This is a genomic window from Pseudonocardia oroxyli (assembly GCF_900102195.1).
Classification (GTDB): domain Bacteria; phylum Actinomycetota; class Actinomycetes; order Mycobacteriales; family Pseudonocardiaceae; genus Pseudonocardia; species Pseudonocardia oroxyli.
In genome coordinates this window covers 163,326-277,818 of record NZ_FNBE01000005.1, presented here as the reverse complement: position 1 = coordinate 277,818, position 114,493 = coordinate 163,326, and the positions used below count along the sequence as shown (strand labels likewise).

The 114,493-nt window shown below is 73.3% G+C and carries 108 protein-coding genes, 3 tRNA genes and 1 pseudogene (2 of these 112 only partly in view); 47 read left to right on the top strand and 65 right to left on the bottom strand.

Annotated elements, in window-relative coordinates; translation table 11 throughout:
- Positions 1–3,097 carry the 3' portion of an arabinosyltransferase domain-containing protein gene (locus BLS43_RS10325; protein WP_176921260.1) on the top strand. 71 nt of this gene lie to the left of the window's left edge, so the window shows 3,097 of its 3,168 coding nt (coding positions 72–3,168); its start codon lies off the left edge, out of view; the stop codon is at positions 3,095–3,097.
- A 69-nt stretch (positions 3,098–3,166) separates the two neighbouring features.
- Here BLS43_RS10325 and BLS43_RS10320 read toward each other — a convergent pair whose 3' ends face one another.
- Positions 3,167–4,846 carry an arabinofuranosyltransferase AftB family protein gene (locus BLS43_RS10320; RefSeq protein WP_245707410.1) on the bottom strand — a complete coding sequence of 560 codons (1,680 nt, stop codon included), beginning with the start codon at positions 4,844–4,846 and terminating at the stop codon, positions 3,167–3,169.
- Between the two features lie 175 nt (positions 4,847–5,021).
- Here BLS43_RS10320 and BLS43_RS10315 point away from each other — a divergent pair, with 175 nt between their 5' ends.
- Together BLS43_RS10315 and BLS43_RS10310 are read left to right on the top strand one after the other, a co-directional pair.
- The gene (locus BLS43_RS10315; RefSeq protein WP_176921259.1) at positions 5,022–7,967 is read left to right on the top strand and encodes an arabinosyltransferase domain-containing protein; all 2,946 of its coding nucleotides are present in this window, start codon (positions 5,022–5,024) and stop codon (positions 7,965–7,967) included.
- 88 nt (positions 7,968–8,055) lie between these two features.
- Positions 8,056–9,969, top strand: a complete 1,914-nt coding sequence (locus BLS43_RS10310; protein ID WP_093081089.1) for a glycosyltransferase — start codon at positions 8,056–8,058, stop codon at positions 9,967–9,969.
- 67 nt (positions 9,970–10,036) lie between these two features.
- On the opposite strand, the gene BLS43_RS10305 is transcribed toward BLS43_RS10310, so the two are convergent.
- Positions 10,037–12,010, bottom strand: coding sequence for a glycosyltransferase (locus BLS43_RS10305; RefSeq protein WP_093081084.1), 1,974 nt, complete (start codon positions 12,008–12,010; stop codon positions 10,037–10,039).
- A 177-nt stretch (positions 12,011–12,187) separates the two neighbouring features.
- Between BLS43_RS10305 and BLS43_RS10300 the strand changes: the two genes are divergently transcribed.
- The gene (locus tag BLS43_RS10300; protein ID WP_093081080.1) at positions 12,188–13,780 is read left to right on the top strand and encodes a glycosyltransferase family 39 protein; all 1,593 of its coding nucleotides are present in this window, start codon (positions 12,188–12,190) and stop codon (positions 13,778–13,780) included.
- Positions 13,781–13,783: 3 nt separating this feature from the next.
- Here the strand turns inward: BLS43_RS10300 and glf are convergent, their stop codons facing one another.
- The gene (gene glf / locus BLS43_RS10295) at positions 13,784–14,974 is read right to left on the bottom strand and encodes a UDP-galactopyranose mutase (protein WP_093081076.1); all 1,191 of its coding nucleotides are present in this window, start codon (positions 14,972–14,974) and stop codon (positions 13,784–13,786) included.
- 25 nt (positions 14,975–14,999) lie between these two features.
- The gene (locus tag BLS43_RS10290; protein WP_093081067.1) at positions 15,000–17,045 is read right to left on the bottom strand and encodes a DUF6541 family protein; all 2,046 of its coding nucleotides are present in this window, start codon (positions 17,043–17,045) and stop codon (positions 15,000–15,002) included.
- Positions 17,046–17,115: 70 nt separating this feature from the next.
- Between BLS43_RS10290 and BLS43_RS10285 the strand changes: the two genes are divergently transcribed.
- A complete protein-coding gene (locus BLS43_RS10285; RefSeq protein WP_093081062.1) occupies positions 17,116–17,715 on the top strand; it encodes a bifunctional class I SAM-dependent methyltransferase/NUDIX hydrolase in 600 nt (199 codons plus the stop codon).
- A gap of 23 nt (positions 17,716–17,738) precedes the next feature.
- Positions 17,739–18,353, top strand: coding sequence for a class I SAM-dependent methyltransferase (locus tag BLS43_RS10280; RefSeq protein WP_176921258.1), 615 nt, complete (start codon positions 17,739–17,741; stop codon positions 18,351–18,353).
- A 68-nt stretch (positions 18,354–18,421) separates the two neighbouring features.
- On the opposite strand, the gene BLS43_RS10275 is transcribed toward BLS43_RS10280, so the two are convergent.
- Positions 18,422–19,624 carry a glycosyltransferase family 2 protein gene (locus BLS43_RS10275; RefSeq protein ID WP_093081053.1) on the bottom strand — a complete coding sequence of 401 codons (1,203 nt, stop codon included), beginning with the start codon at positions 19,622–19,624 and terminating at the stop codon, positions 18,422–18,424.
- Positions 19,621–20,550, bottom strand: a complete 930-nt coding sequence (locus tag BLS43_RS10270; protein WP_176921257.1) for a glycosyltransferase family 2 protein — start codon at positions 20,548–20,550, stop codon at positions 19,621–19,623. The genes BLS43_RS10275 and BLS43_RS10270 overlap by 4 nt, the downstream gene beginning before the upstream one ends.
- 55 nt (positions 20,551–20,605) lie before the next feature.
- Between BLS43_RS10270 and BLS43_RS10265 the strand changes: the two genes are divergently transcribed.
- On the top strand, positions 20,606–21,892 hold the full coding sequence (locus tag BLS43_RS10265; RefSeq protein ID WP_143029997.1) for a hypothetical protein: 1,287 nt from the start codon (positions 20,606–20,608) through the stop codon (positions 21,890–21,892).
- A gap of 4 nt (positions 21,893–21,896) precedes the next feature.
- Here the strand turns inward: BLS43_RS10265 and BLS43_RS10260 are convergent, their stop codons facing one another.
- Genes BLS43_RS10260 through BLS43_RS10250 form a run of 3 tightly spaced genes read right to left on the bottom strand, consistent with a single transcriptional unit; the run spans position 21,897 to position 24,325 of the window.
- Positions 21,897–22,820, bottom strand: a complete 924-nt coding sequence (locus BLS43_RS10260; protein ID WP_093081039.1) for a decaprenyl-phosphate phosphoribosyltransferase — start codon at positions 22,818–22,820, stop codon at positions 21,897–21,899.
- Positions 22,820–23,461, bottom strand: a complete 642-nt coding sequence (locus tag BLS43_RS10255; RefSeq protein ID WP_093081036.1) for a phosphatase PAP2 family protein — start codon at positions 23,459–23,461, stop codon at positions 22,820–22,822. The genes BLS43_RS10260 and BLS43_RS10255 overlap by 1 nt, the downstream gene beginning before the upstream one ends.
- A gap of 60 nt (positions 23,462–23,521) precedes the next feature.
- The gene (locus BLS43_RS10250) at positions 23,522–24,325 is read right to left on the bottom strand and encodes an HAD family hydrolase (RefSeq protein WP_093081032.1); all 804 of its coding nucleotides are present in this window, start codon (positions 24,323–24,325) and stop codon (positions 23,522–23,524) included.
- Positions 24,326–24,343: 18 nt separating this feature from the next.
- Here BLS43_RS10250 and BLS43_RS10245 point away from each other — a divergent pair, with 18 nt between their 5' ends.
- Positions 24,344–25,456, top strand: a complete 1,113-nt coding sequence (locus BLS43_RS10245) for a glycosyltransferase (protein WP_093081028.1) — start codon at positions 24,344–24,346, stop codon at positions 25,454–25,456.
- A gap of 1 nt (position 25,457) precedes the next feature.
- Here the strand turns inward: BLS43_RS10245 and BLS43_RS10240 are convergent, their stop codons facing one another.
- Both BLS43_RS10240 and BLS43_RS10235 read right to left on the bottom strand, forming a co-directional pair.
- Positions 25,458–26,291 carry an alpha/beta fold hydrolase gene (locus BLS43_RS10240; protein WP_093081374.1) on the bottom strand — a complete coding sequence of 278 codons (834 nt, stop codon included), beginning with the start codon at positions 26,289–26,291 and terminating at the stop codon, positions 25,458–25,460.
- 28 nt (positions 26,292–26,319) lie between these two features.
- Positions 26,320–26,802, bottom strand: a complete 483-nt coding sequence (locus tag BLS43_RS10235; RefSeq protein ID WP_093081023.1) for a MarR family winged helix-turn-helix transcriptional regulator — start codon at positions 26,800–26,802, stop codon at positions 26,320–26,322.
- Positions 26,803–26,858: 56 nt separating this feature from the next.
- Between BLS43_RS10235 and BLS43_RS10230 the strand changes: the two genes are divergently transcribed.
- Positions 26,859–27,854, top strand: a complete 996-nt coding sequence (locus BLS43_RS10230) for an FUSC family protein (RefSeq protein WP_093081019.1) — start codon at positions 26,859–26,861, stop codon at positions 27,852–27,854.
- Positions 27,855–27,908: 54 nt separating this feature from the next.
- Here BLS43_RS10230 and BLS43_RS10225 read toward each other — a convergent pair whose 3' ends face one another.
- The 3 genes from BLS43_RS10225 to BLS43_RS10215 are packed head-to-tail and all read right to left on the bottom strand — an operon-like array spanning position 27,909 to position 30,211.
- Positions 27,909–28,355: a DUF350 domain-containing protein gene (locus tag BLS43_RS10225; RefSeq protein ID WP_093081015.1), complete on the bottom strand. Its 447-nt coding sequence runs from the start codon at positions 28,353–28,355 to the stop codon at positions 27,909–27,911.
- A 23-nt stretch (positions 28,356–28,378) separates the two neighbouring features.
- Positions 28,379–29,542, bottom strand: a complete 1,164-nt coding sequence (locus BLS43_RS10220; RefSeq protein WP_093081011.1) for a glutathionylspermidine synthase family protein — start codon at positions 29,540–29,542, stop codon at positions 28,379–28,381.
- Between the two features lie 3 nt (positions 29,543–29,545).
- On the bottom strand, positions 29,546–30,211 hold the full coding sequence (locus BLS43_RS10215; protein WP_093081007.1) for a hypothetical protein: 666 nt from the start codon (positions 30,209–30,211) through the stop codon (positions 29,546–29,548).
- Between the two features lie 285 nt (positions 30,212–30,496).
- On the opposite strand from BLS43_RS10215, the gene BLS43_RS10210 reads away from it, so the two are divergent.
- Positions 30,497–31,576: a septum formation family protein gene (locus BLS43_RS10210; protein ID WP_176921256.1), complete on the top strand. Its 1,080-nt coding sequence runs from the start codon at positions 30,497–30,499 to the stop codon at positions 31,574–31,576.
- Complete coding sequence (locus BLS43_RS10205; protein ID WP_245707417.1) at positions 31,576–31,914, top strand: metallopeptidase family protein; 339 nt, start codon at positions 31,576–31,578, stop codon at positions 31,912–31,914. Before BLS43_RS10210 ends, BLS43_RS10205 begins: the two co-directional genes overlap by 1 nt.
- Positions 31,915–32,104: 190 nt before the next feature.
- Here the strand turns inward: BLS43_RS10205 and BLS43_RS10200 are convergent, their stop codons facing one another.
- The 3 genes from BLS43_RS10200 to BLS43_RS10190 are packed head-to-tail and all read right to left on the bottom strand — an operon-like array spanning position 32,105 to position 34,628.
- A complete protein-coding gene (locus BLS43_RS10200; protein ID WP_093080997.1) occupies positions 32,105–32,791 on the bottom strand; it encodes a histidine phosphatase family protein in 687 nt (228 codons plus the stop codon).
- The gene (pheA, locus tag BLS43_RS10195; protein WP_093080993.1) at positions 32,788–33,735 is read right to left on the bottom strand and encodes a prephenate dehydratase; all 948 of its coding nucleotides are present in this window, start codon (positions 33,733–33,735) and stop codon (positions 32,788–32,790) included. Before pheA ends, BLS43_RS10200 begins: the two co-directional genes overlap by 4 nt.
- Positions 33,732–34,628: a hypothetical protein gene (locus BLS43_RS10190; protein WP_093080988.1), complete on the bottom strand. Its 897-nt coding sequence runs from the start codon at positions 34,626–34,628 to the stop codon at positions 33,732–33,734. The genes pheA and BLS43_RS10190 overlap by 4 nt, the downstream gene beginning before the upstream one ends.
- Before the next feature lie 102 nt (positions 34,629–34,730).
- Here BLS43_RS10190 and BLS43_RS10185 point away from each other — a divergent pair, with 102 nt between their 5' ends.
- On the top strand, positions 34,731–35,516 hold the full coding sequence (locus tag BLS43_RS10185; RefSeq protein ID WP_093080983.1) for a DUF2470 domain-containing protein: 786 nt from the start codon (positions 34,731–34,733) through the stop codon (positions 35,514–35,516).
- Here the strand turns inward: BLS43_RS10185 and BLS43_RS10180 are convergent.
- Complete coding sequence (locus BLS43_RS10180) at positions 35,495–35,854, bottom strand: DUF3817 domain-containing protein (protein ID WP_093080978.1); 360 nt, start codon at positions 35,852–35,854, stop codon at positions 35,495–35,497. The genes BLS43_RS10185 and BLS43_RS10180 overlap by 22 nt on opposite strands.
- A 10-nt stretch (positions 35,855–35,864) precedes the next feature.
- Positions 35,865–36,284 carry a hypothetical protein gene (locus BLS43_RS10175; protein WP_093080973.1) on the bottom strand — a complete coding sequence of 140 codons (420 nt, stop codon included), beginning with the start codon at positions 36,282–36,284 and terminating at the stop codon, positions 35,865–35,867.
- A 25-nt stretch (positions 36,285–36,309) separates the two neighbouring features.
- Between BLS43_RS10175 and BLS43_RS10170 the strand changes: the two genes are divergently transcribed.
- Together BLS43_RS10170 and BLS43_RS10165 are read left to right on the top strand one after the other, a co-directional pair.
- A complete protein-coding gene (locus BLS43_RS10170) occupies positions 36,310–37,107 on the top strand; it encodes a CPBP family intramembrane glutamic endopeptidase (protein WP_176921255.1) in 798 nt (265 codons plus the stop codon).
- A 10-nt stretch (positions 37,108–37,117) separates the two neighbouring features.
- Entirely contained in the window at positions 37,118–37,651 is a 534-nt protein-coding gene (locus tag BLS43_RS10165; RefSeq protein WP_425438535.1) for a ferritin, read from the top strand.
- Positions 37,652–37,699: 48 nt separating this feature from the next.
- Here BLS43_RS10165 and BLS43_RS10160 read toward each other — a convergent pair whose 3' ends face one another.
- From BLS43_RS10160 to BLS43_RS10100, 13 genes and pseudogenes are all read right to left on the bottom strand, one after another.
- Positions 37,700–38,632, bottom strand: coding sequence for a DUF5926 family protein (locus tag BLS43_RS10160; protein ID WP_093080964.1), 933 nt, complete (start codon positions 38,630–38,632; stop codon positions 37,700–37,702).
- Entirely contained in the window at positions 38,632–39,531 is a 900-nt protein-coding gene (locus BLS43_RS10155; protein ID WP_093080959.1) for a DUF4328 domain-containing protein, read from the bottom strand. Before BLS43_RS10155 ends, BLS43_RS10160 begins: the two co-directional genes overlap by 1 nt.
- 7 nt (positions 39,532–39,538) lie before the next feature.
- Positions 39,539–39,859, bottom strand: coding sequence for a rhodanese-like domain-containing protein (locus BLS43_RS10150; protein WP_093080954.1), 321 nt, complete (start codon positions 39,857–39,859; stop codon positions 39,539–39,541).
- Positions 39,860–39,978: 119 nt separating this feature from the next.
- Positions 39,979–41,576: pseudogene (locus BLS43_RS10145) on the bottom strand (solute symporter family protein).
- Positions 41,573–41,896, bottom strand: a complete 324-nt coding sequence (locus BLS43_RS10140) for a DUF485 domain-containing protein (RefSeq protein ID WP_093080944.1) — start codon at positions 41,894–41,896, stop codon at positions 41,573–41,575. Before BLS43_RS10140 ends, BLS43_RS10145 begins: the two are co-directional and overlap by 4 nt.
- Before the next feature lie 97 nt (positions 41,897–41,993).
- Positions 41,994–43,775, bottom strand: a complete 1,782-nt coding sequence (locus BLS43_RS10135; protein WP_093080940.1) for a sodium/solute symporter — start codon at positions 43,773–43,775, stop codon at positions 41,994–41,996.
- A 103-nt stretch (positions 43,776–43,878) separates the two neighbouring features.
- On the bottom strand, positions 43,879–45,600 hold the full coding sequence (locus BLS43_RS10130) for a sodium/solute symporter (protein ID WP_093080936.1): 1,722 nt from the start codon (positions 45,598–45,600) through the stop codon (positions 43,879–43,881).
- 12 nt (positions 45,601–45,612) lie between these two features.
- Positions 45,613–47,217: a hypothetical protein gene (locus BLS43_RS30990; protein ID WP_245707409.1), complete on the bottom strand. Its 1,605-nt coding sequence runs from the start codon at positions 47,215–47,217 to the stop codon at positions 45,613–45,615.
- A gap of 19 nt (positions 47,218–47,236) precedes the next feature.
- Entirely contained in the window at positions 47,237–48,127 is an 891-nt protein-coding gene (locus BLS43_RS10120; protein WP_218129770.1) for a LytR/AlgR family response regulator transcription factor, read from the bottom strand.
- Positions 48,128–48,319: 192 nt separating this feature from the next.
- Positions 48,320–49,213 (bottom strand): S49 family peptidase, encoded by an 894-nt coding sequence (locus BLS43_RS10115; RefSeq protein ID WP_176921266.1) that lies wholly within the window; start codon positions 49,211–49,213, stop codon positions 48,320–48,322.
- A gap of 101 nt (positions 49,214–49,314) precedes the next feature.
- The gene (locus tag BLS43_RS10110) at positions 49,315–50,520 is read right to left on the bottom strand and encodes a histidine kinase (RefSeq protein WP_093080927.1); all 1,206 of its coding nucleotides are present in this window, start codon (positions 50,518–50,520) and stop codon (positions 49,315–49,317) included.
- Between the two features lie 6 nt (positions 50,521–50,526).
- A complete protein-coding gene (locus tag BLS43_RS10105) occupies positions 50,527–51,408 on the bottom strand; it encodes an Fpg/Nei family DNA glycosylase (RefSeq protein ID WP_093080922.1) in 882 nt (293 codons plus the stop codon).
- Between the two features lie 10 nt (positions 51,409–51,418).
- Complete coding sequence (locus BLS43_RS10100) at positions 51,419–51,877, bottom strand: hypothetical protein (RefSeq protein WP_093080918.1); 459 nt, start codon at positions 51,875–51,877, stop codon at positions 51,419–51,421.
- A 159-nt stretch (positions 51,878–52,036) separates the two neighbouring features.
- Here BLS43_RS10100 and BLS43_RS10095 point away from each other — a divergent pair, with 159 nt between their 5' ends.
- A complete protein-coding gene (locus BLS43_RS10095; protein ID WP_245707408.1) occupies positions 52,037–54,721 on the top strand; it encodes an MFS transporter in 2,685 nt (894 codons plus the stop codon).
- A 34-nt stretch (positions 54,722–54,755) separates the two neighbouring features.
- On the top strand, positions 54,756–55,553 hold the full coding sequence (locus tag BLS43_RS10090; RefSeq protein ID WP_245707407.1) for a YceI family protein: 798 nt from the start codon (positions 54,756–54,758) through the stop codon (positions 55,551–55,553).
- A 68-nt stretch (positions 55,554–55,621) separates the two neighbouring features.
- Here the strand turns inward: BLS43_RS10090 and BLS43_RS10085 are convergent, their stop codons facing one another.
- Both BLS43_RS10085 and BLS43_RS10080 read right to left on the bottom strand, forming a co-directional pair.
- The gene (locus tag BLS43_RS10085; protein WP_093080908.1) at positions 55,622–56,146 is read right to left on the bottom strand and encodes a methylated-DNA--[protein]-cysteine S-methyltransferase; all 525 of its coding nucleotides are present in this window, start codon (positions 56,144–56,146) and stop codon (positions 55,622–55,624) included.
- The gene (locus tag BLS43_RS10080; protein WP_245707416.1) at positions 56,143–57,828 is read right to left on the bottom strand and encodes a TM0106 family RecB-like putative nuclease; all 1,686 of its coding nucleotides are present in this window, start codon (positions 57,826–57,828) and stop codon (positions 56,143–56,145) included. Before BLS43_RS10080 ends, BLS43_RS10085 begins: the two co-directional genes overlap by 4 nt.
- Before the next feature lie 218 nt (positions 57,829–58,046).
- On the opposite strand from BLS43_RS10080, the gene BLS43_RS10075 reads away from it, so the two are divergent.
- From BLS43_RS10075 to BLS43_RS10055, 5 genes are all read left to right on the top strand, one after another.
- Positions 58,047–58,733, top strand: a complete 687-nt coding sequence (locus BLS43_RS10075; protein ID WP_093080905.1) for a DUF6474 family protein — start codon at positions 58,047–58,049, stop codon at positions 58,731–58,733.
- Between the two features lie 79 nt (positions 58,734–58,812).
- Positions 58,813–59,373 carry a hypothetical protein gene (locus BLS43_RS10070; protein WP_093080902.1) on the top strand — a complete coding sequence of 187 codons (561 nt, stop codon included), beginning with the start codon at positions 58,813–58,815 and terminating at the stop codon, positions 59,371–59,373.
- Positions 59,374–59,405: 32 nt separating this feature from the next.
- Positions 59,406–60,143, top strand: a complete 738-nt coding sequence (locus BLS43_RS10065; RefSeq protein ID WP_093080899.1) for a YcnI family copper-binding membrane protein — start codon at positions 59,406–59,408, stop codon at positions 60,141–60,143.
- Entirely contained in the window at positions 60,140–60,694 is a 555-nt protein-coding gene (locus BLS43_RS10060) for a copper resistance CopC family protein (RefSeq protein WP_093080896.1), read from the top strand. The genes BLS43_RS10065 and BLS43_RS10060 overlap by 4 nt, the downstream gene beginning before the upstream one ends.
- Before the next feature lie 16 nt (positions 60,695–60,710).
- The gene (locus BLS43_RS10055) at positions 60,711–61,673 is read left to right on the top strand and encodes a copper resistance D family protein (protein WP_093080893.1); all 963 of its coding nucleotides are present in this window, start codon (positions 60,711–60,713) and stop codon (positions 61,671–61,673) included.
- Here BLS43_RS10055 and BLS43_RS10050 read toward each other — a convergent pair.
- From BLS43_RS10050 to BLS43_RS10040, 3 genes are all read right to left on the bottom strand, one after another.
- A complete protein-coding gene (locus BLS43_RS10050; RefSeq protein WP_093080890.1) occupies positions 61,615–62,445 on the bottom strand; it encodes a pentapeptide repeat-containing protein in 831 nt (276 codons plus the stop codon). The genes BLS43_RS10055 and BLS43_RS10050 overlap by 59 nt on opposite strands.
- A 10-nt stretch (positions 62,446–62,455) precedes the next feature.
- Positions 62,456–63,784 carry a dihydrolipoyl dehydrogenase family protein gene (locus tag BLS43_RS10045; RefSeq protein WP_176921265.1) on the bottom strand — a complete coding sequence of 443 codons (1,329 nt, stop codon included), beginning with the start codon at positions 63,782–63,784 and terminating at the stop codon, positions 62,456–62,458.
- Positions 63,785–63,924: 140 nt separating this feature from the next.
- Positions 63,925–64,587 carry an NAD(P)H-binding protein gene (locus BLS43_RS10040; RefSeq protein ID WP_093080887.1) on the bottom strand — a complete coding sequence of 221 codons (663 nt, stop codon included), beginning with the start codon at positions 64,585–64,587 and terminating at the stop codon, positions 63,925–63,927.
- A 310-nt stretch (positions 64,588–64,897) separates the two neighbouring features.
- Here BLS43_RS10040 and BLS43_RS10035 point away from each other — a divergent pair, with 310 nt between their 5' ends.
- Genes BLS43_RS10035 through BLS43_RS10025 form a run of 3 tightly spaced genes read left to right on the top strand, consistent with a single transcriptional unit; the run spans position 64,898 to position 67,710 of the window.
- Positions 64,898–65,926: an NAD(P)-dependent alcohol dehydrogenase gene (locus tag BLS43_RS10035; RefSeq protein ID WP_093080882.1), complete on the top strand. Its 1,029-nt coding sequence runs from the start codon at positions 64,898–64,900 to the stop codon at positions 65,924–65,926.
- Positions 65,927–65,950: 24 nt separating this feature from the next.
- The gene (locus BLS43_RS10030) at positions 65,951–67,015 is read left to right on the top strand and encodes an amidohydrolase family protein (RefSeq protein WP_093080877.1); all 1,065 of its coding nucleotides are present in this window, start codon (positions 65,951–65,953) and stop codon (positions 67,013–67,015) included.
- Positions 67,012–67,710: an iron-sulfur cluster assembly protein gene (locus tag BLS43_RS10025; protein WP_093080873.1), complete on the top strand. Its 699-nt coding sequence runs from the start codon at positions 67,012–67,014 to the stop codon at positions 67,708–67,710. The genes BLS43_RS10030 and BLS43_RS10025 overlap by 4 nt, the downstream gene beginning before the upstream one ends.
- Before the next feature lie 150 nt (positions 67,711–67,860).
- On the opposite strand, the gene BLS43_RS10020 is transcribed toward BLS43_RS10025, so the two are convergent.
- Genes BLS43_RS10020 through BLS43_RS10005 form a run of 4 tightly spaced genes read right to left on the bottom strand, consistent with a single transcriptional unit; the run spans position 67,861 to position 70,762 of the window.
- Positions 67,861–68,580 (bottom strand): class I SAM-dependent methyltransferase, encoded by a 720-nt coding sequence (locus BLS43_RS10020; RefSeq protein WP_093080868.1) that lies wholly within the window; start codon positions 68,578–68,580, stop codon positions 67,861–67,863.
- Positions 68,577–68,903: a TfoX/Sxy family protein gene (locus tag BLS43_RS10015; RefSeq protein ID WP_093080863.1), complete on the bottom strand. Its 327-nt coding sequence runs from the start codon at positions 68,901–68,903 to the stop codon at positions 68,577–68,579. Before BLS43_RS10015 ends, BLS43_RS10020 begins: the two co-directional genes overlap by 4 nt.
- A complete protein-coding gene (locus BLS43_RS10010) occupies positions 68,893–69,981 on the bottom strand; it encodes a 5-methyltetrahydropteroyltriglutamate--homocysteine S-methyltransferase (RefSeq protein WP_093080858.1) in 1,089 nt (362 codons plus the stop codon). The genes BLS43_RS10015 and BLS43_RS10010 overlap by 11 nt, the downstream gene beginning before the upstream one ends.
- Before the next feature lie 34 nt (positions 69,982–70,015).
- Positions 70,016–70,762 (bottom strand): IclR family transcriptional regulator, encoded by a 747-nt coding sequence (locus BLS43_RS10005; protein WP_093080853.1) that lies wholly within the window; start codon positions 70,760–70,762, stop codon positions 70,016–70,018.
- A gap of 58 nt (positions 70,763–70,820) precedes the next feature.
- On the opposite strand from BLS43_RS10005, the gene BLS43_RS10000 reads away from it, so the two are divergent.
- Positions 70,821–71,063, top strand: a complete 243-nt coding sequence (locus tag BLS43_RS10000) for a DUF2630 family protein (RefSeq protein WP_093081334.1) — start codon at positions 70,821–70,823, stop codon at positions 71,061–71,063.
- Between the two features lie 16 nt (positions 71,064–71,079).
- Positions 71,080–71,679 carry a nucleoside/nucleotide kinase family protein gene (locus BLS43_RS09995; protein WP_093080848.1) on the top strand — a complete coding sequence of 200 codons (600 nt, stop codon included), beginning with the start codon at positions 71,080–71,082 and terminating at the stop codon, positions 71,677–71,679.
- Positions 71,680–71,784: 105 nt separating this feature from the next.
- On the opposite strand, the gene BLS43_RS09990 is transcribed toward BLS43_RS09995, so the two are convergent.
- A tRNA-Leu gene (locus BLS43_RS09990) sits at positions 71,785–71,870 on the bottom strand.
- A gap of 199 nt (positions 71,871–72,069) precedes the next feature.
- On the opposite strand from BLS43_RS09990, the gene BLS43_RS09985 reads away from it, so the two are divergent.
- From BLS43_RS09985 to BLS43_RS09940, 10 genes are all read left to right on the top strand, one after another.
- On the top strand, positions 72,070–73,353 hold the full coding sequence (locus BLS43_RS09985) for an FHA domain-containing protein (RefSeq protein ID WP_093080843.1): 1,284 nt from the start codon (positions 72,070–72,072) through the stop codon (positions 73,351–73,353).
- An 83-nt stretch (positions 73,354–73,436) separates the two neighbouring features.
- Entirely contained in the window at positions 73,437–73,895 is a 459-nt protein-coding gene (locus tag BLS43_RS09980) for an FHA domain-containing protein FhaB/FipA (RefSeq protein WP_093080839.1), read from the top strand.
- Positions 73,892–75,223, top strand: coding sequence for a PP2C family protein-serine/threonine phosphatase (locus tag BLS43_RS09975; RefSeq protein ID WP_093080834.1), 1,332 nt, complete (start codon positions 73,892–73,894; stop codon positions 75,221–75,223). The genes BLS43_RS09980 and BLS43_RS09975 overlap by 4 nt, the downstream gene beginning before the upstream one ends.
- Positions 75,223–76,686 (top strand): FtsW/RodA/SpoVE family cell cycle protein, encoded by a 1,464-nt coding sequence (locus BLS43_RS09970; protein WP_093080829.1) that lies wholly within the window; start codon positions 75,223–75,225, stop codon positions 76,684–76,686. Before BLS43_RS09975 ends, BLS43_RS09970 begins: the two co-directional genes overlap by 1 nt.
- Positions 76,683–78,152: a peptidoglycan D,D-transpeptidase FtsI family protein gene (locus BLS43_RS09965; RefSeq protein ID WP_093080824.1), complete on the top strand. Its 1,470-nt coding sequence runs from the start codon at positions 76,683–76,685 to the stop codon at positions 78,150–78,152. Before BLS43_RS09970 ends, BLS43_RS09965 begins: the two co-directional genes overlap by 4 nt.
- Positions 78,149–79,891, top strand: coding sequence for a serine/threonine-protein kinase (locus tag BLS43_RS31970; protein WP_425438534.1), 1,743 nt, complete (start codon positions 78,149–78,151; stop codon positions 79,889–79,891). The genes BLS43_RS09965 and BLS43_RS31970 overlap by 4 nt, the downstream gene beginning before the upstream one ends.
- 109 nt (positions 79,892–80,000) lie before the next feature.
- Positions 80,001–81,920, top strand: a complete 1,920-nt coding sequence (gene pknB / locus BLS43_RS09955) for a Stk1 family PASTA domain-containing Ser/Thr kinase (RefSeq protein ID WP_093080819.1) — start codon at positions 80,001–80,003, stop codon at positions 81,918–81,920.
- Entirely contained in the window at positions 81,920–82,561 is a 642-nt protein-coding gene (locus tag BLS43_RS09950) for an aminodeoxychorismate/anthranilate synthase component II (RefSeq protein ID WP_093080814.1), read from the top strand. The genes pknB and BLS43_RS09950 overlap by 1 nt, the downstream gene beginning before the upstream one ends.
- Before the next feature lie 129 nt (positions 82,562–82,690).
- Positions 82,691–82,951, top strand: a complete 261-nt coding sequence (crgA, locus tag BLS43_RS09945; RefSeq protein ID WP_093080809.1) for a cell division protein CrgA — start codon at positions 82,691–82,693, stop codon at positions 82,949–82,951.
- 113 nt (positions 82,952–83,064) lie between these two features.
- Positions 83,065–83,502 carry a PH domain-containing protein gene (locus BLS43_RS09940; RefSeq protein WP_093080803.1) on the top strand — a complete coding sequence of 146 codons (438 nt, stop codon included), beginning with the start codon at positions 83,065–83,067 and terminating at the stop codon, positions 83,500–83,502.
- 226 nt (positions 83,503–83,728) lie between these two features.
- Here BLS43_RS09940 and BLS43_RS09935 read toward each other — a convergent pair whose 3' ends face one another.
- Positions 83,729–84,571, bottom strand: coding sequence for a rhomboid family intramembrane serine protease (locus BLS43_RS09935; protein WP_093080794.1), 843 nt, complete (start codon positions 84,569–84,571; stop codon positions 83,729–83,731).
- 4 nt (positions 84,572–84,575) lie between these two features.
- Entirely contained in the window at positions 84,576–85,115 is a 540-nt protein-coding gene (locus tag BLS43_RS09930; protein WP_093081325.1) for a peptidylprolyl isomerase, read from the bottom strand.
- A 53-nt stretch (positions 85,116–85,168) separates the two neighbouring features.
- On the opposite strand from BLS43_RS09930, the gene BLS43_RS29925 reads away from it, so the two are divergent.
- Entirely contained in the window at positions 85,169–85,618 is a 450-nt protein-coding gene (locus tag BLS43_RS29925) for a hypothetical protein (RefSeq protein WP_093080789.1), read from the top strand.
- 4 nt (positions 85,619–85,622) lie between these two features.
- Here the strand turns inward: BLS43_RS29925 and BLS43_RS09920 are convergent, their stop codons facing one another.
- Positions 85,623–86,750, bottom strand: a complete 1,128-nt coding sequence (locus tag BLS43_RS09920) for an alpha/beta hydrolase (RefSeq protein WP_245707405.1) — start codon at positions 86,748–86,750, stop codon at positions 85,623–85,625.
- A gap of 276 nt (positions 86,751–87,026) precedes the next feature.
- Between BLS43_RS09920 and BLS43_RS09915 the strand changes: the two genes are divergently transcribed.
- The gene (locus tag BLS43_RS09915; RefSeq protein ID WP_093080785.1) at positions 87,027–87,827 is read left to right on the top strand and encodes a hypothetical protein; all 801 of its coding nucleotides are present in this window, start codon (positions 87,027–87,029) and stop codon (positions 87,825–87,827) included.
- Between the two features lie 108 nt (positions 87,828–87,935).
- Here BLS43_RS09915 and BLS43_RS09910 read toward each other — a convergent pair whose 3' ends face one another.
- The 10 genes from BLS43_RS09910 to BLS43_RS09870 all read right to left on the bottom strand — a co-directional run bounded on the left by BLS43_RS09910 (position 87,936) and on the right by BLS43_RS09870 (position 95,157).
- The gene (locus tag BLS43_RS09910; protein WP_143029996.1) at positions 87,936–88,592 is read right to left on the bottom strand and encodes a metal-dependent transcriptional regulator; all 657 of its coding nucleotides are present in this window, start codon (positions 88,590–88,592) and stop codon (positions 87,936–87,938) included.
- 39 nt (positions 88,593–88,631) lie between these two features.
- Positions 88,632–89,105 (bottom strand): DUF4188 domain-containing protein, encoded by a 474-nt coding sequence (locus BLS43_RS09905; RefSeq protein WP_093080775.1) that lies wholly within the window; start codon positions 89,103–89,105, stop codon positions 88,632–88,634.
- Between the two features lie 74 nt (positions 89,106–89,179).
- The gene (locus tag BLS43_RS09900; RefSeq protein WP_093080767.1) at positions 89,180–89,752 is read right to left on the bottom strand and encodes a L,D-transpeptidase; all 573 of its coding nucleotides are present in this window, start codon (positions 89,750–89,752) and stop codon (positions 89,180–89,182) included.
- Positions 89,753–89,909: 157 nt separating this feature from the next.
- A complete protein-coding gene (locus BLS43_RS29920) occupies positions 89,910–90,062 on the bottom strand; it encodes a hypothetical protein (RefSeq protein ID WP_176921254.1) in 153 nt (50 codons plus the stop codon).
- A 293-nt stretch (positions 90,063–90,355) separates the two neighbouring features.
- Positions 90,356–90,586: a hypothetical protein gene (locus BLS43_RS09895; protein ID WP_093080762.1), complete on the bottom strand. Its 231-nt coding sequence runs from the start codon at positions 90,584–90,586 to the stop codon at positions 90,356–90,358.
- Between the two features lie 137 nt (positions 90,587–90,723).
- A complete protein-coding gene (locus BLS43_RS09890) occupies positions 90,724–92,076 on the bottom strand; it encodes an APC family permease (RefSeq protein WP_093080757.1) in 1,353 nt (450 codons plus the stop codon).
- Positions 92,077–92,139: 63 nt separating this feature from the next.
- Positions 92,140–93,114 carry a MerR family transcriptional regulator gene (locus tag BLS43_RS09885; RefSeq protein WP_093080752.1) on the bottom strand — a complete coding sequence of 325 codons (975 nt, stop codon included), beginning with the start codon at positions 93,112–93,114 and terminating at the stop codon, positions 92,140–92,142.
- Positions 93,101–93,682 carry a HEAT repeat domain-containing protein gene (locus BLS43_RS09880; RefSeq protein WP_093080748.1) on the bottom strand — a complete coding sequence of 194 codons (582 nt, stop codon included), beginning with the start codon at positions 93,680–93,682 and terminating at the stop codon, positions 93,101–93,103. Before BLS43_RS09880 ends, BLS43_RS09885 begins: the two co-directional genes overlap by 14 nt.
- A gap of 152 nt (positions 93,683–93,834) precedes the next feature.
- Positions 93,835–94,626, bottom strand: a complete 792-nt coding sequence (locus tag BLS43_RS09875; protein WP_218129769.1) for a methylenetetrahydrofolate reductase — start codon at positions 94,624–94,626, stop codon at positions 93,835–93,837.
- A gap of 33 nt (positions 94,627–94,659) precedes the next feature.
- A complete protein-coding gene (locus tag BLS43_RS09870; RefSeq protein WP_093080743.1) occupies positions 94,660–95,157 on the bottom strand; it encodes a MarR family winged helix-turn-helix transcriptional regulator in 498 nt (165 codons plus the stop codon).
- A gap of 118 nt (positions 95,158–95,275) precedes the next feature.
- On the opposite strand from BLS43_RS09870, the gene BLS43_RS09865 reads away from it, so the two are divergent.
- Entirely contained in the window at positions 95,276–96,220 is a 945-nt protein-coding gene (locus BLS43_RS09865; protein ID WP_093080738.1) for an NADP-dependent oxidoreductase, read from the top strand.
- Between the two features lie 37 nt (positions 96,221–96,257).
- Here the strand turns inward: BLS43_RS09865 and BLS43_RS09860 are convergent.
- The 10 genes from BLS43_RS09860 to dnaA form a co-directional block, all read right to left on the bottom strand.
- Positions 96,258–96,333 (bottom strand) — tRNA-Ala (locus tag BLS43_RS09860).
- 149 nt (positions 96,334–96,482) lie between these two features.
- Positions 96,483–96,556 (bottom strand) — tRNA-Ile (locus tag BLS43_RS09855).
- Between the two features lie 50 nt (positions 96,557–96,606).
- Entirely contained in the window at positions 96,607–97,581 is a 975-nt protein-coding gene (locus tag BLS43_RS09850) for a DUF3566 domain-containing protein (protein WP_245707404.1), read from the bottom strand.
- 48 nt (positions 97,582–97,629) lie between these two features.
- Positions 97,630–100,131 carry a DNA gyrase subunit A gene (gene gyrA, locus BLS43_RS09845; protein WP_176921253.1) on the bottom strand — a complete coding sequence of 834 codons (2,502 nt, stop codon included), beginning with the start codon at positions 100,129–100,131 and terminating at the stop codon, positions 97,630–97,632.
- 19 nt (positions 100,132–100,150) lie between these two features.
- Positions 100,151–102,130 carry a DNA topoisomerase (ATP-hydrolyzing) subunit B gene (gene gyrB, locus BLS43_RS09840; protein ID WP_093080733.1) on the bottom strand — a complete coding sequence of 660 codons (1,980 nt, stop codon included), beginning with the start codon at positions 102,128–102,130 and terminating at the stop codon, positions 100,151–100,153.
- Between the two features lie 266 nt (positions 102,131–102,396).
- Positions 102,397–103,044, bottom strand: coding sequence for a DciA family protein (locus BLS43_RS09835; RefSeq protein WP_425438533.1), 648 nt, complete (start codon positions 103,042–103,044; stop codon positions 102,397–102,399).
- Positions 103,045–103,086: 42 nt separating this feature from the next.
- The gene (recF, locus tag BLS43_RS09830; protein ID WP_093080728.1) at positions 103,087–104,226 is read right to left on the bottom strand and encodes a DNA replication/repair protein RecF; all 1,140 of its coding nucleotides are present in this window, start codon (positions 104,224–104,226) and stop codon (positions 103,087–103,089) included.
- Positions 104,226–105,170, bottom strand: a complete 945-nt coding sequence (gnd, locus tag BLS43_RS09825; protein ID WP_093080723.1) for a phosphogluconate dehydrogenase (NAD(+)-dependent, decarboxylating) — start codon at positions 105,168–105,170, stop codon at positions 104,226–104,228. The genes recF and gnd overlap by 1 nt, the downstream gene beginning before the upstream one ends.
- Before the next feature lie 63 nt (positions 105,171–105,233).
- Positions 105,234–106,376 carry a DNA polymerase III subunit beta gene (gene dnaN / locus BLS43_RS09820; RefSeq protein ID WP_093080718.1) on the bottom strand — a complete coding sequence of 381 codons (1,143 nt, stop codon included), beginning with the start codon at positions 106,374–106,376 and terminating at the stop codon, positions 105,234–105,236.
- A 1,090-nt stretch (positions 106,377–107,466) separates the two neighbouring features.
- The gene (gene dnaA / locus BLS43_RS09815) at positions 107,467–109,038 is read right to left on the bottom strand and encodes a chromosomal replication initiator protein DnaA (RefSeq protein ID WP_374205006.1); all 1,572 of its coding nucleotides are present in this window, start codon (positions 109,036–109,038) and stop codon (positions 107,467–107,469) included.
- Positions 109,039–109,548: 510 nt separating this feature from the next.
- Here dnaA and rpmH point away from each other — a divergent pair.
- The 8 genes from rpmH to BLS43_RS09775 all read left to right on the top strand — a co-directional run.
- The gene (gene rpmH / locus BLS43_RS09810) at positions 109,549–109,686 is read left to right on the top strand and encodes a 50S ribosomal protein L34 (protein WP_093080708.1); all 138 of its coding nucleotides are present in this window, start codon (positions 109,549–109,551) and stop codon (positions 109,684–109,686) included.
- Between the two features lie 16 nt (positions 109,687–109,702).
- Positions 109,703–110,041, top strand: coding sequence for a ribonuclease P protein component (rnpA, locus tag BLS43_RS09805; RefSeq protein WP_093080703.1), 339 nt, complete (start codon positions 109,703–109,705; stop codon positions 110,039–110,041).
- Positions 110,038–110,295, top strand: a complete 258-nt coding sequence (yidD, locus tag BLS43_RS09800; RefSeq protein WP_093080699.1) for a membrane protein insertion efficiency factor YidD — start codon at positions 110,038–110,040, stop codon at positions 110,293–110,295. Before rnpA ends, yidD begins: the two co-directional genes overlap by 4 nt.
- Positions 110,289–111,353, top strand: a complete 1,065-nt coding sequence (gene yidC, locus BLS43_RS09795) for a membrane protein insertase YidC (protein ID WP_093080694.1) — start codon at positions 110,289–110,291, stop codon at positions 111,351–111,353. Before yidD ends, yidC begins: the two co-directional genes overlap by 7 nt.
- Before the next feature lie 82 nt (positions 111,354–111,435).
- A complete protein-coding gene (locus BLS43_RS09790) occupies positions 111,436–111,927 on the top strand; it encodes a Jag family protein (RefSeq protein WP_093080690.1) in 492 nt (163 codons plus the stop codon).
- 74 nt (positions 111,928–112,001) lie between these two features.
- Positions 112,002–112,670 carry a 16S rRNA (guanine(527)-N(7))-methyltransferase RsmG gene (rsmG, locus tag BLS43_RS09785; RefSeq protein WP_093080684.1) on the top strand — a complete coding sequence of 223 codons (669 nt, stop codon included), beginning with the start codon at positions 112,002–112,004 and terminating at the stop codon, positions 112,668–112,670.
- A gap of 25 nt (positions 112,671–112,695) precedes the next feature.
- Complete coding sequence (locus BLS43_RS09780) at positions 112,696–113,589, top strand: ParA family protein (protein ID WP_093080679.1); 894 nt, start codon at positions 112,696–112,698, stop codon at positions 113,587–113,589.
- Positions 113,590–114,493: the 5' portion of a ParB/RepB/Spo0J family partition protein gene (locus BLS43_RS09775; protein ID WP_093080674.1), read on the top strand. It continues 47 nt past the right edge of the window; 904 of the gene's 951 nt are visible here — the first part of the coding sequence; its start codon is at positions 113,590–113,592; its stop codon lies off the right edge, out of view. It abuts the gene before it with no gap.

Below are 114,493 nucleotides of genomic sequence, written 5' to 3'. Positions count from 1 at the left end.
CAGAACCCGGGCCCTCGCCGCGGCCCTCGGCCTGCTCTCCGCCGTCCTGTCGCTGTCGATCCCGTTCCTCCCCGTCACGCAGAACACCGCCGAGCTCAGCTGGCCGACCGCGGCGAACGGCACCGCGCCCGTCGTGGCGCCGCTGGTCGCGCTGCGTCCGGAGCGGTTCGACGCGACCGTCTCCTGCGCCTCGATCCGCAGCCTCGACGCCCGCTCCCCCGCCGAGGCGACCGTACTCACCACCACCGCACCCGGCGCGCCCGACGGGGCCGCCGTCGGGATGCGGGTGAGCGTGGACGGCGGGCGGCTCGTCGTCGACGACCGCGGGCAACGCCTGGCCGACCCGCTGCTCCCCGCGGGCGACTGCACCCTGCGGATCGACTCGACCTCCACGACCACGACCGTCACGTTCGGTGGCACGCAGCTCGCCGCGCTCGACGGCGACGCCCGCCCCCAGGTCACCGGCGTCTGGTCGGACCTGGACGGAACCCGGGACCCGATCGCGGGCACGGAGGTCCGGTTCGCGAGCGACAACCGATTCGACAGCTCGCCGACCGCGCTGAAGATCGGCGCGGGCGCACTCGCCGTGATCGCGCTGCTCGGCTGCCTGGTCGTCCTGCGCAGGCTCGACGACCGGGACGGCCGCCGCCTCGTCCCCACCGGCAGGCTCGCCTCCCGGCTGCGCGGACAGGACTGGTGGCGGGACGGGTGCGTGGCCGCGCTGCTGCTCGGCGGCACCGTCTTCGGCAGCATGACCCCCGACGACGGGTACATCCTCGCGATCGCCCGCGGCGATCTGACCTCGGGGTACGTCGGGAACTACTACCGGTGGTTCGACGTCCCGGAGGCACCGTTCGGCTGGTTCTACGAGCTCTACTCGCTCTGGATCCAGGTGAGCGACTCGGTGCTGTGGCTGCGCCTGCCCGCGCTCGCGATGGGTCTGGCGAGCTGGTTGTTGATCAGCCGCGCGCTGCTCCCCCGGATCGGCACCACGGTGCGCCGCAGCCGGTCCGCGGGCTGGGCCGCCGCGGGGGTGTTCCTCTGCTTCTGGATCCCGTTCAACAACGGCCTGCGCCCCGAGCCGGTCGTGGTGATCGCCGCGCTGGTGTCGCTCGTGCTGCTGGAGCGCGCGCTCGCGATGCAGCGGCTGCTGCCCGTGGCCTTGGCGCTGGTCTCGGGCGCGTTCGCCGTGGCGGCGACCCCGACCGGGCTGATCGCGTTCGCGCCGCTGCTGGCCGCGGCCCGGCCGCTGCTGCGGCTGCTCGCGCGGCGGGCCCGGCAGGCCGGCTGGGTCCCGGTGCTCGCGCCGCTGGTGGCGGCGGGCGTCGTCGTGCTCGTCGCGGTGTTCGGCGACCAGACCTGGCAGACGATCGCCGAAGCCACCCGGGTCCGCACCGAGATCGGCCCCAACCAGCCCTGGTACCAGGAGCTCTACCGCTACCAGCTGCTGTTCTCCAACACCCGGGACGGCTCGCTGATGCGCCGGTTCCCGGTGCTGGTCCTGATGCTGTGCCTCGGGGTGAGCATCGCGGTGCTGCTGCGCCGCGGCCGCATCCCGGGGGCGGCGCTCGGGGTCTCCCGCCGGCTGATCGGATCGAGCCTGCTCGCCTTCGTCGTGCTGGCGCTGACCCCCACGAAGTGGACCCACCACTTCGGCGCCTTCGCCGCCCTCGGCGCCGGCATGGCGGCGGTGGCCGCGCTGGCGACCGCGACGAGCGTGCTGCGCTCCCGGCGCAACCAGGCGCTGCTCGTGGCCGCGCTGCTGACGGTCACGGCGTTGGCCTTCGCCGGGCCGAACAGCTGGTGGTACGTGTCCAACTGGGGCGTGCCGTGGTTCGACAAGCCGGTGTCGGTCGAGTCGGTCTCGCTGACCTCGCTGCTGCTGCTCGCCGCGGCGGCGACGCTGGTCTACGCCGCCGTCGAGCACCTGCGCGGGCCGGCGATCCCGCGTCCGCTGGACCGCCGGGGCCGCCGGTTGAACAGCGCCCCGATCGCCGTGTTCTGCGCGCTGGTCGTGGTGTTCCAGATCGCGTCACTGGCCAAGGGCGTGCAGAAGCAGTGGGGCAGCTACTCCCTCGCGGCGGACGTCGTGGCCGACCCGACCGGCTCGCGCTGCGGGCTCGCCGGGCGCATCCTCGTCGAGACCGACCCGGAGGCGGGGACCCTGCGTCCGGTCTCGGGCGCCGGGGAGGGCTCGGGCTTCCTGCCGTTCGGGTTGCCGCCGACGGGCCCGGGATCGCTGCGGGACTCCGACGGCCAGGGCAACCACGATCCCGGCGTGACCGGCACCGGCCCGCACGGCGGGCAGGTCATGGGCAGCTGGAGCCCCGACCCCCAGGCGACCGGGGAGTTCCGTTCGCCCTGGTACGGGCTGCCCGAGGCCGCCCGGGACGGCTCCGCCCCGCTGGTGCTGGGCATCGCGGGGCAGGTCGGGTCCGGGACGTCGCTCACGCTGGAGTTCCGCCGCGGCGACGCCGTGGTCGACACCGTCTCACCGGACGGGTCGTCGGGCGCCGTCACCGCGGTGGCGGACCCGCAGGGCACGGCCGCGGCGAGCGCGGCCTGGCGGGACGTGCGGCTCGACCTCGTCGGGAGGCCCGCGGCCACCGCGGACGCCGTCCGGGTCGTCGTGTCCGACCAGGCGCTCGGGGAGAACGGCTGGATCGCCGTCGCCGAGCCGCGGGTGCCCCGGCTGACCCCGCTCACCGACGTCGTGGCCGGCAGGGCGGGCTATCTCGACTGGCCGACGTCCTTCCCCAGCCCGTGCCTGCGGCCCTACGGGATCCACCGCGGCGTGGCCGAGCAGCCCGCCTACCGGATCCTCGCCGACACCCAGCAACGCGAGGTCGGCGACAACTGGGGTGCGCCGTCGACGGGCGGGCCGCAGGGGTGGATCGACCAGATCGCGGTCGAGCGCGTGGTGCCGACCTACCTGCAGGGCGCCTGGGACTTCGACTGGGGCCAGCTGCGGATGCTGGACCCCTACGCCCCCGCGGGCGCCCCGGACGTCGAGCCCGGGACGCGCACGATGTGGGGCTGGCAGCAGGAGGGCACGATCGGCGAGGCTCCCGCCGACCCACCCCTGGACCGCCCCTGACCCCGGCGAACGGCGCGGTGGCTCACCAGGTGTGAGCGGACGCGCCGTTCGCTCGACCGGGAGGCGGGCTCAGGGGGCGCAGGGGGCGGGTTCGCGGGGGTAGCGGTAGCTCGTGCGCTCCACGGCGCCGGTGAGGTTCTGCCAGAACCGCTCCGCGGTCAGCGGGGCGCGGTAGGACTCGATCATCTCGACGGTCGCGGGGCAGGCCAGGGCCCGGCGGGCGGCCTCGACGTACTGCGGGCCGACGAACCCGGTGTCCCCCGTGACCCCGGCGTCCGCCAGGAACCACTCCGGCAGCAGGTCCTTGTCGTGGCCGATGCGGCCGTCCGGCAGCCCGGTGGCGTGCCCGGCGATCGGGTTGACCAGGCCCACGCCGTCGAGGACCCGGGTGTCCAGCGGCGCGAGCTCGCCCGCGACACCGAGGTTGAGCCAGACCAGCGTGTCCCGGTCCATGGTCGACGGGTAGACGTACCAGCTCGCGCCGCCGACGATCGCGAGCGACGGCTCGCTGGAGCGGGCCAGTCGCTCGACGCCCTCGGCGACCATCGGGTGCGTGCGGTAGTCCTCGGCGGTGACCGGGTGCGGGTTGTCGAGCAGCAGCACGTAGTAGAGCCGCTCGTTGGCGATCTGGTGCGGGCCGAGGGACTCGCCGTACGCCGGGCGGAACGAGGTGAGGCAGGCCGTGGCCCAGACGGCGGTCGCGAGGAGCGGGACCAGGGTCCAGCGCGTCAGCGGCACGACCATGACCGGGGTGAGCAGGCAGAACAGGGCGGGCAGCAGCATCCGGCCGTGCATGAAGTCGCCGCCGACCCGGGTGACGTACACGGCCAGCATGAGGCCCGAGACGACCGGCACGGCGGCGACGAGGGCGGTCCGGGCCCGGAACGGGGGGCGGCGGAACGCCAGGACGACCACGGTCAGCAGCAGCCCCGCGACGGCCCACCACAGCTCGTAGGTGTCCAGCAGGTCCTGCAGGTAGTAGCCGCCCTGCTCCCAGCGGGTGACCGACGCCTCCTTGGCCAACGCGGTCTCCGGGACGAGCAGGCCGTAGTACCCCATCCGGAAGACCTCGTAGGCCACCGGCGCGGCGAACGCCGCGGCCGCCAGACCCACGATCCGCCGCACACCACCCCAGGCCAGCACCAGCAGCGCGACCCCGACCGGCAACCACAGCAGCGCCAGGTCCGGGCGGACCAGCGGCGCGAGCCCCGCGACGACCGCGAGCGGGTACGGCGACCCGCCGCCGCGGTGCAGGCGGACCAGCAGCCAGAACGTGAGGCCGAGCCAGCCGCTGATCAGGCCGGTCTCGAGGCCGGACGTCCCGAAGTCCCAGAACGGCGGCAGGGCGAGCACGACGAGCGCCCCGGCGGGCGCGATGGCGCGGGCACCCCACAGCCTGCGCGCGGCGGCCGCGGCGAGCACCAGCCCCGCCACCGACAGGACCAGCCCGAGCAGCACCGCGGCCCAGTTCGCCGACATGACCAGGCTCGGCAACGCCAGAAGGTAGGTCCAGAGCGTCGAGGTGTTCGCCTCCACCCGCTCGCCCGCGTTGAACACCGGGCCGTCGCCCGCCAGCAGGTTGCGCACGGTCCGCAGCACGATCAGCCCGTCGTCGCTGACCCAGCGCCGGTTCCAGATCAACGCGGCGAACGCGAGCCCCAGGACGACCAGGACCGCGGCGTTCCACCCTCGGCGGTCGGGCGCGGCAGGCGGGGCGGGCCGGACGCGGGGCGGCGCCGCTGTGGACACGATGCACTCCAACGAGGTGGGGACGGGCCCGATGATCCAGCACGAACCGGGACCACGGGGGGAGGCTTACCCGGTGTAGTCGCCGGTCGACACCGGATCGTGACCCGTGTCCCCCGCGGAAGCGGTCGACACCCCGGAGCGCGGCCGGTCCGGGGCGGTACGGCAGCCTGTCCCCGTGGTCTCCCCCGTCCGCCCGGCCCCCGACGTGCTGCCCGCGGATCCGCCCGCGCCCCGGCGGCGCGGCGGCCTGCTCGCGAGCCTGCTCGGGCTGCTCGTGCTGGTGTGCGCGGTCGCGTTCCCGCTGGCCCCGGTGATCCAGCCGCGGGCGGAGTACACCTGGGGCGGGCCCGGCGCGGTGCCGACCGCGATCCCCCTGATGCCCTACCAGCCCGTCGAGCTCACCGCGACGGCGCGCTGCGCGCAGGCGCCCGCCGCCGGGATCACCCTGCTGCGCACCGTCCCCGCCGACCCGGACCCCACGGCCGCCCGCCTGCAGGGGCTCACCATCGCCGTCTCCGACCAGCTGCGGGTGACCAGTGCCGGCGTCGAGATCGCGACCCTGCCCGCCGGGGACTGCGCGGTCGAGGTGCGCAGCACGCCGACCGAGACGACCGTGCTGCTCGACGGCGCCCCCGTCGCCTCGCGCACCGGCGACCTGCGACCCGCCGTCGCCGCCCTGGAGTCCGACCGCCCGGACCTGGTGTCCGTGCACCTCGTGGCCGACACCCGCTTCCAGACGACGATCAGCCCGCTCAAGGCCGCGATCGCCGTCGTCGGGGTGTTGGCGCTGCTCGGCATGCTCGTGGCGGTGCGGCCGTCGAGACGGGTCCGGCTGCTCCCGCGCGGCTGGTGGCGCCCCCGCCTGCCCGATCTCGGGGTGGCGGCGACGCTGGCCGTCTGGTGGGTGATCGGCCCGATCACGGTGGACGACGGCTACATCGCCGGCATCGTCCGCGACCGGGAGTCGAGCGGGTTCATCGGCAACGTCTACCGCTGGCTCAACGCCCCCGAGGCACCCTTCAGCTGGTTCTACGACCTGTACTGGGTGTGGGCGCAGGTCTCCACCTCGACGGCGTGGATGCGGCTGCCGTCGGTGCTGTTCGGGCTGGTCACGTGGTTCCTCCTCGCCCGGCTGACCCTGCCCCGGCTGCTGCCGCGCGCCAACGCCTGGCTCGCGGCGCCGTGTTTCCTGCTCTGGTGGCTCCCGCTGACGCTGGGCCTGCGCCCGGAGCCCTGGGTGGCGCTCGGGATGCTGGTGACCTGGTTGCTCGTCGAGCGGGCGGTGGCGCTGGGTGCGGTGCGGCCGCTCGTGGTGGCCCTGCTCGTCGCCGGTGTGACGACCGCGGTCACCCCGGGCGGCCTGATGGCCTTCGCGCCGCTGGTCCCGGCCGCGGTGCCGCTGCTGCGGATCGTGCGGCGCAGCGGGGTGGCGATCCTCCCGGTGCTGCTCGCGGCGCCCGCCGCGGCGGTGTTCCTGATGGTGTCCGACCAGAGTCTCGGCGGGCTGCTCGAGGCCACCCGGGTCCGCGCGCTCATCGGCGGCGGCGAGCCCTGGTACGACGAGTACCACCGCTACGCGCTATTGCTCTCCACCGACCTGCAGGGCTCGCTGGCCAAGCGGGCGCCGGTGCTGCTGACGATCCTGGCCGCGGTCGCGGTGCTGTGGGCGCGGCGCACCTCGCCGTCGGTGCGGCTGGCGCTGACGTTCCTGGTCGGGCTCGCGTCGATGACCACGAACCCGACCAAGTGGACCCAGCACTTCGGCGACCTCGCAGGCGTCGGCGCGGGGGTGCTGCTGGTCGGGATCGTGGTGGTCGGGCGGCGGGCGCCCGCCTGGGCGCGGGTCGTGGCGCTGGCCGCGCTGACCGTGGCGGGGTCGCTGATCTGGGCGGGGCAGAACGTCTGGCCGTTCGTGTCCAACTGGTGGGGGCTGACCTGGAGCACGGTGCCGCCGCTCGTCGCGGGGGTGGACGTCGCGCTGCTCTGGCTGGTCGCCGGCGTGGTCGTGGTGGGCGGGGCGCTGCTGCTGTACGCGTGGCGGCGCTCCGGCGGCCGCTCGGTCGCACCGCGGGTGCCGAGCCCGGCGGTGGTGGCGACGGTGCTGATCGCCGCCGTCGTCGGGCTGCAGGTGCTCACCTTCGCCCGCACGAGCTGGCAGCACCGGGACGACTACACCCTCGCCTCCGACGCCGTGTCCACGCTGCGGGGCGCGCCCTGCGGGCTGCAGGAGCGGATGTCGGTGGAGACGGACATGGCGGCGGGGCTGCTCCCCGTGGTGGCGGGGGCGGGCGGTGGCGCATCCGCGGGCAGCGCCGGCACTGACAGCGGATCCGCGGCCGGTGGGACTGGGAGCGCATCCGCGAGCAGCGCAAGCACTGACAGCGGATCCGCACTCCCGATCCTGCCCACCGACGCGGGCGGCACCACCCTGCCGGGCATCCGCGTCGCGGGCGAGGGGGCCACGGACTGGTTCACCGTCGAGCGGAGCGATCTCCCGGTCGTCGTGACCACGGCCGGTGACCTCCGGCCCGGTGACTCGCTCCGGGCCGAGTTCGCGGGCCCCACCGACGAGGTGCTGGGCGCCGTCGCCCTCGGCGCGAGCGGGGACACCCCCCGCGACCAGCGGATGATCGCGCCTTCGGGGGCCACCCGGGTGCGCCTGGTCGTCGACGCACCGCAGGCCGCGGACTCACCCGCGACCGCGACCCTGCCCCGGATCCCCCGCCTCACCCCGCTCGACGAGGTCGTCCCGCCGGGCACGGAGGCGATCCTGGACTGGCCGGTGGCGTTCGTCTTCCCGTGCCTGACCCCGGCCCCGCTGCCGCTCGGCACCACCGTGCTGCCGCGCTGGCGGGTGGCCCCACCGCAGGCCGACGGCGCCGCGGGCATCACCTACGCCCCCGGCTTCGGCGGACCGTTCGCCGCATCCCGTCTGCTCGTGACCGAGCAGCGGATGCCCGGCTACCTGGACGGCGATCCGCTGCGTGACCCGGCCCAGCTCTACCGCTGGGTGCCCGTCCGGCCGTACGCCACGGCGTCGCCCCAGGTCACCGAGGTGACGCAGAGTGGTTGGACGCGCACGGGCCGCGCGAGTGTGCCCGGCCTGGATCCCGTGGGCTGACGGCGTGGGCTGATCGGGAGCGATCGGCGTCATACAGCACAATGAGACCGACCGACACCCCGTTGACCCCGGAGGACGATCCGCCGTCATGCTGCGCACCGCCGAGACCTCGGACTCCCCCGCGGCCGCCCCGGGGAGGTCGGACCGGTCGCCCGGTGGCCCGGCCCGGCTGACGGCGCAGCGCGGGCTGTTCTTCGGCCCGACGGGGCGGGCACCCGAGGACCTGTACTCGGTCGTCGAGCGGGGCGTGGCCCGCCGCGAGCGCGGGCGCATCACGCTCGCGCCGGGATCGAGGGTCGGCACCAACACCTACTTCGGCCGGTTCTACGCCACGTACTGGCAGCGCTGGACCTCCGTCGAGCAGGTCGAGGTCACCGCGGTCGCGTCCGGCGAGGGTCGCGTGCGGCTGCTGGCCTCGGACACGAACAAGGTCTCCCGGATCGTCGACTCGGTGGACGTCGGGACCTCGGCCGGGCCGGAGACCCGCGAGATCCGCCTCGTCGGGCCGATCGACCGCTTCCTCGACGGCGGCGGCATGTGGTTGGAGATCACCACCGAGCTCGGCCAGCTGAGCGTCTCGGACGTGCGGTGGACCGTGCTCGCGCCGCGGGCGGTGCCCACCACGGACGTCGTGATCTGCACGTACAACCGTGTCGAGGAGTGTCTCGACACGCTCCAGGCGATGATCGACGACCCGGAGGCGCTCGCCGTCGTCGGGCTGGTGCGGGTGGTGGACCAGGGCAGCGACCCCCTGGAGTCCCGCGAGCGGTTCGAGGCCGTGTCGAAGGAGCTGGGCGACAAGCTGGTCTACCTGCGCCAGCCGAACCTGGGCGGCGCGGGCGGGTTCACCCGGGGGTTGTTCGAGGCCACCGCGGGCCCGGTCGAGGAGCAGCGTGACGTCCTGTTCATGGACGACGACGTGATGCTCGAGCCGGAGCTGCTGTTCCGGCTCACCACGTTCGGCGCGTGCACCGCGCAGCCGACGATCGTCGGCGGGCAGATGCTCAACCTGCTGCACCCCGGCCACCTGCACATCTCCGCCGAGTACGCGGATCCCGAGAACCTGTTGGTCGGCATCCCCGTCGAGGGTGCGCTGCAGGAGGCCTACCTGCTCGGGAAGGACGAGCGCGACCTGCCGATCAACCAGGAGCGCCGCGCGGACACCGAGTACAACGGCTGGTGGTCCTGCCTGATCCCGGCCGCGATCGTGCGGGCGATCGGCTACCCGCTGCCGCTGTTCTTCCAGTGGGACGACATCGAGTTCGGCTACCGCGCGCGGCACGCCGGGTTCCCCACGGTCTCGCTGCCCGGCGCCGGCGTGTGGCACGGCGACTTCGGGTGGAAGGACTGGGACGAGTGGCACCGGTACTTCAACCTGCGCAACGGGTTGATCACCGCGGCGCTGCGCACCCCGTTCTCCACCCGCACCATCAACAAGCGGATCGCGCACCTGCTGTCGATCTATCTGGTCGGCATGCACTACGGGCTCGCCGCGACCCTGCTGCAGGCCGTCGAGGACTTCCTGGACGGCCCCGAGATCCTGGCCGACGGGTCCGCGGAGGCCGCCACGAAGATCCGGCGGATCCGCTCGGACTTCCCCGAGACCAAGGTCGTGCCGATGTCCGACCTGCCGGACGAGTTCACCGACCTCACGGTCGTCCGCTCGGGCCCCGACCCGTCGCTCGAGGGGCTCACGCTGGCCAAGCGCGCGGCCTACCACCTCCTGGGCAAGGCGGTGCACCGCACCGGCTTCATCCCCGCCGGTGACGCGCACTGGTGGCACGTCGCCCTGTTCGACCGCGCCGTCGTCACGGACATGGGCGAGACCGGCGTCCGGGTGCGCAAGCGCGACAAGGACCTCGCCCTCGCCCTGGGCCGGCGCGGCCTGGAGGCCATGCGGCGGCTGAAGGCCGAGGGCCCCGCGGTGCGGGACCAGTACCGCGCCGCCGTGCCCGAGCTCACGAGCCGGGAGAACTGGGCGCGCCTCTACGGCCTGGACTGAGCATCATGGAGCCACAACCGTCGTTTCCGGGCCTCGAAACGACAGTGGTGGCCCCACGATGCGGGGCTCAGTGCTCGAAGATCTCGTCCCGCCAGGCCTCGCGGCCGGTGAGCCACGGCTGGGCCTCGCGGTAGCTCGCCCGCAGCTCCGGCCAGCGCTTCTGGACCTGGCGGTGCAGCTCGGCGGAGCGCTTGACCAGCTGCTTGAACACCTCGGGGTCGCGGCGGCGGAAGGTCACGCCGCGGCCGTCCGGCGTGGACACGGTGGCCGAGTCGAGGTTCGACAGCACGAACCACTGCGCCTTCGTCCACGGCACGTTCCGCTGCGGGACGGTGGCCGCGGCCGGGTCCGGCGCCTTCAGGTTCCGGACGATCCCGCGCGCGAGACCCAGGCCGGCCTTGAGCCGACCGACGGGCGGCTCCGGGAACAGCTGGGCGCCCAGGGCGTCGAGGGTCGAGAGCGGGACCTCGGTGGCGGACTGGAGGGGGCGGCCGTCGTCGTAGCGCGCCCGCTCGGCCCGGACCTCGCCGAGCACGCCCGGCAGCGTGGCGAACAGCGACTCCGGGCCCGCCAGGAAGTCCGTGAGGCCCTTGATCTGCAGCGCGACCGCCGAGTACTCCATCAGCATCAGGTGCCGCAGGGTGCGCTTGAAGGACTCCTGCAGCATCGCCTTCGGGGACTCGGGCCCGTGCAGCGCCGCGGCGATGAACCGGTTGCGGTAGTGGAAGTAGGCCTGCCAGTCCGAGCTGTCGTCCTTCTCGATGAAGGACATGTGCCAGATGGCGATGCCGGGGACGGTCGCGGTGCGGTAGCCGCGGCCCCGGGCGCGCAGGCCGTACTCGGCGTCGTCCCACTTGATGAACAGCGGCAGCGGCAGGCCCAGGTCCTCGGCGACGACGCGCGGGATCAGGCACATCCACCAGGCGTTGTAGTCGACGTCCACGCGGCGGTGCAGCCACGGCGTCTGGCGCAGGGTCTGCGCGGCCAGGTCGTGGTGCGGCTCGGTCTCGGGCGCGACGCGCCACATGAACTGGTTGCGGTCGACGACCTCGCCCATGGTCGACAGCTGCGAGCGGGCCTGCAACGACAGCATCTGCCCGCCGACCAGCATCGGCTCGCGGGCGAAGCGGGAGAACGCGACGGCCCGCAGGATGGAGTCCGGCTCGAGCAGGATGTCGTCGTCCATGTAGAGGATCTGCTCGCAGTCGGTGCTGCCGAGCGCCTCGTACATGACCCGCGCGTAGCCGCCGGAGCCGCCGAGGTTGGGCTGGTCGATGATGCGCAGCTTGTCGCCGAGCGCGTCGGCGGCGGCCGCGAACCCGGCGGCGTCGCGGACCTTCTGGGTGCCCTGGTCCGGCAGGATCACCGCGGTGACGGTCGCGAGCACCTCGGGGTCCGACGCGATCGCCGTCAGCGTGGCCACGCAGTCCGCGGGCCGGTTGAACGTCGGCATGCCGATGGTCACCGCCGCGCGCCCGGGGGCGGCCGTCGGCGCGTGCCAGCCGCCGCCGTGGAGGGTGAGCTCGGCGTCCGCGCTGGTCAGGTCGAACCAGTACCAGCCGCCGTCCTCGAACGGGCGCAGGTCGAGCGCGAGGTCGAGGTCCTGCTCGCCGGAGACGACCTCGCCGGTGACGTAGATGTGCGAGCCGTCCGCCTTGGACCGGTAGACGTCCACCCGGCCCTCGCCCTCCAGCGACAGCTTCAGCCGCAGCTCGGTGAGGGCCGACCAGTGCCGCCAGTAGCCCGCGGCGAACCCGTTGAAGTAGGCGCCGAAGCTGACCTCGCTCTGCGGGGGCAGCACCGCGCTGGTCCGCGAGGTGACCCGCAGGGCCCGCCCGCTGGAGGCCGAGACCGTGAGGGTCATCGGCTTCTCCCGCGTCCCCGGCTGGGGCGTGGTGGGAGCGAGGGCGGTGCCGGTGCGCTCGTCGACGTAGAGGGCGCGCACGGACAGCGGATCCGCCTGCCGCGGCAGGATGATCCGCTGCAGCAGCGTGTCGATCGCGGTGGCGGGTGCGGCATCGGGACCGGTGGTCGTGGTCATCGTGGCTGCGGCCTCGATCTGTCGACGGTGGGGGCGGCACCCGAGCGTATCGGCGTCCCCCCGGCCCGCCCGGAGGTGGGCCGGTCACCCGCGGGCGCCGGCCGTCGGCGTGTCGCCCGTCCGACACGCGCGGCCTGGCTACGTTCGGTGCCCGAGCGACCGTCGAGAGGGAGGACCGTGGTCACACTCGCGCACCGGACGCCCCGGACCGGGGCCGCGGCGGGTGGGCCCACGTCGTTCGCCGAGGTCCGCGCGCGGCGCTCGCATCGGCTGTGGATCCGCCGGGTCGACGTCGCCGTCGTGGGGCTGGGCGCGACCCTCCTCGCCGCGCTCGGCAGCGGCGTCCCCTCGTTCTGGTACGACGAGGCCGCGTCCGTGGCCTCCGCCGACCGCCCGATCCCGGACCTGCTGCGCCTGCTCGGCACGGTCGACGCCGTCCACGGCCTCTACTACCTGCTGTTGCACGTGTGGTTCGGCGTGGTGGGCATCGGCGAGTGGACGGCCCGGCTGCCGAGCGTGGTGGGCGTCGGGGTGGCCGCGAGCGGGTTGGTCGTGCTGGGGTACCTGCTCGGCGACCGTCGGCTCGCGGTCACCGCGGGGGTGGTGTTCGCGATCCTCCCCCGCACGACCTGGGCCGCGACCGAGGCGCGCTCGTCCGCGTGGACCATGGCGGTCGCGGTCTGGCTCACGGTCCTGCTGGTCACGACCCTGCGTCGGCCGTCGCCGACGCGGTGGGCCTGCTACGCGCTCGGGGTGGCCTGCTCGGTCGTGCTGTTCCTCTACTCGGCCACGCTGGTGGCGCCCCACCTCCTCGCGGTCGCCCTGATCGCCCGACGCCGGCTGGGGCCCGCCGCCCTCGCGGCCGCCGCCGGGCTCGCCGCCACGATCCCGTTCGTGCTGCTGACGGTCGCCGAGCGGGCCCAGGTCCAGTGGATCCCGCCGCTCGACGGCCGCGCCGTCGGCAACGTCCTGCGGGACCAGTGGTTCGTCGACTCGACCGTGGGGGCCGCGGTCGCCTGGCTGGTCGTGCTCGCGGCGCTCGGGGCGGCCGTGCGGCGGCTCGGGCACGGCGCGCGGCCGCATGCCCCGGCGGCCTCGACGGTGGTGGCCGCCTGCGGCGCGGTCCTTCCGACGGCACTGCTCATCGCCTGGTCGCTGGGGACGACGCCGTCGTACCTGGACCGCTACGTCGCGTTCAGCACCCCGTTCGCGGCGATGCTGCTCGCCGCGGCCGTGCTCGCCCTCGCCCGCCGGCCGCGACGCGCCGCAGTGCTGGTCGGGGTGCTCGCCGTGGCGTTCCTGCCCGCCTACCTGAGCCAGCGCACCGCGTTCGCCAAGCCGGTGGGGATGGACTACAGCGCCGCCGCGGACGTCCTCGCCGCGCGGGCCCGGCCCGGTGACTGCGTGCTGTACGGCGCCGCCTCGTGGAACCCGACGACCCTGCGGATCGTCGGCGCCGCCCGCCCGGACGCCGTGGCCGGGCTCGTCGACATCGGGCTGGCCCGCCGCGCCGCGGACGCCGGCACGTTCTGGGCCGACCCCCTCCCCGTCGACGCCCTGCGGCTCGACGGGTGCGCCACCGCCTGGCTGGTCACCGACGCCGACCGGGACACCACGAGCCTGGTGGAGCGACCGACCGGCGAGGTGTTCACCATGGGCGCGGGCCGCGCCGCCGACACCCCGGAGTACGCGGCGGCCGCCGCGGCGGGCCTGCGCGAGACCGACCGGACCACGCTGAACCTGTCCCAGGTGATCCGGTTCGAGCGCTAGCGGTCAGTCCTCGGCGGTGGTGCCCGACAGGGCCGTGCCCTCGGTGAAGTGCGGGGTGATCCGGTTCTCGAACATGGTCAGCGCGGACCCGATCGCCATGTGCATGTCGAGGTACTTGTAGGTGCCCAGGCGGCCGCCGAACAGGACGTTCCGGTTCGCGGTCTCCTTGCGGGCGAGCTCGCGGTACCGCTCCAGCTTCGCCCGGTCCTCCGGCGTGCCGACGGGGTAGTACGGCTCGTCCCCGGACTCGGCGAAGCGCGAGTACTCCCGGACGATGACCGTCTTGTCCTTCGGGTAGTCCCGCTCGGGGTGGAAGTGCCGGAACTCGTGGATCCGGGTGAAGGGGACGTCCTGGTCGTTGTAGTTCATGACCGGGGTGCCCTGGAAGTCGCCGGTGTCCGTGCGGACCTCGATCTCGAAGTCCAGGGTGCGCCAGGACAGCTCGCCCTCGCTGTAGTCGAAGTAGCGGTCCAGCGGGCCGGTGTAGACGACGGGGACGTCCGGCAGCTCGTCGCGGATCGCGAAGTAGTCCGTGTCGAGGCGGACGGTGATGTTCGGGTGGTCGGCCATCTTCTCGAGCCACGCGGTGTACCCGTCGACGGGCAGGCCCTCGTAGGTGTCGTTGAAGTAGCGGTTGTCGTAGGTGTAGCGCACCGGGAGCCGGGTGATGATCGACGCGCCCAGCTGCGTGGGGTCGGTCTGCCACTGCTTCGCGGTGTAGCCCTTCACGAACGCCTCGTAGAGCGGGCGGCCGATCAGCGAGATCGCCTTCTCCTCGAGGTTCTCCGCCTTCGCGGTCTCCACCTCGGACGACTGCGCCGCGATCAGGGCACGCGCCTCGTCCGGGGTGTGGGCCTTGCCGAAGAACTGGTTGATCAGCGCCAGGTTCATCGGGAACGCGTAGACCTGTTCACCGACGCGCGCGAACACCCGGTGCTGGTAGCCGGTGAACTCGGTGAACCGGTTGCAGTACTCCCACACCCGCGTGTTGCTGGTGTGGAAGAGGTGCGCGCCGTACCTGTGGATCTCGATGCCCGTCTCGGGCTCGGGCTCGGAGTAGGCGTTGCCCCCGATGTGTGACCGACGCTCGACGACGAGCACCTTCTTGCCCAGCTCGGCGGCGGCACGCTCCGCGATCGTCAGCCCGAAGAAGCCGGAGCCGACCACGACCAGATCGAACTGTGCGTCAGTCACGGGCACCGAGGGTAGCGGGCTGTGCTCAGGCGGTCGGGACCGCCCGGCCGAGGTCCAGTGAGTAGACGCTGACCGTGCCGCTGCGGAAGCGCAGGTCCAGACCGGGCAGCCCGTCGAGGTCGGCGAGGCCGGGGGCGAGGGAGAAGCCCGCGCTGCCCGCCCAGCCGTCCGGCGAGCCGTTGGAGCCGATGCCCGGGGCGGACTCGTCGACGTACACCCAAGCCACGTCCAGGTCCTCGAGCTGGCGGCGCACCGCCGGGTCGGTCGGGTAGGTGTTGAAGTGTTCGAGCAGCTCGTAGCTGTACGGCACGCCGGGCAGCCCGAGGGTGTAGACGTTCACGACCGGGACGCCGCGCTCGACGTAGAGGTAGGTGGACCCGTCGTTGGGGGAGTTGAAGACCCGCTCCCCCGGCCGCACGCGGTCGGCGAGCCAGGCGATCGCGGCCTGGTCGTCCGGGCCGACGCGCACGAAGTCCGGGGTGGAGTACCGGGTGGCGACGGCCTCCTCGTTCATGGTCGCGTAGTTCCGGGCGGGCTCCACGGCGTAGAGGGTGAAGACGCCCGCCGCCACCGCGGTCACCACCGCCCACCCCGGCAGCCGGCTCGCGATCCTCGCGAGCAGCGCCCCCACCAGCACCACCCCGAGCCCGGCGAGCACCGGGACCAGCATCGACGTGTGCGACCAGGTGCGGAGCATGGCGTTGTAGAAGAAGCCGGTGACGATCGCGTCGTAGCCGGTTCCCGGGCTCAGCCAGGCCCCGATCAGGATCACGACCCAGAAGAGCCAGGCCACGACCGGCCCGAGCCCGCGCCACCGCACGAGCAGCGCGACCACCCCGATCCCCGCCAGGATCGCGGCCGAGCGCTGGTAGGCGAGGTTGTCGGGATCGAGCCAGCCCGTGTACGGCAGGGCGAGGACCCGTTCGAGCGCCGTGCCGAAGTCGACGGGGCCGCTGTCGGGCGGGAACGCCCCGGTGCGTCCGGTGGCGCCCAGGCCCGGCCCGACCGCCGGGACGAGCAGCACCGCGGCCGCCCCGACCGCCACCGCCAGCGGCTTCAGCAGCCCGCGCAGCCGCTGTCTCCCGTACCGGGTGAGCAGCTCGCCCACACCCCAGAAGAACGTGGTCAGGCTGATCGACACGGCCACCGACGGATGCACCCACACCGCGCCCGCCGTGGCGATCCCGGCCGCCACGCCGTACGCCATCCGACGCCCGGGCAGCGCGACCAGTGCGGCGACGGCCCCCGGGACCATCGCGAAGGCCGCGGCCTGGCCGAGGATGCCGCCGTCGTGCGTGAGCTGGTAGACGGGCCGGTACATGCCCGCGATGACCAAGGCCGCGACGCCGGCGGCGAGCATCGCCGCGCCGCGGCCCAGGCCCACCCGGCGGGCGGCCACGACGGCGAGCGCGGCCGTCCCGCTGATCATCGTGCCGACCAGGACGACGACCGTCATCGCGTTCAGCGCGCGGACGACCTCCAGGCCGTCGAGCTGGGCGGTGAGCCCCGCGAGCAGGTGGAAGCCGCTCGGGTAGAAGGAGACCGGTCCGCCGGTGAGGACGTCGGCCGGGACGAGCTCCCACGGCGCCGCCCGCCCGGACCGCGCGATGTAGGCGGTCTGCATCGCGTGGATGATCATGTCGTGTTCCTGCGGCACGGTCGCCAGGCCGGCGAGCCCGCGCAGCCAGCCCCACAGCCCGTACCCGAGCGCGACGACGGTCATCGCCAGCCCCACCGCGACCGGCACCGCCTCCGTCCGGTCCCGTCGGCGCTCCGCGGGCGGCGGGGTGTGCTTCCAGCTCAACGACGCGAGCCGCCTGCGCCGCGCGCGGTACCCGCGCAGGCCTGCCACGACCAGCAGCAGGACGACCACCACCAGGACCGGCACCGGCCCGTACCCGAACCCGCCGACCGCGGCCGCGACGGCCGTCAGCCCACACGTCGCCACGGTCAGCGGCGGCGCCACGGCGACCGCCACGACCGGCGACCCCACCCGCAGCGCGGCCAGCACCGCGAGACCGGGCACGTAGGCGACGAGCGCGGCCACGAGGAGGAGGACCACGTCGGACACGGACTGAGGCTAGCGGCGCGGCAACCGACACCCACGGTGACCCGCCCGCGGCCGCCGCTACGATTCGGACATGGCGGAACCGGGACCGGACACGACCGCAGGCTCCTACACCGATCGGCTCAGCCGGTTGCAGACCGCCCGGTGGAAGCAGGTGCTCGACGTCCAGGCGCCCTACCGGTGGAACCTGCGTCGACTGCTGGGCGACCGCCGGGTGCTCGACGTCGGGTGCGGGATCGGGCGCAACCTGGCCAACCTCCCGGCGGGCAGCGTCGGGGTGGACCACAACCAGCACTCCGTGGACCACTGCCGCGCGCTCGGGCTGACCGCCTACACCGTGGACGAGTTCCTGGCCCTCGAGGACGCCCCGACCTTCGACGGGATGCTGGCCGCCCACCTCGTCGAGCACCTCCCGCCCGCGGGTGCCGCGCCGATCCTGCGGCCCTACCTGCGGTTCCTGTCCCCCGGCGCCCGGGTGGTGCTGATCTGTCCGCAGGAGCGCGGGTACGCCTCGGACGCCACGCACACGGTGTTCTTCGACCACGCGCGGCTGCGGGAGCTCGCCGAGGAGCTCGGGCTGACCGTCGAGGCGGAGCGGTCGTTCCCGTTCCCGCGCGCCGCGGGCAAGGTGTTCACCTACAACGAGTTCGTGTCGGTGGCGCGCGTCACCTGATCGAGTGACTACTGTCCGGGACCGTGCCCCTGGGTCCCGCCGTCCGCACCCGCCTCGGTCGCCTCGAGATCCCGGCCGCCGACGCCTACCGGTCGCTGTTCCTCAACCTGGACGACTGCGCGGCCGTGCTGGCCAGCGCCTTCCCCGCGAAGCGGATCCTCGAGGTCGGCTGCGGGGACGGCAGCGCCGCGCAGCGGCTGCTGGAGCGCTACCCGGACGCCGAGTACACCGGCATCGACGTCTCCGCCGAGCCCGGTCGGCTGTTCCGGGGTGATGCCGCGCGGGCCCGGTTCGCCGGCATCGACTCCACGAGCTTCCGCGCCACCGAGCCCGAGCCGTTCGACCTGGTCGTGGTCGTGGACGTGATCCATCACGTGCCACCGGAGCATCGCGACGCGGTGCTCGCCGACGTTCGTGCGCTCACCGCACCGGGCGGGCACTACGCGATCAAGGAGTGGGAGCCGACCCGCGGGCCGGTGCACCTGGCCTGCCATCTCGCGGACCGCTACATCACCGGGGACCGGATCTCGCACGTCACGCCGGCGGCGATGAAGGCCCGGCTCGCCGACGAGCTCGTCCTCGAGGCCCGGATCCCACCGCACCGGAACAACTACCTGCTCGGATACCGCCGCACCTGAGCTCGACGTGCGCCGGGTCACCGCCCGTCGGGGCGGCGCCGTCCGCTGCGGAACCGGCGGACCCGGGCTCAGTCCTCGCCGATGCGGGTCAGGCTCAGGGTGAAGCTGACGATGACCAGCTGGAAGCCGGTCACGCACAGGACCATCCCCACGATCGGGATGCGCATGGACTGCACCACGTCCAGGGCGCCGAAGCCGCTCGCACCCCAGGAGGTCACGGCCGCGATGAAGGCCGCGATGCCCAGCAGCATCAGCAGACCGCCGATGACCAGACCCTTCTCCAGGGAGAGCCGGGTGAAGATGCGCTCGAACTTCTCCGACGGTGGGGGCAGCAGTTTCAGGTGCGCGGCGTACGAGCGGGCGATCACGGCGAGCCCCACCCCCTGCGTGCCGACCACGAACATGGTGGCGAAGGCGAGCATGGAGTGGATGCCGAACCCGACGTCCCCGACCATCCGGGTCACCGGCCCGACGGCCAGCCACACCATCCCGATCAGCCCGATGATCTGCAGGGCCAGCGACGGGTAGTAGACGAGCCAGCGCGGGGAGAAGGCCAGCAGGAAGCGCAGGTGCCGCCAGCCGTCCCGCCAGGTGCGCAGGTGGGGGGCCCGGGTGCGGCCGTCCGGCCGCAGGGTGGTGGGGACCTCGGTGATGCGGAAGTGCGCGAGCGAGGCGCGCACCACCATCTCCGAGGCGAACTCCATGCCGGACGTGCGCAGGCCCAGCTCGAGCAGCCGATCCCGGCGGAAGGCCCGCATGCCGCAGTGGAAGTCCCCGACCGGGATCCGGAAGAAGAGCCTGCCGAGCATCGACAGCACCGGGTTGCCCAGGTACTTGTGCAGGAACGGCATGGCGCCGGGCTCGATCCCGCCCTTGAACCGGTTGCCCATCACCAGGTCGGAGCCGCCGCGCAGGCCTTCGAGGAAGCCGCCGAGGTTCTCCAGCGCGTAGCTGTCGTCCGCGTCCGCCATCAGCACGTACTCGCCGCGCGAGGCCTCGATCCCGGCCATCAGCGCCGCGCCGTACCCGCGCCGCGGCACGTCCACCACCCGGGCGCCGAGGCCGCGGGCGATCTCCTGGCTGCCGTCCGTGGACCCGTTGTCCGCGACGACGACCTCGCCCGCCACGCCCAGCTCGGCGATCGACTGCTGCGCCTTGCGGATGCAGGTCTCGAGGGTCTCGGCCTCGTTGAGACACGGGAGCACGACCGACAGCTCGACGGCCTGCGGTGCGGCCTCCGGCTCGGCCTCGACGGTCGACGAGGTCGTCATGTCAGCGTGCTCCTCCGTGCCTCGGCGGCGACTCGTGGGGTGCTCACGGCCAGGCCCAGGATGCGCCGGGCCGTGTCGAACTCTCCCGCACGGAGCAACCCGGGCAGTGTCGCCACGCCGTGTGCCCGGGAGGTCCAGTGCCAGCGCGCCGCCCGCGCGGCACGGTTCCAGCCGCGCGCGGCCAGCTCGGCCGCCACCTCGGCGAAGTACGCGGTCTCCTCGGCGAACCGGGTCCCGTCCACCGCGCCGGAGCTCGACAGGCTCGCGGCGTGCCTGCGGTACTCGATGCCCGGCTCGCGCAGCAGCACGCACTCCCCGCCCGCCAGCAGCATGCGCAGGTAGAGGTCCAGGTCGAGGACGATGTCGTAGCCCTCGCGGAAGCCGTGGGCGCCGACGAACCCCCGCCGGAACACACAGCTCGGGAAGTACATCCAGTTGCCGTGGAGCAGGGAGGTGGCCAGCTCCTCGCCGCCGGTCACCCGGGTCTCGCCGGTGACCGTGAGCTTGGTGCGGGCCTTCACCCGGTCGGCCAGCGGCGTGACGGGCTCCCCGGCGCCGTCGATCACGAGGGCGTCGGTGTGCAGCCACGCCGCCGTCGGGTGCTCGGCGGTGATCGCGTGGACACGGCCGACGAGGTCGGGACGCAGCCGGTCGTCCGCGCCGAGCAGCATCACCCAGTCGCCGGTCGCCTCGTCGAGGCAGCGCTGGAAGTTGCGGTTGATGCCCAGGCGGACCGGGTTGGGCAGGTACCGGACGCGCGGATCGTCCCCCAGCCACGAGCCGAGCTCCGGGGAACGGTCGGCACCGTCGTCGATGACGGTGAGCCGCCAGCGGGGGTCGTCCTGCGCGCGGACGCTCTCGACGGCCTCGCGGAGCAGGGCGTCGTCCCCGTAGGCCGGGATGACGACGTCGAGGTCCGTGGTCACCGGGGGAGAGTAGCCGCTGCCCGAGGACGGCCCGCAGCCCCGTACGCTGCGGCGCATGGATCGGCTGGCCCGGATGCGTACGCGGCTCTCGGGTGCCGCGGTCGTCGGGGTCGGCATGCTGCTGCTCGGGGCGGCCGCCTACGTCTTCCTCGCCCTCGCCGGTCACGCGCTCGATCCGCAGGGCTTCACCGCGGTGTCGTCGGTGTACTTCGTGGTCGCGATCGTCGGGCCGGGGCTGTTCGTGGCCGTCGAGCAGGCGGCGAACCGCGAGGTGAGCGCGCGGCAGGCCGCCGGGCACGGGATCGGCCCGGTGGTGCGGTCCGCGTCCCAGGTGGCGGCGGGGCTGGCCGTCGTGGTGGCCGCCGCCCTGCTCCTGCTGTCCCCGGTGCTCGTCGACCGGGTGTTCGCCGGGTCGTGGGCGCTGCTCGTCGCGGTCGTCGTCTCGGTGGTCGGCGCGGCCGCCGTCTACACCCTGCGGGGGCTCTACGCGGGCGCCCGCCGGTTCGGCTGGTACAGCGCGACCCTGGGCGCCGAGGGTCTGGGCAGGCTGCTCCCGTGCGCCGCGCTCGTGCTCGCGGGGGCCGCGGAGCCCGTGCTCTTCGGGTTCGCGTTCGTGGTCGGGGCCGGGTTCGCGGCGCTGGTCACGGTCGCGGGCATGCGCGGGCACACCGGGGCGGACCTGCCCTCGCCGCCCGTCGACCGGCGCGGGCTGGGCCGCGAGGTCGGGCTGCTGGCCACCGCCTCGGGCCTGACGCTGCTGGTGGCGAACCTCGCCCCGGTCGTCGTGGCGTCCCGGCTGGTCACGGACGCCGCGACCGCGGCCGCGTTCGCCTCGCTCTTCGTGCTGGCCCGCACCCCGCTCTTCCTGTTCGGCCCGGTGCAGGCACTCCTCATCCCCGGTCTCTCCGCCGCGGCCGCCGCGGGTGACCGCGGCTCGCTGCGCCGGCAGACCGGGATCGCGCTGGGGCTGGTCGGCGTCGTCGGCGGGCTCGGGATCCTCGCCGCGTGGATCGGCGGGTCCTGGGCCGCACAGACCTTCTTCGACGCCCCCGTCCCCATCGCGGGCGGGTACGCCGCCGCCCTCTGCGCGGGGACCCTGGGCATGATGGCCGCCCAGATCCTGCAGGCCGTCCTGGTCGCCCTGCGCGCGAGCCGGACCGCCACGCTCGCGTGGGCGGTCGGCACCGCGCTCTACGTCCCGATCCTGTTCCTCCCGCTGCCCCCGGTCCTGGCCGCCACGATCGCCCAGGTCGTCGCCCCGGCCGTGGTGGTGGCGCTGATGCTCGTGGGCGTGCGGTCGGGAGCACGGAAGCTCACCGCACCCGCGCTCCTCGCGGGCTGAGCCGCTACAGGTAGACGGCCAGGGTCAGCATCGCCACCCAGGCCAGCGCCAGCACCTGCAGGACCCGGTCGCCGAGGGCGATGTCCTCGGGCTCCCCGCCGTCGCCGTTGTCGACGTCCACGGCGTAGCGCAGGACGGCCACGACGAAGGGGACGATGGAGATGATCGACCAGATCGAGTTGTGGTGGGCCTCGCGGATCTCGAAGGCCCACAGCCCGTAGGTCATGATCAGGACGGTGGCCGAGAGGCCCCAGACGAAGCGCAGGTAGGAGGGCGAGTACGCCTCCAGCGACTTGCGGATCTTCGCGCCGGTGCGCTCGGCGAGCAGCATCTCGGCGTAGCGCTTGCCGGAGACCATGAACAGCGAGCCGAACCCGGCGGCCAGCAGGAACCACTGCGAGAGCGGGATGCCCGCGGCGACGCCACCGGCGATCGCCCGCATCAGGAAGCCGGAGGCGACGATGCAGATGTCGAGGACCGGCTGGTGCTTGAGCCAGAAGCAGTAGGCCAGCTGCACCGCCACGTACACGCCGAGCACGATCAGCAGCTGCGGCGAGGCCAGCAGCGCGAGCGCGATCGCGGCCACGAACGACACCACGGCCACGGCGTAGGCGACCGGGACCGGGACGATCCCGGCCGCGATGGGCCGGTTCCGCTTCGTCGGGTGGGCGCGGTCGGCCTCGACGTCCTTGGCGTCGTTGACCAGGTAGACCCCGGAGGCGGCCAGCGAGAACGCGGCGAACGCGATCACGAGCTTGATCGCCACGGCGCCCTCGAACAGGTCCCCGGAGGCGAACGGCGCGGCCAGGACCAGGACGTTCTTCACCCACTGGCGCGGGCGCATGGTCTTGAGCACCCCGCGGGCGAGGCCGAGCGGCGAGCGCTCCGGGACCTGCTCGACGGTCGGGGGCACGTCGGTGCTCGTCATCAGTGCTTGCTCCTGTGGATCAGCCGCCGGGCGGCGAGGGCGACGGTGGCGCCGAGCGCCGTGCCGGTCGCCACGTCTGTGGGGTAGTGCACGCCCAGGACCAGCCGGGACAACGCCATCGCGGGGACGACGGCGAGCGGGGCCCTCGACCTCAGCAGGCCGCTGTAGAGCACGGCGGCCGCGGTGGTGGAGGTGGCGTGCGACGAGGGGAACGAGAGCCGGCTCGGCGTGCCCACCAGGACACGGACCGACGGGTGGTCGGGGCGGGGCCTGCGCACCACGCGCTTGACCCCGATGGAGGCGCCGTGCGCGAACGCGACGGCCGCCGCGGACAGCACCCATTCGCGTCGTCGGCGGCGGTCTCGGTGGTTCACGGCGGCGCCCACGGCACCGATCGCCAACCAACCGAGCGCGTGCTCGCCGAAATGGGACATGCCACGGGCGACGGACACCGCCTCGGGCCGTCCCACGGCCTCCTGCACGCCCGCCAGGATCCGCACCTCGACGGGTGCGGCGGAACCAGGGGCGGAACCAGGGACCACGGCGGGCTCGTCGAGCGTCCGCTCGGTCACACGGGCCTCCTCGCGCGGCGACGGCTCGGCGTCGCGGGCGCCGGTCTGCGGGCTGTTACGGCGCGTCATGCTACGCGGGGTCGACCCGCGCACCTGCCGCGACGCCCCGTCCCGGGCTCTCGACCCAGGTCAGAACCACCGCTCCAGCACCAACGCCACCCCGTTGTCACCGTGGGTCGCGGTGACCTCGTCGGCCGCCGCCGCGACCTCCGGATGGGCGTTGCCCATCGCGACGCCGTGTCCGGCCCAGCGCAGCATGGCCAGGTCGTTGGGCATGTCGCCGAACGCCACGGTCTCGGCCTGTGCGACGCCGTACAGCGCCGCCACCTCCGCCAGCCCGGTCGCCTTGGTGACACCCGCGGCGGCCACCTCGATCAGCCCGCCCGGGTGCGAGAACGTCAGGTCCACCGAGTCGCCGACCAGCGGCTCGAGCGCGGCGAGCATGGCGTCGCTGCCGATCTCCCGGTGCCGGACCAGCATCTTCACGGCGGGGCGCCCGAGCAGCAGGTGCCGCGCCTCGGTCGGTGGGCCCACCCCGGGCCACGCGTGCTCGTAGGTGGGCTCGGCGACGAAGTGGTCGTCCTCGGCCACCGACCCGACCCGCTCCACGCCGATGGTCGCCCCCGGCAGCGCCTCGGCGACCGCGGCCGCGACCCGCTCCAGGTCGTCGACGCCCAGGGTGCGGGCGGAGACGATCCGGTCCGCCTCGACGTCGTACAGCACGGCGCCGTTGCCGCAGACCGCGTAGCGGACCACGCCGAGCTGCGCCGCCACGGGCGGGATCCACCGTGGCGGCCTGCCGGTGACCAGCACGAACGGCACTCCGGCCGCGACCACGCGACCGACGACGCGCACGGTGCGGGCACTGACGGTGTGGTCGGGACCCAGCAACGTGCCGTCGACGTCGCTGGCGACCAGTCGCGGCGCCTCCACACGGGTAGGTTACGGAGCATGCGCGTGCTCGTGGTGTCGGCGCCCCTCACCGGGCACCTGCTCCCGATGTTGCCGCTGGCGGAGGCGCTGTGGGAGGCCGGTCACGACGTGCTCGTCGCCACCGGTGGGGACGCGATGGGGGCGGACACCGGTGAGCTCCCGGTGATCGACGTGGCCCGGGACGTGTCGCTGCCGCGGATCGCCGCCCGGGTCATGGCCGCCCACCCGCTCGACGCCCGCGCCGAGCTCGCAGGCCGGGCGGGGACCCGCATGGTCGCGCGGCTGTTCGGTGCGGTGAACGAGGAGCTCGCGGACTCCCTGGTGACCGTGGTGGACCAGTGGCGGCCGGACGTCGTGGTGCACGAGCCCCTCGCCGTGGCGGGCGCCCTGGCGGCGGCCCGGCACGACCTGCCGACCGTGCTGCTGGAGAACTCGCTGTTCGACGGGCCCGCGCTGGTCCGCGTCACGGCGGGGTCGAAGATCATGCAGCGGGCGCTGCGCAGGCACGGGCTCGAGGACCGCGGGCTGCCCGCGCCGCAGGTCCTGCTCACGACCGGGCCGCCGAGCGTGGTCGGGGAACGGGCCGGGCAGCCGATGCGACCGGTGCAGCGCGGCGGCGGGGACATCCCGGAATGGCTGAAGGTGCCCTCGGGCCCGCCCCGGATCCTCGTGTCCCGCTCCACCGTGGCCGGGCCGGGCGGGGACCCGATGCCCGCCGCCGTGGCCGCCGCAGCGGAGGTCGACGCCGAGATCGTGCTGGTCCGCCCCGATCCCCGGACCGCGCGCCGCGCCGAGGGATCACCGCACGTCCGGACCGTCGGCTGGGTGCCGCTCACGGACGTCATGCCGCTGTGCGCGGCGATCGTGCACCACGGCGGCGCCGGGACGTCGGTCGGCGCGCTGAGCGCGGGCGTCCCCCAGCTCGGGGTGCCCGGCGCAGGCGACCGCAGGCACAACGCCGAACTGATCGCGCGCCGCGGCGCCGGGCTGGCCGGGCGGGTCACCGCCGAGGCGCTGCACCGGCTGGTGGTCGACGGCGAGCTCGCCGCCAACGCCCGCGAGGTGCGCGCGGAGCTGGAGCGCATGCCCCCGCCGGAGGCCTATGTCCCGGCGATCGCGGCGCTGGACTGAGTCAGGCGAGCTCGGCGAGGAGGGCCCGGACCTCGCGCGCGAACACCTCCGGGCGTTCGAGCTGGACCCAGTGCCCGCAGCCCTCGACCTCCACGAGCCGGGCGTGCGGCATCGCGGCCGCGGCCCGGCGGGAGCCGTCGATGTCCACCATCGGGTCCGCGGTGCCGTGCAGGAGCAGGGTGGGCGCGGTGATCGCCGAGACCTGCGCGGACAGGTCGTTGCGCATCCTCCGCGGCCCGAGGGTGGCCTGGTTGTAGCGGGCGTAGCCCAGGCCCGGGCGTCGGGCCTCGCGGACGAACTCGTCCACCACCTCGGGCGGCAGGGTGGACGGATCGGCGACCATGCCCCGCACCGCCTGCCGTGCGAACCGGCCCGCCAGCCGCGCCAGCGGGACCAGCACGGCGTCGGGCAGCCGGGAGGCGAGCCACGCCGCGAGCTGGACGACCGGGTTGCGCAGCATCGGGACCAGCCCGCCCGGGGCGACGAGCACCAGCCCCGCCACCGACTCCGGGTGCCGCAGCGCGAGGTGCAGCGCCACGTCACCGCCCATCGACACGCCCACCACCACCGCCCGCCCCAGGCCCAGCCCGGCCACGACGTCCGCCAGCGCGGCGGGGCCACCGACCGGCGACAGGGCCGTGCGACCGAACCCGGGCAGGTCCGGCGCGACGACCGGGCGCTCGCCCCCGAACTCGGCGAACGCGTGGAACCAGGAGATCGCCGCGTCGTCCGTCCCGCCGCCGTGGATCAGCAGCAGGGGCGTGCCCTCCGCGGCCGGGGCGGACCGCAGCAGCCGGACGCCGTCGACGAACTCCCCGGTGCTTCCCGCCGGCATGACCACGTGACCAGATTAGCCGATCCGGTCACGATTCCCAGGCGGCCAACGCGGTCCGCAGCAGGTCCGCCAGTGCCCCGCGCTGCTCGGGCGTGAAGATCGACAAGAGTTCGGCCTCGGCCGCCAGCTGCTCCGGGAGCACGGCGTCGACGAGCGCCTCCCCCGCCGGAGTGAGGCCGACCCGGGCGGCACGGGCGTCCTCGGGGTCGGTCGAGCGGGTCACCAGGCCGACCCCGACCAGCTTGTGCAGCCGCTTGGTGGTCGCGGCGGGCGAGCCCACCACCCCGGCGGTCAGGTCGCCCGGTCGCAGCGGCACCGGGCTGCGGCGCAGCTGGGACAGCACGTCGAACTCGGTGCGCGTGATCCCGACCGCGGCCAGCCGCTCGTCCGCGGCGGCCTCCAGGTACCGGGCGGCCCGCATGATCCGCCCGACGACGGCGATCGGCTCGGTGTCCAGGTCGGGTCGCCGCTGCGCCCACGCCACCCGGATGACGTCGACCGCGTCACCCATCCTCCACCTTCTTTCACCGGTGTACTACTTTGGTACACCGGTGAAAGGAGTATGGCGTGACGCTCGTCCGTGAGCTGGTCCGGGTCGCCCCGCACGCCGGGGCCCACCGGCCCGCCCTGCGCTGCGCGGTGTCGGTCGGGGTGCCGATGCTCGTGCTGCTCGGTCTGGGCCGGGTCGACCTGCTGGGAGCCGCGGCGTTCGGCGCGTTCACCGCGATCTACGGCCGCGACCTGACGGTCCCGGCGCGCTCGGCCGTGCAGGCGCTCACGGGGACCCTGCTCACCGCGAGCGTGGGGATCGGGCTGGTGGCCGCGCACCTGCCGGGCGCCCCGTGGCTCGAGCTCGCCGTGCTCGTCGCCCTCGCCTGCGCCGCGACCGTCATCGGCGGGATGGTCGACTGGAAGCCGGGCGGGCCGCTGTTCTTCGTGTTCGCGGCGGGCGCCTTCGCCGGGGCACCGGCGCAGTCCGCGGGGGCCGCCGCCGCGATCCTCGCGACGACCGCGGGCACCGCCGCGTTCTCGGTGCTGGTCGGGAGCGCGGGTGCCGTCTTCCCCACCCACGTCCGGGCCCGCAGGCCACTCGTCGTCCGGCCCGCCCGGGCCACCCGGGAGGACCTCCTGGACGTGCTCCTGGCCTGCGCGCTCGCCGCGCCGGTGGCCGTGCTGGTCGGGGTCGAGCACCTGTACTGGGTGCTCATCGGCGCGGTCGTCCCGCTCGCCGCCGCTCACACGACCCACCGGCTGGCCCGCGGCGTCCACCGGGTCGCCGGGACGGCGGTCGGGCTCCTCGTCGCCTGGCCGCTGCTCGCCGCCGACCTGCCCCCCTGGTCGGTCGTGCTCGCCGCAGTGCTCCTGCAGACCGCCGCGGAGCTGCTGATCCTGCGCAACTACGGGCTGGCGCTGGTCTGCATCACGCCGCTGGCCCTGGTCGTGGGGGCGATCATGCACCCCGCCCCGACGGGCGACCTGCTGGCCGACCGGATCCTCGCCACCGTGGTCGGCGTGGCGGCGGCCCTGGTCGTGGTCGTAGCCCGCCGCCGCCCGCGGTCGTGAGCGGTAAGTAATGCTCTGGCACCACTCACCGCGCACGGGCGGCGCAGCCGCGGATCAGATGACGGCGACCGCGACGATCAGGCCGAGCGCGACGTGCGTGGCGGCGACGACCCAGGCCTCGGGCTTGAGCTCGTCCGCCGCCAGCACCTCGCCGATCCTGATGCCGGTCACCCACTCCAGCAGCCGCACGCCACCGACCTGCGCGATGATCCCGACCAGGCCGTAGACCAGCGAGGACAGCAGGCCCTCGGCGAGCAGCCCGGACGAGGTCCAGATCGCGGTGACCACGATGAACGCCATCGAGATCATCCCGGCCGAGGTCACGACCACGGCGCCCGGCTTGCCGTCGCGGACCAGGCGGTTGAGCGCGCCCGGCGTGGTGATGTCGATGGCCCAGAACCCGAGCAGCATCAGCAACGCACCCAGCAGGGCGTACAGCAGGATCGCGCCAACCCCGCGACCGAGCAGGCCGAAGTAGGTGGCGTCCAGGGCGAGCGTCATGAGTTCCTCACGGGTCCGGGGAGCTAGTCGGGGATGCGGTGGGGGACGAATGCGGCGCCGTCGTCGGTGACCAGGCCCGCCGTCTCGCGGATGCCCAGACCCGCCGAGCCGTCTCCGACCAGCCAGGCGCCGAGGGCGGGGCGGAAGCCGTCGAACTCGGGGAGGGGGTCGAACAGCTGGTAGACGTACCCCTCGTCGCCGTAGACGCCGCCGGTGGAGACCTGCGAGCCCGGCGCCACGATGTCGACGTTCGCGCCCTCACGGCCCAGCAGCGGCTTGCGCACGTACTCGGTGAGCAGCCCGGGATCGTTCAGGTAGGCGGGCAGCAGGTTCGGGTGCCCGGGGTACATCTCCCAGAGGATCGCCAGGATCGCCTTGTTCGACAGGATCGACTTCCACAGCGGCTCGATCCACAGCGTGTCCGGGATGCTCCGGACCACGTGCTTGCCGAAGTCCTCGGTGAGGATCCACTCCCACGGGTACAGCTTGAACACCGACTGGATGGAGGACTCGGCGAGATCGACGAAGCGGTCCAGGTCGACGTCCCAGCCCAGGTCCTCGATCCGCAGCCCGACGGTGTCCAGGCCGGCCTCCGCCGCGGTCTCCTGCAGGTAGCCCACGGTGATGTGGTCCTCGCCGGTGGAGTCACCGCCCGACCAGGTGAAGTGCACCTCGGTGCTCGGCAGCGACGACTTGATCTCGCCCCACCGCTCCACGAGCCGCTCGTGCAGGGAGTTCCACTGGTCGTCGTTCGGGTGGGTGTCCTTGAGCCAGTACCACTGCAGGATCGACGCCTCGAGCAGCGTGGTCGGGGTGTCGGCGTTGTACTCGAGCAGCTTGGCCGGGCCGTCCCCGGAGTAGCGCAGGTCGAAGCGGCCGTAGACGTGCGGATCGTGCCGCCGCCAGGAGGCCGCGACCTGCTCCCAGCACCACTCGGGCAGCGCGAAGTCGCGGAACCGCTCGGTGGTGACGACGTGGTCGACCGCCTCCAGGCACATGGAGTGCAGCAGCTCGACGTCCGCCTCGAGGGAGAGGATCTCGTCCATCTCGAAGACGTAGTGGACCGACTCGTCCCAGTACGGGCGCGCTCCGCCGTCCCCGTAGCGACCGGGGGCGTCGAAGACGAGCCCCTGCTCGCGGACGGTCTGCTGCCAGCCGGGGCGCGCGGCCCCGCGTTCACGGCGCACCGTTCAGCTCCCGCTGCTTCCCTTGGAGGAACCCGACGACCCCGACGACGACGAACCCGACCCCGCCGACGTGCCGCTCGACCCGCTGGAGGAGGACCCGCTCGACACGCCGAGGCCGCCGCGCGAGATCGACTTGCCCGAGGGGGTGCGGACGTTTCCGGTGCTGGGCACCGTCGTCGTGCCGCCGGAGGCGACCTGCCCGACGTTGCCGGAGCCGCCGTAGTTGTAGTGGTACTGGCCGCCGCCGCCCCCGATGAAGATCGGGTAGAAGCCGCCGCCGCCGTAGTAGGTGTTCCCGCTGCTCGAGGCGGGGGTGACGCAGTTCGAGTCGTCCACCACGACGTTGTTCTCGTCGACGCAGCGCGCCTCGATGTCCTCGTCGTCCGAGGCCACCGCGTAGCCGACGGCGATCAGCGCGACCACGCCGACCACCACGCCGGAGCCGATCAGGATCCGCTTGCGCTTCTTCTTGCGCGCGGCCTCCTCCTCGGCGAGGCGGGCCTCCTCCGCACGGCGGCGCGCGCCCTGCTCGCGGGCGCGCTTCTCGGCGAGGGTGGGTTCACGGGGCGCGGTCGTGCCGTCCTGCTGGGACATCCGGCCGCGCTGCGGGGCCGAGCCGACCGACTCGAGGGGACCGGTGTCCCCGTCGTCTCCGCCGTTCACACTCATCGCTCTCCCCCCACGCGGGCACCGTATCCTCCCGGCGTGTCGGCCCACGATAACGGGTCCACAACGAACGCTCGCCGCGCCGGCACGACCGGCGACCGCGCCACACCCCCACCCTTCCGAGATCGCTCGATCGGGGCAGGCAAGATGAGCGCCGACATGGACGAGCTCTTCACCCCGTCCCGCGACCGCTCCCCCCATCGCGTCGCCGAGACGGAAGAAGCGCCACGGCCTCCGGAAGGTCCCCGACTGCCCGGACGCCGCCAGGCGCGACGCATCGTGGGGGCCGTGCTGGTGGGCGCCGCGGTCATGCTCGGGGTGGCGACCCTGGACACGGTCGCCGGCGCCACCGTCCCGGTCCTCGGCACGATCGCCGCGCTGCCGTCGCCGCACGGCACGTCCGCGGACATCGAGGACATCCCGCCGCCGCCGACCACCCCGGGCACCTGCCTGAACTGGTCCCGGCCGGACGCGGCGGACACCACCGTCGTCGACTGCGCGCAGCCGCACCTGTTCGAGCAGGCGGGCACCGCGCAGCTGGCCGACCAGCAGGCCCTACCGGACGACGCGACCATGCGCAGGCTCGTCAACGAGCGGTGCTCGCCGGTCGTGCTGCAGTACCTCGGCGGCAAGTTCGACCCGAACGGTCGGTTCCGGGTCGGCGCGCTCAAGCCGTCGCAGAAGAAGTGGGACGCGGGCGATCGCGAGCTCCGCTGCGGCGTCCAGTCCGCGTCCCGGTCGGGGGCGCTCTACCCGCTCACCGGCAAGGCGGTCGACCAGGACCAGTCCGGGGTGTTCGAGCCCGGGACCTGCCTCGCGATCGACGAGCGCCGCGTCGGCGACCCGATCGACTGCGCGGGACCGCACGCGGTCGAGGCCGTCGGCATCGTGGACCTGTCCCAGAAGTTCCCCGAGGGCTTCCCGGCGGTCGGCGACCAGGACGGGTTCCTCCAGCCCGAGTGCAGCCGGATCGCGGCGGACTACGCGGGCGGCGCCCAGGCCATCGCGGACAAGAAGCTCACCGTGTACTGGGACAACGTCACCGAGGACTCGTGGAACGCCGGCACCCGGCGGGTCAACTGCAACCTGGCCGCGCTGCTTCCGGACCGCAGCGGGTTCGCGCCGGTCACCGGGACCGCGAAGGGCGATGTCGCGGTGAGCGACCAGGCCGCCCCGCCCGCCACCTCGACGCCGCAGGCCGGGGTGCCCGCGCCGCCGACGTCGACGCCCGCGCCCACCGCCGACCCGAGCGCCACCCCGGCGCCGAGCGAGACGCCGAGCCCGGCGCCCACGTCGGGCCCGGCGCCGTCGGAGGCCCCCGCCCCGCCCGCGATCCCGGAGATTCCGGCGCCGCCCGTCGCCCCGTGATCGGGCGGGCGCGGTTCGAGGAGCTCGTCTCGGACGCGCTGGACGAGATCCCGCCCGCGCTGACCCGGGCGATGGACAACGTCGTGGTGCTGGTCGAGGACCGCAACCCCGAGGACGGCGCGCTGCTGGGCCTGTACGAGGGCATCGCGCTGACCGAGCGGCACAGCGACTACGGCGGCGTCCTCCCGGACCGCATCACCCTCTACCGCGAGGCGATCCTCGACATCTGCGACACCGAGGAGCAGGTCGTCGAGGAGGTGGCGATCACCGTGGTGCACGAGATCGCGCACCACTTCGGCATCGACGAGGAGACGCTGCACGAGCTCGGCTGGGGCTGAACCGCGCCGCCGCCCCCGTGCCGCCGGCCGCCCCACCCCGTGACGCTTGGGACGCCCAAGCACCGCCCAGTGACGCTTGGGGCGCCCAAGCACCATGCCCCGTGACGCTTGGGACGCCCAAGCACCGCTCAGCGACGCTCGGGCGTCCCAAGCGTCAACGGGCTCAGCGCGCGCAGTGGGCCGAACGGGCTCAGTGCGCCTCGGGGGCCGCGCCCGCCGTCACGTCGCCTTCCAGGCTCGGGCCGCTGTCCCACAGCTCCAGCGCCCAGCCGGTGTCCGTGCCCTTGTCCCGCCGCAGCACCACCCGGCCGGTGTTGGGCACGTAGCGGGTCTCGGCGGTGTCGCCGATCAGCGCGGCGGCGGCCAGCCGGATCGCGGCGCCGTGGCTGACCAGCACGACCGCGCCGCCGGGGCCGTGGGCGCGCTCGGTCTGGTCCACGATCCGCTCGACGGCGGGCAGGAACCGGGCGCGCAGGTCCAGCGCCGACTCACCGCCCGGGAGGGAGCGGGACAGGTCACCGCCCCACCAGGCGTCGTAGGTCTCGTCGAAGTCGCGGCGGGCCGGTTTGTCGGAGCGGCCCTCCAGCTCGCCCGCGAAGATCTCGTGCACCCCGTCGACGACGGTCACGGCCAGCCCGTGCGCCTGCGCGACCGGCTCGGCGGTCTGCCGCGCCCGGATCGCGCGGGAGGCGTGCACGGCGCGGACCGGCCAGTCCGTGAGCAGCTCGGCCACGACGGAGGCCTGGCTGCGGCCGGTCTCGTTCAGCGGCGCCCCGGGCGGGACGGTGTCGAGCGCCTTCGCGACGTTGGCGTCCGTCTGCCCGTGGCGCAGCAGGACCAGCCGCAGCTCGTCCAGCTCGGGCTCCTCCGGGGTCATACCTGCACTCCGTTCCGCACGTCGGCCAACCAGTGCTCCGCGGCGCGGTAGGCCGCGGACGACGCCCCGCGGGGCGGGACCGTGCCGTCGCCCGCGCCGGTGGCGGGCCCGGCGGCTCCGGCCGCGCGCGGGAAGGACCCGAGGAAGCGGACCCGGTCGGCGCGGCGGTGCAGGGCGGCCAGCGCCTCGCCCATCGCCGGGTCCGCGACGTGTCCGCTGCAGTCCAGGTGGAACCAGTAGTCGTTGTGCCGGTCCTTGATCGGCCGGGACTCGATCCGGGTGAGGTCGATCCCGCGCACGGCCAGCTCGGTCAGCAGACCCAGCAGCGACCCGGGCCGGTTCTCCGTGGTGAGCGCCAGGGTGGTGCGGTCGTGCCCGGTCGGCGCGGGCACTCGCCCCGGGGCCGCGACCAGCACGAACCGGGTGACGGCGCCGGGGTTGTCCGCGATGTCGTCGGCCAGGATCTCGAGCCCGTGCTGCGCCGCGGCGAGCGGCGAGCAGGCGGCGGCGTCCATCTCGCCGCGGGCGACCTGGGCGGCGGCCTCGGACGTCGACGTGGAGACCAGCACCTCGGCCTGCGGCAGGTGCGCGGCGATCCAGCCGCGGGTCTGGGCGATCCCGTGCCCGTGCGAGGCCACGGTCCGCACCGCGGCCAACGCCGTGCCCGGCCGCCCCACCAGCACGAACCGCACCCCGACCAGCGCCTCGCGGGTGATCACCAACGGGGGGTCGAGCACCAGCCCGTCGAGCACCGGGGGCACGGCGCCCTCGACGCTGTTCTCGATCGGTACGCAGCCCGCGTCCACGGTGCCCTCCCGCACGGCGGCGAGGACGGCCGGGTTGCCCGGCAGCGGCACCAGCTCCGCACCCTCGGACTCGGGCAGGGACAGCAGGGCCTGTTCGGTGAACGTCGCGTGCGGGCCGAGGAAGCCGATCCGCGTCACAGCAGGCCCAATCGGGCGAACTCGCTCACCGACATCGGGTCCGGGTCGAGGCCGCAGCAGCTGAAGCGGCCGCGCACCTCGTCGACCGTGCGGTCCGAGAGCGCCTCGGCGTCCGCGGCGAGCTTGCGGGGATCGGTCTCGTGGAGGGCCTCCGCGACCGTGCCCTCGCCGCCGGTGCCCAGCATCCGGGCGACGGCGAGCAGCAGGTTGAGCACGCCGTGCCTGCCGCGGTCGCCCGCGGTCTCGGGAGCCGGCCGGACGGCCTCGCGCAGCCCGATCGCGGTGAACCCGCGCCCCGCGCCCACGGTGACCTCCAGGAAGCGTTCCACCTCGTCCACCGTCGGCACGTCCGAGGCGCGCTGCCCGCCCGCCCGCAGCTTCGGCGTGCAGCCGTGCTCGGCGACCTTCTGGACGGCCTCCAGCCAGGCCTCGACGTCCGTCCCGTCGTGCGGGCGGCGCGGCTCGACGACCGCGGTCACGTCGTCCGGTACGAACTCCGAGACGCGCTCCAGCCAGACGGCGTCGACGTCCGGGGGCGCGGCGGTCTCGACCGTGCGCGGGGTGAGCAGGCTGGACCGGGAGAACACGGTCGACAGCGCCTTCGGCACCGCGCCGAGCCCCGTGTCGACGACCAGCGCGAGCTCGACCGGGCGCGCGGGCGCGGACCGCGCCAGCTCGGTGACCAGCTGCGGGAGCCGGGAGACGGGGCACACCAGGTGGCCGATCATCCCGCCGTAGCCGCCGTCGCGCGCCGACAGGTAGCGGGCCACCACCGCGTCGATGCTGGGTGCGGTCAACCGCGGCTGGACGAGGCTCGCGTCGTCCACCAGGCCGGCCAGCAGGGGACGGATCGGCCACGGGTCTGCGGAGGATCCCGAGGGCACGGTCGTCACGACGGAGACGCTAACCCGCCGTTCACACGGCCCCGCCACCGGCCTCTGGACAGGTCGCCTGCCCACGAGCTAACTTAGCCTCACCTAAGTAGGAGGTGTCCAGTGGGACAGACCCGGCTCCGGCGGCCGCCGGCCCCGACGGACGCGGAGCGCGCGCGCAGCGTGGCGACCCGCCGCGGGGAGGCCGCCCTCGTCGGGACGGGCGCCCCGGAACCCGTCGTCCCGCTGGTGCACCACCTGCACGCGGACGGTTCAGCCGTGCTGCTGCTGCCGGACGACTCCCCGGTGCTCACCGCGATCCGCGGGTCCGAGCGCGGCGAGCTGCCGGTGATGCTCGAGGTGTCCGACCACGCGCCCGTGCCGCTGCGCGAGCCGATCCGCGCCCTGCTCTGGGTCAGCGGCTGGCTGCGGATCCCGGACGCGGGCACGGCGAAGCGCGCGGCCCTGCAGGTCGCCGACGCGGCCCCGCACCCCGCGCTGCTGGACCTGGGCCACGGCGCCACGCTGGTCAAGCTCTGCCCGAGCTCCGCCGTGCTGGCGGACGCCGAGGGCACCGCCGCGCTCGCCCCCGTCGACCTGGCCGCCGCGCGCCCGGACCCGTTCTGCCGCATCGAGGACCACTGGCTCTCCCACCTCGAGGACGCCCATCCCGAGGTGTTCGACGCCCTGGCCCGCCACCTCCCGGCGCCGCTGCGGCACACCCTGGGCGCACGCGTGCGGCCGCTGGGCGTGGACCGCTGCGGGCTGCGGCTGCGCGTGGAGACCACCGAGGGCGACCACGACGTGCGGCTGGCCTGGCAGCAGGAGGCGACGACCGCCGAGGAGCTGCGCGTGCAGCTCGGGCTGCTGGTCGGCTGCCCGTTCCGTCAGGTGGCGGACCCGAGCTGACGCTCGCGCTCCTCGACGAGCCTGGTGACCTTCCGCTCCGCGACGAAGCTCGCGACGGGGATGGTGCCCGCCAGCAGCACGAGCACCGCGAAGACCGGGGTGAACCGTGCGCGCTCGGCGAGGATCAGCGTGGCCACGATGTAGGCCATGTAGAGGAAGCCGTGCAGCATGCCCACGACCGCGACCGGGCCCGGGATGTCCCAGATGTACTTCAGTGGCATCGCCACGAACACCAGCGTGATCAGCCCGATGCCGGTCACCCAGGCGCACACCCGGTAGAGCGGCAGCCGGAACCCGGCGGGACGCGGGGCGGCCGAGGACCTGATGGGGCTGCTCACGACGGAAATTCTACCGCTTGTCGGAGACGTCGTCGGCGGCGAGGGCGGCCAACATCCGGTTGTACTCGGTCAGCGCCGGGGAGTCGGACTCGTCGATCGGGGCCACGGTGCGCCGGGTCTCCCACGGCGCGGGCCCCTCGGGGGCCTGCGGGGACGGGGCCACGGCGGTAACCGTCTCCGGCTCGGGCTCCACGGCCACCGCGGCCGCCCGGTGTTCCTGCAGGTCCATCCGCAGGAACCGCCACCACATGTAGGCGAAGAACACCGCGAAGATCGGCCACTGCACGCCGTACCCGACGTTCAGCGCGGACCCCAGCGCGGACCCGGCCCGGTCCCACTGCCAGACGGCCGCGACCACGCACGTCGCCACCGCGAGGATCGCCAGCAGGTGCCAGAGGATCCACTTCGGGGACAGGACCACGCGCCACACGCCGTCCAGGGTACGTTCTGCCGCCGTGCGCCTCCCCGCCTGGCTGTCGGCTCCCCCGTCGACCGTCCCCGAGGTCCGCGACCCGGCCGCCCGCAGGCTGATCGGCCTCGAGATCGCGGTCGTGCTGACGGTCACCGTCGGGCTCTCCGCGCTGCGCAGCGCCCTGTCCCTGCTGGACTCGCTACTCGCCCCCGTCCCGCTCGCGGACCAGCAGGTCGCACTCAACGCCCCGGCCGCGCAGGCGGACCTGGTGGACCTGGCGTTGCAGCTGGTCCGGGCCCTGCAGCTGTTCGGGTGGGGCGCGCTGGGGGCCTATCTGCTGCTGCGGGCCGGGTTCGCGCTGCGGCGCCTCGGGCTCGACGGCACCCGCCGCCTGCGGGACGTCCGGGACGGCCTGGGCCTCGCCGCGCTGATCGGCATCCCCGGGCTGGGGCTCTACCTGGTCGCCCGCGCCCTCGGCGTGGCGCTCGACGTCACCCCCACCACGCTCGACGACGTCTGGTGGCGCACCCCCGTCCTCGTCCTGTCCGCGCTGGCGAACGCCTGGGCGGAGGAGGTGATCTGGGTCGCGTACCTGCTCACCCGCCTGCGGCAGCTGGGCTGGTCGGCCGAGCGGGCGCTGGTGGCGACCTCCGTCGTCCGCGGGGCCTACCACCTCTACCAGGGCATCGGCGGGTTCGTCGGCAACATCGTGATGGGCCTGGTCTACGGCCGGTACTGGCAGCGCACCGGCAGGCTGTGGCCGCTGGTGCTCGCGCACGCGCTCATCGACGTGGTGGCGTTCGTCGGGTATGCCCTGCTCCCGGCGGGATGGCGACCGTAAACTGCAGGTCGTGTCCGACTCCAAGTTCCTCGCCCTGCTCCGCGACCAGATCCGGAACGAGTTCACGGCCTCCCAGCAGTACGCGGCCGTCGCCGTATGGCTGGACGACGAGGACCTCCCCCAGCTCGCCGCGCACTTCTACACGCAGGCCCTGGAGGAGCGCAACCACGCCATGAGCATGGTCCAGTACCTGTTGGACACCGACGTCCGGCCGATCATCCCGGGCGTCGACGCCGTGCAGAACGAGTTCGGCTCCGTCGAGGAGGTGGTCGCGCTCGCGCTGAAGCAGGAGAAGCAGGTCACCGAGCAGATCACCACCCTCGCCCGCACCGCCCGGGACGAGGGCGACTACCTCGGCGAGCAGTTCATGCAGTGGTTCCTCAAGGAGCAGATCGAGGAGGTCGCGAGCATGTCCACCCTGCTCACGGTCGTCCAGCGGGCCGGGGACAACCTGTTCCACATCGAGGACTTCGTCAACCGCGAGCTGGCCAAGGGCGAGACCGCCGACCCGAGCGCCCCGCCCGCGGCAGGCGGCCGCGTCTGAGCCGTGAGCGGCGATGGTCGCTATAGCGACCATCGCCGCTCACGACCTTCAGCGGAGGGTGACCTGCTTGCCGGCCAGGGCGTCTCTCGCGACGCGTTCGGCCGTGGTCAGCTCCCCGCCCGCGGCGAGGGCCCGGTCGAGTCGGGTCGCGAAGGCCTGCGCGGGCTCGGCCCACTCCTTGCTGTGCATCTCCCGGTCCAGGTCCCAGACCGGGACGAGCAGGCCGTGCGCGCGGAAGGCCCCCGCGTAGCGGGTGCCCTCGCCGAGCTCGAGCTCACCCGCGGCGTGCAGGCGGGCGAGGGCGGCCATCAGCACGTCCTCGGCCTCCGGGCGGACCCAGCGCAGGTGGGCCTTCGTGCCGGTGTCCACCCAGTACGCGGCGCGGACGCCCTCGACGGCCTCGGTCGGCATGATCACCGAGTTGGCCCGCTCCAGGGTCGCGGCGATCTCCGGTGAGTCCGCCCCGTCCTCCGGGATCCACCAGCCGAAGTCCTGGTGCAGCTCCAGCTCCAGCTCGGCGTCCGCCGCCACCAGGTCCTGCAGCCGGACGACAGCGCCGTCCGAGCCGCCCAGCCCCGGCCCGACGACCGGCAGCGCCGACCCCGGCTCCGCCGACTGCGCCCACCGCAGCGCCTTCGCGAGGTCCGCGGACAGGTCACCGGACCGCGTCTGGACCTGCATGCCCAGCAGGATCTCGCCGTCCTGGCGGACCATCGCGGCGGAGGCGCCCGGCAGCACGGTGGCGATCCGGACCGGCACGTCGCCCGGCTCGCGCAGCGGCAGCGGGGCGAACGCGGACGGCAGGAACTCCCGCATGGCGACCAGGTCCGGCTCCACGGCCAGGCCGGCGAACGGCCGGGTGACGATCACGTCGTCCCCCGCGCCGTGGCAGGCCTTGAACCGCTTGCCGGACCCACAGGGACAGGGCCGCCGCGGGTTCTCCCCGGCGACGGTGCTCTTCTCACGCGTCTTCTTGGCCATCAGGAGGATGACGGTAGCGAAACCAGAATCTCCCGGCGCACCGCCCGGGTCGGCTCCACCAGCGCGGCGAGGTGGCGCACCACCCCGACGGTGAGCACGGCGGTGACGGCGCAGGACAGGTCGAGCGCAGCGTGCAGCAGCACACCGTCCGCCAGCGCCTGCACCCCGCTGCGGAAGGACCACAGGAACACGACCACCCCGAGGACGACCGACACGCCCCACGCGGCCCACCAGCGCAGCAGCAGCCTGCTCGGCCGCGGGCGCGCCCCGGGCGGGCGGTCCAACCCCAGGTGCTCGACCTCCGCGAGCACTCCGCCGGGGACCGCCAGGTTCAGGCCCGGCACCACCCACCCCACGACGACGGCGAGCGTCGACCGCGCGGGCACCGTGCCGGACCGCTCGGCGGCCGCCTCCCGGATGCGCAGACACCACAGGACGACCAGGATCCCGCAGCCCACCGACCCGGCCACCGAGGCCCAGCCGCCGAACGCCACGGCGGCGTCGGAGAACGCGACCAGCCCGCCGGGCAGCGCGTCGTCCCGGCTGAGCACGAGCAGGACGTAGCGCAGCACCTCGGCGGCGAACCCGACGAACGCGACCGCCGCGAGCGTCCACAGCAGCGGGACCAGCACCAGCGCCCAGCCGCGCGCCCGCTCGACCGCGGGCGCCGGTCCGTCCTGGTCGGGCTCCTGCCAGGGCAGCGCGGGGAACCCCCACCGCGGCATCTCGCGGTACCGCGGCGGGCCGGTGTAGCGGAAGCGCGGCCGGACGGGCAGCGGCGGCCGCGGGTCCGGCGGCGGTTCCGCCACCCAGGTCAGCGCGGCCAGGTAGCGCCCGCAGTACGGGCAGAACGGACCCGCGCCCGGAGGCGGGGTCCGTCCGCACCGCGAGCACTGCACGGTCGGCCTAGATGATCTCGGGGGTGTCCGAGTCGCCGACGATCTCGCGACCCGAACCGGCCCAGGCCTGCATGCCGCCGTCGACGTTCACCGCCGGGTAGCCCTGCTGCGCCAGGTAGGCCACGACGCGGGCGGAGCGCCCGCCCGAGCGGCACACGACGTAGAGCGGGTCGGAGTCCGGGACCTCGGAGATCCGCTCGGTGAGCTGCGACATCGGAATGTGCAGCGAGCTCGGGGCCCGACCGGCGGCCCACTCGTCGTCCTCGCGCACGTCGAGCATCGGGGCGGAGGCGGGGAGGTCGGCGACGGGCACGGACGGAACACTCATGACGGTCATCCTGCCACCGCCCCCGTGACCTACCTGTGAGCGGCGACAGTCGCCGTAGCGACTCCGTTCACCCGCCCCGTCGCTCCGCTCCTGCCGACCCCCGGCCGCCGCTCACAGGGTCAGTGGCGCACCGTCGCCTTCTCCGTCGCCTTCTCCGCGCCCGCCCCCGTGAGGGACCGGACCTCCATCTCGGCGTACTTCTCGCTGTCGAACGGCTCGCGGCGCCCCACGTAGGTGCCGATCGCGCCCAGCAGGAAGGACACCGGGATCGAGACGATGCCCGGGTTGGACAGCGGGAAGAACGCGAAGTCCGCGCCCGGGATCATCGCGTTCTTCGCCCCGGACACCGCGGGTGAGAACACGATCAGCAGCAGGCACACCGCGAGGCCGCCGTAGATGCTCCAGAGCGCGCCGGTGGTGTTGAACCGCCGCCAGAACAGCGAGTACAGGATCGTCGGGAGGTTGGCGCTGGCCGCGACGGCGAAGGCCAGCGCGACGAGGAAGGCCACGTTCTGCCCGTTGGCCAGGATCCCGCCGCCGATCGCGACGACGCCGATGACCAGCGCCGTCGTGCGCGCCACCCGGACCTCACGGACCGGGTCCGGCCGCCCGCGGCGGATCACGTTGGCGTAGACGTCGTGCGCGAACGAGGCCGACGCCGTGATCGTCAGCCCCGCGACGACGGCCAGGATGGTGGCGAAGGCGATCGCGGAGATGATCCCGAGGAGGATCTCCCCGCCCAGCTCGAACGCCAGCAGCGGCGCCGCCGAGTTGACCCCGCCGGGCGCCGCGGCGATCGCCTCCGGCCCGACGAGCGCGGCCGCGCCGTAGCCAGGACCAGCGTGAACAGGTAGAAGATCCCGATCAGCCAGATGGCCCAGACGACGGACTTGCGGGCCTCCTTCGCCGTCGGGACGGTGTAGAAGCGCATCAGGATGTGTGGCAGGCCCGCGGTGCCGAGCACCAGCGCCAGGCCGAGCGACAGGAAGTCCGCCTTGTTCGTGTACTGCAGCCCGGGCGCGAGCAGGGCCTCCCCCTTCGGTGAGGCGTCCACCGCGGCGCCCAGCAGAGCGGAGAAGTTCAGGCCGTATTGCCCGAGCACCCAGAAGGTCATCACGAACGCGCCCGCGATCAGCAGCGCGGCCTTGATGATCTGCACGTACGTCGTGCCCTTCATGCCGCCGACCAGCACGTAGATCACCATGACGATGCCGACGACGCCGATCACGATCGACTGCCCGAGGCGGTCGGAGTTCGGGATCTGCAGCAGCAGCGCGATCAGCCCGCCCGCGCCCGCCATCTGCGCGATCAGGTAGAAGAACGAGACCACCAGCGTGGACGTGGCCGCCGCGGCCCGCACGGGGCGCTGCCGCATCCGGAAGCTCAGGACGTCTCCCATGGTGAACCGGCCGGTGTTCCGCAGCAGCTCGGCGACCAGCAGCAACGCCACCAGCCACGCCACCAGGAAGCCGATCGAGTACAGGAAGCCGTCGTAGCCGTTGACCGCGATGGCGCCCGCGATCCCGAGGAACGACGCGGCGGACAGGTAGTCCCCCGAGATCGCGATCCCGTTCTGCGCGCCCGTGAACGAGCGGCCCGCGGCGTAGTAGTCCGACGCCGTGCGGTTGCTGCGGCTCACCCGGTAGACGACGACCAGCGTGGCCAGCACGAACGCGGCGAAGATCCCGACGTTGAGACCGACGTTGCCGACGTTCACGACTCGATCTCCTGTCGGATGGCCGCCGCGGCGGGGTCGAGCTTCCGGTCGGCGAACCGCACGTACGCCGTGGTGATCACGAAGGTCGTCACGAACTGCAGCAGGCCGATGACCAGGCCGAGGGTCACGTTGCCCGCGACCCGGATCGCCATGAACTCCGGCGCGTAGGACGCGAGCAGGACGTAGGCCAGGTACCAGACCAGGAACAACGCGCTCATCGGGAAGACGAACCGGCGCCTGCGGCGACGCAGGTCGCCGAACTCCGGGGTCGCCTGCACGCGTTCGTACACGGTGGGTCCGTAGCGGTCGCCGACAGACATGGGGCTCCTCTCCGTGGGCTCCCCGACGCCCCTCCGATGTCGAGGACTCCCTCAGAGACGAACGAGCACGCGGCGCAACGGTTTCGTCGGGGAAGGATCAGGAGGCGTCGACGGGATCGTCGTTGCGTTCGACGCGGTCCCGGAACAGGCCCAGGCGCTCCGGGGCGTGCAGACGCAGGAGCAGCGCGTCGGTGTTGGCCGGGCGGCTCTTCCGGGTGGCCAGGCTGACGACGATCATCGAGAGGTACGCGGCGGGCACGCTGACGATGGCGGGCCGGTGCAGCAGGACGCCCGGCAGCCCCTCGCCGACGACGCCCGCGAGACCGACTGCCACGGCCCCCGCCGCGAGCACGCCGCCCACCAGGATCCCGGCGATCGCGCCGCGCGCGGTGAGCCCGCGCCACCAGATCCCCAGCACCAGCAGCGGGCAGAAGGTGGATGCGGCCACGGCGAACGCCAGGGCCACCGACTCGGCGAAGTCCAGCTGCGTCACGAACAGGGCGAGCACGATCGGGACCGCCCCCGCCAGCGGCGTGGCCAGCCGCAGGGCCGCGATCCGCAGGTCGGCGACGGCCCGCCCGGGCAGGACGTCCGAGGCCAGGACGCTGGCCAGGCTGAGCAGCAGCCCCGACGCCGTCGCGAGGAACGCGGCCCAGGCCCCCGCCGCGACCACCCCGCCCAGCACCGCCCCGGCCGCCCCGCTGCCGAGCACGGCGGTCGGCAGCAGCAGCACGGCGGCGTCCGTCTGGCCGGACACGAGCAGCTGCGGGGTGTAGAAGCGCGACAGCGCGCCGAGCAGCGTCACGAGCAGGAAGAACGCGCCGAGCATGGCGAGCACGATCACCGCGCTGCGCCGGGCGGCGCGGCCGTCGGGGTTGGAGTAGAAGCGGCCCAGCACGTGGGGCAGCCCCATGGTGCCGAGGAAGGTGGCGAGGATCAGCGAGTAGATCGCGACGAGCTGGTGGTCGCCGGAGCCCGCGAGCGGGCTGAGCCAGCGGTCGTCCGTCGCGGGCTTCCCGACCGGGACGGGGACGTCCGTGCCCGCCTCGAACACCAGGTCACCGTCCGGCTCGACCCGGTGCGTGGTGCCCGCGGGCCAGCGCAGGACGCTGCCGGGGTCGGCCGCCGCGCCGTCGACCGTCGCCCCGTCGGGCCCCACCGTGACGACCGTGTCCGACGGGACCTCGAGCTCGACGCCCGCGGTGATCTGGACCGTCGTCAGCTCGGCGAACTGCGGCGGCGCGGGCCGGTCGAAGGTGTGCCCGCTGCCGAAGAAGAAGATCACCGCGACGATCGCGGGGATCGCCAGCGCGGTGAGCTTGAGCCAGTACTGGAAGGCCTGCACGAAGGTGACGGACCGCATCCCGCCGAACATCACGGTCGACACGACGATCAGCCCGGCCGCCAGCGCCCCGATCCAGATCGGCAGCCCGGTCACGATGTGCACGGTCAGCCCGGCGGCCTGCAGCTGCGGCAGCAGGTACAACCAGCCGATGACCAGCACGAACACGCTGCACAGCGTGCGCAGACCGCGCGAGCGCAACCGCAGCTCGGCGAAGTCCGGCACGGTGAACGCGCCGGAGCGCCGCAGCGGGGCGGCCACGAACAGCAGCAGCGCGAGGTAGCCCGCGGTGTAGCCGACCGGGAACCACAGCCCGTCCACGCCCTCGCGCAGCACCAGCCCGGCGACCCCGAGGAACGAGGCGGCCGACAGGTACTCGCCGGAGATCGCGCCCGCGTTCGCCAGCGGGCCGACGGTGCGGGAGGCGACCAGGAAGTCCGACGTGCGGCGGGCCCGGTGGCCCATGGTCCCGATGACGGTGGACGCGACGGCCACCAGCAGGATCGCGGTCAGCGCCGCGACGGCCGTGGCGCTCATCGCTCTCGCCCGCTGCGTTGACCCACCCCGCCGGCTGCCGTACCCCGGCGCGGGCTCGGCGCTGCGCGCCGGCGCTGTGCTGATGGTTCGCTCGCACGCTCGCTCACTGCGAGTCCAGCCGTTCGCGGGAGAGCCCGAGGCGCTCGGGGGCGTGGAGCTGCAGCAGGGTGCGGTCGACGTCCGCCGGGACGGTGGCCTTCGTCAGCCTGCTGACGACGATCATCGTCAGGAACGCGGCGGGCACCGCCACGGCGGCGGGCCGCAGCAGCAGCACGCCGAACGCGCCCTCGGGCACGCTCCCGACCAGCGTGGACGCCACGCCGACGCAGGACAGCAGCGCGCCGACCAGCAGCCCGGCCACCGCGCCCGTCGGGGTCAATCCGCGCCACCACACGCCCAGCACGAGCAGCGGGCAGAAGGTCGCGGCCGCCACCGCGAACACCAGCGGCACGGTCAGGGCGAAGTCCATCCGGCCGACCAGCAGGGCGGGCGCCACCGGCACGATCGCCGACAGCACGGCGGCGATGCGGAAGTCGCGGAGCCGTCCGGAGAGCACGTCGGTGAACAGTACGCCGGCGAGGCTCACCACGAGGCCCGACGACGTGGACAGGAACGCCGCCGCCGCCCCGGCGGACACCAGCCCGCCGAGCAGCCAGCCCGCCCAGCCGTCGCCGAGGACCGCGGTCGGGACGAGCAGCACCGCGCCGTCCGTGCGCCCGTCGACCAGCAGCTCGGGGGTGAACGCCCGCGACAGCAGCCCCAGCAGCGAGACCAGCGCGAACACCGCGCCGATCATCGCCAGCACGACGACGGTGGTGCGGCGGGCCGCGCGCCCGTCGGGGTTGGTGTAGAAGCGGACGAGCACGTGCGGCAGCCCCATGGTGCCCGCGATGCCGGCGATCATGATCGAGTAGATCTCCAGCAGCGTGGCACCGCCGGAGTGTGGTTCGAGCCACTCGCGGTCGGTCGGCGGGGCGCCCGCCGGGACGGGCACACCCGAGCCCGCGGCGAAGCGCAGCTCGGTGCCCGCCTGGACGTCGTGCACGCCGGGGGCCCAGACGAGCGGGCCGTCGACCGCGGCGCCGTCGACCGTGCCGCGGGCTCGCAGGGCCGTGTCGGCGGCGACCTCCAGGCGCACGGGGGTCTCGACGGAGACGGTGGTCTCCTCCGCGAAGACCGGCGCGGTCGGGCGGTCGAGCTCGCGGCCCGAGCCCAGGAACAGGGCCAGCGCGATCAGCGCGGGGACGGTGAGCGCGGTGAGCTTGAGCCAGTACTGGAAGGCCTGGACGAACGTGATGGACCGCATGCCGCCGCCGACGACGGACAGGATCACCAGCACCCCCGCGCCGACGACACCGACCCAGCCGGGCAGCGTCGTCAAGGTGGTGAGGGCCAGGCCCGCGCCCTGCAGCTGCGGGAGCAGGTAGAGCCATCCGATCAGCAGGACGAGCCCGGTGCAGAGCCTGCGCAGGCCGCGGGCGTGCAGGCGGGCCTCCGCGAAGTCCGGGATCGTGTAGGCGCCCGAGCGCCGCAGCGGCGCCGCGACCAGCAACAACAGCGCGAGGTAGCCGGCGCAGAAGGCGATCGGGTACCAGAGCCCGTCCGCTCCCTCGCGCAACACGATGCCGGCGACCCCGAGGAAGGTCGCCGCGGACAGGTACTCACCGGAGATCGCGGCGGCGTTGGGGACCGCGCCGACCGTGCGGGAGGCGACGAGGAAGTCCGAGGTGCTGCGCGCGACCCGCACCCCGAGGGTCCCGATGAGGACCGAGGCGATGCCGACGAGGCCGATCGCGACCAGCGCGACCAGGGAGGGCGTGTCCATGCCTGGGCCCGACTAGTCCTGGACGTGGTCGGCGAAGTTCTGTTCGACGCGTTCGGCGGCCCGGGTGTGCCACCAGCCCAGGCCGAGCAGGAACGGGTACACGAGCACGCCGAGCAGGAGCCACGGCAGGCGCAGGCCCAGGACCTCCAGGCGGCCCAGCTCCGGGTAGTAGGCGAACAGGATCGGGAGCGCGCCGAGCACGAGCAGCGCGACCAGGCCGACCCGCAGCGCCACGCCCAGCTGCCCGCGGATCAGGTTGGCGCGCAGCAGCTCGCCGACGGGCGTGCCCTCCTGCACGTCGACCACCGTGCGCACGGTGCGGGCGACGCCCTTGCGTTCGGAGAGCACCACGCGCACGCGCTTGGGGACGTCCGGGTCGTCGTCGACGGCCACGCGGGCGTCGAAGCGCGCGCCGACCGGTCTGCTCGGCGGCAGGACCTCCGGCACGGCGGTCGCCGCGGCGGCCGGCGGCGCCTCGTCGCGCGACGGTGCGGGGTCGGCGTACGGTGCCATCCCGCCGACGTCCGTCGCCTCGAGGTCCGCGCGGTCCAGCGGGGTCGCCCCGGGCCAGGAGTGCGGGCCGGGGACGCCGGTCGGCGTGGTCGACACCGAGGTGGACACCGAGGTCGGCCCGGCGGGCTCGCGGGCGACGAGCGGGCCGGCGAGGGTGGCCGGGGCGGGGGCGCGCCTGCCCGCACGGTCCATCGGGTTGCCCGCCTGGCGCATCCCGCCGGGTCCGGGCGGCGGGGTCGCCTCCCGCGGGTCCGCGTAGCCCTCGGGCGGGGGGAGCCGCAGCGGGACGCTGGCGGGGCCGAGGACGCGTTCGAAGGGGGCCTGGTCGTCCTCGCCGTCGTCGAGCTCGAGGTCGTCCTCGTCGTCGTAGTCCGCGTAGGCGAGGTAGTCCGGCTGCGGCCCGGGGTCGGGCCGGGTCGACGCCGCGGGGTCGGCGGGCGCGGGCGACGAGCCGGGGAGCGGGTGCGGGCCGGACGTCGGCCGGGCCGCGGCACCGTCGCCGGGCTGGACACCGGTGGGCACGGGACCGTTGGGCGCCGCTCCGTTCGGCACAGCTCCGGTGGGCACGGCACCGTTCGGCACCGCTCCGTTCGGCACCGCGTACGGCGGTCCGGCGGGCCGGGGTGCGGGCGGGGCGGGCGGGGCGAAGGACTCGGGTGCGCTCGGTGCGGGGCCCGCGTAGGCCTGGTAGCTGGGGGGCGGTGCGCCCTGACCCTGCCCCTGACCGGCGCCGGTCTGCCACTGGGCCCGGCCGCGGGGGCCCGGGGTGGGGGCGGGCGGCGTCTGCGGTCCCCGGGACCCGGTGCGCAGCCGGGCGGCGAGGGCGTCGACGCCGAACTTCTCGGTGTCCGCGTCGTCTCGTGCGTGTCGCCCGCGCGCGGGGTGCGCGGCGCGGGCCTCCATGCGCCGCCGCAGCTCCTCCTGGAGCCACAGCGGTCCGGAGTCCTCCGGGCCGGTGCCCGACCCGGCTCGCGGGTCCCCGTCCTCCCGCGCACGCCGCCGGCGCGGGCCGCCCGGTGCAGGGCGGTCCGCGTCCGCGTCGTCGCCCACCCGACCGTCCCCCGGGTCGGCGGGTGGTGGCGAACCGTCGAGCGAGGTGCTCACCCGCGGGTCGCTCGATGGGTCATCGCTGGCTCCACGCCTGCTTCGTCGCGCGGACCAGGCGGTCCTTCAGCTCCCGGGTGTGGCGCCGGGAGACCGGCAGCTCGGCGGTGTCCGGGCCGGACCCGACCCGCACGACGTAGCCCGACCCGGCCAGCCGCAGCTCGGTGACCAGCGGCAACGCCACCAGGAACGAGCGGTGGATGCGCACGAACCCGGCGTCTCGCCAGCGGTCCTCGAGCACCGACAGGGGGATGCGGACGAGGTGGCTGCCGTCCGTGGTGTGCAGGCGGGCGTAGTCGCCCTGGGCCTCCACGTACCGGACCGCGGACCGGGGCACCAGCTTGGTGGTGCCCGCCAGCTCGACGGGGATGACCTCGTCCTCGTCCCGCTCCGGCGCCGCCGCCTCGACGGGGGCGGCCGTGGCACGGTTCGCGATGATCCGGTCCAGCGCGGCGGCCAGACGCTCGGTGCGCAGCGGCTTGAGCAGGTAGTCCTTGGCCCCCACCTCGTACGCGTCGACCGCCCGGTCGTCGTGCGCGGTGACGAAGACGACCTCCGGCGGCTGCAGCATCGTGGAGAACACCCGCGCCAGCTCCAGCCCGTCCAGGCCGGGCATGCGGATGTCCAGGAACACCACGTCGATGTCCGTGCGGTCCGCCAGCCGGGCGGGCGACTGCGGCGGCGGGGGGAACTGGCCCCCGGCCGCGCGGGTCGCGGACATGGACGCGTGCGTGTGCTCGCGCGTGCTGCGGGCGCTGAGCTGTCGGAGCGCCTCGGTGGAGTCCCCGGCCATCAGGACCTCCGCGACGCGGGGGTCCTCGTTCAGCAGGAACGCCAGTTCTTCGAGGGCCGGCTGTTCGTCGTCCACAGCCAGGACGACCAGACCTCCGGAGCTGTCGGTGCTGTCCACGATCTCCTCATCCTGCGTTCCCGGGGCACGACCTCCGATCACGTCGCCTCACGACGTCACCGGAGCCCGGAGTCCATGGTGACGGTGATCGGGGCCGGATGCCAGGGCATCTCATCAATCTGCGACCGATCGGCTACACCTCGAACGGGTGACGCGTTCCCGCGTCCGGTCTTTCGCCCACCGCCGGCGACGCTACAGACCGTAGCGCGCCCAGCTCGCTCTGATGTCAGCCGCCTGGGTGAGCCCGAGGACGACGTCGGCCGCGGTGACCTGCGACCATCCGAGCCCGGCCGCCGCCGCGGGGGCCCCGATGCCGAGCCTCGCCAGCAGCGGCTTGCGTCCCTCGACCGTGACGAGCTTCGCCTCGGGGAAGCGCTCGGTGAGAATCGAGCGGGGGGTACCCAACCCGTCGACCAGGCCGAGCTCCAGGGCCTTCGCGCCCGTCCACACCTCCCCGGTGAACAGGTCCGCGCCCGCCGCGAGCTTCTCCCCGCGCCGCGCGGTGACCCAGGAGCGGAACATCTCGTGCAGCTCCTCCTGCATGCCGCGCAGCCACACGACGTCCTCCTCCTTCTCCGGGAGGAAGGGGTCCAACCGCGCCTTGGAGGTGCCCGCGGTGTGCAGCCTGCGCTCGATGCCGTAGCGCTGGATGAGCCCCTCGAGCCCGAAGCCGGAGCTGACGACGCCGATCGAGCCGACCAGGGACGTCGGGTGCGCGTGGATCTCGTCCGCGGCGCAGGCCAGCCAGTACCCGCCGGAGGCCGCGACGTCCTCGCAGAACGCGAGGACCGGCACCTCGTGCTTCTCCGCCAGCTCCCGGATCCGGTCCGCCACGAGCGCGGACTGGGTGGGCGAGCCGCCCGGCGAGTTGATCAGCAGCGCCACGGCGACGGCCCGGTCGGTGGTGAACGCCCGCTCCAGGGCCTTGTCCGTCGCCTGCCAGTTGATCACCGAGCGCGGCACCGGCCCGCCCGCCTGCGGCGTGATCACGCCGTGCAGCCGCACCATGGGCACGACGTCCTGTTCGGCCTTCTCGCCCCCCAACCGCCCGGGCAGGCGCGACGACAGCCGATCAGGAATACGCAGGGCTTCCATGCCGCCACCCTACGCAAGAACGCCTGACCAGGCCGCCCGACCACCACCCGTGAGCGGCGATAGTCGCTATCACGACTATCGCCGCTCACGGGTCAGGCTCGGATGCCTGCCCGGAACTTGGGGACGCGCAGGGTGATCTTCATGCCCGCGCCGACGGCGGTGTCCACCACCAGGCCGAAGTCGTCTCCGAAGGCGCTGCGCATGCGGTCGTCGACATTGCCGAGGCCGACGTGCGCGCCGGAGAGATGGGCGTCGTCGAGGTCCTCGGTGAGCCGGGCGGGGTCCATGCCCACCCCGTCGTCCTCGACGATGATCACGCACTCGGCGCCCGCGTTCTCCGCGGTGATGGTGATCGTGCCGCCGTTGGGCTTGCTGGCCAGGCCGTGCCGCACCGCGTTCTCCACCAGCGGCTGCAGCGCCAGGAAGGGCAGCACCACGTTCAGCACCTCGGGCGCGATCTGCAGCTTGATGTTGAGCCGGTTGCCGAAGCGGGCCTTCTCCAGGGCGATGTAGCGCTCGATGTTGGTCAGCTCGTCGGACAACGTCGTGTACTCACCCGCGGAGCGGAAGGAGTACCGGGTGAAGTCCGCGAACTCGATCAGCAGGTCACGGGCCCGGACGGGGTCGGTGCGGATGAACGAGGCGATGGTGGTCAGGGCGTTGTAGACGAAGTGCGGGGAGATCTGCGCGCGCAGCGCCCGCACCTCGGCGCGGTTGAGCCGGGCCCGCGACTCGTCCAGCTCGGCGAGCTCCAGCTGCGACGACACGTACCGCGCGACCTCCGCGGTCGCCCGCAGCAGGACCGGGCCCGCCGTGGCGTTGGTCAGCGCGGCGAGCGTGCCGATGATCGTGCCGTCGCTCTCCAGCGGCACGGCGACGATGCCGCGGATGTCGCAGTTCGGGTAGTGGCAGGCGATCGAGCCGTGCGAGAGCACCTGCTGGCGCCCGGTCGTGATGACCTGGTCGGCCAGCCCGACGACGTCCGGCTTGTGCTGGTCCGCCTCGCCGTCCCAGGCCAGGACCTCGCCGCGGGCGTCGGTCATGGTCAGGGCGCTGGTGTCCAGCAGGGTGCGCAGGTAGGGCAGCGCGTAGTTGGCCGAGTTGGGGTTCAGCCCGTCTCGCAGCGCGGGCGCGGCGAGCGCGACCGTGTGCAGCGTGGAGAACGTGGCGCGTTCCAGCGGGCTGGCGAACGTGTGCCGCCGCGACCGCCGGACCAGCAGCACGACGATCACCACGAGGAGCGCGAGGATCACGGCCGCGAGGATGAGCACCAACGGCGAGGAGAGGACCTCGGCCACAGCGCGTCACCTCACCAGTCTGGAGAACCTCCGGTCGGCGAGGGGTTTGCCGCCGGTCTGGCAGGTCGGACAGTACTGGAACGACCGATCGGCGAAGGACACCTCCCGCACGGTGTCCCCGCACACCGGGCAGGGCAGGCCGGTGCGGGCGTGCACGCGCAGCCCCGAGCGTTTCTCGCCCTTCAGCGAGGCCGCGCCCTGCCCCACGGAGCGCTCGACGGCGTCCGTCAGCACCCCGCGCATCGCCGCGTAGAGGGCGTCGACCTTCTCCGCCGTGAGCCGCCCGGAGACGGCGTAGGGCGAGAGCTTGGCGGTGTGCAGGATCTCGTCCGAGTAGGCGTTGCCGATGCCGGCGAGCACCTTCTGGTCCACGATCAGGTTCTTGATCCGCTCGGAGCGCCCGGCGAGCAGCTCCCCGAACGCCTCCCGCGAGAGGTCCAGCGCGTCCGGCCCCAGGCGGGCGATGCCCGGGACCTGCGAGACGTCCGGGACCAGGTAGACGGCGAGCCGCTTCTGCGTGCCCGCCTCGGTGAGGTCGAACCCGGGCCCGCCGACGGCGTCGAGGTGCACCCGCAGGGCGAGCGGACCGCGCCCGCTGGGCTTCGGCGGTGTGCTCGACGCCTGCTCGTGCCAGCGCAGCCATCCCGCCCGCGAGAGGTGGGTGACCAGGTGCAGGGGGCCCGCGTCCGGCCGGTCCTCGAAGTCCACCGAGAGGAACTTCCCGAACCGCGACGCCCCGGTGACCACCCGCCCGACCAGCGCGGACACCGGCGGGTCGAAGGTCTTGAGCACGCTCATGCTCGCCACGTCGACCCGCGCGACCGGGCGGTAGAGCGCGTGGTCGCGCAAGTGCTGGGCGAGCGCCTCGACCTCGGGGAGCTCGGGCATGTCGGTCCCCCTAGTTGGTGTCCGGCTGCAGGGGGGTGTCGGCGTGGCCCGGGGTGCCGCGCTGGCGCAGCGACAGGAGCACCACGCGCATCTCCTCCTGGGCCTTGCCGACGCCGCGGACCTTGCCGACCCAGTGTTCCTGCTTGGCGTCGGAGTTGTAGTGCCCGTCCGTCTTCGCGACGATCGTCCACGGCCTGCGCAGGTACCAGCGGACGGGGAAGAAACCCAGGATGACCAGGGCGAACAGCCAGTAGAACAGCGGCACGTGCAGCCGGGACTGGGTGAGCAGCGGCCAGGCGACGATCACCACGCCGAACACGATCAACGCGCAGACGACCATGACGACGGCTCCGCGGCCACCGTCGACGTCGTGCTCGAACTCGTCGCCGACCGCGGGCACGGACCACTCGATGTGCCGCGAGACCTCCCAGGTCCGCCCGTCGCCCGCGGTGACGGTCTTGCGCACCATGCCTCGGCCCCTCCTCGCTCGGCGGGTTCCCACTCTCCCACAGACGCGGGGTCGTCCGGATCACCCGGAACCCGTTTGCGCACCGTCCCCGCAAAGGCGCATCCTGGCCACCGATACTCATTGCGTGCTACATGCAAAGAGAAGGTAAAGGACCCTGCGTTGACTGCACCGAGTACAGCCACCGTCGCCCCGGACCGAGGCGGTGAGCTGACCCATCGACAGATCGTGACGATCCTGGTCGGACTCGCGCTCGGGATGTTCCTCGCCGCCCTCGACCAGACGGTCGTGGCGACGGCGATCCGCACCATCGCCGACGATCTCGGCGGGCTGTCCCAGCAGGCCTGGGCCACCACCGCGTTCCTCATCACCGGCACGATCACCACGCCGCTCTACGGCAAGCTCTCGGACATCTACGGCCGCAAGCCGCTGTTCCTCACCGCGATCACGATCTTCATCGTGGGCTCCGTGCTCTGCACGTTCGCCACCTCGATGTACATGCTCGCGGGCTTCCGGGCCGTACAGGGCCTCGGCGCGGGCGGCCTGTTCTCGCTGGCCCTGACGATCCTGGGCGACATCGTGCCGCCGCGGGAGCGGGCCCGCTACCAGGGCTACATCCTCGCCGTGTTCGGCACGTCGAGCGTGCTCGGCCCGGTCATCGGCGGGCTGTTCTCGGGCCAGCCCGAGATCGCGGGCATCGACGGCTGGCGCTGGATCTTCCTGGTCAACGTGCCGATCGGGCTCGTGGCCCTGTTCGTCGTGGCCCGGGTGCTGAACGTCCCGCACGTCAAGCGCCCCCACAAGATCGACTGGCCGGGCGCCCTGACGCTGGCCATCGGCCTCGTCCCGCTGCTGATCGTGGCCGAGCAGGGCCGTGAGTGGGGCTGGGACTCCGACCGGGCCATCGGCTGCTACATCATCGGCGCCATCGGGCTGATCCTGTTCTACTTCTGCGAGCGGGGCATCGGCGACGACGCGCTGATCCCGCTGCGGCTGTTCCGCAACGGCGTGTTCAGCCTGAGCAGCGCGGCCGGGATCATCCTCGGCATGGGGATGTTCGGCGGCATCGCGCTGCTGCCCCAGTTCCTGCAGATCGTGCGCGGCGCGAGCCCCACCGAGTCCGGCTTCCTGATGCTGCCGCTCGTCGCCGGGATCATGGTGGCGTCGATCGTGTCCGGCCAGGTCACCTCCCGGACCGGGCGCTACAAGATCTTCCCGATCATCGGCACCGCCCTGATGGTCGGCGCGATGCTGCTGCTGCACTTCCTCGTCACCTGGGACATCCCGCTGTGGGAGCTCGACCTGCTGATGGCGATGTTCGGCCTCGGGCTGGGCTGCTGCATGCAGACCCTGGTGCTGGCCGTGCAGAACGCGGTGCCCGCGCGCGACATGGGCGTGGCCACGGCGTCGTCGACGTTCTTCCGGCAGATGGGTGGCACGCTCGGCACGGCCATCTTCCTGTCCATCCTGTTCTCCACGGTGGGCGACAAGATCACCGCCGCGTTCCAGGGCGACGCGGGCCAGGTCTTCCGGGCCGCGGCCGCCGATCCCGCGGTGATCGCGAACCCCGCCAACGCCCAGGTCCTGCAGGGCGCGCAATCCGGTGACCTGTCGGCCGCGTCCGGCGTGCTCAGCGACTCCGCGTTCCTGCAGCAGATCGACCCCGGGCTGGCCCGGCCGTTCCTGGTCGGCTTCACCGACTCGATGACCCTCGCCTTCCTCGTGGCGGCGATGGTGATGTTCCTGGCGTTCGTGTTCGTGCTGTTCATCAAGGAGTTGCCGTTGCGCACCATGTCCGGCGCCCAGGCCCGGCTGGCCGAGGAGGCCGCAGCGATGCCCGCCGTCGAGAGCGCGGAGGCGGCGGCCGCGGCCTCGCCGTTCGACCCCCAGGAGCACCCCGCCCCGGTGCCGCCCTCGCCCACCCCGCGGTCGGCGCCGGACCCCTTCGCCGCACCCGTCGGGGCCGCCACCAACGGCACCAGCAACGGCTCCGCGACCATCCGCGGGCGCCACGCGCTCGGCGGCGGGCTGCCTGCCGCGCAGCCCGGCCCCGACACCGCGACCGGGGACGGCCCCGAGGTGACGGGCATCGTCCACCGCGCGGACGGCACCGGCCTCGCGGACGCCGTGGTGACCCTCACCGACCCGGCGGGCCACCAGGAGGGCCGCACGGTCACCGGGCCCGACGGCGCCTACCGGATCCCGCTGGAGCACGGCGGGACCTACCTGATCGTGGCGACCAGCGGCGCGTTCCCGCCCTACGCGTCCATGGTGGCGGTGGCGGACCGTCCCGTCCGCCACGACGTCCCGCTCGCAGGCGCCTCCGCCGTGCGCGGCACGGTGCGGGCGGGTGACGGCGCCCCGGTCTCCGAGGCGACCCTCGCCCTGATCGACGCCCGCGGAGACGTCGCCGCCACCGGACGCCCGGACGAGGCGGGCCGCTACCGCCTCGAGGGGGTGCCGGAGGGCCGGTACACGCTGACCGCGACCGGGCCCGGGTTCGCACCCGTCGCCTCGTCGGTGGAGCTGCGGACGGGGGCGACCACCGACCACGACATCACGCTGCCGCAGCGGGCCCGGCTGACCGGGACCGTCGTCGCGGCCAGCGACGGCCGCGGCGTCCCCGAGGCCCTCGCCACCCTGATCGACGCGGACGGCGCGGTCGTGGCCTCGACCGTCACGGCCCCGGACGGCACGTTCACCTTCGAGGACCTGCCCGGCGGCACCTACACGCTCACGGCCAGCGGGTACGCGCCGGTGGCGACCGTCGTGCAGATCGGCGCGGGCGGGGTGACCGAGACCGACGTCCAGTTCCCGGCACCCGCGCAGGAGGTCGTGCAGAAATGACCGCCGACGCACTCACTCCCGCGGAGGCGGCCTCGTGACAGACGTGACCGGCAGGCTCATGACCCCCGACGGGTGGCCCGTCACCGGCGGCACCCTCACCGCCGTCGACGCGACCGGCGTGCAGCAGGGGCGGACCACGAGCCGCGAGGACGGCGGGTTCGTCCTCGCGGGGCTGGCGGACGGCCCGTACACGGTGATCGCCGCGGCGGCGGGCCACGAGCCCGCGGCCCGCACCGTCGCGGCCTCCGGCGGCCGCGCGACCCTCGGGGTGCTGGAGCTCCCCCGGGTGGGCGGGGACGTGCTGCCCGCGCCCGGCACCTGGGCCATCGACCCGCACCACTCGTCCATCCGCGCCACCGCGCTGCACCTGGGGATGAGCCGCATCCACGGCAGGCTGCGGTCGTTCTCCGGGCACATCCAGGTGGCGGACCCGCTGGAGAACAGCTCGGTCGAGGTCGTCATCGACCCCGGCGCCGTCGACTCCGACGACGCCGACCGGGACACGCACCTGCGCTCCCCGGACTTCCTCGACGTGGCGGCCTACCCGGAGATCACCTTCAAGTCCGACGGCCTGACCAGGCTCGACACCCGGCACTGGCGGGTCGACGGGGTGCTCACCCTCAAGGGGGTGAGCGCGCCGGTCGCGCTCGACGTGCGCTACCGCGGCACCGGCCCGGACCTCTGGGGCGGCACCAGGGCGGCCTTCGAGGCGACCACCGAGATCTCCCGGGACGACTTCACCATGGCGTGGAACCAGAGCGTCCTCGCCGGCGTCCTGGCGATCGGCCGCACGCTGCGGATCGACATCGACATCCAGGCGGTCCGCGGCTAGGGCCTCCCGCCGAGATGACCGTCAGGGCGATCCGAGGGCACCTGGAATCGCCCTGACGTTCATCTCGGCTAGAAGAGGGTGGGGGCCAGCACGCCCTCGTGGGCCAGCAGCCACTCCTTGGTGGGCAGGCCGCCGCCGAACCCGCCGAGACCGCCCGCCGCCATGACCCGGTGGCAGGGCACGACGACCGGGATCGGGTTGGAGCCCATGATCGAGCCGACCCCCCGGGCCGCCGTGTAGCCGTGGCCCTCGTACGCCCCGCTCGCGTCCGCGAGCTCGGCGTAGGTCGTGGTGCTGCCGAACGGGACGGCCCGGAACAGGGTCTGCAGCACCGTGCGCTGGGTGCCGTGGGTGAGCCGCCAGTCCAGCGGCACGTCGAACCGCCTGCGCTCCCCGGCGAGGTACTCCGCGACCTGCTCCGCGGCGGCGCTGGGGCCCTCGACCGGCTCCAGCTCCAGCCGTGCGGCCGCGACGCCCACCCGCTCGGGATCGGCGCCCCACGTGACGAGGCACAGCCCGGTCGGTGAGCTGCCGACCGTCAACGCCCCCAGCGGACCCGGCGCCGGGACCACGGACCAGCTCAGGCGCGTCACAGCTCGCTCGCCAGGGGCACCTCGGTCAGGGCCGCGCCGGTCATCCACTCCCGCAAGGCCTTGGTGGCCAGCACGTCGTCGGTGTTGTAGCCGATGAGCCGCTCGCGCTGCGCCGCGTCCGGCTCGGCCCCGTCCATCCCCACCGCGTCCCGGTACCAGCGCATGGAGTTCTCCCCACCCGCCTCCGGGTCCCGCCAGGTGAACCCCGCGACGGGGGCGATCTTCTTGAGCCCCTTGCCCTGGGCGCACAGGAACCACTCGTTGACCACGGCGAACAGGTCCACCCACGTGTCCGCCGCGATGAACTCCTGCACCTGCGCGACCGGCGGCACCCCCGGCATGCCCGAGAACCGCTGCGCCGAGGACAGCAGCCAGCGGTTCTCCGCCTGCTCGTTGTAGCAGTAGGCGGCGAAGGTGCGACCGCTCGCGGCGGCGGCCGCCCGGATCCCGGACAGCCAGGTCCAGAACTCGCCGAACGAGCGCCCCTCGTCCGGGGTGGGGACCGGGTCCCAGGTGGCGAAGGCCCGGTAGCCCTCCGGCGCGTCCCCGGGGCGGATCCCGCCCGGGTAGGACAGCTGCACCCCCCACATGTAGGCGCCGGACTCGCCGAAGCTCTCCATGTCGACGTCCACCTCGACGTCCGCCCGCAGGACCGGCACCTGCGGAACCCGGCGCACCACGGCGAGCCCGCGCAGTCGGGCGCGGGCCAGCGCCACCGCGTCCGCGAAGGGCATGCCGGGCATGGGCACCGGCTCGTGGGCCGGGTCCAGCGCGGCCAGCTCGTCGACCGTGCCGACGCCGATCTCCTTGAGCGCCGTGGCGGTGTCCCCGCGCACGACGAGGCTCACGTCCCGCCGCTCCTCGAGCACGGCCTCGCAGGTCGGCCACCACGGGCAGCGCCGGCACTCCAGGATCCGGGAGGGCTCGGCCAGCGGCGCGGCGCCGGTGGCCGCGGCCAGCGCGACGGCCGCGCGGTCGGCGAACCGCTCGTCGTACTCGCCGAGGGTGCTGCGTTCCCCCGGCCAGTGCCCGGCCCGCAGGTCGTGCCACACCACGACGTCCGCATCCAGGCCGATCACGCCGCCCAGGCCTGCGTCCTCCGGGGCCCAGCCCGCGGACTGCAGCATGCGCAGCAGGTGTGCCAGCCGCAGCAGGTCGCGGGGCTGGGACCGGACCTTGCGCTCGGTGTCCGGCCGCGCGGCCGCGGGGAAGGGCGTGGCCAGCGGCGCGGTGAGCGCGCCGGTGCCGGGATCGGTGATCCGGTGCCGGACGACGACGACCGGCAGGTACCCGCCGGGCACCCGGACCAACAGCTCCGCCGAGCCGCGCCGCCCCGCCCGGTCCAGCGGCAGCACGGCCCCGCCGATCAGGCCCGCACCGGCCGCGACGAGCTCCTCCGTGCGGCGCGCGCGCTCGCGTGAGGTGCCCTCCTCCGGCACGGAGTGCCAGGCCTGCGGCTGATCCGCGGCCAGCGCTGTGGCGATGTGGGCGCGGTGCTCACGCGCATCCGCCCGGCGCTGCTCGATCGCCGGGTCCGGGAGCGCGCGCGGGGAGTCGCCCGCCGCGGGGTCGTGGTCGAGGTGGACCCGGCGGCGGCAGCGGGTGGTCGCCGCGGCATCGAGCACCGGGACCCCCACCGGGGCGCCCGGGCCCGACCCGCTGATCGTCCCCCTGATCGACACCGTCACGCCTTGGAGGGTAGAGACCGACACCGACAACTCCGCGCAGGCCACGACGAGCCAGGCCGCGGTGCCTCGTCGCAGGAGGGTGGCACCGCACTCGGCGGCGCCTCGGCCACGAGCGGCTGGATCCGCCGGTTCCGGCACGACCCTTCTGCGACGGGGCACTAGTCTCGCCCCGATCACCGGAAACGGTCACGGAGCGGGAGGCACGGGACACCATGGCGCGGAGCTCGTCGGACCGAGCGAGGCGGAAGGCGGCGAAGGCGGCCGCCCGCACCGAGAAGGCCGCGACGAAGAGCGCGGCCAAGGCACGCAAGACCGCCGAGCAGGCCGGGGACCGGGTCAGCCGGGCGGCAGGCACCGCGCTCGCGGCCGTCGAGGCCGCGACCAGCGACAAGGTCGGCCGCAAGGCGAACAAGAAGGCCCGCCGGACGGCGACCAAGGCGCAGAAGGCGCTGGCCAAGGAGGCGGGCACCGCGGCACCCAAGGACCTGACCAGCGCGCAGACCAAGCGGGTGCTCGCGGTCGGCAAGGCGGTGGCCCCGCTGTTGCTGCCCTACGGCATCGCCGCGGCCGGGGTCGCCCGCGCGTCCTGGGACACCTACCGGTCCCGGCGCCTCGGCGTCCCCGCCGACCAGCTCGGCCGCTTCACCGGCCGCGGCGGCGCGCTGCACGCCCGGCTGTCCCGGGCGGGCGAGGCGCTGACCGAGGTCGAGGCGACCGGCGACGCGGCGGGCCGCGCGTTCGCCCAGGAGACCCGGCCGCGGCTGGCGGACCTGGCGCTCGCGGTGCGCGCGGCGGAGCAGATGCCGACCCCCCGGCGGCGCACGGCGTTCCGCGCGGTCGGGAGCGAGCTGGACCGGATCGAGGACCGGCTGCTGGACCAGCTCGGGCTGCGCGGCTGAGTGGGGGGCTGAGTCGGCGGCTGAGTCGGCGGCCACCTGCGCCACTGATCGTCGCGGCCACGGGCTACGGTCTGTGGCTGTGTCGTCGGCCGATCGAGCACGGACCCGTCCCCCGTCCGGGGTCGGTCCGCACGCCCGCCCGGTCCCGCGCGGCCTCGCCCTGGTCTCGCTGACGGCGCTGCTCAGCGCGCTCGGCCACCTGGCGGGCGGCGGCACCCTGCCCGATCTGGGGCTGCTGCTCGTGCTGCTCCCCCTGCTGGCGCTGGTCGTCACCTCGCTCGCCGAACGGATCCGGGGCCGGTTCGCCGTGCTCGGCACGCTCGGTGCGGGTCAGCTCGTCCTGCACGAGCTCCTGGTGCTGTTCGGCCACGACCACGCGGGCCCGGTCGACGCTCCCCGGATGCTCGCCATGCACGCCGTGGCCACCGTGCTGTCCGGGCTGCTGCTCGCGCACGTCGACGCCCTGCTGGCCGCGGTCGGCCACGCGCTGCGGCGGGTGGTCCCCCGCCGTCCCGGCACCCCGGTCGTCACGCCGCGGGTGCGGACGTGGGTCACGCCCGAGGCGTCCTCGGGGCACGTCCGGCGGGCCGCGGTCGGGGCGCTCGGCCTGCGCGGTCCTCCGGTGGCGTCCGCTCCCTGACCGGATCCGGACCCACCTCACAGAGGACACCCATGTTCACCGTTCGTCGTACCGCCCTGCGCGCGAGCGCCGTGGCCGCCGTCGCAGGCGGGCTGCTGCTCGCCGGCACCGTGCCCGCGTTCGCGCACGTCACCGCCCAGCCCGGCACCGCCGAGCAGGGCGGCTACACCGTGATCACCTTCCGCGTGCCCAACGAGTCGAGCACAGCGGGCACCACGAAGCTGCAGGTCAACCTGCCCGTCGACCACCCCATCACCTCGGCGCGGACCACGCCGCAGCCCGGCTGGACGGCCGAGGTCACCAAGGGCACGCTGCCCGCGCCCGTGGACGTGGACGGCACCCAGGTGACCGAGGCCGTCACCGCCGTCACCTGGACCGCGCAGCCGGGCACCCGCATCGGGCCGGGCCAGTACGTCGACTTCCCGCTGTCGGTGGGGCCGCTGCCGACCGGGGTCGACGAGATCGTGCTGCCCGCCGTCCAGACCTACGACGACGGCCGCGTCGTCTCGTGGGACCAGCCGACCGTCGCCGGGGCGGAGGAGCCGGAGCACCCGGCGCCGACCGTCACGCTGACGCCGGCCACCGGAGGTGGACACGGCGCGCACGGGGGTGGGGACACCGCCGCCGCGGCGGGCACCACCGACACGACCGCGCGCTGGCTCGGCGGCGTCGGGCTGCTGCTCGGCGCGCTGGGCCTCGGGCTCGGCGGCGGCGCGCTGCTGCGCAGCAGGCGGTCGGGCGCCGAGCCGAAGGAGAAGGTGGACGCATGAGGAGGCTCGTCGCGGCGGGTGTGCTCGCCGTGCTCGCGATGCTGGTGGGTGCCGCGCCCGCCTTCGCCCACGCCCAGTTCGAGGGCAGCGACCCCGCGGACGGGGCCAGCCTCGCCACCGGGCCCCAGACGGTGACGCTGACCTTCAGCGACACCATGCAGCAAGGCTTCAACACGATCACGGTGACCGGCCCGGACGGCGCGCAGTACCAGGCCGCGGGCGACCCGAAGGCACAGGACACCACCGTCAGCATCGGGGTGAACCCGCTCGGCCCGGCCGGGGTCTACCAGATCGGCTACCGCGTGCTGTCCGACGACGGCCACCCCATCACCGGGCAGATCGGGTTCACCCTGACCCAGCCGGGGCCCGGGGCCGGCACGCAGGCCGCCGCCCCGACGGCCGCGGCGCCCACCTCGCAGGCACCCGTCGCCCAGGCGGCGCAGGAGGACCAGGAGTCCGGCGGCATGCCCGTCTGGCCGTGGATCGTCGGCGCGATCGTGCTGGTCGGCGCCGGTGTGGTGGTCGCGATGCGGCTCGGGAGGTCCTCGTGACCGGGACCGCCCGCTGATGGGGGCGCCGACCGCGGCCCGCTCCACGGAGCGGTTCCTGCCGCTGTTGTGGGCGCTGATCGCGGTCGGCGTCGCCCTCGCCGCGGGCGTCCTGGTGGCGGCGGGCGGGGTCACCCTCGCCGCCACCGGGGCCCGCGGGCTGACCGACGCGGCCGCGGTCGCCTGCGTCGGGTTGGGGCTGGTCACCGTGTTGGTCCCGACGAGCGCCCGGGACGCCACGGGGCTCGCCGTGATCCGCCGCGGCGACCGGTGGACCGTGCCCGCGGCGGGCCTGTGGCTGGCCGCGGTGCTGGTGTCGGCGGTGCTGCGCAGCGCCGAGGCCTTCGGGGTCTCCCCCGCCGCCCTCACCGGGGGGCAGGTGGTCGCGTTCGGCACCCGGGTCGCCGCGGGCCGCGGCATCCTGCTGACCGCGCTCTGCGCGCTCGTGGTGCTGGGCTGCGCGATCGCCCGGCTGCGCGCGCCCGAGTCGGTGCCCGGGCGGGTCGTGCTGGTCGCGGCGCTGCTCGGCGCGCTCACCCCCGGGGTCACCGGGCACACCGGGACCTCGCCGGACCACCAGCTCGCGGTCGTCACGGTGGCGCTGCACGTGGGGGCGGCGGCGCTGTGGGTCGGCGGCCTGGCCGTCCTGCTGGTGCTGATCGCGCCGCAGCGGCGGCTGCGCGAGAAGGCGATCCCGCGGTTCTCCCGGATCGCGACGGTCTGCGTCGTCGGGACCGGGCTCACCGGCATCGCCAACGCGGTGCTCCGCCTCCCCACCCTCGGCGCGCTCGTGACCAGCGGCTACGGCGCGCTGCTGCTGACCAAGACCGGTCTGATCGTCCTGCTCGCCCTGCTCGGTGCACTCGCCCGACGACGGCTGCAGCGCGGCACCCTGCCCGTGCTCCGCTGGGCGGGGATCGAGGTCACCGTGATGGCCGTGACGATCGGCGTCGCCGCGGCGCTGAGCCAGACCGCACCCTGAGCCAGTGCGCGGGCGCGGCGAACCCGCGCGGCAGCCGGGTGGTGGCGTCGCCGCGGGCGGCGGTGAGCTGCGGCGGGGTCAGGAAGAGCACCTCCCGGAGGTCGGCGCCCTCCAGTCGCGCGCCGCGCAGGTCGGCACCCGTGACGTCCGCGCCACGCAGGTCCGCACCCCGCAGGTCGGCGCCGAGCAGCAGCGCACCGCGCAGGGACGCCCGGCGCAGGTCCGCGCCCCGCAACGAGGCCCCGACCAGCTGCGCGCCGCGGTGGTCCGGACCGCCTCCCCGCACCCGGGCGCTCGCCTCGGTGAGCAGCGGGTTGACCGCGCCCCGGCGGGCGTCGACGTCCTCCCCGGCCAGCTCCGCAGGCCCCTGCGCGACCACGCCCTCCAGGTCCCGCCGGGCCGCCCGCAGCCGCCGGAGCAGGTCGTCCTCCCCGGCCACCCCGTCCATCAGGCCCTCGGCCTCGACGACGTAGCGGAGCAGTTCGTGCAGGTCACGCAGCCGCGGGAAGGCGGCGAACGCGTCCTCGCGCCGCTCGACCCGCGCGGTCAGCGCCTGACCCGCACCGAAGCAGTCGAACACCGTGCAGCCGACCATCCCCCGCTCCCGCAGCACGGCGTGCTGGTCGCAGCGGGCGTCGGTGGTCAAGTGGGCGCAGGGGGTGCCTGCGGGCTTGGTGAACGCGAAGTCCGAGGAGCGCTCGAACGCGGGCACCACGCAGCACAGCCCGGTGCACCGCGTGCAGTCCGCCCGCAGGTCCTCGAGCTCGATCACCGGCCCGACGCTACGCTCGGCCCGCCCGGTAGGCCTCCAGCAGCCGCAGCCACACCTCGCTGATCGTGGGGAAGGCCGGCACGGCGTGCCACAGCCGCCCGAGCGGCACCTCGCCCACGATCGCGATCGTGGCCGCGTGCAGCATCTCGGCCACGTCCTGGCCCACGAACGTCGCGCCCACGATCACCTCGCGGGCGGGGTCGACGACCATGATCGCCTTGCCGTCGTAGCCGTCCGCCTCCAGGGAGGACCCGGCCACCGCGATGTCGATCACGATCTCGCGGTCGCCGGGGCCCGCCGTCCGTCCGACGTGCGCGACCTCGGGATCGGTGAACACCACCTGCGGCACGGCGACGTGGTCCGCGGTGGCGGCGTACTCGCTCCACGGCGCCGGGTCGACCGACCGCCCGGCGGCGCGCGCGACGATCGCCGCGCCCGCGATGCGCGCCTCGTACTTGCCCTGGTGGGTCAGCGGCGCCCTGCCCGCGACGTCCCCGACCGCGTACAGCCAGTCGCCGAGCACGAGCCCGGAGTCGTCCGCCTCGACCCCGTCGAGCCCCACGGACTCCAGCCCCAGGTCCGCGGTGTTCGCTCGGCGGCCCGTGGCCAGCAGCAGCTCGTCGACCTCGATCGTCTCCGCACCCACCGTCAGGAGGATCCCGGGGGCGACGGCGTCGAGCCCCGCGTACCGGACGTCCACTCCGTCGGCGCGCAGGCCCGCCTCGACCTTCTCGGCCACTACCTCCTCGAACGCGGGCAGCAGCCGGCCGCGGACGAGCATCGTGACCTGCGCGCCCAGCCGGGCGTAGGCCTGCGCCATCTCGCACCCCACGACCCCGCCGCCGAGCACGCCGAGCCGGGGCGGCACCGCGTCCGCCGAGGTCGCCTCGCGGGAGCCCCACGTGCGCACGGAGTCGATCCCCGGGATCGGCGGGCGGACCGGGGAGCTCCCGGTGGCGAGGACGACGGCCCGGCGGGCGGTCAGCGTCTGCTCCCCGACCTGGACCCGCTTCTCCCCCACGAGCCGCCCATGGCCCCTGACCAGGGTGATCCCGGCGGAGGCGACCCACTCGGCCTGGCCGGAGTCGTCACCGCGGGAGGTGAAGTAGTCCCGCCGGGCGAACACCGCCTTCGGGTCGAACTCGGCGGTGACGCCGGGCAGCCTGCGCGCCGCCGCCACCGCCATCGGGGTGCGCAGCAGCGCCTTCGACGGGATGCACGCCCAGTAGGAGCACTCCCCACCGACGCGCTCCGCCTCCACCAACGCGACCGACAGCCCGCCCTGGTGCGCGTAGTCGGCGGCGTTCTCCCCCACCGGACCCGCGCCGATCACGATCACGTCGTACTCGCTCACGCTGCCTCGCTCCAGCTCGTTCGAGTGCGCTCGGCGCACGTTTCGTGCTCACACTGCTGCATGATCGCGAGTTCCGTGCACCGGGTGCTCCGCGAACAGCACTCAGCGCACGAAACGTGCCGCCCTCACTTCTGCACCGCCGCCACCGCACCGACGATGTCGTCCGTGCCGCCCATCAGCTCCAGGGTCAGGCCCGCCGTGCCCGGCGCCTCCAGCACGGCGGCCAGGACCGCGGCCACGTCGTCCCGGGTCACGTCCACCCGATCGAGCGGCCCGGTGGACAGCGCCACCTTGCCGACACCCGGATCGTCGGTCAGGGTGCCCGGGCGCACGATCGTGAGGTCCAGGTCCGAGCGGCCCCGCAGGGCGTCCTCCGCGGCCTTCTTCGCCGCGACGTAGGCCGCCCACACCTCGCCGCGCGCGGGGTCGACCGGCTGGTCCACCCCCGTCGCCGACACCAGCACGTACCGGCGCACCCCCGCCTGGGCGGCCGCGTCCGCCAGCAGCACGGCCGCGGCGCGGTCGACGGTGTCCTTGCGCGCCGCCGTGCTCCCCGGACCCGCGCCGGCCGCGAACACCACCGCGTCCGCCCCCTTCAACGCGGGCGTGAGATCGGCCGCCGAGGCGGACTCGAGGTCCAGCACGACGGCCGACGCCCCGGTCTGTTCGACGTCCGCCCGGTGGTCCGGGTTGCGCACCACCCCGACCACCTCGTGGCCCTGGTTCGCCAGCAGCGTGGCGAGCCGGAGTGCGATCTTGCCGTGTCCCCCGGCGATGACAGTCCGCATGGGACCGACGCTACTGACACTCGCGGACCCGCGCCCGTCGCCCGACTCGCGCGCGACTGCCCCTCCCGACGGGTGGGTTGTCGCAGGATGAGACAGGTCGACGAGTCGATCAGGCCGGCCGCGCGGACCTGCTTCCGGCGCAGGTCAGAGCCGCCTCCGGACGACCCGCAAGATCATCTCATTCCGAGCCGGCACGACGGTCGGAGTCCGATTAGTTCTTTTTCTCACCTACTGGAATCCCTCGACTTGTGACTCCGCACACCCGGATAGACGGTGATCGCGACCACATCGACTCGCGAGGAGGTGCGGCGTGAAGGCCGTCCGGGTGCACGCTTATCACTCCGATCCCACGATCGACGACATTCCGGAGCCCACGCTCCAGGGCCCGCTGGACGTCATCGTCAAGATCGGTGGAGCCGGGGTCTGCCGAACCGACCTGCACATCATCAACGGGGACTGGGCGGAGGCGCAGAACCCCGAGCTGCCGTACGTGATCGGCCACGAGAACGCGGGCTGGATCGAGGCGGTCGGCGAAGGGGTCACCAACGTCGCCGTCGGCGACACGGTGATCCTGCACCCGCAGCCGTCGTGCGGGCTCTGTCTCGCCTGCCGACGGGGCCGGGACATGCAGTGCGAGGCCGCGTTCTTCCCCGGCCTGTCGAACAACGACGGGGGGATGGCCGAGTACCTGCGGACCACCGCCCGGGCCTGCATCAAGCTCGACCCGAGCACCAACCCCGCGGACGTCGCGGCGTTGGCGGACGCGGGCATCACCGCCTACCACGCGGTGCGCAAGGCGGTCCCCGACCTGTTCCCCGGCACCACCGCGGTGGTCCAGGGCGTCGGCGGTCTGGGCCACATCGCGGTCCAGGCGCTGGCGGCGATCACCGGCACGCGGATCGTCGTGGTGGACCGCAACCCCGATGCGCTGGCGCTGGCCAAGCAGATCGGCGCCGACGAGACCGTGCTCGCCGACGGCACCCACATCGACGCCGTCAAGGACCTCACGAACGGTCGCGGCGGGGACGTGGTGTTCGACTTCGTCGCCGAGCAGGGCGCCGAGCTCGACGCCTGGCAGATGACCGCCCCGGCCGGGTCGCAGTACGTGCTCGGCTACGGCGGTGAGTTCAAGGCCCCGACGCTGGACTTCGTCGGCGGCGAGAAGAACGTGATCGGCAACATCGTCGGCACCTACGCCGACCTGACCGAGCTGATGGTCCTGGCCCAGGCCGGGAAGGTCACGCTCCACACGAAGCAGTACCCGCTGGATGCGGCCCTCGACGCCCTCCACGATCTCGACGCCGGCCGGGTCCGGGGCCGGGCGATCTTGGTTCCGTAAGCGCTGACGGAAGGACACCACCACATGTACGAGAAAGACGGAGAGAAGTACTTCGTCGTCGACTCCCACAGTCACTTCTGGGACGCGTCCAAGGAGAACTGGGTCGAGGGCAAGGAGCAGTTCGCCAAGGGATGGATCGACTGCTTCTACGGCTACCACCAGCTCGGCCCGCCCGAGACCCACTGGGACTGGGAGCACTACCTCAAGGTGTCGCCCGAGGACTTCGAGCGGGACATGTTCGTCGAGGGCCACGTCGACTACGCGATCTTCCAGTCGACCTACCTGAAGGAGTGGTACAAGGACGGGTTCAACACCGTCGACCAGAACGGTGCGCTGCTGGAGAAGTGGGGCGACCGACTGATCGTCAACGGGCGCTTCGACCCGCGAGACGGTGACGCCGGGCTCAAGCAGCTCGAGGCGGACGTCGCGAAGTACAAGCACAAGGGCGTGAAGCTCTACACCGCGGAGTGGAACGGCGACTCCCGCGGCTACAAGCTGACCGACCCCGAGGCGTACCGCTTCCTGCAGGCCGCGCAGGACCTGGGGATCAAGAACGTCCACGTCCACAAGGGCCCCACGATCTGGCCGCTGGACAAGGACGCGTTCGACGTCGCGGACGTCGACCACGCCGCCACGGACTTCCAGGGGCTCAACTTCATCGTCGAGCACGTGGGTCTGCCGCGCATCGAGGACTTCTGCTTCATGGCGGTCCAGGAGCCGAACGTCTACGCCGGACTCTCCGTCGTGGTCGGCGGCCTCATGCACGCCCGCCCGAAGTTCTTCGCGAAGGTCATGGGCGAGCTGCTGTTCTGGGTCGGCGAGGACAAGATGCTCTTCGGCGGCGACTACAACATCTGGGTGCCGAAGTGGCAGGTCGAGGGCCTGGTCGACTGGCAGATGCCGGACGACGACCAGTTCGCCGACTACCCGCGGCTCACCACCGCGTCCAAGAAGAAGATCCTCGGGCTCAACGCGGCGAAGCTCTACGACATCCCGGTGCCCGCGGAGCTGCAGCTCCCGACCACCGCGGGTGACGCCGAGGCGCCGGGCGAGGACCTCGTCGAGGACCGGGCGGGTGCCCAGGCATGACCGATCTGCCCGCTGAGGTCTGGCGGGCGCTGGGGACGGTGCTCGACCCCGAGCTCGACGAACCGATCACGGATCTCGAGTTCGTGGAGTCGTGCACCGTCTCCCCCTCGGGGGACGTCTCCGTGGGTCTGCGCCTGCCGACCTTCTTCTGCGCCCCCAACTTCTCCTTCCTGATGGTCGCGGACGCCTACGACGCGGTGTCCGCGGTCCCCGGCGTCACGCACGCGGCGGTGACCCTGGCCGACCACGCCCACGCCGACGAGATCAACGGGGGCGTGGCGGCGCACTCCGGGTTCGTCGGGTCCTTCGAGGGGGAGGCCTCCGCCGAGCTCGACGAGCTGCGGCACACCTTCCTGTCGAAGGCCGCGTTGGCCGGGCAGGACCGGCTGGCCAGGCCGTTCGTCGACGAGGGCATGGGGCCGGACGAGCTGGCCGGGCTCACCCTGTCCGAGGTGCCGGACTCGATGGAGCTGCGCAGGCTCCGCGACCGCCGGGCCGCGATCGGCCTGCCCTACGGCGACGAGGCGCCGCTGCTGATCCACGGCGACGGCTCCCGCGTCACCGCGGCCCAGGTCCCGCTGCACCTGCGGCGGGCGCGGCTGCAGCGGGTCGGCATCGAGACCAACGGCGAGTACTGCAAGAGCCTGCTGAAGGTCCGGTACCCCGAGCGGAGCGGCTCCGCCGCCCGTGCGTGACGAGTGGTGCTCTGGCACCACTCGCCACGCACGACCCCGGGTCACCACTCGCCGGTCGCGAGGGCCCGGACGACGGCGACCGGTACGGCGGCGCGCAGCAGGCCGCCGCCGTACCGGGCTCGTGAGTGGTAAGTGGTGCCAGAGCACCACTTACCGCGCACGGGCCGGGACGGCGTCCATGACCCGGAAGAGGTTCTCCAGCCGGTAACCCGCCCCCACCCGCCGCGGCGCGAAGGTCGCCAGGACGGCCTCCCGGACGGCGGCGGGCCCCGCCCGGTTCGCCGCGAACCGGCCGAGATCGGACTGCAGCAGCGGTCCGACCAGGGCGTCCTCGTCCGGGTAGGCGAACGGGCTGCGCACCTCGTCGAGGGCGAGGACCTCGAGCCCGGCCAGGCCCGCGACCTTGCGGAACCGGTCCGGCTCGGTCAACGGCGGCGGGCCCGCGGGCGTGCGGCGCTGCGAACGGGGCGGGAGGAACGGCTCGAGCGCCTCGCCGAACAGGCGGATGTCCGACTCCTCCTCGCGGCCCCAGACCGTCGCCCGCACCCGGCCCCCGACCCGGGCCGCCTCCTGCAGCACCTTGACCGGGTTGGTGACGTGCGCGAGCACCTGGACCAGCGCGACCAGGTCGTACGCGCCCTCGAGCTGGTGGGCGTCGCCGAGCACGAACCGTGCCGTGGGCGCGGTCTTCTCGGCCTGCGCCAACGCCGCCCGGCTGGAGTCCAGACCGGTCACCCGCATGCCGCAGGACTCGGCGAACGCGGCGAACACGCCGGGCCCGCACCCGACGTCCAGCACGGTGGAGCCCTCCGGGATCCCGCGCAGGACCACCTCGTACAACGGGGCGCCCCAGCCCTCCGGGGAGCTCATTTCGGCGGCAGGGTGTGCACGTAGGCCACGCCCTCGTCCACCCAGAACGCGAGATCCGGGACCTCGTCCGCCTCGGGCGAGCCGACCACGCGCAGCCAGCCGTCCATCTCCCGGCCACCCATGACCATGCGCGACGCGTTCGGCCGCTCCAGCAGCGCGGGGGCCTCCTTCGGGTCCACCCGCACCATCAGCCCGCCGCGGCCGGAGGCGCAGACGGCCATGTGCCCGTTCACCAGGAACGCGAGCCCGCCGAACATCCGCTTCTCCACCGCGTCGGGGACGAGGTCTCGGAGCCGCTCGGCCAGACCCTCGTCATAGGGCACCCCAGACCTCCTCGGCGACCTGCACGATCAGCCGCAGCTTGGCCTGCTCCTCCTCGATCGTCAACGCGTTGCCCTCCACGGTCGACGAGAAGCCGCACTGCGGGGACAGGCACAGCTGGTCGAGCGGGACGTAGCGGGCCGCCTCGTCGATCCGGCGCTTGAGCGCGTCCGCCGACTCCAGCCGCCCGTTCTTCGTGGTGACCAGCCCCAGCACCACCTGCTTGCCCGGCGGCACGAACCGCAGCGGGGCGAAGCCACCGGAGCGCTCGTCGTCGAACTCGAGGAAGAAGCCGTCCACGGCGAGCTCGCCGAAGAGGGCCTCCGCGACGTAGTCGTACCCGCCCTCCGCCGCCCACGACGAGCGGTAGTTGCCGCGGCACATGTGCGTGGTGACGCGCATGTCCGCGGGCCGGTCGGCGATCGCCGCGTTGATCTGCCGGATGTAGCGCAGGTGGTCGGCGTCGGAGTGGGCGGCGCGCTGGGCGGGGTCGTTGAGGTAGGCGAGGCTGGTGTCGTCGAGCTGCAGGTAGCGGCAGCCGAGCTCGCCCAGCGCGCGCACCTCGTCCGCGTAGGCGGCGGACAGGTCGGCCCAGAACTGCTCGACGTCCGGGTAGACGGCCGGGTCGATGGCGGCCGTGCCGCCGCGGTAGTGGACCATGCTCGGGCTCGGGATCGTCAGCTTCGGCGTGGCGGTGGTGACGGTGTCGCGGAGGAACGTGAAGGCGTCCGCGAAGATCGGCTCGCGGAGCTCGATCGGCGAGGTGATCGCCAGCCCGGCGCTGGTGAACGAGTTCTCGCCCTCGGCGTTGACCATGCGGACCCGGATCTGCTCGTCCGTCTGCGTGACGCCGCCGAGGCCGTAGATGAAGTCCATGTGCCACGACGTGCGGCGGAACTCGCCGTCCGTGGCGGCGCGCAGGCCGAGGTCCTCCTGCATGCGCACGACGTCCCGGATGGCGGCGTCCTCGATCGCCCGCAGGTCGGGCGATCCCGCCGCCCTGGCGTCGAGGAGCTCCTTCGGTCGGAGCAGGGAGCCGACGTGGTCGGCGCGGAACGGGGGCTCGGTACGGGGCGCCATGGGCAGACCGTAGCGCCGGAGGGCCGGGCCGCGCTCAGGGAACGGGACGCGCGCGCAGGGCCTCCCCGACCCGGTCGGCCCCGGCGCGCACGATCTCCTCCAGCCGCGCCCGGCGCGCGGTGAAGTCCGACCGCGACACCGCGACCCCCACCGCCGCCGTGCCGCGCGCGACGGCGATCTCCGCGACCTCGCGGTGGAACTCCTCCACCGCGATGGCCGCCCCCGCGCTGCGCACGCGGTGCAGCTCGCGGTCGAGCCCGGAGCGGTGGGCCACGGTGCGCGGGGTGAAGGCGGGCAACCCGCCGCTGCCGACGATCGCGGTGACCGTGGCGGCGGTCATGTCCGCGAGCAGGGCCCGACCCAGGGCCGTGGCGTGCGGCGGCGCGGGCTCGCCGACCCGCAGCCCGAGCCTGCCGGGATGGTCGGTGCACAGGTCGACGTGGGCGACGACGACCGCGTCGTCCCGCAGGACGGCGAGGTAGGCCGCGGCCCCGGCCTCCTCGTGGACGGCGTGCACCGCCGCGCGGACCTCCGGCGCGGGGCGCACCTGCCCGACCAGCCCGCGGTGCAGCTCGGCGACCTTGTAGCCGAGCCCGTAGCCGCGCACCTCGTGCAGCCGCACCAGGTACCCCTCCTCGACCAGGGTGCCGAGGGTCCGGTAGGCCGTGGGCAGGGGGCACCCGAGCCGCCGCGCGACGGCCTTGGCCGTGACCCCGTCGCCCAGCGCCGACACGGCCTCGAGCACCCGCAGCGCCCGCACCAGCGAGCCACCCTGCTCCATGCGGTCAGCCCGCGGAACGACGGTTTGCGCCTGGGGTCACCGGGCTAGTGTGGCCCACATGGCAGACGAAGGGCTTCGACACCGGATCACCGAACTGGTCGACGAGGAGCACCGGCTGGAGCGGGCGCACGTGGGCACCCCGCTGTCCGACGAGGAGAAGGCCCGCCTCGACCAGATCAACGTGGACCTCGACCGGTGCTGGGACCTGCTCCGGCAGCGGGACGCCCGCCGGGCCGCGGGCCAGGACCCGGACGAGGCGCAGACCCGGGACGCGTCGGTGGTGGAGAACTACCGGCAGTGAGCCTGAGGAGCCCCGAGTGAGCTTCCGCCCCACCACGCGGGAGGCCCTCGCCGACGAGCTGGCGGCCCGCGCCGAGAAGCTCTCCGGTCGGGTCCGGGTGATCGTCGACGGGCCGCCGCCCGCGGACCCGGACGGGCTCGGCGCGGCGGTCGCGGAGGAGCTGCGGCTGCGCGGGCGCGCCGCGGTCGCGGTGCGCGCCCGGGACTTCCTGCGCCCCGCCTCGCTGCGGCTGGAGTACGGCCACCACGACGAGGACATGTTCCTCGACGGCTGGCTGGACGTCGGCGCCCTGCTGCGCGAGGTCCTCGGGGACGGCCCGGTGCTGCCGCGGCTCTGGGACGCCGAGCGGGACCGGGCCTACCGCGCGGAGTACGCGGACCTGGGCGACGAGGGCGTCGTGGTGCTCAGCGGGTCCCTGCTGCTGGGCCGCGGCCTGCCGGTCGAGCTGGTCGCGCACCTGCACATGGGCCGGGCCGCGCTCGGGCGGCGGACCCCGCCCGAGGAGCGCTGGACCCTGCCCGTCTTCGAGCGCTACGAGCGCGAACGGGACCCCTCCGGCGAGGCGGACGTGCTGGTCATGGCCGACCATCCCGACCGGCCCGCCATGCGCGGGTAGTGCCGCGCCACAGGAGGTCGACACCTACCATTCGGCGCAGCAAGGGGGCCCCTGAACGACCGAAGGCCCGCACGCGGCGGGCCTTCAGAGCTGATCCGGGGGATCTGGTGGGCGAGGAGGGAGTTGAACCCTCACGTCCTTTCGGACACACGGACCTGAACCGTGCGCGTCTGCCATTCCGCCACTCGCCCGAGCGACGGGGGAAAAGCTAGCACGACCACCGGATCACCCCGAGCAGGGGGGTCCCCCCGGCCTCGACGGCGTGATCGTCCAGCGCGCGCGGGCGGACGGTCACCGCACCACCGGGTCGGGTGTCACCGGCCCGCGACCTACCACGGATACGATCGGGGCAGCCGGTAACACGCCGCGCGGTGAGGAAAGGGAGATCGAGTGGGTCCTGTCGATCGCTTCGAGCGCCGTCTGCAAGGGATGGTGGGCGATGCCTTCGCACGGGTCTTCGGTGGCAGTGTCGTCCCCCAGGAGGTGGCGCAGGCGCTGTTGCAGGAGGCCGAGGACAACCGTCGGCAGTTGGCCGGCGGCCGGATCCTGGCCCCCAACCGCTACACCGTCCAGCTCAGCCCCGCCGATCTCGATCGCATGGCGGGGGACACCGCGGGGGTCGTCGACTCGCTCTCCGCGCACGTCGCCGCACAACTCGCCGACCAGGGATGGGACACCTACGGCGAGGTCGTAGTCTTCCTGGAGCGCTCCGAGGCGCTGCACACGGGACAGTTCCGCACCCGCTCGGCCGTCGACCCCGACGCCTCCCGTCGGATCGCCGTACCAGAACGCAACGCAGAGGATGCACCCATGAGCCAGCAACCGGGCCACCCCGAGGAGAACGGGCAGTACGGCTACGACCGTGGCAACGCCCCCTACGGCCAGCAGACCTACGCGCCCCAGCAGGGCGAGCAGGGCTACGGCCAGCAGCCCCCGCAGGGCGGCTACGGGCAGCAGCCGGGGCAGCAGGGCTACGACCAGCAGGGGTACGGCCAGCAGTACGGCGGCCAGCCCCAGCAGGGCGGCTACGACCAGCAGGGCTACGGCGCCCCGCAGGGCGGCTACGACCAGGGTGGTTACGGCCAGCAGGGCTACGGCCAGCCCCAGCAGGGCGGCTACGACCAGCAGGGCTACGGCGGCCAGCCGAACTACGGCGGCCAGCAGGGCGGCTACGACCAGGGCTACCAGCAGGGCGGCTACGGCCAGCCCGGCTACGGCCAGCCCCAGGGCTACGACCAGGGCTACCAGCAGGGCGGCGGCTACGGCGGCGGCCAGCAGGGCTACGGCGGCCAGCAGTACGACCAGGGCTACGACGGCGGCTACGACCAGGGCGGCTACGGCCAGCAGCAGGGTTGGGGCGGCCAGCCCGGCTACGGCCAGCCGCAGCTGCAGGCCTCGCTGACCCTGGACGACGGCTCGGGCCGCAGCTACCAGCTGACCGAGGGCACCCACGTCATCGGCCGCGGGCAGGACTCCAACTTCCGCCTCCCGGACACCGGTGTGTCCCGGCGGCACCTGGAGGTCTCGTTCGACGGGCGCGGCGCCACCCTGTCCGACCTCGGCTCCACCAACGGCACCACGGTGAACGGCAACCCGGTGCAGCAGTGGCAGCTCACGGACGGGGACGTCATCCGCGTGGGCCACTCGAGCCTGGTCTTCCGCACCCAGGGCTGACCGCCCGACCGGGGGACGTGCACGGGGTCGGTACTCTGCACCGACCCTGCCGTCCCCATGCCTGAAGAAGGAGTCACCGGCGCGTGCCCGAGTTGGTGCTACAGCTGACCAGAGCGGGATTCCTCGCCCTGCTGTGGCTGTTCGTGCTGGTCGCCCTCCGGGTGGTGCGGTCGGACCTCTACGCGGCCTCCGGGCTGCGGGCGGTGCTGCCGGGCGGCGGGCGGGTCACCGCCCGGTCCGGGCGCAGCCGCACACCCCGCCAGCTCATCGTCACGCAGGGCCCGCTCGCGGGCACCCGGATCACGCTGGACGCGCGGCCGATCCTCATCGGCCGGGCGGACGACTCCACCCTGAAGCTGGACGACGACTACGCCTCGACCCGGCACGCGCGCATCAGCAGGCAGGGCGAGGAGTGGTACGTGGAGGACCTCGGGTCGACGAACGGGACCTACCTGGACCGGGCTAAGGTCACCGGACCCACCCGGGTGCCCCTGGGCGCCCCTGTCCGTATCGGCAAGACGGTGATCGAGCTGCGCTCATGACGCTGGTCCTGCGCTACTCCGCCCGCAGCGATCGCGGGCTCGTCCGGCAGAACAACCAGGACGCGGTCTACGCCGGTCCGCGGCTGCTCGCGCTCGCCGACGGGATGGGCGGACACGCCGCGGGCGAGGTCGCCTCGTCGCTGGTGATCTCCGCGCTGGCCCCGTTGGACGAGGACCAGCCGAGCGACGACCTGCTGGCCGAGCTGCGGGACGCCACGTTCGCGGGCAACGCCGCCATCACCCGGCACGTCGCCGAGTCCCCCGATCTCGAGGGGATGGGCACCACGCTCACCGCGATGCTGTTCGCGGGCACCCGGCTCGGCCTGGTCCACGTCGGTGACTCGCGCTGTTACCAGCTGCGGGACGGGGTGTTCTCGCAGATCACGAAGGACGACACGTTCGTCCAGTCGCTGATCGACGAGGGCCGGATCACCGAGGACGAGGCGCACTCCCACCCGCAGCGTTCCCTGCTGCTGCGCGCGATCACCGGCGCCGAGGTCGAGCCGTCGCTCACCATCCGCGAGTCCCGCGCGGGCGATCGCTACCTGCTCTGCTCCGACGGGCTGTCCGGCCCGGTCAGCGACGAGACCCTGGCCGAGACGCTGCGCTCCTACGCCGATCCGCGCGAGTGCGCGGACCGGCTGATCGAGCTGGCCCTGCGCGGCGGCGGGCCGGACAACATCACCTGCATCGTCGCGGACGTCCTGGACGTGGACTACGGCGACTACGACCCGATCATCGGCGGCGCCGCGGGCGACGGCAGCGACGACGGGCTGGTCAGCCAGGACACCTCCGCGGGCCGCGCGTCCGCGACCACGCTTCCGCGCGCGCTCCCCCAGCGGGTGCAGGCCACCGCCCCGGCCGAACCGGACGGGCCGCGCCGCCGCACCGGCCTGCGCGTCGGGCTGGTCGTCGCCGGGATCGTCGCGCTGCTGGTGGTCGGCGGGTTCCTGGCCCGCAGCTGGGTGCTGCAGCAGTACTACGTCGGCACCGAGGGCGACCAGGTCGTCGTCTACCAGGGGGTGCGCGGCAGCGTGCTGGGCATCCCGCTGCAGACCGTGGCCGAGCGGGCCACCTTCACGCTGTCCGACCTGCCGGAGGAGGCCCGCAACCAGGTTCGCGGCGGCCTCCCCGCCAGCGACGGGCTGGACGGCGCGCGCGCGACCGTCTCCCGCCTGCAGGCCCGCATGCTCCCCGTCTGCCCCGATCCGACACCCGCGGTCGCCCAGCCCACGAACCCGACCGACCCGAACGCTCCCCCCGTCGACAGCACGCCGCTCCCGACCGTGACCCCCGAACCGGGGATCACCTGCCGGCCGGCGAGCTGATGGCGGCCCCCGAGATCAGCCGAGCCGCAGGCGCCGGCAACCGCGCGGACCCGCCCGCTCTCCCGACCGGGCGCACGATCGAGCTGCTGCTGCTCGTGTTCTCGGTCGTGATCGTCACCTCGGCGCTGGTGCTGGTCGAGGCGAACCAGGAGCAGGAGCTCACCCCCACGCTGCTCTATGTGGGGCTGGCGTACCTGGTGGTGCTGGGGCTCGCGCACCTCGCGGTGCGGCGGTTCGCGCCGTACGCGGACCCGCTGATCCTGCCGTCGGTCGGCCTGCTCAACGGGCTCGGCCTGGTCATGATCCACCGTTTGGACCTGGCCGACGCGGACCGGGCGGCATTGCTCGGCCAGGACCCCCCGGACTCCCTGGTCTTCCGCCAGATCCTGTGGACGGCGCTCGGGCTGGCGCTGTTCATCGCGGTGCTGTGGCGGGTCAAGGACCACCGCACGCTCGCCCGCTACGGCTTCACCTGCGGGCTCGCGGGCCTGGTCCTGCTGGCCCTTCCGGGTGTGCTGCCGTCGTCGATCTCCGAGGTCAACGGCGCCAAGCTGTGGATCCGGATCGGCGGCGCCGGCATCCAGCCCGGTGAGTTCGCGAAGATCCTGCTGATCATCTTCTTCTCCGCGTACCTGGTGCAGAAGCGGGACCTGTTCGCGGGCGCAGGGCGCCGGTTCCTCGGCATGGAGCTGCCGCGGGCGCGCGACCTCGCGCCGCTGCTCGTCGCCTGGGGCCTCTCGGTCGTCATCCTCGTCTTCGAGCGGGACCTGGGCTCCTCGCTGCTGATCTTCGGCATGGTCCTGGTGCTGCTCTACGCCGCCACCGAGCGGGTGTCGTGGCTGGTCATCGGCCTGAGCATCTTCGCGGTGGGCGCGTTCATCGCCTACCAGCTGTTCGGGCACGTCCAGGTGCGCGTCGAGGTGTGGCTGGACCCGTTCACCGACTACGACAACCGCGGCTACCAGATCGCGCAGGCCCTGTTCGGGCTCGGCACCGGGGGCGTCGGCGGCACCGGGCTGGGCGCGGGCCGCCCCGACCTGGTGCCGTTCGCGGAGAGCGACTTCATCTTCTCCTCCCTCGGCGAGGAGCTCGGGCTGATCGGCCTGGCCTCGATCCTGATCGTCTACCTGGTGCTGATCACCCGCGGCCTGCGCAGCGCGCTCGCCGTGCGGGACAACTTCGGCAAGCTGCTGGCCACCGGCCTGGCGTTCTCGGTGGCGCTGCAGTGCTTCGTCGTCATCGGCGGGGTCACCAAGCTGATCCCGCTGACCGGGCTGACGCTGCCGTTCCTGTCCTACGGCGGGTCCTCGCTGCTCGCCAACTACGCCCTGGTGGCGCTGCTGCTGCGCATCTCCAACGCCGCCCGCGCGCCCCTGACCCGGCGCCCGGCCGCGCCCGCGGTCCCGATCGCGGACGCGGGCACGGAGCTCGTCCCCCGCCCGACCCAGGGGCCGGGCGCGTGAACACCCCGATCCGGCGCATCGCCGTCGCCGTCATGGTGCTGATCCTGCTGCTGCTGGGCAACCTGACCTATGTGCAGGTCGTCAAGGCCGGGGACTACCGGGACGACCCCCGCAACCAGCGCGTGCTGCTCGCCGAGTACGCCCGCAAGCGGGGCCAGATCTCCGCGGACGGGCAGGTCGTGGCGCAGAGCGTCGAGACCGACGACCGGCTGCAGTACCAGCGCCAGTACCCGGCGGGCCCCGTCTGGTCGCCGATCACCGGGTACTACTCGGTGATCTACAGCTCCAGCGGCCTGGAGCGCTACGCCGACCCCGTGCTCAACGGCAGCGACGACCGGCTCTTCGCCCGCAGGCTCTCGGACCTGATCACCGGGCGGGACCCGGCGGGCGGGAACGTCGTGCTCACCACGAAGCCCGCGGTGCAGGAGCGCGCCTACGACGAGCTGAGCCGCCGCGGCTACACCGGGTCGGTCGTGGCCATCGCGCCGAAGACCGGGGAGATCCTGGCCATGGCGTCCACGCCGTCGTTCGACCCGAACCCCCTCGCCAGCCACAACACCGCGACCCAGCAGGAGGCCTGGAAGGCGGACAACGCCGCCGACCCCGCCACCCTGACCAACCGCGCGATCGACCAGACCTACCCCCCGGGCTCCACGTTCAAGCTGGTGGACACCGCGGCGGCGCTGCAGAACGGCTACACCCCGGACAGCCAGCTCACCGCGGCCCCGAACATCACGCTGACCGGCACGAACACCACCCTGGAGAACTACGCGGGCACCCAGTGCGGCACCGGCCAGACCGCGTCGCTGCGCGAGGCCCTCGCGCGCTCCTGCAACACCGCGTTCGCGCAGCTCGGCGGCGAGCTCGGCGCGGACAAGCTGCGCGCCCAGGCGGACGCCTTCGGCATCGGGCGGTCGGACCTGTCCATCCCCATGCCGGTCACGGCCTCGGGCGTGGGCGACCTGCCGGACACCGCGGCGGTGCAGCAGTCGAGCATCGGCCAGCGGGACGTGCGGCTCACCCCGCTGCAGAACGCGATGATCGTCGCCTCCATCGCCAACGGCGGCCAGACCATGGCCCCGCACCTGGTCAAGGAGGTGCAGGGCCCGGACCTCGACGTCATCGACACCACGGAGCCGGACCGGATCGGCACGTCCATGCCCGCGAGCGTGGCCGCCACGCTCACCGACCTGATGATCGGCTCCGAGAACCGGACGTCCGGCGGCGGCAAGATCACCGGCGTCCAGATCGCCTCGAAGACGGGCACCGCCGAGCACGGCACCGACCCGAAGAACACCCCGCCGCACGCCTGGTACGTGGCCTTCGCCCCGGCCGAGAACCCCCAGGTGGCGGTGGCCGTGCTGGTCGAGAACGGCGGCGACCGCGCGCTCGAGGCGACCGGTGGGTCCGTGGCCGCCCCGATCGGCCGGGCGGTCATCGCGGAGGCGCTGCGGGGGGGCCAGTGACCGCCGCGAACACGGGAGGCCTGACCGCCGGTGGGCGGATCGCCGGGCGCTACGAGCTCGAGCGGCGCATCGCCGTCGGCGGCATGGGCGAGGTCTGGGAGGCCGTGGACGAGCGGCTCGGCCGCACCGTCGCCGTCAAGGTGCTGCGCGCCGAGCTCTCCGACGACGACGAGTTCCTCCACCGCTTCCGCATCGAGGCGCGCACGGTGGCCTCGCTGAACCACTCCGGCATCGCCGCGATCCACGACTACGGCGAGGACGAGGTCACCGCGGACGGCCGCCGCACCGCCTACCTGGTGATGGAGCTGGTCCGCGGCGAGCCCCTCTCGGCCGTCATCGCCCGCGGGCCGATGGAGCCCACCGAGACGCTGCGGGTGATGGAGCAGGCCGCGCACTCGCTCGACGCGGCGCACGAGCGCGGGTTCGTCCACCGGGACGTCAAGCCCGGGAACATCCTCATCCGGGTCGACGGCACGGTGAAGCTCACCGATTTCGGCATCGCCAAGGCCGCCAACGCCGTTCCCGTCACCCGGACGGGAATGGTGATGGGCACGGCGCACTACATCGCCCCCGAGCAGGCCAGCGGCGGGGAGGCCGGCCCGGAGGGGGACGTCTACTCGCTGGGCATCGTCGGGTACGAGTGCCTGGCCGGGCACCGGCCCTTCCGCGCGGAGAACGCGGTCGCCGTCGCGATGATGCAGGTCCGGGACGCACCGCCGCCGCTGCCGGACAGCGTGCCGTGGAAGGTCCGCAGGCTGATCGAGACGATCCTGGTCAAGGACCCGGAGAAGCGCTACGCCGACGGTGCCGAGCTGGCCGCCGCCGTCGCCGCGATCCGGCGGGACGAGGACCTCCCCACCCCCGCGCGGATGGTCGCGCAGGGCCTGCAGCTGCCCGACGCCGCGCCGCCCGCGCCGGAGCGGGAGCAGACCCCGCCGCGCAAGCGCAAGCGCCGCGGGCGCTCCGACGGTCGCGGCCAGTCGACCCCGACCCGCTCCGGCCCGGCGCGGTCGACCCGGGCGGGTGCCGTCGAGGCGCCGGGCACCGTCTCGGGCGAGCAGCGGGCCACGGGCACCCCGAGCCGCCCCGCACCACCGCCGGTGTCCCCGGGGGTGGGCCGGCCCCGCGCCGAGACGCCGGACTCCGGGCCCGCCCGCGTCGCGCCGCCGACCGGGCCCCCCACTCCGGGACCGGAGCGGACCACCGACTCGCCGGACGTCTCGGACGCCTCCGGGGGCCCCGGTGTCCCCGGTGCCTCGGACGTCTCCGGCGTCGAGGAGACGGTCCGGACCGCGGCGGCCGAGCGCCCGGAGCGCCCGGCCGAGGCCCCGCGGCCCCGGCCCACACCCGGCCCGCCCCTGCCGCCCCGGCCGGTGCGCCCGACCTACCACAACGTCCCGCCCGCCCCGCCGACCGAACCGCTGCGGCTGGTCGCCAAACCGACGCGCGGGGCGGGGGGCACGGCGCTGCTCGTCGCGTTCGTGGTCCTCATCGTCGCCGCGATCGTCGTGGCGGTGCTCACGATCCCGGCCCTGTTCGGCGACCGGGCGGAGGGCGGCACGGAGGTGCCTGCGACGCCTGCCGCGCTGTCCCTCGGATCGGGGGCACGCCCGGCGGACGCGGCGGGTAGCGTGACGCGCCGGGGGGTCGTTCTCGCCCGTTCGGCGGACACCGTCGGGCCGGACGGTCGCACGATCGCGTTCGACAACACGTCCCACGACACGGAGGAGGTCCGGTGAGCCCTCGGAGCGGCCGATCCGGCGCAGCGCGGGGGTGGGTGGGCAGCGCCACCACATCGGATACCGGCATGATGAGCCACACCCCCCGCCCCCTCAGGAACCGGACTCGATGACCACCCCCAAGCTGCTCTCCGAGCGCTACCAGCTGGGCGACACGCTCGGCTACGGCGGCATGTCCGAGGTCCACCGCGGGATGGACACGCGTCTGGGTCGTGACGTGGCGATCAAGGTGCTGCGCGCCGACCTCGCCCGCGACCCGCAGTTCCAGCTGCGGTTCCGCCGTGAGGCCCAGAACGCCGCCGCCCTGAACCACCCGGCGATCGTCGCGGTCTACGACACCGGCGAGACCCAGAGCGAGTTCGGCCCGCTGCCGTACATCGTGATGGAGTTCGTCGACGGGCAGACCCTGCGCGAGATCGTCAAGAGCACCGGTCCGCTGTCCCAGCAGCGCGTCATCGAGGTCATGGCGGACGTGTGCGCGGCGCTGGACTTCAGCCACCGGCACAACATCATCCACCGGGACGTGAAGCCCGCCAACATCATGATCACCCGCAACGGCGCGGTGAAGGTGATGGACTTCGGCATCGCCCGCGCGCTGGGCGAGGGGCAGAACGTCACGCAGACCGCGGCCGTGATCGGCACCGCGCAGTACCTCTCCCCGGAGCAGGCGCGCGGCGAGCAGGTGGACGCCCGGTCGGACGTCTACGCGGCGGGCTGTGTGCTGTTCGAGCTGCTCACCGGGGAGCCGCCGTTCACCGGTGACACCCCGGTCGCGGTGGCCTACCAGCACGTGCGGGAGGACCCCCGGCGCCCGTCGGACGTCAACCCGCAGATCCCCCCGGCGCTCGACGCGGTGATCCTCAAGGCGCTGTCGAAGAACCCGGTCAACCGGTACCAGTCGGCCGCCGAGATGCGGGCCGACCTGATCCGGGTGCGGAACGGGCAGCAGCCGCTCGCGCCGATGGTGATGAGCGAGGACGAGCGCACCGCGCTGCTCGCCGAGCAGACCGCCGCCACGCGGCGGATCTCCGGCGGCGGCCGGCACGCGCCCGCCGCGGTCCAGTCCTGGGAGGACGAGGACCCGCCGAAGCGGACCGGCCGCACGATCGGCATCGTCGTGGCCGTGCTCGCGGTGTTGGGGCTGCTCGGGTTCGGCGCCTACGCGCTGTTCGGGCCGAACGCCCAGCCCGCCCAGGTCGCGGTGCCCCAGGTCGCGGGGCAGGACCCCGACGCCGCGCGGGCGGCGATCACGAACGCCGGGCTGCTGGCCGACCTTCGACAGGAACCCTCGGAGGTGGCGCAGACCGGCAAGGTCACCCGCACCGACCCCGGGTCGGGCGTCCAGGTCGCCGAGCGCACCCGGGTCACCATCTACGTCGGCACCGGGCCCGCGTCGGCCACCGTCCCCGCGCTGACCGGCAAGACCGTGCAGGAGGCGCAGACGCTCCTGGAGCAGCGCGGCCTCAAGCTCGGCGAGCAGAGCACCCAGGAGACCTCGGACTCCAGCCAGATCGGCAAGATCATCCAGTCGACGCCCGCCGCCGGGGTGGACGCACCGGGTGGCAGCCCGGTCGCCGTCGTCGTCGGGACGAAGCAGACCACCGTGCAGGTGCCGGACGTGACCGGCCAGTCCGAGGACCAGGCCAAGCAGACGCTCGCCCAGTCCGGTTTCACGCAGGTCCAGACCCAGCAGGTCGACGGCGGCGGGCAGCAGGGCACGGTCGTGCAGACCAACCCGTCCGCGGGCACCCGGGTCGCGCCGGGCACCACGATCACGCTGTCGCTCTCGCGCGGCAACCAGGTCCAGGTGCCGAACGTGGTGGGCAAGTCCGCCTCCGAGGCCGTCCAGGAGCTGAACGCCGCGGGGATCCGCAACTACAACCTGACCGGTCAGCAGGTGCAGGACCAGTCCCAGAACAATGTCGTGATCTCGACCAGCCCGTCCGCAGGCTCCTCGATGGACCCGGACGACGAGATCACGGTCGTCGTCGGCCAGTTCCGCGGCAACGGATTCGGGAACAACAACTGATGCGCGTCCTCGTCGTCGACAACTACGACAGCTTCGTCTACAACCTCGTCCAGTACCTGGCGCAGCTCGGGGTGGAGCCCGTCGTGCTCCGCAACGACGCGTTGTCGCCGGAGCTCACGGAGCTCGACGAGGTGGGCGCGGTGCTGGTCAGCCCCGGTCCGGGCACGCCGGAGGAGGCGGGCCGCAGCATCGACGTGATCCGCGCGGCGGGCGAGCGGAACCTCCCGCTGCTCGGGGTGTGCCTCGGCCACCAGGCCATCGGGGTGGCGTGGGGCGGGGTCGTGGAGCGGGCCCCCGAGCTGCTGCACGGCAAGACGTCGCAGGTCAGCCACGAGGGCGTCGGCGTGCTGCGCGGGCTGCCCTCGCCCTTCACCGCCACCCGCTACCACTCGCTGTCGATCCGGCCGGACACGCTGCCGGTGGAGCTCGAGGTCACCGGGCGCACCGACTCCGGTCTGATCATGGCGGTCCGGCACAAGGACCTGCCCATCGAAGGCGTGCAGTTCCACCCCGAGTCCGTGCTGACCCAGGGCGGCCACCGCATGCTGGCGAACTGGCTGGCCACCGCAGGCCACGAGGTCCCGGAGGCCACGGTCGAGGCGCTCTCTGCCGAGGTGGCGGCCCTCACCGCACGCGTCTAGCCCGCCCGCATCGTGGAGCCACCACTGTCGTTCTGAGCCCCTCAGACGACAGTGGTGGCTCCACGATGCCGAGAGGGTCGGTGGCGCGCGATATCGTGGGCGGGTCCCGTCTCCGTTCGCGAGGTCCTGATGCCCAAGTCCAAGGTTCGTAAGAAGGCCGCCTACACCCCGCCGACGCAGGACCGGCGCCCGGTGAAGGTCAAGGGCCCCACCCATCCCGCGTACGTGGGGATCATGCTGGGGGTCGGGCTGCTCGGGCTGGCCTGGCTCATCACGGACTACCTCGGCCGGGACTCGATCCCGTTCATGGGCGCCCTCGGCGGCTTCAACTTCCTCATCGGCTTCGGCCTCATCGTGATCGCGCTGCTCATGTCGATGCGCTGGCGGTAACCGAGGGTGATCCTGGGCTTTTGTCGACCCGCAGCCCGCTGAACAGCCCTAATGACAACGGTGTAGTTCATCCCCACTGTGGACAGGCTCTGTGGATAACTCTCTCAGCTACCATGGGTGACCGATCGTGGGCACCGCGCCGCGGGCTCGTCGGGCTCGCGTGGGTGCTCTTCACCGGGGCCGCGGCCTGGTTCGTCACGCTGCTCGTAGGCGGCGGGGACCCGGCCGGGCGCCTGTTGGCCGGGGTCGCTGCGGCGGCGCTCGGCTTCATGGCGCTGCACGGCACGATCGTGCGGCCGCGGCTCGCCGTCCACGGGCACGGCCTGGAGATCCGCGGGCTCACCGGAACCCGCGCGGTCGACTGGACGGCGGTGCAGCGAGTGCGGGTCTACCGCACCCGCCGGTTCGGCCGCGAGACGAGCCAGCTCGAGATCGACATGCTCGTCGGCGGCGACGAGCGGCTCGCGGTGTTCGGGCGGCTGGACCTCGATGCGGACCCCGAGGACGTCGCGGAGATCCTGCTCCCGTACGTGCCGACCCGTTCGGCCTAGCCGGCCTCACCGCCTGCGGTCACCGGTGCCCTGGGCGGGGTATCGCCCCGCGCCCACCCGGCTTCCTACGCTCGGAGGACCGACCCGAGAGGAGATCATCATGATCGCCAGGAGTCCGATGCGCGGCACCGACGGCTGCTCGACCGGTTGCGGGTGCAGCAAGCCGGAGTGACCCTCGGGGGGCCGGGGGACCGACGTCGTTCCCCGGGCCACCCGCCGCGGGCCGTCAGACGAAGGACACGGCCGCGGCCCGGGTGGCGATCACGGTGAGCACGACCAGGGTGAGCACGGCCAGCCCGGAGAGCTGCAGGGTCCGGCGATCTCGCAGGGAGACCAGCAGGGCGGTGGCGGCGGCGCCGAGCAGCAGCCCGCCCACGTGGCCCATCAGCGAGATCCCGGGCACCACCACGCTGATCACGAGGTTCACCACGACCAGGCCCACGATCTGCCCGGCCGGGAGCTGCAGCCGTCGGATGATCACGAACATGGCGCCCATCAGCCCGAACACCGCCCCGGACGCACCGGCGACCAGCGAGTTCGCGGGCGAGAACAGCATCACCGCCGCGGAGCCGCCGAGCAGCGACACGAGGTAGACGGCGAGGAACCGGGCCCGGCCCAGGACCGGCTCGAGCTCACGCCCGAGCCACCACAGGGCCAGCATGTTGAAGACCAGGTGCAGCGGCCCGTAGTGCAGGAAGCCCGAGGTGAGCGGGCGCCACCAGTCACCGCCCGCGACGAGCCCCGGCACCAGCACCCACTCCTGGAACAGCGCGGAGCGGTTGTTGGAGCCGATGCTGCCCGCCTGCGCGGCCGTGAGCACGAACAGGGCGACGTTGAGCGCCGTGAGGACCGGCACGACCACCGGGCGGCGGCCACCGCGCGAGGCACCGGCCACCGTGCGACCTCGCCGGACCGTGCGCTGCCCCTCGTGCACGCAGTCGACGCACTGCCGGCCCACCGGCGCGTCCCGGAGGCACTCCGGGCACGCCGGGCGGCCGCAGCGGGTGCAGCTCAGGCCGGTGGGCCGGTCCGGATGCCGGACGCACCCGGGGAGCTGCGGTGCCGTCATGGCGTCAGACGATCTCCACGCTCTGGATCACGACGTCCGTCAGCGGCCGGTCGGTGCGGTCGGTCGAGGTGCCGGCGATGGCGTCGACCACGGCGCGGGACTCGCCGTCCGCGACCTCACCGAAGATGGTGTGGCGGCGGTTGAGGTGCGGCGTCGGGCCCACCGTGATGAAGAACTGCGAGCCGTTGGTGCCGGGCCCGGCGTTCGCCATCGCGAGCAGGTAGGGGCGGTCGAACTTGAGCTCCGGGTGGAACTCGTCGCCGAACTGGTAGCCCGGGCCGCCACGGCCGGTGCCGGTCGGGTCCCCACCCTGGATCATGAAGCCGCTGATCACGCGGTGGAAGACCGAGCCGTCGTAGAAGGGACCGCTGTCCCCACCCGACGCGTTCGGCTGCGAGTAAGCCTTGTCGCCCGTGGCGAGACCGGTGAAGTTCTCGACCGTCTTCGGGGCGTGGTCGCCGAAGAGGTTGATCCGGATGTCGCCCTCGGACGTGTGAAGGATCGCGGTCTGCTTCGAGTTGCCTGGTGCAGTCACGTACCCCATCGTGCCAGGGTCGAGGTTGGACGCCACCCGACCCACACCTCTATGGAGGCGACATGAGCACCACCAGCGCTCTCACCCGTGCCCGCGACCACGCCGGAGCGGCGTTGAGCTCTCTCGGCGAGGCCGCCGAGGAGCTGGCCCACGAGGCGAAGGACCTGCTCGACCGCGAGCTCCCGATCCTGGCGGAGAAGGCGGGCGAGGCCGTCGGCGAGCTGGCGCACCGCGCCGAGGGGCGGGTCGGCGACCTGGCGAGCTCGGATCGCGTCATCGCCGCCCGCAAGGAGCTCGCCGCACGCCTCGACCCAGACCCCCGCGCCCCGAAGCGGTGGTGGTGGATCGGCGCCGGCATCGCGCTGACCGTCGCCTCCGTCGTCGGCTGGCTCGTGCTCTCCCGCCGGCCGCAGGAGCTGCCGCACGAGGAGGCACCCAGCACCGCCCCGCCCGGCACGGTCGACCTCGCGCCCGAGACCCCGGCCCACGCCGCCCGCAACGGCCACAGCTGATCCTTTAGAGCCGGTCGTCGAGGAAGTCCGTCACGAGCTGCTCGTAGCGGTCCGGGTCGGCGTTCCACGCCGCCGTGTGCTCCACGCCGGCGACCTCGACCAGCTCGATCGGCCAGCCGAGGCCCGGGCCCGCCGCGGCGAGGGCGCGGCTCGGGCCGACCGGCACCGCCGTGTCCGGGGTGCTGTGCACGATCAGCGTCGGCGGGCGGCGCCGCGGCGGCGTGTGGAGCAGGTCGAACCGGTCGAAGTCGATGCCGATGCGCCGCCGCGCCGACACCGTCGCGATCCCGACGAGCTGCGGCGGCAGCAGCCGGTTGCGGGCCTGCCTGCGCAGGGTGGCGCGCCAGTCCACCAGGGGGGCGTCCCACACCTGCGCCACGACCAGGTCCGCCGCCGCGGACCGGTCGAGGAAGGCGCCGGTGATGGCCGCCCCCATCGACCAGGCGACGACGACGATCCGGCGCGCCCCCTGCACGCACGCCCACCGGACGGCGGCCTCCAGGTCCTCCCATTCGGAGTCCCCGAGGTGGAAGTGGCCGTCGGGGCTCGGCGGGGCGTCGTCGTCGTTGCGGTAGCTGATGACGAGGGTCGGGAGCCCGAGCCGGTGCAGCGCGGGCAGGATCCGCAGCGCCTCCCGCCTGCGCCCCCCGCGCCCGTGCACCGCGATCACCCAGGTGTCCGACCCGCCCGGCACGTGCCAGGCGGGCGCCGGACCGAGCGGCGTCGGAATGGCGACCTCGGTGAAGGGCAGCCCGCGCGCCGCCGGGTCGGGATCGAACGGCCCGGCGTCGATCACCGCTGCCCCCTCGCGCGGGACGGGTCCCCCCAGCAGCGCGCGCCGGACGCCGTGACGGTCGTCGGACAGGATCGGGCCGATGACGGCCAGCCCCTCCGGCCACCGCAGCCCCCACACCCCCGGCTGCCGGACGAGCCTGCTCGTGGCCAGCGTGACCGAGTCCGCGTCCGCGCGCAGCACCCGCTCCGGGAACGCGACGACCCGCGCGGGATCCAGCAGCACCGTGGCGTAGTGGTGGCCGATGCCCAGGGCGCCGGCGCCCAGCATCCCGAGACCGGCCGCCGCGCCGACCCCGGCGGCCATCAGTGCGCGTTCCCGCCGAGCGTTCTCCCCCACGGCACGGATCATCCCCGGCGGGCGGCGTCACCGTCGAGTCGGCGGGCTTCGTGACGGAACCGTGATCGTCGCGGCGTCAAGCACCGGCGGGTCCCCCGTCCCGGTGAAGCGTGTGTGACCTGCATCTTTGCCGCCATCAGTTCGGGTGAACGCGAACTGTGGAGCACAACCAGGTCACGACGGCTTCGTTGGCCCGGCAGATCGCTCGGGCCGCCTCGTGCAGCGCGAGCGTCCGCACAGATGCGATCTCCCCCGATCGGAAGGACCACCCCAGCCATGAGCAGTCTCGCCAGGCGCACGCTGAGCACGACGGCGACCGTCGCCGGGATCGCCGCCCTCGGCGCGGGCTTCGCCGGACAGGCGTTCGCCGCCGACCTGCCGGAGCTGCCCGCCGCCCCCGAGCTGCCCGTCGGCGCGCCCGCGCTGCCGGACGCCGCCGCGCCCGAGCTGGCCGTCCCCGAGCTGCCCGCCGCGCCCGAGGTCCCGGAGGCCGTGGACATCCCCGGCATCCTGAAGTTCGAGGCGCCGGACGTGACCGTCGAGAACACCGACGAGGCCCCGCCCGCCCCGGAGATCGCCCCGGTCGACAGCAACGTGGCGCAGGACGCGGGTTCCGACGCGTTCGCCGTCCCCACCGCCTCGCACGAGGCCGCCGAGGCCCCGGGCCTGCCCGAGCTGCCGGGTGCGCCGGAGTTCAACGGCGAGCTGGCGACCCCGCTGGGCACCTTCCCGCTCGGCACGCTCCCGGAGCTGCCCGCCGCGCCGGAGCTGCCGACCGCGCTGCCCGCCGCCCCGGAGCTGCCCACCGCGCTGCCGACCGAGGTCCCCACCGAGGTCCCCACCGCGTCGCACGAGGCCGCCCCGGCCGCGCCCGAGCTCCCGTTCGCCACCCCCGAGCTGCCCTTCGCGGCCCCGGAGCTGCCCGCCGCGCCGGAGCTGCCCTTCGCCGCGCCGGAGCTGCCCACCGGTGCGCCCGAGCTGCCGTCGACGACCGGCCAGGACGTCGACACCACCGGCGCGACGACCGTCCCGTCGACCGGCGACATCGTCTCGCAGATCGTGGCCCTCGCAGGCTGATCACGGACCTCGTCCGCTCCCCCGCGCCCCCACGGGCGCGTCCACCCGAAGCGCCGGCAGGCCCACGAGGCCGCCGGCGCTTCGGCGTGTGGACCGACCAGCACTCCCTCAGCGCACCACGCGCCCGTGCACCAGGCCCGTGAGCAGTGGCGCCAGCGCGATCCGCTCCCCCTCGACCCGCACCCACCGCGGCCCGCCGTAGGGCTCCTGGGTCTCCACGTCGATCACCACTCCGGGCCGCAGCCCGCGGTCACCGAGGTAGCGCAGCGCGTCCGAGTGGCGGTCCGAGACCCGCTCGATCCGGAACCGGCAGGCCTCGGGCGCCGAGGTCAGCGGCTGCCCCCAGCTCTCGTCGTGACTGCCCGACGGCGTCGGGATCGGATCTCCGTGCGGGTCCCGCGTGGGATGGCCCAGGGCGGCGTCGATCCGGGCCTCCAGCCGGTCGCTGAGCGCGTGCTCGAGCGCCTCGGCCTCCTCGTGCACCTCGTCCCACGGCATGTCCAGGACCTTGACCAGGAACGTCTCGAGCAGCCGGTGCCTGCGCACCACCCGCAGCGCGGCCCGTTCCCCGGCGTCGGTCAGGGTGAGCGCGCGGCCGCGGTGCACCAACTCGCCGTCCGCCAGCCGCTTGACCATGGCCGACACCGACGGCGAGGACACCTGCAGCTCCTTCGCGAGCAGCCCGGTGGTGACGGTCTCCCCGCGCGTGACCAGCAGGAAGATCGTCTTGAGGTAGTCCTCGACAGCGGGAGTCAATGTCCCCACGGCGTCGATGTTAGTCCCACCTCACCGCCACGACCGAGATCAGGACGCGGCGGTCCGCCCGACCGCCAGGCGTTCCCGCGCGCCGTCGCCGCGGCGCGCCACCGGAATGCTCTCCGTCGCCGCGGCCAGACCCATCTCGGGGGTGTCGGCGTACACGCTCTCCGCCCGTTCCACGTGGAACGTCTCGTGCCACACCCCCACCACGCCGGGCGCCTTGCGCGCCCGCCGGTTGAAGGCGGACCAGGCCGGTCGGTGCAGGGCGTCGCGGTCCGAGGCGTAGGCGTACAGCTTCTCGACCGAGTCCCAGTACTGGATGACCGTGGGCTTCGCGCCCTCCAGGGTCAGCCGGTAGCCGAGCATCCCCGACTCCGGGTCCGCGGCCAGCTCCCGCAGCATCCGCGGCATGGCCAGCGCCGTCGGGAGCCACTGGTCGATCCGCCACCACCGGTTGATCGTCATGCCGATGAGGAAGACCACGAGCTCGCCCTCGTGCCGGTGCGTCGTGCGGTTCATCGCGCCCACTCCTTCGGATACCCGGACTCTCCAATAGTGGAGAGTCTAGCTATCCATGTCAAGGAGGTTCCCCGTCAGGCGGGCGGCGGCGCCATCCCGCGCGCTGCCATCTCCTCCGACGCCTTCACCACCTGCACCATGTCGCCGATCTGCAGGTAGTTGAACCAGGCCTCGGCGTCGGCGGGCTCGAGGTGGATGCAACCGCCCGACGAGCGGTCGGGGCTGCCGGAGTGGAAGGCGATCCCACCGTCTTCGAAGAACACCGACCACGGCATGGGCGCCGGGTTCCCGTTGGGCAGCCGCGACTCCTGGCTGAGGTGGTTCTGGTCCTTGCGGTAGACCCGCAGCGAGTGGCCGACCGGGGTCTCCTGGCCGTTGCCGCCGGAGGCGATCCGTACCGGCCCCCGGATGACCTTGCCGTCCTGGATCAACCAGGCCTGCTGGGACTCCAGGTCCACGCACGACTTGGCCGAGACCGAGCAGGGGGTGCCCGGCACCAGCGGCTCGGCGTGCGCGGCAGCCGCGGCAGGGGCCTCCGCGAAGGCGGGCCCGGCGACGACCGCGCCACCCACGCCGACGGCGGCCACGATCAGTGCGACGACCGTCCTGCGCGTGCCGTTCGCGGTCCCGAACCGCCGTGTGCCCACAGCCCACTCCTCGCGTCGTTCCGTAGTTGCTCGATCACTCTACGTGAGACACCGTGCGTGACCACGCACCCGTCCAACGCCCACACGGGTGGGTCGACACCGCCTCGACCGTCACCGGTCGACAGCGGGCGCCGAACGGCCACACGAAACGGTCCGATCAGGCGAATGCGACGTGCTCGCGCCACAACCCGAGCAGCGAACGGTCGCCGCTCACCGACACCGTGTTCGGACGTCCGTACACGAACAGCAGCAGATCGGGCACCCAGCCCCGGACGGTCACCGCCGCGGGCTCGGCCGAGTGCCGCCACACGACCGCCGCCCCGGTCAGGTCGGCGAACCACCGCCGCCCCGGCGCCTCGAGGGCCGGCGTGCGGCCCCGGGGCCGAGAGCTCCCTGCGGCGTGGGTGGACCTCGAGATGGAAGGGATGGGCGTCGAGCTCGCACCATTCGTCGAGCGCGGCGGACGCCGTGTCCGGCGAGACGGTCACCGGCAGCCCCGCGGCCTGGGTGGCGTCGAGGTCGTGTCGCTCATATCCACGGGTCGGAGCCGCGCGCACGTCCTCGACATCGGGCTCGACATCGGGCTCGACATCGAGCCCGGTGTCAGGCCGTGTCCTCCCGGAGGCTCAGCACCACGCGCATCACGTGCTCGACGGCGGAGTCGAACAACGCGCCCCGCAGCTCACCGCGGTCCGCCAGGTTCGCGGCCGCGAACTGCAGCATGCGCTCGGGCCCGACCCGCCGCACCAGCAGCGCGGCGACCTCCTCGAGATCCAGCCCGGGATTGTCCAGTCGGGTCAGGGCGAACTGGACGACGAGCTCGTCGTGCGTCACGACACCAGAATAGGGTCACCACCGTGCGGACAGCGGAGTCGAACCGCGACCGACTGGCCGGGTGGGACGGTCCGGGCGGCTGTTCCGGCAGGGCCGACCTCACCGCCCACGTCAGGCCCGGCGGCGTCGCGTACGGATCAGCCTGCCGGCTGGTCCGCGCCCGCGTCTAGCCTCCGCCTGCTGTAGCGGGCGATGAGGAAGAGGATCGTGCCGACGACCAGGTAGCCGCCGCCCAGCAGCCAGATGTCCGCGGTCTGCTGGGTGAGCAGGACGATGCTCGCCAGGATGGCGATGATCGGCACGACGATCGGGACCGAGAAGTGCTCGTGGCCCACGTCGTCCTTCTTCAGCACGATGCAGGACACGTTCGTCGCGATGAACACGAAGAGCAGCAGCAGGACCGTGGTGTCCGCGAGCTGGCCGATGTTGCCGACGAAGCTCATCCCGATCGTCGCGGCACCGACGGCGACGATCGCCACCCACGGCGTCCGACGGGTGGGCGCCACCTGGCCGAAGAAGGAGGGCAGCAGGTTCTGCTCGGCCAGCCCGTAGGTCGCGCGGCTCGCCATGACCATGAACAGCAGCGCGCCGTTGGCGATCGCCACCAGCGCGATCAGCGAGAACAGCCACTCCGGGATCGGCAGGCCGGAGGCGGTGATCACCTCGAGCAGCGGGCCGCTGGAGTTCGCCATGGTCGCGGGATCCACGACGATCGCCGCGCCGAGCGCGATCAGCAGGTAGACCACACCCGCGGTGCAGATCGCGCCGAACAGGGCCCGCGGGTAGGCCTTCGACGGCTCCTTGACCTCCTCGGCCATGTTGGCCGCGGCCTCGAACCCGAGGAACGAGAAGAACGCCACGACCGACGCCGAGAACGCGCCCACCAGCAGCGGCTGGTCCGGCGACGGCGTGAGGATGCGCGTCGGGTCGCCCGCCCCGCTGCCGAACACGATCGCCGCGACCACGATCACCATCACCAGGCCGCTGACCTCGATGCACGTCATCACCACGTTGGCCGACAATGACTCCCGCACACCGCGGAGGTTGATCGCGACGAGCAGCAGCAGGAAGACGATCGTGACCGGCGCGGCCGGGACGTCGATGAGCGTGCTGAGGTAGTCACCGGCGAACGCGTTGGCGAGCAGCGCCGCCGTGGTGATGCCCGAGGAGAGCATCAGGAAGCCGATCACGAACGTCAGGTACGGCTTGTCGAAGGCCTTCTGCACGTACCGCGAGGCCCCGCCCGCCATGGGGTACTTGGTGATCATCTCGGCGTAGGTGCCCGCCGTCAGCAGGGCGACGACCAGCGCGATCGTCAGCGGCAGCCACAGCATCCCGCCGACGTCCTCGGCCATGGTCCCGACCAGGGTGTAGATCCCGGCCCCGAGGGTGTCCCCGACGATGAAGAAGAACAGCAGGGTGACGCCGACGGTGCGCTTCAGCTTCGTGCTCGGTGCGGTGGACCCGCTCGTCGCGGTCGATTCGGCCATTCCGGGATGCTGACACCGTTCAGCACTGATCACCGCACGAGACGGACATTCGAAACACAACCGTCAAACGGCGCGGCGGGCGAGGAGGGAGCGCGCGGTCGCGGCGACGGCCGGGTCGGGGTCCGCGACGAGTGCGGTGAGGGCCCGGTGGGCCGCGGGACCGGGGATCTCGGCGAGGGCCTGGGTGATCCGGCCCCGCGCGCGGACGTCGTCGTCGAGCCGGGCGACGAGGCGACCCGCCAGGTCGTCGGCCCAGTCACCGGCCGGGTCGTCGCTGCGGGCCAGGCGGCCGAGCGCCTCGGCGGCGGACACGTCGTCCGCACCCCGGACGACCATCGCGACCAGCTCGGGGACGGCGTCCCGGTCCCCCAGGGCGAGCGCCGCCCGCTCCCGGACGTAGGGGTCGCCATGCCGCAGCGCCCGGCGCAGCGCGGACTCCGCGCCCGGGATCCGGACGAGCGCCGCGACGGCCTGGTGGCGGGCCTGTTCGTCCGGCCCGTCGAGGGCCGCGACCAGCTGCGGGAGGACCTCGTCGCCCGCGCGGACCACCGCCCACCGCAGAGCCCCGGCGACGTTCGGGTCCCGCTCGCCGAACAGCGCGTCGAGCAGCGGCGCGGGCGGGCCCTCGGCGAGGGCGGCGCGCTGGCGCCGGGACGGGTCCGGGGAGTCCAGCTCCTGCATCAGCGCGACCAGCCCGAGGACGTCCCGCCAGGACGTCACACCGCTCTCCCGGACGCTCCGCAGCCGCCCGAGCAGCGCCTGCTCGCGCGCGATGCGCTCGCCGGTGGCCGCGATCAGCTCGTCGACCAGCGCGGTCGGCGGCACGTCGGCGTCCGCCAGGCTGTCCCGGATCGCCTGCAGCGACAGCCCGAGCGTCCGCAGGCTCTCCACCTGGAAGAGCCTGCGGACGTCCGCGGGGGTGTAGTCGCGGTAGCCGTTCGCCGTGCGCTGCCGCGGCGAGACCAGCCCGATGGCGTCGTAGTGGCGCAGCATCCGGGTGCTGATGCCCGCCAGCCGCGACAGCTCACCGATCCGCATCGGGCCCCAACGCGACCCGGCGCTTCGCGTGGTGCAGCGCGTCGTCGACGCTGAGCTCCGGGTCGTTCAGGACCTGGAGCGTGACCTGCGCGTGCTCCAGCGCCGGGCGCGCCGCGCCGCGCAGCGCGAGGAGCGCCCGGGTGAGGCTGCGCTGCACGTCTCGACCGCCGCGCCCGAGCTCGTGCATCAGCTCGGCGGCCAACGCCTGCTCCTCGCCCTCGGGCACCAGCCCGACCGCGGTCCGCCAGGCGGCCCGGGCCACCTCGTCGTCCGCGTCATGCAGCAGCTCCCTCGTGATCGCGGGCCACGCGCCCGGGTCACCGATCTTCGAGAGAGTATGCAGGGCCTGGCTGCGCGCCTGCGGGATCTCGCTGCGCAGCTCCCGCAGGACCCGGGGCAGCGCGGCGGGCTGGCGGGTCAGTGCCCAGGTCAGCATGTCCCGGACGAAGAAGTCCGGCTCCACGGCGCAGCGCTCGACCAGCGCGTCGAGCTGCGCGGGGTCGGGACGGGTGCCCGCCGCGAGCGCCGCCTGCAACCGGGCCGATGTGTCGGAGTGGTCGAACCTCATGAGCCCAGGAAAGACCTTGTCACAGTGTGAAGGTCAAGCCTGCGAGTTCGAGCCCCGACCACGACCACCGCATTGTGGAGCCACAATGCGGGTGATCCACTCTCGGGGAGCGCGGCGGTCGATATCCGACCGCTCCGCTCCCGACGAGTGGATCACCGGGGCCGAGGACGCAGCCGCTCCAGCTCGATCGCCACCTGCCGGTACCTGCTGACCGGCACGAAATGCACGCCGTCGCACGCGCCGCTCTCCCGCAGCGCCACGACCTGCTCGCACGCCGCGGCCACCCCGGCATCCGGGTCGGCGCGGACCCGTTCGACCAGCGCGGCCGGGATCTCGATGTCCGGCACGCTCGCCCGCAGCCGGTCGGCCATCCCGGCGCTGGCCAGCACCATGACACCGGCGTAGACGGGCTGGTCGGTCGGGTTCTCCTCCCGCCAGCGTACGACCTCCTCGACGGAGAACCCGACCTGCAGGAAGACGAAGTCCGCCGCCCGCTTCCACGGCGCGAGCCGACGACGACTGCCGGAGGTCACCCCGATCCCGAACGGCTCCACCCCGGCGAACTCGCGCCGACCGGTGATCGCCCGCGCCTCCTCGATCATGGTCCGCACGGTGAGCCCGCCCGCCCGGTCGCCCGCCGTCGGCTTGTCCCCGGCGACGAACAGGAACCTGTCGACCCCGTACGCCGCCGCCGTGAGCAGGTCGCGCTGGAGGCCGAGCAGGTTGCGGTCGCGCGAGTTCAGACAGGCGATGCTCCGCCGCCCCATCGCGTGCACCTCGTTCGCCACCGCGATGCTCGACACCGTGGCCCGGCCGATGTGGTTGTCCGGGATCAGGAAGTCGTCGACGACGGGGGCGAGCATGCCGATCTGGTGCCGCGCCCGCGTCAGGTCCGGCCTGGTCGGCGGCTCGATCTCGCAGACGACGGAGAAGGTGCGGCTCACGAGGCAGAGAGTGCCACGCCCGAGCGGTGGCGGTCAGCGCCGGCGGCGAGGGACCGCGGACCGGGGCGGCAGCGAGCGCATGTGGTCGCGCACCGGTGTCAACAGGTCGGCCAGGGTTCGAGTGTCCTCGCGGGTCAGCGGCTGGAAGAGCTGCCGGCTGACCACCTCGGTGTGGCCGGGGAGCACCGTGGCCAGCAGCGCCCGCCCGGCCTCGGTGATCGTGACGGTCACGCCCCGCTCGTCGGTCTCCGACGGGCTGCGCGTGACCAGGCCCGCCTCCTCGAGGAGCCTGGCCTGATAGGTCAGACCGCTGCGGCTGTAGACGACGCCGTCGGCCAGGTCGGTCATGCGTGCGCTGCCCGTCCGCAGGTCGAGACCCAGCCGCGCCAGGATCTGGAACTGCACGTAGCTGAGGTCGCCGGCCTCCCGGAGCTGCTGCTCGACCGCGTGGCGGAGCAGGCCTGCCACCTCCATGAGCGTCAGGTACGCGCCCAGCTGCGCGGGATCGAGGGACGGGTCCGGGTCGGTCACGCGCAGACCCTAACAGTTGCTTCACATTCTGAGCACTTGCTTCGACTCCGAAGCACTGCTAGCGTCTCCGCCGTGCTTCGAGTTCGAAGCACATCCACGCGAGAGCGGAGGCTCGGCGATGAAGGCCATTCGATTCCACGAGTACGGCGACCCGACGGTCCTGCGTCACGAGGAGGTGGACGAGCCCGTCGCCGGTCCCGGACAGGTGCGGGTGCGGGTCGCGGCCACGACGTTCAACAGCGTCGACGGCACCATCCGGGCGGGGCTCATGCAGGGCCCGATGCCCCTGACTCTGCCGCACGTGCCCGGGCTGGACGTCGCGGGAACGATCGACGCGCTCGGCGAGGGTGTGCGCGATCTCGCCGTCGGCGATCAGGTGATCGGCTTCCTCCCCTTCGTCGTCGACGGGGCCTCCGCCGAGTACGTCGTCGCCCCCGCCGAGATCCTGGCCCCGGCCCCGACCGCCATCCCGCTCGCCGACGCCGCCGCACTGCCGCTGGTCGGCCTCACCGCCTGGCAGGCCCTCTTCGACCACGCCGAGCTGAAGCCGGGGCAGCGCCTGCTGATCAGCGGGGCAGGCGGCGCGGTGGGCGGGTACGCGGTGCAGCTGGCCAAGGCCGCGGGCGCCTACGTGATCGCCACCGGCAGCCCGCGCAGCAGGCGGAACCTGGAGGCCGCCGGTGCCGACGAGATCATCGACCACAGCGCCACCGAGGTGACCGCCGCGGTCACCGCGCCGGTCGACGTCCTGCTCAACCTCGCACCCCTCGACCCGGACGAGTTCACGGCGCTGGCCGCCCTCGTTCGCGACGGTGGCGTCGTGGTCAGCGCCACCGTGTGGATGCCCGCCCCGGCCGACGAGGAACGCGGCGTGCGCGCGATCGACATGTACGTCCGCAGCGACGTCGCCCAGCTGTCGGAACTCGTGGCGCGCGTCGACCGCGGAGAGCTCACCGTCGAGGTCGCCGAGCGCGTCCCACTGGCCGACCTGGCCCAGGTCCACGCCCGGGCGGCCGCGGGAAACCTGGCTGGCAAGATCGTCATCCTTGCGCCGACGGCCTGACGCGACGGACACAGCGGACGCCATCGCCGGTCGGAAATGGTGGAGACGAGGGGAATCGAACCCCTAACCCCCGCCTTGCAAAGGCGGTGCTCTGCCAATTGAGCTACGTCCCCGTGGGCGACAGACTACCGGGTGGTCGCCTCGTGCCAGGGATCTGTGGTGCTGCGGGACTTGAGGCCGACAAGCACCAGGATCGCGGCGCCGACAGCGGCGACGAGAGCGAGGAGCTTCTTCACGTCGATCACCTTCGAAGCCGATGGAGTGGGCCTAGCTGGAGTTGAACCAGCGACCTCATCATTATCAGTGATGCGCTCTAACCAACTGAGCTATAGGCCCCTGCGGCGTGCAGAACTCTACAGGACCCCGCACGCCGCCTTCGCGGGGGGTCAGTCCCGCTCGGACAGGGTGACCTCCACGCCGCCGACCAGGTCGGCGGAGACGTTGTAGACGAACGCACCCACGGTCATCGCCACGGCGAAGAGCAGGCTGTTGATCGCTCCGATGACCGCGGCGAAGCCGAAGACGCTACCCGCGCTGATCAGCGATCCGCCGCCACCCTGGCCACCGCCGGAGACGAGGTCCGCGTAGGTGCCGTTGAGCCGGTCCCACACGCCCATGCCGTCGAGCACGCCGTAGAGCACGCCGACCGCCACCAGCCAGATGAAGAACAGGACGACGGCGAGCACCAGCGCGAGCTTCAGCACCGACCACGGGTCGAACCGCTTGAGCTGCAGCAACGCCTGGCGCGGGGCCCGCTCCCCCACCGACGGGACGCCGGCGTGGACCTCGCCCCGCGCCGGGCCCACCGACGCCGTGCGCGGTGCCGCGCCCGGGTCGATGTACGCCGTGGGCGCCTCGCTGAGCAGCGAGTCCACCGGGGCCTGCCGAGGGGCGGGCCGCGAGGTCGGGACGGCGGTCTCGGTCGCGTCCGAGCCCGACGCCCGCCGCCACGGCGGCGGAGTGGGCACCGAGCCGGGCAGCGGGGTCCCCGTCGGCTGGTCCGCCGCCCCGGGCGAGGGGGCGTCCGGCCGCGGCCGCGGCACCGGCGTCGGGGTGGCGAACACCGCGGTCTGGTCGGCCGCCGGACTCGTCCCGTTCTTCGGGGCCGACGCGTGGTCGGGGGCCTCAGTGGCCGGGGCGACCGGGGCGGCCGCGCCGTCGTCCTTCGACGCGGCGCTCGGCCCGGCACTCACCCCCGCACCGTTGGCGGTCGATCCGTTCGCGGGCGTGGTCCGGTCCTCCGCGGCCTCGGCGGGGTCCGCCGGGGCCTCGGCCGCACCGTCCGTGGGGAGCGGCGGTGCGGCTGCAGAGCTGTCCGTGGCCACCGGCCCCGTCGCCGGCTTCTCTTCGTTCTCGCTCACGAGGTGGAGCACTCCTCGGCGTTCGGCGTGCAGGTCAGGTGGCCGGGATCAGCCGGTCTCCTCGGGGGCCTCGTCATCGTCCTCGGCGTTGCGCGCGACCGCCAGCAGTGTGGCGTTCTCGCCGAGGTTCATGAGGCGGACCCCCTTGGTCTGCCGGCCCGCCTTCCGCACCTCGCGTGCCGAGGTCCGGATGACGCCGCCGGTCGACGTGATCGCGTACAGCTCGTCGTCGATCCCGACGATGAGCGCGCCGACCAGGGTGCCACGCCTGCGGTCGTACTGGAGCGTCAACACTCCCTTGCCGCCGCGACCCTGTACCGGGTAGTCCTCGATCGGCGTCCGCTTGGCGTAGCCGCCCGCGGTCGCGACCAGCACGAACTTGTCGTTCTGCACCACGGCGAGCGACAGCAGCTGGTCGCCGGAGTTGAACCGCATGCCCAGGACGCCGGAGGTGGCGCGGCCCATGGGGCGCAGGGTCTCGTCCGTCGCGGAGAACCGGATCGACTGGCCCTCGGCGGACACCAGGAGCAGGTCGTCCTCGGCGCTGCAGAGCACGGCGCCGACGAGCTCGTCCTCGTCTCGCAGGTTGATGCCGATCAGGCCGCCGGAGCGGTTGGAGTCGAAGTCCTCCAGGCGGGACTTCTTGACCAGCCCGTTCTTCGTGGCGAGCACGAGGTACGGCGCGGCCTGGTAGTCCTTGATCTGCATGACCTGGGCGATGTGCTCGTCCGGCTGGAACGCGAGCAGGTTCGCGACGTGCTGGCCGCGTGCGTTCCGGTTCGCCTCGGGCAGCTCGTAGGCCTTGAGCCGGTAGACCCGGCCCTTGTTCGTGAAGAACAGCATCCAGTCGTGCGTGGAGCACACGAAGAAGTGGGCGACGATGTCGTCCTGCTTCAGCGTGGCGCCCTGCACGCCCTTGCCGCCGCGCTTCTGCGCCCGGTACAGGTCGGTCTTGGTGCGCTTGGCGTAGCCGGTCTGGGTGATCGTGACGACGACGTCCTCGACGGCGATGAGGTCCTCGTTGGTGACGTCCCCGTCGTCCGCGATGAGCCGCGTGCGCCGCTCGTCGCCGTGCTTCTCGACGATCTCGATGAGCTCGTCCTTGACGATCTGCCGCTGCCGCTCGGGGCGGGCGAGGATGTCCTCGTAGTCCGCGATCTCGAGCTCGATCTCGGCCAGCTCGTCGACGATCTTCTGCCGCTCCAGGGCCGCCAGCCTGCGCAGCTGCATGTCGAGGATGGCCTGGGCCTGGATCTCGTCGACCTCGAGGAGCTCGATGAGGCCCTGGCGCGCGACGTCCACCGTCTGCGACGCCCGGATGAGCGCGATGACCTCGTCCAGCGCGTCGAGCGCCTTGACCAGACCACGCAGGATGTGGGCGCGCTCCTCGGCCTTGCGCAGCCGGTAGCGCGTGCGCCGGACGATGACCTCGATCTGGTGCCGGATGTAGTTCCGGATGACCTGGTCCAGCCGCAGCGTGCGGGGCACGCCGTCGACGATCGCCAGCATGTTCACGCCGAAGCCGGTCTGCAGCTGGCTGTGCTTGTAGAGGTTGTTCAGCACGACCTTGGCCACCGCGTCCCGCTTGAGCGTGAACACGATGCGCATGCCGACGCGGTCCGAGCTCTCGTCGTTGATCTCCGAGATGCCCGTCATCTTGCCGTCGCGGATCATGCTCGCGATGGACTCGACGAGGTTGTCCGGGTTGACCTGGTACGGCAGCTCGGTGACGACGAGGATGGTGCGGCCCTTGGCGTCCTCCTCGACCTCGACGACCGAGCGCATGCGCACCGAGCCGCGCCCGGTGCGGTAGGCGGACTCGATCCCGTCCCGGCCGACGATCAGACCCGCCGTCGGGAAGTCCGGGCCCTTGATCCGCGCCATGAGCGCGTCCAGGAGCTCCTCGTCGCTCGCCTCGTGGTTGTCCAGCGCCCAGACGACGCCCTCGCCCACCTCGCGCAGGTTGTGCGGCGGGATGTTCGTGGCCATGCCGACGGCGATGCCGACCGAGCCGTTGATCAGCAGGTTCGGCACCCGCGACGGCAGGACCAGGGGCTCCTGGGTCTTGCCGTCGTAGTTGTCCGCGAAGTCGACGGTCTCTTCTTCGATGTCCTGCAGCATCGCCATGGCCAGCGGCGTGAGCCGGCACTCGGTGTACCGCATGGCCGCCGCCGGGTCGTTGCCCCGCGAGCCGAAGTTGCCCTGCCCGTCGATCAGCGGGTAGCGCATCGACCAGGGCTGGGCGAGCCGGACGAGCGCGTCGTAGATCGCCGAGTCGCCGTGCGGGTGGTAGTTGCCCATCACCTCGCCGACGACGCGGGCGCACTTGACGTACGAGCGGTCCGGCCGGAAGCCGTTCTCGCCCATGGAGTACAGGACGCGCCGGTGTACCGGCTTGAGGCCGTCCTCCACGAGCGGCAGCGCCCGACCCACGATGACGGACATCGCGTAGTCGATGTAGGAGCGCTGCATCTCCTGCTGGATGTCGACCGGCTCGATCCGGTCGCCGCCGCCCGCGCCGGGGAGGGCCGGGTCCAAGGTGTCAGTCACTGTTCAGGTCCTCTATCTCTCAGACGTCCAGGAACCTGACGTCCTTGGCGTTCCGCGTGATGAAGGAGCGGCGGGACTCGACGTCCTCGCCCATCAGCACGGAGAAGAGCTCGTCCGCGGTCGCCGCGTCGTCCAGGGTGACCCGGGAGAGCATCCGCACCTCGGGGTCCATCGTGGTCTCCCACAGCTCTTTGGCGTTCATCTCGCCGAGCCCCTTGTACCGCTGCACGCCCTCGTCCTTGGGGAGCTTCTTGCCGGCCTCGCGGCCCGCCGCGATCAGCCCGTCCCGCTCCGCGTCCGAGTACGCGAACTCCGGCTCGGACCCGCGGCCGCCCCACTTGATCTTGTAGAGCGGCGGGTTCGCCAGGAACACGTGCCCGGCCTCGACCAGCGGCCGCATGAAGCGGAACAGCAGGGTGAGCAGCAGGGTGCGGATGTGCTGGCCGTCGACGTCCGCGTCCGCCATCAGCACGATCTTGTGGTAGCGCAGCTTCGACAGGTCGAACTCGTCGTGGATGCCCGTGCCGAGGGCAGTGATGATCGACTGGACCTCGGTGTTCTTGAGGACGCGGTCGATCCGGGCCTTCTCGACGTTGATGATCTTGCCGCGGATGGGCAGGATCGCCTGGTACATCGAGTCCCGGCCGGACTTGGCCGAGCCGCCTGCCGAGTCGCCCTCCACGATGTAGACCTCGGACTTGCTCGGGTCCGTGGAGCGGCAGTCCGCCAGCTTGCCCGGCAGACCGCCGATGTCACCGGCGCTCTTGCGGCGCACCAGCTCCCGCGCCTTGCGGGCGGCGAGCCGGGCCTGCGCGCTGGACACCGCCTTGGTGACGATGGTCTTCGCGTCCGCGGGGTTGCGCTCGAACCAGTCCGACAGCCACTCGTTGCTCATCTTCTGCACGAACGACTTGACCTCGGTGTTGCCGAGCTTGGTCTTCGTCTGGCCCTCGAACTGCGGCTCGGCGACCTTGACCGACACGATCGCGGCGAGCCCCTCGCGGATGTCCTCGCCGGACAGCGCCGGGTCCTTGTCCTTGAGCAGCTTCTTGTCCCGCGCGTAGCGGTTGACCGTGGTGGTCAGCGCGGAACGGAAGCCCTCCTCGTGGGTGCCGCCCTCGTGCGTGTTGATCGTGTTCGCGAACGTGTACACCGACTCGGAGTAGCCCGAGTTCCACTGCATCGCGACCTCGACCTGGTGCCCGGGGCCCTCGCCGGTGTAGCTGATGATCTTCTTGTGGATCGCGTCCTTGCTGCGGTTGATGAACGCGACGAAGTCCTCGAGACCGCCCGGGTAGTGGAAGGTCTGCTCCTTGACCTTGGCGACGAAGCCCTCCGCGTCCGGCTCGTCGTCGACCTCGGTGTCGGAGACCCGCTCGTCCCGCAGGACGATCGTGAGGCCCTTGTTGAGGAACGCCATCTCCTGCAGCCTGCGCTGGATCGTCTCCAGGCTGTACGTGGTGGTCTCGAAGATGGTGGGGTCGGCCCAGAACGTGATCGAGGTGCCGGTCCGCTTCGACGGCGCCCCCTTGTGCAGCGTGCCGGGGACCGAGTGGTCGTAGTGCTGGTTCCACGTGAAACCGTCGACGTGGATCTCGACGTCGAGCGCGCTGGACAGCGCGTTCACGACGGAGACGCCGACGCCGTGCAGGCCGCCCGAGACCGCGTAGGACTTGCCGTCGAACTTGCCGCCCGCGTGCAGCACGGTGAGCACGACCTCGACGGCGGGCTTCTTCTCCACCGGGTGCATGTCGACCGGGATGCCACGACCGTCGTCGACGACGCGGACGCCGCCGTCCGCGGTCAGGGTGACCTCCACCTTCGTCGCGTACCCCGCCATCGCCTCGTCGACCGCGTTGTCCACGACCTCCCAGATGAGGTGGTGCAGACCGCGCTCGCCGGTGGAGCCGATGTACATGCCGGGGCGCTTGCGGACGGCTTCCAGGCCCTCGAGGACCGTGATCGACGACGCGCTGTAGCCGCTCTTCTTCTCCGCCACGGGCTGATGTTCTCCTCGCCACGAGAGCCGGCGGATGCCGGCAGTGCTGCCGCACACGTGCGGCACTCACTGATGATTCTACCGGTCCGGTCGGACAGAACTGTGGCTAGGACACGTCTGAAAGCGTCACAGCGGCGCGATCGCGCGGCGAACAGGGTCCGGCCGCCCGAAAACGGGGTCGAACGGCGCTCACGCCCCGTCACGTCGCGCTCAGCGGGCCTCTGGCGGGTGCGAACGGTCACCCGAGAGTGGGAGGCGCGGGAGGCTCACCCGTAGGTGTCCCGGGGGCCTCGGCCGCGGACGTGGCGCGGACCGTGGCGCCAGCTCGGGCCCTGCGGCCCCGTGACCCGGATCCGCTTGACGACGTCCGGGCCCACCGCGGCGGCCAGGCGCTGCAGGATCTGTCGCTGCAGGGTGCGCAGCTGCGTGGCCCACGCCGTGGACTCCGCCTTCAGGACCAGCTCGCCGTCCCGCAGGGAGACGGGGGTGCAGTGGTCGGCGATGTCCGGCCCGACCAGCGTGGGCCAGCGGCCCAGCACCGTGGCGTCCGTGAGCCGGGAGGACCAGCCCCGGTCCATCGAGACCCGCGACACCGCACGGCCGAACGGCTGCGGGTCCCGGTTGTCCGGGCCCGGGCCGGACCAGCGACGTCGTCGTCCCCGCCCGAAGCCCGTCGGCCGCACGCCCCGCTGCTCCGCGGACTGCTCCTTCCGCTTCGCCGCCGTCGCCTCGCGCGCCGCGGCGAGCGCGTCCCGGGCCAGATCGGCGCCGCGCCGCTCGCCGCGATGAGCGGTGTCCCCAGGGGTGTGGACATCCTTGGGGACCGCGGGCGGGTCCGACGGTCGATCCGTCGCGGCGGGCGGTGCCTTGTGACTGGAGTCACCGGAGGAGCGGGGGTTATCCACAGTATCCACAACCTTGTCCCCAGGAACGCCCCGATCGGGGGCGGCTCGTCATCATCCGTTCTCCTGCACGTCAGACGGGTCGTCACCGGTCGTCGTCCGGACGACGGTCCCGCCGCCCACCGCGAACCGGGCGCCCGTCAGCTGCGCCGGGACGTCCTCGGCGACGGCCGCGGTCACGATGACCTGCTCCGCCTCGGCGGCGACCGCGCACAACGCGCGGCGCCGCTGCGCGTCGAGCTCGGCGAAGACGTCGTCCAGGATGAGCACCGGCTCGACGTCGTCCGCCTTGAGCAGACGGTAGGACGCCAGCCGCAGCGACAACGCGATCGCCCACGACTCGCCGTGGCTGGCGTAGCCCTTGGCCGGGCCCTCCCCGAGGCCGAGCACGAGATCGTCCCGGTGCGGGCCGACGAGACAGACCCCCCGCTCGATCTCCTGGCGGCGGACCTGGGCCAGCTCGTCGAGCAGCATGGGTTCCAACGCCGCCCGGTCGAGCTCACCGGGGATCGAGCACTTGTACTGCAGTGACAGCGGATCCGATGTCGGCGCCACCTCGGAGAAGGCCTTCTCCGCGTGCGGCGCGATCCCGTCGACGAGCTCGAGCCTGCCCGCGAGCAGGGCCGCGCCGTGCCGGGCCAGGTGCCCGTCCCACACCTCGAGCGTGGACAGGTCGGCCTGCCGGTTGCGGGCGGTCTTGAGCAGCGCCGAGCGCTGCCGCAGCACCCGGTCGTAGTCGCTGCGGACGCCGGCGTAGCGCGGGTAGCGGGCGACGAGCAGGTCGTCGAGGAACCGCCGCCGCTCGCCCGGGTCGCCGCGGACGAGCGCGAGGTCCTCCGGAGCGAAAAGCACGCTGCGCAGGATCCCGAGGATCTCCCGCGGGCGCAGCACCGGCGCGCGGTTGACCCGCGCCCGGTTCGCCCGCCCGGCCGTGATCTCCAGCTCGACGAACAGCTCGCGGCCCTGGTGCACGACCTGGGCCCGCACGATCGCGCGCTCGGCGCCGCGGCGGATCAGCGGCGCGTCGTTCGCGACGCGGTGCGAGCCCAGGGTGGCGACGTAGCCGATCGCCTCCGCCAGGTTGGTCTTGCCGACGCCGTTCGACCCGACCAGCACCGTGACGCCCGGTTCGAGATCCAGCTCGGCGCGTTCCCAGGAACGGAAGTCCTCGACGGCCAGTCGCCGCAGGTGCACTAGTGGGTGCTGCCGGCACCCGAGCTGGGTCCGGCGTGGTCGCCCGGTGCGCCCGCCGGGCCGGCGGCCTTCTTCACCGCGTGCCCGCCGAACTGGTTGCGCAGCGCCGCGACGGCCTTCATGGCCGGGGACTCGTCCTGCCGGGACGCGAACCGCGCGAACAGCGCCGCGGAGATCACCGGCAGCGGCACGGCGTGCGTGATCGCGGACTCGATGGTCCACCGGCCCTCGCCGGAGTCGTCCACGTAGCCCTCGAGGTCCGCCAGGTGCGGGTCCTCCTTCAGTGCGTTGACCAGCAGGTCCAGCAGCCACGACCGCACCACGGTGCCGCGCGACCAGGCCTGGATCACCGCTGGGACGTCCTCGATCAGCGGGGTGGCCTCCATCAGCTCGAAGCCCTCGGCGTAGGCCTGCATCAGGCCGTACTCGATGCCGTTGTGCACCATCTTCGAGAAGTGCCCGGCCCCGACGCCGCCCGCGTGCGCGAAGCCCTCCTCGCGCGGACCCTCCGGGCGCAGCGCGTCGAAGATCGGCATGGCGAGCTCGATGTGCTCCTTCGCCCCGCCCGCCATCAGGCCGTAGCCGTTGTCCTTGCCCCAGATGCCACCGGACACGCCGCAGTCGACGTAGCCGATCCCCTTGGCGGACAACAGCTCCGCGTTCGGGCCGTCGTCGGTGTAGCGGGAGTTCCCGCCGTCGATCACCAGGTCGCCCGGCTCCAGGATGTCGGCCAGGGCGGCGACGGTGGAGCGCGTCGGCTCACCGCTGGGGACCATCACCCAGACCACCCGCGGCGCCTCGAGCGCCGCCGCGAGATCCGCCGGCGACGCCACGTCGGTGACCTCCGGCCGCGGGTCGAACCCGACGACCTCGTGTCCCGCCGCCCGCACCCGGTCCCGCATGTTGCCGCCCATGCGGCCCAGGCCGATCAGTCCGAGTTGCACAACCGCTCCCCACTCCTGGCCCTCACGTGTCGGCGCTCATCGTGCCGGCCGCGGGTGAATCGATCACCCCGGGAGGCGCACCGGCATCAGCAGGTGGAGGTAACCCGAGGCGGGCGGGGTCGTGTCCTCCCCCTCGGCGGGCGGCAGCACCGGGCGGACCAGCGCGGGCCGGTTCGGGGTGGTGAACGTGAGCTGGGCCTTCTCGGTGTGCAGCGCACCGAGCGCGTCCAGCAGGTAGCCCGGGTTGAACGCGATGGTCAGCGGGGTGCCGTCCAGCGTACAGGGCAGCTCCTCCTCGGCGCTGCCGACGTCCTCGCCACCGGCCGCGAGCCGGAGCCCGTCCTCGCCGAACTCCATCCGGATCTGCGCGACCCGGTCCGCGACGAGCGAGACCCGCTTGATCGCCTCGACGAGGTGGCTGACCTGGAGCTCCGCGGCGGTGGTGTGCTCGGCCGGAATGAGCTGGCGAAACCGCGGGAACTCCGCGTCGAGCAGGCGGGTGGTGGCCCGGCGGCCCCCGCCGGTGAGCCCGAGCATGCCGTCCCCGGCGGACAGGGCGATCTCGACGGAACCGGCGCCGGCGAGGGTCTTCGCGACGTCCGAGAGGGTCTTCGCCGGGATGAGCACGGCGGTGGACCCGCTCGCGTCCTCCGGCTGCCAGTCCAGCTCGCGCACGGCGAGCCGGAAGCGGTCGGTCGCGGCGAGCGTGAGCCGGGTGCCCTCGATCTCGAGCCGGATGCCGGTGAGCATGGGGAGCGTGTCGTCCCGACCCGCGGCGACGGCGACCTGGGCGACGGCCCCAGCCAGCTCCGCGGCGTCGACCGCGCCCGCCCGCTGGGGCATGCCCGGCAGCTGCGGGTAGTCCTCGACCGGCATGGTCGGCAGCGAGAACCGGCTGCTGCCGCAGTTGATCGTGGCGCGGGAGCCGTCGACGACGAGGTCCACGGGCTTGTTCGGCAGGGCGCGGGTGATGTCGGCGAGCAACCGGCCGGAGACGAGCAGCCTGCCCGGGTCACCGATCGTCGCGTCGAGCTCCACGCGGGCCGAGGTCTCGTAGTCGAACCCGGAGACGGTGAGGCGGTCCCCCTCGGCTCCGGCGTCGATCAGCACGCCGCCGAGGACCGGCACCGGCGGTCGCGCAGGGAGGCTGCGGGCGACCCAGGCAGCGGCATCGGCGAGCACGTCGCGTTCGACCCGGAACTTCATCGCGGAGAGGACCTTTCACCGGTGGTCACTGGATGTGACCGCGCTCGGAGTGATTCGAAGTGACTCGTGACCGGGCCCCGGAGGAGGACGGGCGGCGCGGGCCCCGAGGTCCGACCGACGGTCTTCGAGGGCGCTCCGCCGACGTTCCGGCAATCCGGGTTCGGCCGACTCACCGTAGAGCCTCCCGAGCCCGGGTGTCACGTCGCGGGTCCGTCGCCCGACGAGCGGTCCGAACGCACCGGCGAGGTCCCCGTCCGTGTCCCCATCCACGGCCCTCTTTCTCTTGTAGTTCTTCCAAGAGAGAACTCCAGACGTAGAGATAGGTCCTGTGGACAACGTGGATGGAGCGCGTCGTCGCAGGTGGGACGGTGCGGCGATCTGGGGACCGGGCCTGCGGACGGACTCGGGAGGGTTGCGGAGGACGGTGGACAGCCAGCGTCCGGGCGGAGTTGTCCGGCCGCTGTCCCCGGGTTCGAGGTGAGTTGTCCACCGGCTGGGGGTGATCCGTCCACCGCCCATGGGCCGGCAATCCACAGAGTTGTCCCCAGATGTGGGTGAAGCGTGGCCGTGCGTCCACGCTGTGCGACCGGTCGGCGCCGTTGCCAGGACCCGGTGGCGGCGGTCGAGACCCTCAGGAGTCCCGCCTTGCACACGAGCTGCAACGGACGGTGACCGTCCGGGTCACTGTTCGCGTGGCGCCCGCGCCCGTCGATGCGGCGAGCGTCCTTTAGCAGACGACGAGCGGTCGGGCCGGGAGCGACACGCGCTCGGAGTGGATCTCTCTTCGGTCACGACGCGATGACGGCTCGTTGATCTTCGTTCGAGGCGTCTCGATCTTGGTCACTCGTGTCCACATGATCGTTCTCGCCCTCGCCGCGTCCGACGGCGTCGAGACTCGGCTGCTCCATGTGGGTGTGCACGTGGTCACGGAGCGACTTGCGTCCTTCCGGTGAGGAAGGCTGGGGGCGGGCTGGGGACAACAGGCCGGTGGCAGGGGGGGGTTCGCACGTTTCGTGCGCTTAGTGCGGTGCGCACGACAGCCGGGGCACGGAGATAGCGATCGTGGTGCGTCGCCCGTGCGGATGCGCGGTCAGTGCCGGGCGCGCTGCTTGATGCGCGCCGTGAGCTCCTGAACCTGCTCGAACGTCTTGCGGCGCAGCGAGATCTCGTTGCGGATCTTCTTGTCCGCGTGCATGACCGTGGTGTGGTCGCGGCCGCCGAAGGTCTGGCCGATGCGCGGCAGGGAGAGATCGGTGAGCTCGCGGCACAGGTACATGGAGATCTGGCGGGCCTGGGCGAGCGCCTTGGTCTTCCCGGGCCCGCACAGCTCCTCGATCGTCACGTCGAAGAACTCGGCGGTGACCGCCATGATCGTCGGCGCGGTGATCTCCGAGGCGGCGGAGTCCGGGATGAGGTCGCGCAGCACGATCTCGGCGAGCTGGGTGTCGACGGGCTGGCGGTTGAGCGAGGCGAAGGCCGTCACCCGGATCAGCGCGCCCTCGAGCTCGCGGATGTTCCGCTCGATGCGCTCGGCGATGAACTCCAGGACGTCACCGGGGACGGCGAGCCGGTCCTGCGCCGCCTTCTTGCGGAGGATCGCGATGCGGGTCTCGAGCTCGGGCGGCTGGATGTCGGTGATCAGCCCCCACTCGAACCGCGTGCGCATCCGGTCCTCGAGGGTCTCCAGGCGCTTCGGCGGCCGGTCGGAGGAGACGACGATCTGCTTGTTCGCGTTGTGCAGGGTGTTGAAGGTGTGGAAGAACTCCTCCTGCGTGCCCTCCTTGCCCTCCAGGAACTGGATGTCGTCGACGAGCAGCACGTCGACGTCCCGGTAGCGGCGCTGGAAGGCGACCTTGCGGTCGTCACGCAGGGAGTTGATGAAGTCGTTGGTGAACTCCTCGGTACTGACGTACCGCACGCGCATGCCGGGGAACAGCCGCTGCGCGTAGTGCCCCACCGCGTGGAGCAGGTGGGTCTTGCCCAGCCCGGACTCGCCCCAGATGAACAACGGGTTGTAGGCGCGGGCGGGCGCCTCGGCCACCGCGACGGCCGCGGCGTGGGAGAAGCGGTTCGACGCCCCGATGACGAACGTGTCGAAGATGTACTTCTCGTTCAGCCGGGTCTGCGAGCGCGGCGCCACCGGGTCGCCCGGCTGCGGCGCGGAGTACGTGGGCCACGGCTCCGGCGCGGGCGGCGGGGCGCCCTCGACGCCGGCGGGCTCGGGGAGCGCGGCCGCGGCCGACGGGTCCACGAGCGGCGAGCCGGACGGGGGCGTCGGCACGTCGGCGGTGGCGCCGTCCGTGCCGAGCGGTAGCGGGCTCGGCGCGTTCGACTCCGCGATCGCGCCCAGCGACGGCGCGCCGACCGGCCTGCGCGACGGCGGGTCCGGCACCGCGGTCCCGCCCGCGGACGCGCTCTGGTCGACCACGACGGCGAGGTTCACCTGCACTCCGAGGTGCCGGCCGATCGCCTCGCTGATCGGGCGGCGCAGGATCCGCTCGATGGCGTCCTTCGCGAACTCGCTCGGCGCGGCGAGGAGCGCGGTGCCGTCGAGCAGCCCGAGTGGGCGGGTCAGCCGGAGGAAGGCCCGTTGCTGCGCCGACAGAGTCGGCGCGCCGTTCTCGGGCGGGGCGGCGAGGTCGGCGATGACCAGATCCCACACCTGGGCGAGGTCACCGTTTTCCGCCACCGCTGGGTCCCTCTCTCCGCGCGACCGGCTGGGGGCGGGCGCGCGCCGTCGGAGTTCGTCGTTCTGGTTCGTGCGGGCCTGAAGACATCCCCAGACTTATCCACACATGTGTATGACCGTACGCAGGGGAGTTCGGCGGATCGCGCCCGGCCCCTCGGCCACCGCGACCCGCAGAGCCTTCGACGGAGCCGACGGCGCGTGCGGATGTTCCGATCCCCCCGGATGGAACGTGAAGCCCGCACGCTAACAACGACCGCCCGGCGACCACAAGACGCGCAGGTGGAGGCAGGTCCGGCCCACGTGCGCCTGCCTGCGAGGATGACGGTGAGCGACCTCGCTGTCACTCGACCTCGCGGTGACGGGGGGCGGTTTGCACGCCCTTCGCGCCGCTGCGTACCCTTATCCGGAGGCGCGCCCTGTGTGCGCAGACCAACCAGAAGCTACCGACGGCCCGAGCGTGTCGTCGATCGGGAGAAGACGACCGTGAGCAAGCGGACCTTTCAGCCGAACAACCGCCGCCGCGCCAAGACGCACGGCTTCCGCCTGCGCATGCGGACCCGCGCGGGCCGCGCCATCCTGTCGTCGCGCCGCCGCAAGGGCCGCGCCGCGCTCTCGGCCTGATCGCCGCGACGTCGGAGTGCTGCCCGCCGGCGCCCGGCTGACCCGTCGGGACGAGTTCGCCTCGACGATCCGCCGAGGTCGCCGCGCCGGGCGCGCCCGTCTCGTCGTGCATCTGGACACGACCCCGAATCCGGTCCTCGGTCCGAGGGCCGGATTCGTCGTGAGCAAGGCCGTCGGGAACGCGGTGGTCCGCCACCGCGTGGCCCGGCGGCTCCGTCATCTCGTGGCGGACCGGTTGGCGACGTTGCCCGCGGGCGCCCTGCTCGTCGTCCGGGCCCTGCCACCCGCGGCCACCGCCACGTCGAGCGAGCTGGCCGCCGACCTCGACTCGGGCCTGCGGAAGGCCACGCGATGAGCACCGTCCTCCTCGCGCTCCTGCGCTTCTACCAGCGCTGGATCTCCCCGAACCTGCCCCCGAGCTGTCGCTTCTACCCCAGCTGCAGCGCCTACGCCGTCGAGGCGATCCAGGTCCACGGCGCGCTGCGCGGGTGTTGGCTCGCGCTGCGCCGACTCCTGCGCTGCCACCCGTGGCACCCTGGCGGAGTAGACCCGGTCCCACCCCGATCCGACCACGGCACTGAGAAGTGCGAGGAGCAAGCCCCGTGCTGAACTTCATCTACTACCCCGTGTCGTTCATCATGTGGGTCTGGCACAAGGCGTTCGGCTTCATCTTCGGCGCGGACGCCGGCATCTCCTGGGTCCTGTCGGTCATCTTCCTGGTCTTCACCCTCCGCGCGATCCTCTACAAGCCGTTCGTCGGCCAGGTCCGCTCCATGCGCAAGATGCAGGAGATGGCGCCGGAGATGCAGCGGCTCCGGAAGAAGTACGCGAACGACCGGCAGAAGCTCACGCAGGAGATGCAGAAGCTCCAGGCGGAGAACGGGGCGAACCCGCTCGGCGGCTGCCTGCCGGTCCTGGTGCAGGTGCCGGTGTTCATCGGCCTGTTCCACGTGCTGCGGGAGTTCAAGCCCGGCAAGACCGAGAACTACTTCTTCGGCGCGGACGAGGTGCGTTCGTTCGTCGACTCGTCGTTCTTCGGCGCCAAGCTGGGTGCGACCGTCGTCAACACGCAGTACTCCACCGTCACGCTCCAGGAGCTCGGCGGGAACCTCACCAGCCAGCTGATCGTGATGATCCCGCTGATGATCCTCGCGGGCATCTTCACCCACATCACGGCGCGGCACTCGGTCGCCCGGCAGGCCGCCAACCCGGCCGCCATGGCGAACTCGCAGACCGCGATCATGAACAAGCTGATGCTGTACGTGTTCCCGATCGGCGTCGTGGTCGGTGGCCCGTTCCTGCCCCTGGCGATCCTCTTCTACTGGGTCTCCAACAACCTCTGGACGCTCGGCCAGCAGTACGTCGTCTACAAGAGGATCGACGCGGAAGAGGCCGAGAAGAAGGACAAGGCGGCGCAGAACCGCAACGCCCTGGCGCCCAAGCCCGGCCAGAAGCCGAACCGGAACGGCTCGACCCCGGCCGAGCCCGAGGCCGTCGAGGAGCCCGAGACCGAGACCACCGAGTCCGCTCCGGAGAAGAAGCCCGGGGCCAAGCCGGTGACGAAGCCCAAGCCCGGCGCGAAGCCCGTCAACCGATCCGGTGGGTCGGGCGGGCGCCCGGGCGGCGGTAACCGGACGCAGGCCCGCAAGGGCAAGAAGCGTCGGTAGCAGACCTTCGAGCGGGCCGCGGCTCGCTCACCTCGTCCGGTCGCCTGGCGGTCGGACGAGCGCAACGTGGAGAGGAGTACGCGTGCCGAAGACGGCGGAGGGCGGGTCCGAGGACCAGCTGATCAAAGAGGGCGACATCGCCGGGGACTACCTCGAGCGGTTGCTCGACATCCTCGACTACGACGGTGACATCGACCTGGACGTCGAGGCCGGCCGGGCGATCGTCAGCATCGACGGCGGCGAGGACCTCGCCCGACTCGTCGGCGAGAAGGGTGCCGCCCTCGAGTCGCTGCAGGAGCTGACCCGCCTGGCGGTGCAGCAGGCCTCCGGCAACCGCAGCCGGCTGATGCTGGACATCGCCGGGTGGCGGCAGGGTCGGCGGGACGAGCTGACCGAGCTCGGCACCCGTACCGCCGAGGAGGTCAAGGAGACCGGTACGCCCGCCCGGCTGCGGCCGATGACGCCGTTCGAGCGCAAGGTCGTCCACGACGCCGTCGCGGCGGTCAAGGGCGTCTCGAGCGAGAGCGAGGGCGAGGAGCCCCGCCGGCAGGTCGTCGTCTTCCGCGACAAGTAGATCCCCGCGGTGGCGCCCTCCGTGTCCAGTTCGGACCGGAGGGCGCCGTCGTCTCCTCCCCAGGACGGTTTCACGTGGAACATCCCCCTCCCCCGGCCGCGCAGAAGGTCTTCGGCGACCGGCTCGAGCTCGCCGCCCGCTACGTCGACCACCTCGCGACCTCGGGCGTCGAACGTGGTCTGATCGGGCCGCGCGAGGCGGACCGGCTGTGGGACCGTCACGTCCTCAACTGCGCCGTCGTCGCGGAACTCGTGCCGGACAGCGCGAAAGTGGTGGATGTGGGCTCGGGTGCGGGCCTTCCCGGGATACCGTTGTGCCTCGCCCGTCCGGACCTCCGGATCGTGCTCGTCGAACCGCTCGCCCGCCGGGTGGAGTGGTTGGAGGAGATCATCGCGGATCTCGGCTTGTCGCTGACGGTCGAGCGCGGGCGAGCAGAGGAGAATGCGATCCGACGGCGATGGGAGGGGGCTGACGTGGTCACCGCACGCGCCGTCGCTCCGCTCGCCCGGCTCGCCGGCTGGTCGCTCCCGCTGCTCCGCACGGGGGGCCGGATGCTCGCGGTGAAGGGCGCGTCCGCACCGCAGGAGATCGAGCGGGACGCCGCCGAGGTCCGCAGGCTGGGCGGCGGCACTCCCGTCATCGAGCTGTGCGGCACCGGCATCGTCGACCCGCCGAGCACAGTGGTGTCCGTCGAACGTCAGGCCCGACTCGCCGGTCGACCCCGGAAGAAGCGTTCCACGTGAAACATCCCCAGGAAGGTCCCCAGCGATGAGCCTCGGCTGGACCCCGATAGCCGAAGAGGCGGAGCGCGCCGCCCGTCTGCGGCACCCCGACCGTCACGGCATGCCGAAGCCGGCCCACCGCCGCATCCTCACGATCGCCAACCAGAAAGGCGGCGTCGGCAAGACGACGAGCACGGTCAACGTGGCTGCGGCGCTCGCCCTGCACGGCCTGCGCGTCCTGGTCATCGACCTCGACCCCCAGGGCAACGCCAGTACGGCCCTCGGCGTCGAGCACCGGACGGGCACTCCGTCTGTCTACGAGGCGCTGATCGGCGAGATCGGCCTCGTCGAGGCGGCCGCCGTCAGCACGGCGTCGGACAACCTGCTGTGCGTGCCCGCCACCATCGACCTGGCGGGTGCGGAGATCGAGCTCGTGAGCATGGTCGCCCGCGAGTCGCGGCTGCGCCAAGCGCTCAACGACGACGCGCTCGACGAGCTGAACGTCGACTACGTCCTGATCGACTGCCCGCCCTCGCTCGGCCTGCTCACCGTCAACGCCCTCGTCGCGGCCCAGGAGGTGCTGATCCCGATCCAGTGCGAGTACTACGCGCTGGAGGGCCTGGGCCAGCTCCTGAGCAACATCGACCTGGTGCGCTCGCACCTCAACACCGCGTTGCACGTGTCGACCATCCTGCTGACCATGTACGACGGCCGGACGAAGCTCGCCGACCAGGTCACCTCGGAAGTGCGACAGCATTTCGGCAATACGGTCCTTCGGACGGTCATCCCGCGTAGCGTGAAGGTCTCCGAGGCGCCGGGCTACAGCCAGACCGTCCTCGCGTACGACCCCGGCTCCCGCGGGGCGATGAGCTACGTCGACGCGGCGCGCGAGATCGCGGAGTACGGCTCGCACATGGATGAGCAGACGGATGGGGCATAGATGGCGGAGCGCAAGGGCGGACTGGGCCGCGGCCTGGCCGCGCTGATTCCCACGGGGCCGGAGACCGGGATCCGGACCGGGCCGATGGCGTTGACGCCGACGGACATGCTGCCCTCACGGATGCGTGCGCCGGAGCCGATGACGAGCGTCGGCGCGGAGTACCGCGAGATCCCCGTCGGGGCGATCCGGCCCAACCCGAAGCAGCCCCGCACCCAGTTCGACGACGAGCAGCTCGCCGAGCTCGAGCACTCCATCCGCGAGTTCGGGCTGCTGCAACCGATCGTCGTGCGTGAGCTCGTCGCCGGCCAGTACGAGCTCGTCATGGGCGAACGTCGGTGGCGCGCCTCCCAGCGGGCCGGGCTGACCGAGCTGCCCGCCATCGTGCGCGGCACGACCAACGACCAGATGCTGCGGGACGCGTTGCTGGAGAACATCCACCGCGTTCAGCTGAACCCGCTCGAAGAGGCCGCCGCCTACGAGCAGCTGCTCGAGGAGTTCGGCGTCACCCAGACCGAGCTCGCCGACCGGATCGGCCGCAGCCGACCCGTCGTCACGAACATGATCCGGCTCCTGCGTCTGCCCGTCGCGGTGCAGCGGCGGGTCGCGGCAGGAGTGCTCTCGGCCGGTCACGCTCGAGCCCTGCTCGGGCTCGACGACGCCGCCGCCCAGGAGGAGCTCGCCGCTCGCATCGTCGCCGAGGGACTGTCGGTGCGCGCGACGGAGGAGGCGGTCGTCCTCGCCCGCAACGAGGCCCCCGCCGCCAAGGCGCGCAAGCCCCGTGGGCGCCCCGCGGTGAGCGAGGGCATGAGCGCCTTGGCCGATCGACTGTCCGACCGCTTCGACACGACGGTCAAGGTCGAGATGGGCGCCCGGAAGGGCCGACTCGTGGTCGAGTTCGGCTCCG

Bases quoted from the DNA above. Each gene is read 5' to 3' on its own strand.
- BLS43_RS10310 (WP_093081089.1), top strand. From the start codon at position 8,056: ATGCTGCGCACCGCCGAGACCTCGGACTCCCCCGCGGCCGCCCCGGGG.
- BLS43_RS10305 (WP_093081084.1), bottom strand. From the start codon at position 12,010: ATGACCACGACCACCGGTCCCGATGCCGCACCCGCCACCGCGATCGAC.
- BLS43_RS10285 (WP_093081062.1), top strand. From the start codon at position 17,116: ATGGCGGAACCGGGACCGGACACGACCGCAGGCTCCTACACCGATCGG.
- BLS43_RS10275 (WP_093081053.1), bottom strand. From the start codon at position 19,624: ATGACGACCTCGTCGACCGTCGAGGCCGAGCCGGAGGCCGCACCGCAG.
- BLS43_RS10265 (WP_143029997.1), top strand. From the start codon at position 20,606: ATGGATCGGCTGGCCCGGATGCGTACGCGGCTCTCGGGTGCCGCGGTC.
- BLS43_RS10260 (WP_093081039.1), bottom strand. From the start codon at position 22,820: ATGACGAGCACCGACGTGCCCCCGACCGTCGAGCAGGTCCCGGAGCGC.
- BLS43_RS10255 (WP_093081036.1), bottom strand. From the start codon at position 23,461: ATGACGCGCCGTAACAGCCCGCAGACCGGCGCCCGCGACGCCGAGCCG.
- BLS43_RS10245 (WP_093081028.1), top strand. From the start codon at position 24,344: ATGCGCGTGCTCGTGGTGTCGGCGCCCCTCACCGGGCACCTGCTCCCG.
- BLS43_RS10240 (WP_093081374.1), bottom strand. From the start codon at position 26,291: ATGCCGGCGGGAAGCACCGGGGAGTTCGTCGACGGCGTCCGGCTGCTG.
- BLS43_RS10235 (WP_093081023.1), bottom strand. From the start codon at position 26,802: ATGGGTGACGCGGTCGACGTCATCCGGGTGGCGTGGGCGCAGCGGCGA.
- BLS43_RS10225 (WP_093081015.1), bottom strand. From the start codon at position 28,355: ATGACGCTCGCCCTGGACGCCACCTACTTCGGCCTGCTCGGTCGCGGG.
- BLS43_RS10215 (WP_093081007.1), bottom strand. From the start codon at position 30,211: ATGAGTGTGAACGGCGGAGACGACGGGGACACCGGTCCCCTCGAGTCG.
- BLS43_RS10200 (WP_093080997.1), bottom strand. From the start codon at position 32,791: ATGACCCCGGAGGAGCCCGAGCTGGACGAGCTGCGGCTGGTCCTGCTG.
- BLS43_RS10160 (WP_093080964.1), bottom strand. From the start codon at position 38,632: ATGGCCAAGAAGACGCGTGAGAAGAGCACCGTCGCCGGGGAGAACCCG.
- BLS43_RS10150 (WP_093080954.1), bottom strand. From the start codon at position 39,859: ATGAGTGTTCCGTCCGTGCCCGTCGCCGACCTCCCCGCCTCCGCCCCG.
- BLS43_RS10140 (WP_093080944.1), bottom strand. From the start codon at position 41,896: ATGTCTGTCGGCGACCGCTACGGACCCACCGTGTACGAACGCGTGCAG.
- BLS43_RS10135 (WP_093080940.1), bottom strand. From the start codon at position 43,775: ATGAGCGCCACGGCCGTCGCGGCGCTGACCGCGATCCTGCTGGTGGCC.
- BLS43_RS10130 (WP_093080936.1), bottom strand. From the start codon at position 45,600: ATGGACACGCCCTCCCTGGTCGCGCTGGTCGCGATCGGCCTCGTCGGC.
- BLS43_RS10105 (WP_093080922.1), bottom strand. From the start codon at position 51,408: ATGCCCGAGCTCCCCGAGGTCGAGGCGCTCGCCCAGCACTTGCGCGAC.
- BLS43_RS10100 (WP_093080918.1), bottom strand. From the start codon at position 51,877: ATGGTGCGCAAGACCGTCACCGCGGGCGACGGGCGGACCTGGGAGGTC.
- BLS43_RS10075 (WP_093080905.1), top strand. From the start codon at position 58,047: ATGGCGCGGAGCTCGTCGGACCGAGCGAGGCGGAAGGCGGCGAAGGCG.
- BLS43_RS10065 (WP_093080899.1), top strand. From the start codon at position 59,406: ATGTTCACCGTTCGTCGTACCGCCCTGCGCGCGAGCGCCGTGGCCGCC.
- BLS43_RS10060 (WP_093080896.1), top strand. From the start codon at position 60,140: ATGAGGAGGCTCGTCGCGGCGGGTGTGCTCGCCGTGCTCGCGATGCTG.
- BLS43_RS10055 (WP_093080893.1), top strand. From the start codon at position 60,711: ATGGGGGCGCCGACCGCGGCCCGCTCCACGGAGCGGTTCCTGCCGCTG.
- BLS43_RS10040 (WP_093080887.1), bottom strand. From the start codon at position 64,587: ATGCGGACTGTCATCGCCGGGGGACACGGCAAGATCGCACTCCGGCTC.
- BLS43_RS10030 (WP_093080877.1), top strand. From the start codon at position 65,951: ATGTACGAGAAAGACGGAGAGAAGTACTTCGTCGTCGACTCCCACAGT.
- BLS43_RS10025 (WP_093080873.1), top strand. From the start codon at position 67,012: ATGACCGATCTGCCCGCTGAGGTCTGGCGGGCGCTGGGGACGGTGCTC.
- BLS43_RS10020 (WP_093080868.1), bottom strand. From the start codon at position 68,580: ATGAGCTCCCCGGAGGGCTGGGGCGCCCCGTTGTACGAGGTGGTCCTG.
- BLS43_RS10010 (WP_093080858.1), bottom strand. From the start codon at position 69,981: ATGGCGCCCCGTACCGAGCCCCCGTTCCGCGCCGACCACGTCGGCTCC.
- BLS43_RS10005 (WP_093080853.1), bottom strand. From the start codon at position 70,762: ATGGAGCAGGGTGGCTCGCTGGTGCGGGCGCTGCGGGTGCTCGAGGCC.
- BLS43_RS10000 (WP_093081334.1), top strand. From the start codon at position 70,821: ATGGCAGACGAAGGGCTTCGACACCGGATCACCGAACTGGTCGACGAG.
- BLS43_RS09975 (WP_093080834.1), top strand. From the start codon at position 73,892: ATGACGCTGGTCCTGCGCTACTCCGCCCGCAGCGATCGCGGGCTCGTC.
- BLS43_RS09970 (WP_093080829.1), top strand. From the start codon at position 75,223: ATGGCGGCCCCCGAGATCAGCCGAGCCGCAGGCGCCGGCAACCGCGCG.
- pknB (WP_093080819.1), top strand. From the start codon at position 80,001: ATGACCACCCCCAAGCTGCTCTCCGAGCGCTACCAGCTGGGCGACACG.
- BLS43_RS09950 (WP_093080814.1), top strand. From the start codon at position 81,920: ATGCGCGTCCTCGTCGTCGACAACTACGACAGCTTCGTCTACAACCTC.
- crgA (WP_093080809.1), top strand. From the start codon at position 82,691: ATGCCCAAGTCCAAGGTTCGTAAGAAGGCCGCCTACACCCCGCCGACG.
- BLS43_RS09940 (WP_093080803.1), top strand. From the start codon at position 83,065: ATGGGTGACCGATCGTGGGCACCGCGCCGCGGGCTCGTCGGGCTCGCG.
- BLS43_RS09935 (WP_093080794.1), bottom strand. From the start codon at position 84,571: ATGACGGCACCGCAGCTCCCCGGGTGCGTCCGGCATCCGGACCGGCCC.
- BLS43_RS09930 (WP_093081325.1), bottom strand. From the start codon at position 85,115: ATGGGGTACGTGACTGCACCAGGCAACTCGAAGCAGACCGCGATCCTT.
- BLS43_RS29925 (WP_093080789.1), top strand. From the start codon at position 85,169: ATGAGCACCACCAGCGCTCTCACCCGTGCCCGCGACCACGCCGGAGCG.
- BLS43_RS09915 (WP_093080785.1), top strand. From the start codon at position 87,027: ATGAGCAGTCTCGCCAGGCGCACGCTGAGCACGACGGCGACCGTCGCC.
- BLS43_RS09905 (WP_093080775.1), bottom strand. From the start codon at position 89,105: ATGAACCGCACGACGCACCGGCACGAGGGCGAGCTCGTGGTCTTCCTC.
- BLS43_RS09890 (WP_093080757.1), bottom strand. From the start codon at position 92,076: ATGGCCGAATCGACCGCGACGAGCGGGTCCACCGCACCGAGCACGAAG.
- BLS43_RS09885 (WP_093080752.1), bottom strand. From the start codon at position 93,114: ATGCGGATCGGTGAGCTGTCGCGGCTGGCGGGCATCAGCACCCGGATG.
- BLS43_RS09880 (WP_093080748.1), bottom strand. From the start codon at position 93,682: ATGAGGTTCGACCACTCCGACACATCGGCCCGGTTGCAGGCGGCGCTC.
- BLS43_RS09865 (WP_093080738.1), top strand. From the start codon at position 95,276: ATGAAGGCCATTCGATTCCACGAGTACGGCGACCCGACGGTCCTGCGT.
- dnaN (WP_093080718.1), bottom strand. From the start codon at position 106,376: ATGAAGTTCCGGGTCGAACGCGACGTGCTCGCCGATGCCGCTGCCTGG.
- yidD (WP_093080699.1), top strand. From the start codon at position 110,038: ATGAGCACCGTCCTCCTCGCGCTCCTGCGCTTCTACCAGCGCTGGATC.
- BLS43_RS09780 (WP_093080679.1), top strand. From the start codon at position 112,696: ATGAGCCTCGGCTGGACCCCGATAGCCGAAGAGGCGGAGCGCGCCGCC.